Source organism: Chitinophaga sp., assembly GCF_017745275.1.
Taxonomy (GTDB): domain Bacteria; phylum Bacteroidota; class Bacteroidia; order Chitinophagales; family Chitinophagaceae; genus Chitinophaga.
Map to the genome: position 1 here is coordinate 115,343 of NZ_JAGHZS010000001.1, position 115,343 is coordinate 230,685.

The window sequence follows — 115,343 nt, forward strand, 5'->3', positions numbered from 1 at the left end:
CAACAGGAGCAGACTTAAAAAGTATAATTTTAATATTTTGTTCATTTTTATTTCTTTGAAATTGTGAGTGAAATTGTTTGACTCCTTATAATGAGGTTGCCTCATCGTTTTTTGGAGGGTGTTGTATTTAATCGCAATCGGGGATAGGTGCTTAGTTAATTTCTAAGGCTACCTTACCAACGTAACCGCCCTGTTCTGCATACTGGTATGCTTCTTTGAATTGAGTAAAAGAAAAAACTTTGTTTATTTCAATTTGGAGCCCGTCATTGATGGCATTTAGCAACATGTCCATATTACTTGCAGATGGGCTGGAGAGTATTACAATGTGCTTTTTACCAGTGAACAGATTTTCGAAAAGGGACGTAGGTATTTCAATGGGCCTTGGCGTGGTGTTTAAAAATAAAGCTCGGGACTTCATTATTTGCTTGGCATTTGTGTACCTCATTTTACCTGATAAGTCAACTACAATATCATAGGTGTTTTTTTGTGAAAGCACTGGCTGCTTTGTGTAATCTACTACTGAATTTGCGCCCCATTTTTGCGCATGGGCCATTGCTTTTGGGCTGACAACAGCCGTTACGTCAGCTCCTTTTTGCCGTAGTAATTGCAATAAAAACATACCGAAGCCGCCAGTCGCACCATTTATAAGTATTTTTGATTGGGCACTGATGTTACCCATTTTTTTCAACGCAGTTGCTGCCGCGATGCCCACTACCGGAATGGCTGCCGCCTGGGCAAAACTGATTTGAGCTGGTTTTTTCCAGATGAATGAGGATGGTACGGCAACATATTCTGCCAGGGCACCGTCTTTCATCATATTTTTTACTATCCCAAAAACTTCATCGCCTTTTTTGAAGTCGGTGACAGTAGAACCAGTGTCTTCAACGATGCCGGAAAAATCTACCCCGGTATTTTTAGGGAATTTTGAGCCAGACATTAGTTTCATTTCACCCTTTCTAATTTTCCAATCCATTGGATTAATAGAAACGGCTTTTACTTTAACTAATACCTGGTTTGATTGAACAATGGGCTTTGATACATTTACAGTTTGCAAAACATCCAGGTTTCCAAACTTTTGATACGCTATTGCTTTCAATGTGCTATTTTTTAACTGTTTAAAACGATAGCACAAAACTGAAAAAAGCCGGATTAATAAACTTGTATCAAATCACTATTATGCTTTAAAGCCTTGGGGGGCATGCCAAACATTTCATACATATACTTGTTCAGTTGGGGTAAATCATAAAAACCGGTATCATAAGCAATATCTGTAAGGCTTCTTTCTTTTTCTGTTAGGGTAAGATAAGTGACTTGTCGTAACCTTGTCCATAATAGGTATTTAGACAAGCTACTCCCTGTTTGTGCTTTGAACAAAGCAGCCAAACGGGAAGGGGAGAGAAAGACAATGTTTGCAAAAGTTTGAGGTGTAATATCCTGTTTGTAGTAATTGGTGTTTATGTATTCTACTATTTTTATTACTCTTTCATCGTAGTGGGCTGTTGGCAGATTAGCTAGCAGAGATTTTATAAGCATGTAAACATCAAAAGTATCGTTACCTGTCTGGAAAAAATTACCAGCGTCCGGAGAGGAGTTGAAAACAATATGATCCTTATTTTCCGGGAACATACCTGATAGCTTCAAGCCAATATGTGAATATGGCTCTATATTCAAAACGTTCAAACTTCCTTTTTCAGCAACGCAATAATGCCGGACGTGTGGTTTAATCAGAAAGCCGTGAATGTGTTCGTATAGCTGCCCATCAATAGTTGACGTAAAAGGGGCGTCATTTGATAATACAATCTGATATGCAGAATGGTGATGAATTTCTACGGTAAGATTGTAGGCTTTAAGGGCAAGAATGAAAGGGTTGTTTACTTGTTTACTCATGGCCATTGTCATACAAATCTCTCGCTAATATAAGAGATTTAATACAATACACCGGACCTGAAAGATATATGGTGGATACCTGGTAAAACGATAACCTTTTTTAGAGGTACGAATGGCAGGAGCCTGGCTTTAGCCTTGTTGAAAACTCCTGCCACGTGAAATCTTACGCTTTATTTTTTGCCTCCACGACTGCCAGGTTGTTAACAAGCCGCCATTCGTTATCTGTATCCAGCACCAGTGAATTATAGGAAACAAAATAGTTTTCAGAACTTTCCAGGCGTAGTTTCACCATAGCAATGGTGCCATTTTCTTCTATCGCCTCGATCTCCATTTTTCTGGGCAAGCCGCCGAAGATGCCATCCCGTATATTTTGCAGGTATTTTTCTTTACCGATAACGGTTACGCCTGGTATTCCCATAAAACCATTGTTGGTGACCCGGAAGTCCTTATGCAATACTTTGTCTAATAATGCTACATCGCTGTTGTCGCCGCCCTTTACAAAGTTGGTGATGGCTTGTTCTATCTTGTTTAACATATTGGCCTTTTTAAGGAGTGATTTAATAGTTTATGTTGTTACGATATAAAGAGGGATGAGGGGGTGAAAACGTGACAGGAAATTTAAAAAATCCAGAATATTTTCAATCTTTCAGGGTCTACAATAAGAAAAGGCTTTGGATACGAGGGGGGCCAGGATAGTAAAGCAAGAGCAGGAGCCCCTCAGTTTTATGGGAATATGGAAAAAATCACCGGATTTAAAGGAAGCTTATATTTGTGTATAAATTCAGCGTTGTTTTAGCTATATCCACTGGTTCAACATATCTTGATATTTAAGATATCCGGTATCTATAAAGCGTTTGAATATGTTCAAGGTGCAATCTTTCCAGCCACATAGGTTGTTACAGGACTATATATTTTCCTCCCTGATCCTGGAAAGTGATTTCCAGGAAGAAGACGGCCGGAAGATGGTCATTCTACCGCATCTTATCCAAAGCCTGGTATTTAATTTAGGTCTGCCGGGCAAGATTTATGATATTACAAATAGGGAGTATGTAGCGTCAAATAGTATTACAGGTCCTAACGACATTGTTTGTGAGCGCCGTATTTATGCCGGTATGAAAAATCTTGTGGTAAATTTTAAACCGGCTGCCTGGTTTAAACTATTTCATATTCCGGCAACCACCTTCACTAATAAATGTGTTGATCTGTCTGTCATGAAAGGAACTCAAATGTATGAACTAGGGGAGCAGTTAAGGGAGTGCAGCACCGGAGAACAACAGGTAGCTATCCTGGAGGCGTTTCTTATCAGACGCATGTTAAGCGAAAGAAAATATTCGAGAAACCTGAGTGAAACGATACGGATGATATATGCAGCGGATGGTAATATTACTATCAGGCAGTTGGAATTGGGGGCTTATCTTACTAAGCGGACATTAGAAAGAAATTTCCTTGAGCAAACAGGACTTCATCTAAAAACGTTTTGCCGCATTGTACGTTTCCGGCGAACGATTGAATATATAGAGAAAGAAAAAAAGCTACAATGGTGTTTATTGGCTAACAGGTTTGGGTATAGTGACCAAACCCACTTTATCAATGAGTTCCGGCATTTCGCGGGATGTTTACCTCATGAATATCCTGGTTTCCGAAGTAGCCTGGAGCAGGCTTGGGGGATTTAAATTTTGTCACTTTTATCCGATAGTCACTTTTTTTATTTCCCTAAATTAGCAGCACTTGTAATCCCAATTAATGCAGTTAAGCAATAATAACATTGGTGGTCGAATTAGCTGTATTAAATGATGCTTAAATGCATCTCCGATATTTTGACCGGTTCCTCGAAATCCCCGCTATCCTTAATTTGAGTTATTGACTGCCTGCTATTAGCCATAGCAGTGTTATTGGTAAATATTGCATTCACCAAAATAGCAATCATATGAGTTATATCGAAAACGAAGCAACGAACCGACGTGATTTTCTTGGAAAAATCATTACGGGGGCAACGGTGTTGACGATGCCGTCTTTTGTTCCCCTGAACCTGCAAGCGGCATTCTCCCCTGAAAAAATGGATATGGGTGTTGAAAACCCGGAAGCATGGGTGAATAAAATAAAGGGCAAACACAAAATGGTGTTGGATGTAGTTCGTCCGCACGATATACTGCCTTTTGCCTGGCCTAAAGTGTTTTTATTGACCAACGCAGCTACGGGTACGCCTGAGAAGGAATGCTGTGTAGTGGTGGTATTGCGTCATGATGCGATTCCATATGCCATGAAAAGCGAGCTATGGGACAAGTACAAATTTGGAGAGATGTTTAAAGCAGATGATCCGGCTACTAAAATGCCGGCTGTAAGAAACCCGTTCTGGGAGCCTAAACCCGGAGATTTTAAAGTTCCCGGAATTGGCGATGTAGCTATCGGCATCAATGAATTGCAGGCCAGTGGAGTATTATTCTGTGTATGTAATATGGCAATAACGGTGTATAGCGTAGTGGCGGCGCAAAGCATGTCGCTTGATGCAGCTGCAGTGAAGAAAGAATGGATCGAAGGCATCTTACCGGGAATCCAATTAGTGCCGTCTGGTGTGTGGGCCGTAGGACGTGCGCAGGAACGAAGCTGTGGCTACTGCTTTGCAGGATGAAAAAGATTTTCTTCCAGGTGGTGTTAGGCATGGTGTTGCTGGGATTGATCCTGGTTGTTATTAAAATGGTTTTCCAGTGGCCGGTTAAACGTGGAAAAAATTCGGCGGCGGTGTTATGGATAGCTCCCGATACAGCAACGATTCCGCATACACCTGATGGTTCAATGATTCGGTATGGCCGGGAGCTTGTTGCCCATACTGCTCTATACCTGGGCCCAAAGGGAAGGGTAGCGGCTATCAGCAATGGTATGAATTGTCAAAACTGCCATTTGAATGGGGGCACCAAATGTTGGGGAAACAACTATGGCGGTACGGCATCTACGTACCCGAAATTCAGGGAAAGGAGTGGTACCATTGAGTCGATTACAAAAAGGGTAAATGATTGTTTGATCCGCAGCCTCAATGGTAGGCCTCTCGACAGCAACAGCCGGGAAATGAGAGCGATTGTAGTTTACATACAATGGCTGGGGAAAGATGTACCAAAAGGATACAAACCTCCCGGAAGTGGAATAGAAGAAATCGCCTACCTGGAGAGAAGGGCAGATACCACAAAAGGGAAACAGGTATATATGCAAATATGCAGTAAGTGTCACGGAGTGAATGGTACCGGGAAGATATCTGCTGATGATATAACTTATGAATATCCACCGTTGTGGGGAGAGAACTCATATAATACGGGCGCCGGCCTTTATAGGCTGTCAAGATTTGCCGGGTATGTAAAAGATAATATGCCGTTTGGTGCAGACTATACGAAACCACAATTAACCGATGAGGAAGCATGGGACGTGGCGGCATTTGTAAATTCACAACCTCGTCCTGTCAAAAGCTTTCCGGAAGACTGGCCAGTGATTAGCACAAAGCCGGTAGATCATCCTTTCGGACCATTTAGTGATACTTTTTCGGAGCAGCAACATAAATACGGTCCTTTTGGCCCAATACTGCATAAGAGGAAAATGCGGGTTAAATGAATAAACAGGCGGTTAATATTCGTCATTTCAAGTAAAAATACGATCATGAAAAAGCTGATCATACTTATTGGGTGTTTGCTAGGATGCCTGGCATTATATGCGCAGGCTGATTACAAGGTAGTATTTGATATTACCAGTAAATCTGTAGAAGATCATAACACGGTAATGCGTCAGATAAACGGTATTCTGAAAGGCAGCCCGGATGCGCAGTTGGAGGTGGCCGTTTACGGTGAGGCATTGGACATGGTGTTGAAAGATAAATCAAAAATAACCCCTGCACTGACCGAGCTGTTAAAGAATAAAAATGTAAGTATAAAAGTTTGTGGAGCGACTATGAAGCGAAATAACAAAGAGGCGAGTGAATTGATTCCGGGAGTAACAGTCGTACCAGATGCCATTTATGAAATAATTACGAAACAGCGGGAGGGATGGGGATATATTAAAGTGGCCCATTAAATAAACGGAGACATGCTCCGCGGCATGCGGGCAATATGGATAGCCATGAGCAAGGCTGTCTGCAGATAAGAAAGCTTCACATTTCTGTGAAGCTTTCTTCGTAGTGTGAGCCTCAGTTATCGAACATATTGTTGCAGGATATTCTGGCAGGATATTAATTTTTGTTCCTGCTTATATGGAGTTATAACAGTATGGGATGTGTTCCCTATATTGTACGCTGTTATATAACCGAATCTATGAAACAGTATTTTTGTCTGCTACTTACTTTTATAGCTGTGCAATGCATTGCACAGTCCAGGAAATTTCCATATTACAACGGTTCTAAGTGGGGACTTGTTAATGACAGCGTCCAGGAGATGGTTCCACCTAAATATGATGCTGAATTCTGGATATTCAGGGATAAGATTGCCATTGTACAGCAGGGAGGCCTATACGGTTCAATAGGCACCGATGGTTCCACAGTATTACCCTGCCGTTATGATTCTATTTTCATTATTAAAGGATTTACAGCAGCAGCGGGGTTGAAGCACAAATTCCGCCTTGTAGATATCAGCACAGGGAAGGAACTGTCAGGAGTTGAATTTAACAAGTGGGGAGAAAGCCGGCATGACCGACCGGCTATATTACCTGTAAACATTGGTAAGAAATGGTATTTCATGAATATGGTTACCGGTCAGCTGATCAGTAAACAGGGCTATGACGAGGTGGGCTTCGTTACCACCGGTTACTATGAGGGTATGATCCGGCAGGGCAATAAATATGGCGTTTTGGATCTTGCCACTGGTGCGTTGATTGCGCCAGTACAATATGATCACCTGGTATACAGAAGCCAGGGCACATTTGATGCCATTGCAGGAGAGAATGTTACATTTTACACAGCTGATGGTAAGTCGAGGCCAGGTAATGCTGCTGCACTAACCCAAAATCAACAGGCGCCCACGGCCGCAGCAACATTCAACGATGCTCCGGTATCGGACGAACCGTATATTGGTTATATGAGTATGTATGTGGCGAAAGGACAGGGAGGAGATTGGAGGGTTACTTACGAAAAGAGGAATTATCTGAGTGCGCCGGTAAAACCTGCCAGTGAGTTTCTGTTGAAGGGATATACCAGCGTTGAAAAGTTTTACTATGATGAAACCCTGCAACCTAAAGCGCTATTGAAGGTTACGCAAAATGGCAAAACAGGCCTGGTAACTCCTGAAGGGGAAGTGATGCTGCCTTGCATTTACGATAGTATTCGGAATGAAGGTGGCTATTATGTTCCCCAGGTGGCGGGCAAGGAAGGTGTGATTAAAACAAACTGGAAAGTATTGAGCCCGCCGGTCTTGAAACGGGTATATCGCGCTAACTACGAGGCAGCAGCCTACCTGGTGGAAATGCCAGATGGCAAAAAGGGGTATATGGATATGTATAACGGTAAGATCTATATTCCCGAGACGGCCAGATAGCACCAGGTGATATAGGGCACAGAAAAAACACAATACAATCGTATGGTGCTTTTTTATGTGAAATTTTGCATCAGAACGCGTTCATTCTCTTTTGTTTTTTCAGAAGAAATCGTTTTTCAACTATGAGTACCTTATCACTCCAAAATTTTCTCCAAAAGAATACAACACTCGATGAAGAAGAGTCAGCAGAAGTAGCCAGCGCTTTTAAGCCTATAAAGGTTCGCCGCAATGAGATAATAGAGCGGGAAGGAAATATTTGTGGGCATTTCTATTTTATTCATAAAGGCTGTCTGAGACTATATGAAATTGATAAGAAAGGGAACGAGATAACTGCCTATTTTGCTTTCGAGAATAGTTTCATTACTGCCATTACAAGCCTAATTACACAAAAACCGTCGAGAGATATACTTATTGCGCATGAGCCTTCTGAACTCATGGTGATTGACAAAGTATCATTTTTTAACCTGACCGAAAGATATTCTCCGTTTAAGCTGTTTTATAATAAGATGATGGAATTTGCCTTTATCCATGCGCAAATGCGGATCTACAGTTTTCTTGGCATGGATGGAATAGATAAACTGAAATGGGTATTGGAACATGAGCCTATGCTATTGACAAGGATTTCCAGTAAAGCGGTGGCTTCTTATTTAGGCATGACAAATTCCACTCTGAGTAAATTGAAAGCGAAGCTCTGAAACGTTGTCATATGACAACATTTGCTACTCATCTCTCTTCTACTTTTGTTTTATCATTTTAACAGCTAAAAAGTATTACAATGAGTAATTCAATCAGAAGGGTTTTTCTCTATGGAGAATTTCAAACAGTTGTTCCGCAGTTTACCGAAGAGTTATGGAGTATGGTGAACAAACAGCTGAAAGAGGTAAAAGGATTAGTAGCAAAAACATGGCTTTTAGGCATTGGTACACACACCATTGGTGGGTTTTACGAATTCGATTCTGAAGAAAATGCAAGGGAATTTGCCACCGGACTGTATGCGCAACAGGCAAAAAATGCAAATGCCAGTCTAACGGTGAAAATCTTTGATGGAGATACTGTAGAAGAGGCCAGTCGTGAGATGGGATCTCCCTTTTACAAATGATGGTGTAAGCATCTTTCATTTGCTTTGGCTACCCCATCGGCAAGCACAGGAGCCGTACGTTATTGCGTATGGCTCTATCGATTTTGTTCAGGTAGGTTCCTGTTTACAATCCAATTCCTTCAGTTAGTTAAGCAGGAGTAAACGGGAATAGAGGGAATGAAAAAAGCCTGTAAGCGATTAACTTAGAGGCTTCCTGGAAAGGAGCGGGGAGATGTCGAATTTTTTACGGGATTTTGAAGAACTGTGTAGTAAGTTGAATATTTAGTGAAGCTTTCATTCCCTGTTTCTTGAATTCGGAAAAATTATCCCCTGAAGTCGACTTAAAAAATTTACTAAAATGAGCGCTGTCATTAAATCCAAGTCTGTATGCGATCTCTTTCATGCTGCTATTTGTTGAAGTCGCCATGCGCTTCGCCTCTACAACTACTCTACTCCTAATGTGATGCCCAGCAGGGTAGCCCGTGACTTTTTTCACAACTTCGTTCAAATAATTGGCCGTCACAAATAATAAATCCGCATAGTCTGCCACCATCCTTTTATCCTGATAATTTTGCTCAATGGCCTGCATAAATTGCTTCACCAGTTCCATATTCCTTGTTTGTTGTACCGGCTTACAATGCAATTCCAGATGCCTGGATAGATAAATCAGGAATATCTTGAAATATCGTCTTAATATAGCCGTCTTAAGGGTAAAGCAACTATTATATTCCTTATGCATTCGGTTAACAACATCGTTTATGTCTTCAGCGGATCCATCGTCTATAATAAAAACCGACGCGCTGGAAAAGAGATGGGGAAAATCCGACAGACACGTAAGATCAAGTTCTAACTCCCCTATATTCAGAAAATCTTTGGTAAATGAAATAAAAAATCCTTCGGCAGGCAGATCGACCTTAAAAGGGTAATCATTGCTATTCCCAAAGCAAATTAGAAAATTCTTCTTACTGTCAACCGTGTTTCCCTCATTCTCACGAAATTCGCATTTGGTTATCCAGAAAATTCGCAATACGTCATCATCACATTTTTCCCCGCATTTAACATTATAACTATTTTCCGTCCATTGATCAGTCCTTTCAATGTTAAACTTGAATGACTGAGATGTTACACAATAATCACTGGGAAGTGCCATAATTATTAATTTGTCTGGAATAAGCGTTACTTAATCCATGCCAAAATAAGGTAGCTCAATAATTGCGATCATTTTCTATATACAACGTTGTTAAATACAGGTTTACAACAACAGAGCCCATTTGCTTAACCCCCTTTTTTAAAAACAAGTCCGATTTTTTCGGAGGTTACAAAAAAACCTCCAGTCTTTTCGGAGGTTCATCGCTATCCTAAATATAAATGCCTCTTGCCTGGTCGGCGCAAAAAAAGCCGTTAAATATGCAAGTGTATCCGTAATTGATATATTGACCTTCGTTACTTCTTAAAGCATCTTTGTCTTACAATTCAATTTAACAACCAAAACATTTTTTTATGAACACTCAAAACGTTTTAACACCAACAACCCAAGTAAATGAAAAGCAACTCCGGGAAGGCATTATGCCACGGGCACAGCTTTCCAAGGCAGCCTGCGAAATCGCGCTTGAAAAAACAACAAACGAAAGTGTTAAACAATTTGCCGGCTGGGAATTAATGGAGGCTACTACCGTAATTAAAGTACTGGAAGACGTAGGTACAAAAACTACACCCATCGCTCCGGATGCTGCAGCCTTCCTTAATAAGTTGAAAAGCTTAACCGGTGCAGAATTCGACAAGGCATATATGCAGGCCGAACTGTCGAATCATGAATTTCTCAGAGACCTCGCTAAGCAATTCATTGATGGATATGATGAACAAGTCACAGGCAAAGAGGAAATCGGGCATGTTGCCAATCTTGCATTATTTGCTTTCACAGAACATGTGGGGCTGTGCAAAAATATCTTGGCAAGCCTTTCCTGATGCTTAATCGATTCTTCGAACTCGTAAATATAATAAAATGGAGTACGGTAAATTTCAAACAAGGAAAGATTTTCTGAAGCAATCTGCAATGGGGCTACTCGCCATTACCGCCGCAATATCATCCATTGGTGTTTTCGAATCGTTTACCCCGGTAAAAAAAGAAAAAAGCATCAGAAAAAGGTCATCTTCAGTGACACCGAAAGAATTTAGGGAAGGTATAATGCCCCGTGCGCAGCTTTCAAAAGGGGCCTGTGAAATTGCACTGTTAAAAGCAACAAACAAAAGTGTAAGACAATTCGTCGAATGGGAACTAATGGAAGCCAAGACAGTTATCAAAGTACTTGAAGATGCCGGCACCACCGTTTTACCGCTTGCACCGAAGGCAATCGACTTTCTCGATAAGCTTAAAAGCTTAAGTGGAAACGATTTCGACAAGGAATTTATGCAGGCGCAATTATCCAACCACGAATTTCTAAGGGACCTTGCAGCCAATTTCATCAATGGGTATGATAAACAAACGACGGGAAAACAAGAGATAGGACATCTATCAAACCTGGCACTATTCGCGTTCACTGAGCATGTTGGGTTATCCAAAAATATCATTGCAACGCTTTAGAAAACACGGCGATGAGAATAAATAAGACCCGGTTTTTACGCCGGGTCTTATTTACACTGCCTTTACTCAGTCTCGTTGAACCAGAAGATCAAGTCAACCCGTCCTCTTTTTTCACGGCATGGATCTTCTTAATACCCAGTTTTTCCATCTTCGATTCCAGCGTGGTAGGTTTAATATTCAATAGTTCAGCCGCCCCCCCAACACCACGGATGCGGCCATTGGTTTGCTTGAGAATAGACAAAATATATTCCCGTTCCGTGGCTTGTTGCAATTCTCTTACGTCGCCCAAGTTCTTTGGAGGTGCCTGTGATTTGCTATTATTGTCCGCTTGTCCCGCCGTATTGTAAAGCACCCGCCCCAATTCCAACTCGCTCTTGCCATCACTTAACACAAATGCCTGCTCCAAAATATTCTCCATTTCACGAATATTCCCGGGCCAGTCGTACTGCATCAATTGCTTCAGGGCAGTGCTGCTGATCCCAGTAAAAGGTTTGCCGGTCTTTTTAGAGAATTTCTGGGCAAAGAAGTTAGCGAGCATCGGAATGTCCTCCCTGCGGTCTCGCAACGGCGGAAGTGTCAAAGGAAATACATTCAGCCTATAATAAAGGTCTAACCGAAACCTTCCTTCTGCGATTTCCCTTTCTAAATTCCGATTGGTAGCAGCAATAACACGTACATCGATTTTAATAGTTTGTTTTCCTCCTATACGCTCGATCTCCCTTTCCTGTAATACTCTCAATAACTTTACCTGCAAGTCTAATGGCATTTCCCCGATCTCATCTAAAAAAATGGTACTACCCTGAGCGAGTTCGAACTTGCCGATACGTTTGTCGATAGCACCTGTAAATGCCCCTTTCTCATGCCCGAACAATTCACTTTCTATAAGGTTGGAAGGGAGCGCCGCGCAATTAACCTTTATCAATACCTTTTCTCTTCGAGGGGATAGATTGTGGATGGCTCTCGCTATGAGTTCCTTTCCGGTTCCGCTTTCACCCAATAATAATACAGACGTATCCAGGTATGCTACTTGTGTCACCTGGTCAAACACCTTCAATAAACTATTGCTCGTCCCAATAATCTCTTCAAAATTTGAACGCGTCTTTACCTCTTCAATCAGGTACTTATTTTCGTTTTTTAATTTTTCACTTAATCTCGCAACCTCGTCCAATGCTAACTGCCTGTCCAGCGTAAGCGCGAATGAATGCTGAAGGTTTTCCAGCAGCACAAGATGATCGACCTGGTAGGCGTCCGGGTTTTTGCTGTAAAATGAAATAAGAAATCTTTCTCCGTTGCCAAGCGTAAATGGCATCATCAGATTTGATTCTACTTTAAATAACCTTGCAAATAAGCCTTTAATTCTATATTTCTTGCAAGCGTTTTCGAAATCAGCCCCGTTATAAAATGCCGATTGCTCATACACAACATCTCCCCGTTCCCTTTTATATTCACCCTCACTCAGGTTCATCATTTTAATGAGGTCAGGCAGGTTTATTACCTGGTATTCATTGAAGCCAATCCTTAAAAAGCTACAGGCGATAGAAATATCAGCTACTTGCCGCTCCAGTCCCAGGCCAATAAAATCGAAAGGTATATAAGGCTGAAACAACTTTGAAAGGTTTAGAAGACGGTTTTCCCATGCGACCTGTTCAGACAAAATGTTGATGATAGAGATTTGAAGTGCCTGCCGCTGGCTTAACTTGACTTCCATGCTATGCGCATGGCGATAGTAGGCAATATCTAGCATTATCAGTATATCTTTTTCCCTAAATGGCTTAATCAAAAAACCGTATGGTTTTGTTGCTTTGGCATCCTCGAGCACCACCTGGTTGCTGTTAGCCGAAAGATATACAAAACCAATATTTTTCTCAGTAAGGAATTTGGCCAGATCAATACCCGTCTCTTTCCCCTTTAAATAAATATCGAGTAATACCAATGACGGCGCGTGTTTATTGATTATCTCAATCGCCTCAGAAACAGAGTCTGCGATACCGCAAACAAAATATCCAGATCGCTGCAAAATCAGACGCAGGTCATTGGCTACCACAAACTCATCTTCTACAATTAGTATTTTCTTCTCCATAAACAGGGGTTTTATAGATCACGGCATCGCTTCCGGAAATACCGTGACAAGATTTTAAATCACAAAAGCTTCGTATTGGCTAAAACAGGATCTGCAGGGGTAAATACTACCTGCACGGTGAGCCCGTTATTGTTCAAAATATCAAATGTTCCGCCTAATTGTTTGGATAAACCTTTCATTAAGCCGATACCCAATGTTGGTGAATTCAGCCAGTTAAAATCCTCTGGCAACCCAATTCCGTTGTCTTTAATGGTCAATACAACACTGCTATTCATCCGGCTGTACATTTCGATGTGAACCTGCCCGGTCCGTTCACCAGGGAAAGCATATTTTACAGCATTGGTCATTGCTTCATTAATGATCAATCCCAGTGGTACGGCCTGGGCAACATCAAGCTGTAACGCCATAATAGATAGGTCACATTTTATGCGCCGGCTTGTATCCAAATTATCCAAAAGATATTCTGCCACCTCCTTAATATAAGCCTCCATATCAACCGTTGCTAAACTATCAGATTGATATAACTTTTGATGGATCAGCGAAATAGCATGAACCCGGTGCTGGCTTTCTTTAATAGCGGCAAAAGAAGCTTCATCTTTTAAATACGCGGATTGCGAGTTGAGGAGGCTTATTACGATCTGCAGGTTATTTTTTACCCGATGATGGATCTCTTTCATCAGCCATTCTTTCTCATCAAGCAGCTTATCCTTTTCTACCAATAATCGCTTTTCATCGAGCACCAGTTTTTCCAGCGATAGGTTTTGCTGATTTATTTTTTCCTGTTTGACCTGTAATTCAATGTTTGCTTTTTTCTTCACCCTAAACTGGCTGTATACCACAAGCAGCAGCAATAACAGCATTGCGGCACCTGCTATTAGCACTTCCCGAAAATATTTTTCCTGGCTAATGGTTTTTTGCTGAAGCGAGCTTTGATTACTTAATAACTGAAAATCCTTCTCTTTTTGGCGGGTTTCATACTGTATCTCGAGTTCTGCGATCTGCCTGCTTTTGCTTTCATTAAACATTGAGTCAGTTAATATTTTAAATAGCTGGTAATGCCGGATGGCGGATTGATAATTTCCATTGATAGAATCAATCTCAAAAAGCTCATAGTTTATATCCCTCATGGCTGGCAATGAGTTTGTCAGCTCCGATAGTGTTAGTCCTTTTTGGAAATACTCCTTTGCCTTGCCGGTTTGATTTTGCTTCATATAGAAGGCAGCTATATCATTGTAGACAGGTATTTTACTTTCAGGTGTGTTCAAGACTTGTTCTGCTATATACAATGCTTTCAAATAAAATTTTTCCGCAAGGCCGTATTGCGCTGTGTGGAAATAGCAATTGGCCAAACACCTGTATATGTCAACGTTAAGCACATAGCTTCTATTTGTTTCAGCGGAATATCTCTCTAAAGCGGTGCGTAGCATTTTTAGCGCCTCCTCATATTTGTTCTGCTGCATCAATCCGTCATTGGAAATAACCAACGTTAGAAAAATACACATAGAAGTATCAGCCTGCAATTGCGCAAGTGTCAAAGCATGTTCCAAATATCCCCTCCCTCTGTCAAATGCCTTAACATTGTAATTTATGGTACCAGCACGATAATTATACAGACATAAATCTACGCTGTCTTTAATTTCTTCACAATATTTTAAACTTTGCTGGAACCAATAAAAGGCTTCTTTAAACCTGCCGGTGATAGCATTGGAATGCGCTAATAAATCGGAGGTCTTATGCCTGCTGCTGTCATTTATTTGAATTTGAAAGTTATATAGACTTACTAATTCGTCTATCGCCGTTAATGATTGCCCTTGAGCAATATGATTATATGCTATGGCCCTCAATAAAGAGGCTACTTTTTTATTCTCTTTTTTCGACTTAAAATAATTCAATGCCTTTTGATAGCTAACACTGTCGGCCGGTATAATTTCCTTCCCATGTGTTCTGAATTTCCAGGCCTCGCTCAAAAAGTAAAAAGCATCCGCTGCATCAGCAATGCCTGTATGTTGGTAAAATACAACAGCTTGTTTATGTAGTTCGGCCGCTATACTATCTTCTCTCTGAATATAAAACAACCTGCTTTTAAGTAAAAGGTATCTTTTCAACCCATTAATGTAATTGATCTTATTACTTGTGGCCGCAACTGCTGTCATGATTTGCTGTACAATTACCAGATCCGCCTGCTTTCTCCCGTTAAAATACTGTAGCATGGCAGCATCAGCCATCGTCAGCAGCAATTTCACTTTGTCAACGTCCGGCTTTATTGTTGCTTCAACAATTGCCTGTTCCGATGCAGTCTGGGTATTGTTCTGTGATAGCTGGGCATGCGCGGTTACTGCTATGGTTAATAGCAGGGTAAAAACTAAGTAAAATTTGTTACAATAGTCTTTTTGCATTGGTTGTTAGTCGGGATACATAGTGGTTCGATCACCATGTGGATAAAGTACTTACTACAAATGAGGTTCCACATAAAAAAGCCCGCTCAAGGTATAAAATGGGATGGAAGTTACGGTTTTTTCAGAGTAAATTTCGGAGAACTCCGAAATTTACGGAGTTTGCAAACGTCTGAGCCTTAAATATTTCTTCAGCCTGTAGCATTATAAAGTTTATTACCGGCGGGCAATTTATCATCCACTAAAATTTGACACATTAACTAATCGTGGTACGCGGGTTGTTATTTGCATAACATCCAATGATCTTTTAAGTAAACAATATGAATGAGGCTATAGAGACGATATCGGAAATATACAAGGCATTTGCCCAAGGGAATGTTGGCAAAATATTGAGTTTATTAGGTGAAAATTTCGTCATTCATTTACCGAAATCACTCGGCGGGAAACACTACGGGCGGGGAGGTATTCTGGAGGTCGTATCAAAGATGTGCGGCACCAACAATCGTCTGGTCAAAGTTATAACAAAGTCAATTGAAGTAGAAGATTCGGTTATTGTTTTTGGACACATTGAATTACCGGAAGAAATTTTTCATAGACAAATAGTCCCTTATATAGACGTTTGGAGGTCACAGGACAACAGGCTTATTGAAGTGCAGGTATTTTATCTGGATGTGGAGTATATAAATGAATATTCGAATTATATAATGAAGGAACATTGAAATGACAGAGAGATAGTTATCCCTGACAAGGTAGGGGCCCCCGGGCAGTTTGACCCCCGAGGATAAATAAAGAGTTCCGTCAAATGCAGCACCTGGCGAAGGATTAGGGGAAATAAAAAAAGGGAACAATACTTTTTACAGTAATGTTCCCTTTTCTGTGTGGTGTGAGCCGGGATCGAACCGGCGACACAAGGATTTTCAGTCCTTTGCTCTACCAACTGAGCTACCGCACCATCCTTTTTTGTTGCCCTCTCTCGTGAGGGGATTGCAAAAGTAAGACAAACTTTTGAATTGCAAAATATTTTTTCAAAAAACTTATAAAATTGTTTTTTCGTGCAGTATTCCGCTCCACAGTTCATGGCGCCAATGCAGCGACTGTTGGGCATATTGGGCTGCTTCGGCCCATTTATTTTCGTCTGCGCCACAGAGTTCGGTGACCATTTGCATTGCTAAATGACTGTGATGATCTCCATCTACTTCGATATGTCTTTCCAGGTAATAAATGAAAGTATCCAGTTTGCCGGGGAATTTCTGATCCAGGTCTTTCACCAATGCCAGGAACATATCAGGAATAAGATCTTCCCTGCCAAAAGTAAATACCGCAGCCATGACATGTGCCTTGCCAGTAGCAATAACCTCAAAAGTAAAGCCTAAAAAGCCCTTTACAGCCTTAGGAAGCGACGATGTTTCCAATATCTGGCGGATGTCCTTTCCGGCCTTTACATCGGCTATAATCGCCTTTATATTGCCGATATCGGCACCGGCCTGTTGCATAGCCTGTTCGTAAAGTTCGAAATGACTACAGCGATTGCCTGCCTGATCCACATCGCTTTCTTCGCCGGTAACAATTTCATTAATGAGGTAACGGGTAGCTGCAGAGCCAACTGGTACCCAGGGTACATTTACGCAGGTGAGTTGCTGTTGCAGCCCTTTGAGCAGCGACATAAAATCCCAAACGGCATAAACATGGTACTGCATGAAGGTACGTATGTCTTCCAGTGTTTGCAGTTGCGCATATAACGGGTGTGCAACAACTTTCTGCCTGTTGGCTGCAATGGTTTCCTGTATTTTTCTAATGCTCATTTCTAATGTTTTACTGCGGATAGTACCGGCTTAGTTGCCGTATACTACCAGGAATTTAATACGCATCAGTTTCAATTGTTCCAGCGTATAGTCGTTTTCAATCAGTTCTTCTCTTGCCAGTGCCAGGCTGGATGTTTCACAGCCTTTGAAGTATTCCATGATTTCGTCCTGTGCGTAATCGTCCAGTTCTTCATCCAGGCAGTAGTCGATGTTAAGTTTGGTTCCACTGGCAACAATGGTTTCCATTTCATCGAGTAACTGCGACAGCGACAATTCCTTGTTTTTAGCGATGGTTTCCAGCGGTATTTTCTTATCGATATTCTGGATAATAAATACTTTCATGCCGCTTTTATTCACCACACTTTTCATGACAAAGTCATCTGGTTTGGTGATGTTATTTTCGGCTACGTAGCGGGTTATTACATCGAGGAACTGTTTTCCATAGCGGAGGGCTTTTCCTTTACTAACCCCCTGGATTTTTTCCAGTTCTTGTGTAGATGTTGGATACTGGGTAGCCATATCTTCCAGGGATGTTTCCAGGAAGATCACGAAAGGAGGGAGGTTCTTTTCTTTCGCTACTTTTTTCCGTAGTTCTTTCAGCATTTCAAAGAGGGCAGGATCTGCAGAGGCTTGTGCTTCCGCGGCTGCTTCTTCTTCGTCATCCAGGGCGTCTTCGTCAAATTGATGATTCAGCGCCACCATGATGGAATACGGTTTTTTGAGGAATTTGGTGCCTTTGTCGGTGACTTTCAGCAGGCCATATTCTTCTATATCTTTTTCTATCAGTCCTTCCAGCATCATTTGACGCATGAGGGAATTCCAGAAATGTGCATCGAATTCTTTGCCTTCACCAAACACTTCCAGCTGATCATGGCGGTAGGTGTTGATTTGGGGCGTGGTTTTACCGGTGATGATGTTGATCACATATTCGCTGCCGAAGCGTTCTTCGAGGGCACGAATCGCTTTCAGCATGATAACTACGCGGTTCTTCACTTCGATTTTTTCTTTGGGATTGCGGCAGTTGTCGCATTGTCCGCAGTTTTCTGTTTCGAAGTGTTCGCCGAAATAATGGAGGATTACGCGACGGCGGCATACTGCGCTTTCTGCGTAGGCAACGGTTTCGTTGATGAGTTGTGCACCCATTTCACGTTCGCTGAGCGATTTATCCCGCATGAGGTGTTCCAGTTTCTGTACATCCTTGTGGGAATAGTAGCAGATACAGATACCTTCCAGTCCATCGCGGCCGGCGCGACCGGTTTCCTGGTAGTAGTTCTCCAGGCTTTTCGGAATATTATAGTGAATTACGAAACGAACGTCTGGCTTATCTATCCCCATACCGAAGGCGATAGTGGCTACAATCACCTCTGTATTTTCATGCAGGAACATATCCTGGCGTTGTGCCCTGGTAGTAGGATCGAGACCCGCATGATAAGCTACGGCTTTCACCCCGTTGGCTACCAGCATATCTGCCAGTTCTTCGGTGGTTTTACGGTTTAGCGTGTAAATGATACCGCTTTTGCCTTTATGTTGGTGAATGAACTTGACAATATCTTTGATCGTTTGTTCCTTTTTGCGCTTGGTCCTGATTTCGTAGTACAGGTTAGAGCGGTTAAAGGAAGAAATGAAGATATTAGCTTTATTCAGTCCAAGATTCTTTACAATATCGCTCTGTACTTTAGGGGTAGCAGTGGCGGTAAGGGCAATGATGGGCAGTTTATCACTGATCTGGTCTATCATTTCCTTCAAACGACGGTATTCCGGGCGGAAATCGTGGCCCCATTCAGAAATACAGTGTGCTTCATCTACCGCAATAAATGAAATCTGCAGTTCCCGGAAGAAGTCCAGGTTTTCCTGTTTGGTGAGCGTTTCCGGTGCTACATACAACAGTTTGGTTTTACCTGCTGTTAAATCAGCCCGCACTTTTTTAATCTGCGCCTTGGATAAGGTGGAGTTTAAAAAGTGGGCTACATTATCTTTACTGCTATAGCCTCTTACCAGGTCTACCTGGTTTTTCATCAGCGCTATCAGTGGTGATACGATTAACGCACACCCGGGACTCATTAACGCCGGTAGTTGGTAGCATAGTGATTTACCTCCACCAGTTGGCATTATAACAAAAGTATCTTTGCCTGAGAGGATGCTATTTATAATTTTTTCCTGATTTCCTTTAAAGGAATCGAACCCGAAGTGTTCGCGTAATGCATCCATCAAACGTTCCTTAACAACAGCCATTGCATTCAAATTTTAACTCTAAAGAACTAACAAATGACGAAATATATTTATATGTTTTTTAGGGGACACGAAGTTACTTAAAAAAGCGCGGAGTATCAATATAAATTACTGAACCGCATGAGTGCTGACTAAAAAATGATAAATTTGTAATTCGTCATGAAAAGGAATCAAACTATTAACATAGGACAGGTAGCCAGGCGCACAATTGCGATGGAGGCAGCAGCTATTAGTGATTTGCAACAGTTTATAGATGCAGATTTTGAGAAAGTTGTTGAAAGAATAGCGCTATGTGAGGGTCGGTTAGTAGTAACCGGCATCGGTAAAAGTGCCATTATTGCCCAAAAAATAGTGGCCACATTTAATTCTACCGGCACACCCGCACTTTTCATGCACGCTGCAGACGCTATCCATGGAGATCTGGGAATGATCCGGGAAGAAGATATCGTGATGTGTATCTCCAAAAGTGGTACTTCTGCTGAAATAAAAGTACTGGTTCCCCTGGTGAAGAATTTTGGCAACACCTTAGTGGCCATGGTGGGGAATACAAGCTCCTTTTTGGCCCAGGAAGCCGATTTTGTACTGAATACCACTGTTAGTCAGGAAGCCTGCCCTAACAACCTCGCACCCACTACCAGCACCACTGCGCAACTAGCAATGGGCGATGCGCTGGCGGTATGCCTGATAGAATGGCACGGATTTACGGCTGCTGATTTTGCAAAGTTCCACCCCGGTGGCGCTTTAGGTAAAAAACTGTATCTCAAAGTAGGAGATCTCAGCAAGCTGCATCAATCGCCTCAAGTACTGCTCAATAGTTCGCTTAGAGAAGTAATTGTGGAAATTTCATCCAAAATGCTGGGAGTAACAGCAGTAGTAGATGAGAAAGGATTATTAAAAGGAATTATTACAGATGGAGACCTGCGCAGAATGCTGGAGAAAGAAGTGCCTACAGCAGCTGTAACGGCAAAAGATATTATGTCGCTGCATCCAAAAATAATTCAGCAGGACCAGCTGGCCATCAACGCACTGGAAATGATGCGTCAGCACGACATCACCCAACTGCTGGTAATGGACGGAGAGCGATATCAAGGTATTATTCACTTACATGATTTAATCAGAGAAGGAATTATTTAGAAATGACACAGCTGAACAGCCATTTTTATGTGGCAATAATGGCAGGGGGTATCGGAAGTCGCTTCTGGCCCCACAGCCGCACAGATAATCCAAAGCAGTTCCTGGATATCCTGAATACCGGGAAAACCCTCCTCCAATGGACTTATGAACGCTTCGCGCAGTTCATTCCAAAGGAGAACATTTTTGTGGTAACGCATCATCAATACAATGGCAAGGTAAGCGAACAGCTGCCGGAACTGCCGGTTGCCAACATTGTGAGCGAACCTTCCCGCAAAAATACAGCTCCCTGCGTGGCATATATCTCCCATAAAATCCATAAACAGGACCCGCTGGCCAACATTATCTGTGCTCCGGCAGATCACCTGATCATGGACGGCCCGGCCTTTACCAACGCATGCCTCAACGCATTGCTGTTTGTACAGAAAAACAGCGCCCTGGTAACACTGGGGATTAAGCCTACCCGTCCCGATACCGGTTACGGCTATATTCAGTTTGAACCACAACAGGTATCAGATAATGTATACCAGGTGAAAACGTTCACAGAAAAACCCAACCTGGAACTGGCTAAAACCTTCCTCCAAAGTGGCGATTTCCTCTGGAATGCCGGCATCTTTGTGTGGAGTGCTAAAACCATCCTGGCTGCATTTAAACAATACCTGCCGGAAATAGATGAACTGTTCGAACAGGCAACTCCGGCGCTCAATACACCACAGGAAAAGGAAATGATAGAGAAAGTATATCCACAATGTACCAACATCTCTATCGACTATGGTATCATGGAAAAGGCCGATAACGTGTACGTGATCCCGTCTAACTTCGGATGGAGCGACCTCGGTACCTGGGCCTCTGCCTACGAAAACCTCGAAAAAGACTACCTCGGCAACGCTGTACAAGGCAAAAACGTAGTAGTGATCGACGCTACCAAGTGTATGATCAAAGTACCCAATGAAAAACTGGTACTCCTGCAGGGCCTCGATGAGTTCATAGTTATTGATACCAACGATGTACTGTTGATCTGCAAAAAAGAAAATGAACAACAGATTAAAGAATACGTAGGAGAAATAAAACGCAATAAAGGCGAAAAGTTCCTCTAAAGTTTTTCTCTTTTTGATATTGAAATTTAGATATTTAGCATGCGAAAGCCATTCGCTTTTAACACTAAATGCCTAAATTTCAATATCAAAAAATAGAAAATGATCTCAAAACTGCCCCAGGTTGGCACCACTATATTTACCGTCATGTCTGCATTGGCGGCCACTCACAAAGCCATTAACCTCTCCCAGGGATTTCCGGATTACGACTGCAATGACGATCTGAAAGCAATGGTCAACGAAGCCATGCAACAAGGACATAACCAGTACGCGCCCATGCCGGGGTTAATGCCACTTCGCACAGCCATCGCAGAAAAAATAAACCGCCTTTATCAGCAATCCATTAACCCGGATACAGAAATTACCATTACTTCCGGAGGTACGTATGCTATTTTCACCGCCATTGCTACGTGTATACATCCGGGTGATGAGGTCATTATTTTTGAACCGGCATATGATAGCTATATTCCCAACGTATTGGTAAATGGTGGAACGCCGGTACTGATACCGCTTTCGTTCCCTGATTACCGCATCAACTGGGCGGAAGTACGCAGTAAAATTACACCCCGCACTAAAATGATTATGCTGAATACACCGCATAATCCCACAGGGAGCATTTTACAGGAAGATGATATTGTGGAGCTGGAAAAACTGGTAGCGGAGTTTAATCTGCTGGTGCTGTCTGATGAAGTATATGAGCACCTGATTTTTGATGGCGCCACACACCATAGTATTTTACGCTATCCGGCTATTTATCGCAACAGCTTTGTAACGTTTTCTTTTGGTAAAGTATTTCACAATACCGGCTGGAAAATGGGATACTGTGTAGCGCCGGAACACCTGATGAAAGAATACAGGAAGGTGCATCAATACCTTTGTTTCTCTGTAAATACCCCCATGCAGTATGGCCTGGCGAAGTTCCTGGAAACACCGGCTCACTACCTGGAGTTACCGGCATTTTACCAGCAGAAAAGGGATTATTTCCTGCAATTAATGAAGGATACCCGTTTTACGCCGCTCGCCAGCCAGGGTAGTTATTTCCAGTTGATGAAATATGACCGGATTTCTGAAGAAGGGGACAAAGATTTTGCTGTCCGTCTCACCAGGGATTTCGGCGTAGCCGTGATACCGGTATCTGCTTTTTACCAGGATGGAAAAGATGATCATGTGATCCGCTTTTGTTTTGCCAAAAAGCAATCCACGCTGGAGCAGGCCGCTGCAAAACTGATTCACATTTAAAAAAAAGAAGGCTGTTAATAACTGTTTGATCCGTTGCCTTTAAAAAAAACGGATCAAACGGGTTATTAAAGCCCTCTTCTTTTCTACGAAAAAGCAAATTTATTCCCCTGTATAAAAGGCGTTTTATTATACCGCTACTGCGGTGGTAACAGCATCCTGTTTGGTGGTTTCAAGGATCAGTGTATGCTCTTTGAAGGCTACCAGGCCTGTTTCTACGTCATACACGGCACCAATAATACCTACTTCTCCCTTCTGAATCATGTCGCGCAGAATGTTACTTTGCTCCATGATGGCTTGCACAGAACGTTCTACGTGGATATGATTTACCGCTTCCACAAATTTGCTGTTGTGGGAGTTACGCTCATTCTTAATAGTTTTTTCTGCAAAAACAGCAGGTGCAATTTTATTCAGCAATCCGGTGAGGTTGCCCAGCTCTATTGCATCGCAGGCACCTTTAATAGCGCCGCATTTGGTATGCCCCAGGACTACGATGAACTTTGAACCCGCTACTTTACAGGCATATTCCAGGCTACCGAGTACGTTATCTGAAATAACGCCACCGGCTAAACGAATGCTGAAGATGTCGCCAAGTCCCTGATCAAAAATCAATTCCGCAGAGGTCCGGGAGTCCATGCAGCTTACAATAGCGGCCATCGGCCATTGCCCATCGGAGGTGTCGTTAACCATTTGCAGCAGGTTGCGGTTAAGACGCAGGTTGTCTACGAAGCGGCTGTTGCCGGCTTTCAGTAATTCGAGCGCTTTTTTAGGTGTTATATTGGCTTGAGAAACTTTATTCAGTGTTTTCATGATTGTCATTTTTTGAAATGTTGAAAAATGAACGGAGAAATAAGCATGGTTCCTTTTTATTCGAATCAGCGTACCCGCATATGCGGATCTCCTAGTTTAACTGTAATTCTTTCAGCAACTCTCTGTGGCTACCGGAAGAAATAGTGTGTACCTGTGTGGATGAAAGCCTGGATTGCTCTTCAGCTGTCAGATCCGGGGTGTTTTGAATATTATACACTGGCTTAAAACCCGTCAGGATAACTTTGATGTTTTTTTGTGGTGCTTTGATGTCTTTGAATTCGCGAATGGTTTGCAAAACATCAAAATCTATATAAGCTGTTTTGTGTGCATCAATAACCAGTGTAATATTATTCGGCATATGATCTAGCGTGAGCAGGATACTGGCTTTGTTCAGGAAGGAAACTTCCTGCGCCAGTTCCAGGCGGATGCTGTCGCCGGTATGGTATTTCTCTTTGCGGAAAAAGTAGGAGCTTTTCATATTACCACGTAAAATAGCCAGTACACTTACTACCATACCCAGGGCAATACCAATCAGCAAATCGGTAAATACGATTGCTACTACAGTGACAACGAACGGTACCCACTGGTACTTTCCGTTTTTAAACATCTCTTTAAAGATGGAAATCTTACACAGTTTATATCCTGTTACCAGCAGTACTGCTGCCAGCGTAGCCAGCGGAATTTTGTTTAGTACGACAGGAATCAAAGCGGTACATACCAGCAGCAGCGCACCATGCACCATGGTCGCCATTTTGGTTTTCCCTCCGGCGTTGATATTTGCGCTGGAGCGTACAATCACAGATGTGATAGGCAAGCCGCCAATTAAACCGCTCACCATATTACCAATTCCCTGGGCTTTCAGCTCACGGTTAGGAGAGGTGTAACGCTTCATCGGATCCAGTTTGTCGGTGGCTTCCACATTCAGTAATGTTTCTACAGAAGCAACAATAGCAATGGTAACACCGGTTATCCACACTTCTTTATTGGAGATGGCTTTGAAATCTGGTAAAGTGAATTGGCTCACGAACTCACTAAAGCTGCCGGCAACGGGCAATGATACCAGGTGATTAGATCCCAGTGCCAGCAAGTCGCTGCCGGAAAATGCCATGTTCAGCATAATACCGGTAATTACTGCTACCAGCGGCGCTGGCACTACGTTAAGTTTCGGGATCTTGCTCCAGTACAGAATAATGAAAATGGATACAATGGTAATGATGGTGGCGCCTATACTGATGTGATTAACAGCAGACAATAGTGCGCTGAAAGTATTATCCCCATCTACCTGAAAAAAAGTAAAATCACCCTCTGAGTTAGCATCATAGCCAAAAGCATGGGGTAACTGTTTTAAGATAATAATAATACCGATGGCAGTAAGCATCCCCGTTATAACATTAGACGGGAAGTAATTGGCCACAGTACCGGCTTTAATTAAGCCCAGTACCAGTTGAAAGGCGCCGGCAATCACCACGGCAAGCAGGAATACATCAAATGCCCCCAGCTTGTTGATGGCCACCAGTACCACTGCTGTAAGACCGGCCGCCGGACCGCTTACACTCAATTGCGAGCCGCTCAGAAAGCCAATGACAAGGCCTCCCACAATACCGGAAATCATACCGGCAAACAGGGGAGCACCGGAGGCCAGGGCTATGCCAAGACACAAAGGCACCGCAATGAGGAATACAACAAGGCCGGCTGAAAAATCGCCTTTTATATTAGAGAATAAAGAGGTTTGCTTGTTCATAAAATAAGCTTTTCCGTTTAGGAATCGCGCTTCCGGATAGCGTCAATGCCGCCACCGTGGAAACAACCAGATAGAATGATACTACTGCTGAGGACCAGATACATGTATCACATGAGCGGATACACGAAGTCCATGTAGTAATAAGATGAATAAAATAAAATGAATAGATAAGTCAGCAGTTGTGCGTACAACAGCCATTGAAATTATGCGATATGCATATTGGGAGGGGGGGCATGTATTTCCTGAGCAGGGTTACTCGGAATATCTTCCATAAATTGGTATTGCATAATGCCAATTATGAGCAGCGGATTAAACTGTATTTCATCAAATTGCTTACAGAATTTAAGTTCCTTCGCAATTTTTACATGGTCAGCACCACAGTCAACCGGGTGCTCTTCCACAATCTGATTATTGAACAGCAACTTCCCTACTTCCTTAATAGGAAGGAGTTGAGACACCATTAGTGCCAACAGGAATATGCCGATAATTTTCTTCATGTGTATAATACGCTTGTACAAATGTAATCGAGGGAAAGCATAAATGGTGACGACGGGTAATTAAAAAAATGTTAAAGCAATTTAACACAAAAAGCGCTATTTGTGCTAAAAATCCATTTATCCTTAAATAATACCGTTCATCACTTTTAGGCGTTCCCGCTTTTATGGGTTGTTGTACAGGAAACCAGCGCCTGTATTCATTCTTCGGGTTATCCAGGAGTAATTGTCTTAGCAAGTTATTTTGCTTTCTATGGTATTGTGTATTGCATAGTAGTAAATAATTCCTATTTTTGTGTTGTAGAAATGAAATAATAGCTATTACACTTAAATACAAACTGTCAGAAACCACCATTAAAAAAACTAAAGCTCACTTGCCATGAACATTGACAACACACAATCGCAGATGAGGAAAGGAGTGCTGGAGTTTTGCATATTGTCCATCATTAAGCAGGGAGAAGCTTACCCTTCAGATATCATCGAAAAGATGAAAGAAGCTAAGTTGGATATCCTGGAGGGCACACTTTATCCCTTATTAACAAGATTGAAAAATGCGGAACTACTCACTTATCGTTGGGTAGAAAGTAGCTCCGGACCTCCCAGGAAATATTTTTCCATGACCGAAAAAGGCGAAACCTTTTATAAAGAATTGGAAAGTACCTGGAATGAACTGGCCAACGCAGTACATCAATTAACACAAAATAGTACACCTCTTTAAGAGAAGACTTACCTAAAACCTAAATGAACTAATAATGAAAAAGATCATCAATATAAATCTCTCAGGCCGCCTTATCCCGATTGAGGATAGTGCGTACGAGATACTGAGTCAGTATCTGGGGAGCCTGAAAAAATATTTTTCGAAAGAAGAGGGTGGTGATGAAATTGTGTCTGACATTGAAAGCCGTATTGCTGAAGTGTTCCAGGACCAACTCAAGAAAGGTGCACATTGTATTACCGACGAAGATGTATTAGCTGTAAAGGCTTCTATGGGTACCCCGGAACAGTTTGATGATGTTTCCTCTTCAGAAAACACGAAACAACAACAACAGGATACTGCTTACGATAACTTTATTCCCCGTCCGCGTAAACGTTTATACCGTGATCCGGAAAATAAAGTACTGAGTGGTGTATGTAGTGGCTTAGGCGCCTACTTTAATATCGACCCGGTTATATTCCGTATCATATTTGCCCTGCTGGCTGTTGGGGGCTTCGGCTCCGGCGTGCTCGTATACTTCATCCTCTGGATTGCCACCCCATCTGCAGATACCGCTGCAGAGAAATTGGAAATGAGAGGCGAAAAGGTAGATCTGAATAACATCAGATCTACCATCCAGGAAGAATTAAATCATATAAAAGGCCAGGCGAAAAATGTAGGAGATGATATCCGAAATTTTTCTCAGGGCCGCGGAAAGCAAGTAGGTAGCGACATTGAGCGTTTTTTCGTAAATCTCGCCAATGGCTTGGGACAGGTATTGGTTACACTTACCAAAGGACTCTTTTATTTCATCCTCGTAGTAATGCTGATCTGCCTCATTGTAGCGGCAATCGGTATGGCAATGTTCTCCGCGGCCGTTTTCCCAATGAAAAATCTTCTATTCACCGGCATGCAAAGTATGTTGTTATGGCCTGCCATAGGATTGATCATTGGTATTCCAATTGTGGCCCTGGTTATTTTCATCATCCGTAAACTCACAGGGGTGAAAGAAACCAATCGCTATGCCGGTTACACTTTAATCTTTTTGTGGTTGTTAGGACTGGCTTTTGCCGCCGTGGTAACTACTTCCATGATTAAAGATTTCAGAAGACCCGCTACGGAAACAGAAACGTTCGCTGTTCAACAACCTTCACAAGGTAAGCTGATCCTGAAAAGAGCACCAGGAGGCATTCTCACTGAATCAGATGATGATATGCACTTTGCCTTCTTCGATGATCATTTGCTGGTAGCCGACGATACCACCCTCATCAACGACATCCGGGTGAAGATATTGAAAAGCCCGACCGATAGCTTTACCATTGAAGTAGCGCGTATATCAAGAGGTCGCAACGTAACACAGGCAAGAGAACTGGCGCAGGATATCTCCTTCCGCCTGAATCAAAAGGACTCCATTCTTTACCTGCCGGAAGGCTTCTCATTGCCACAGGGTACCAAATATCGTAATCAGCATGTGATTGTTACCATCAGGGTACCGGTAGGAAAAACTATCAGCGTTGACCGGGAAGTGTCCCGCAACTACTCTGTAAGCCGCAACAGTCATGACGATGATTGGGATAGCGATAGCTACGATAATGATGAAGATGGCCCGCTGAACCTGAAAATGACGCCAGACGGCGCCAACGATATAGATGAGCAAAAATCAACTACTCCAAAAGAGAAAAGTGATTCTACCACTCACGAAGGATATCGTTACAAAGGCCCTTCTGCTCAAAACGCTACAAAAGCCGTTAAAAAAACAGCCAGTTTTGATGGAAACGTTGCTTTCTTAAGGTTTTTGCTGGTAAATAGATGTAATAGTTAATAAGCATAATACACTAATAATTAATGAAGTGAAGTGAAAACGCCGCCATGTTTTCGCTTCACTTTTTTTTAACACACCCCGTTCGTCAGATTTTCCCGATCTGATCATTCAACCGGCTGATTAATGTTTAACTTTGCATATTCAGGTCACAACATTAAACAATTGGATAAGATAAGGAATGCAGGCACCTATAAACATCGCGCTGGTTGGAAATCCGAATAGTGGTAAAAGTTCCCTTTTTAATGCACTCACCGGCTTAAATCAAAAGGTGGGTAACTTCCCCGGAGTAACAGTAGATAAGAAAACAGGAACGGCGCAGATCGCCGCTGGCGTTACCGCCAATATTATTGATCTGCCCGGAACTTATAGCCTGTATCCTAAAAGTGCAGATGAATATGTGACCTACGATGTGCTGATTGATCAAAACAGCGCCGATACTCCCCGCCTGGTCATTATTGTGGCCGACGCCTCTAACCTGAAACGTAACCTGCTCTTTTGCTCCCAGATCATAGACCTGAAAATACCTGTGATCATTGGCCTGACCATGATGGATATTGCCCGCAAAAAAGGGGTGGAAATAGACCTCGATGGCCTGGAAAGAGAATTAGGGGTACCGGTGGTAGCCATCAACCCGCGGAAAAATAAAGGGGTCACAGAAATTAAGAAGGTGATAGACCTGGCCATCAGGTCACAGTATAAAACCCCGCCCAGGGATTTTATCAATAACAGTGCCCTTGCCAAAGAGGTGATAGAAGAAGTGAAGAGAGCGGTACCGGGCTGTAAAAGTGACTACGGCGCTTTGCATATAGCCGTTAACGTAGAAGATCTCGGGTTCATCAATAATGAGCAGAAACAAACCATCCGGACTGCCCTGCAAACCCACCAGTTTAATAAAACCAAGGTACAGGCAGAAGAAATCATGCAGCGCTATGCCCGTATCAAACATATCATGAAAGCAACGGTAGTGGAAAATGATCCGCTGCAAAAACAATTGCGTTCAGAAAAAATTGATGACCTCCTCCTGCACCGTTTCTGGGGATATGCCATCTTGCTGGTAGTGATGTTCCTCCTGTTCCAGAGTATCTTCTGGCTGGCCTCTTATCCCATGGATTGGATTGAAGGCAGCTTTGGTGCGCTGAGTGGATGGTTGAGCAGCACCCTGCCGGATAATAAAGTCACCGACTTCTTCATTAATGGTATATTGGCTGGTATCAGCGGCTTTGCCGTATTTATTCCGCAGATCATGATCCTGTTTGGACTGATCACCATCCTGGAAGATACCGGTTACATGGCGCGCATCAGTTTCCTAACCGACCGTTTAATGCGCCAGGTAGGATTGAACGGTAAATCCGTGATGCCACTCATCAGTGGCGTTGCGTGTGCTGTACCTGCCATCATGGCCACCCGTACTATCGAAAACAAAAAGGAACGACTCATCACCATTATGGTAACGCCATTGATGAGCTGTTCGGCCAGGTTACCGATTTATACCATGATGATTGCATTGGTAATTCCGGACAAACATTTTGGTATTCTTGGTTTACAAGGCCTCGTGATGATGGGCTTATACCTGCTCGGATTTTTTATGGCCATCTTTATTGCTGCGCTCATGAAGTTGTTTGTACGCATTAAAGAGAAGAGTTATTTTATTATGGAGCTGCCGGTGTATCGCTCTCCCCGTTGGGCGAACGTGGGTACAACCATGGTAGAAAAGGCAAAAATATTTGTGAAAGACGCCGGCAAAGTGATTGTAGTGATATCCGTGGTATTGTGGTTCCTGGCCTCTTATGGACCTGCCAGCCGCATGCAGCCGGTACATCAGAAATACGAACCGTTACTGGCAAAAGTAGACCCCAAATCGGAAGAAGCGGCTACGCTGAATAAGGAATTCCAGTCAGCCAGACTCTCTAATTCCTACGCAGGTATGCTGGGGCATACCATTGAGCCGGCGATTCGCCCATTAGGCTTCGACTGGAAAATAGGCATTGCATTAATCACGTCATTTGCTGCCCGCGAAGTATTTGTAGGCACCATGGCCACACTTTACAGCGTGGGAGAAGATCCGAATAATAACAACGCCACGTTGCGCGAAAAGCTTTCCTCCGCCACCTGGCCTGATGGAGCACCCGTGTATACGCTGGCCTCCGGGTTGTCGTTAATGCTTTTCTACGCATTTGCCATGCAGTGTATGAGTACGATGGCCATCGTTAAACGTGAAACAAAATCATGGAAATACCCGGCAATACAACTGGTGTACATGACTTCACTGGCCTATATCTGCAGTTTCATCATCTTTAATATCTTCAAATAATATCTTGTACATTGCATTTATCGTTCATCATAAATGCAATGTTTATGAAATTGCTTTGTTACAGCTTTTGTTTGCTATTTGCGCTACCTGTGGTGGCACAAAAAAGTACAGTAGACTCTTCCCAACTCATGAAAGACGTACGCACGCTTTCGGCCGATAAATTTGAAGGCAGGAAAACAGGCTCCCGTGGCAGCCGCATGGCGCAGTTTTATATTATTGACCGCTTTAAAGAGATAGGTATTTCTGCTTATCATGATACTTACGAATACCCGTTTTACTTCCAGTATGGAGATAAGAAGATAATGGGAACTAACCTTTACGGCTATATTCCGGGGAAATTGAGTACAGCCATTGTTATTTCTGCACATTATGATCACCTCGGGGTACGTAGTTCCGGTAACAGTACGGATTCTATCTATAACGGCGCGGACGATAATGCTTCCGGTGTAGGCGGATTACTGGCGCTGGCGGCGTATTTCAAGAAACACCCTCCCCGTTATACCCTCATCTTTGCTGCACTGGATGGAGAAGAGGAAGGCCTGCAGGGAGCAAAAGCGTTTGTAGCACAACCTCCCATTGCATTACAACAGATCCGACAGAATATCAACATGGATATGATTGCCCACAACGATAAAAACGAATTATATGTTTGTGGTACTACCCAGTTTCCTGATACAAAGAAATATATTGACGAAATAGCCACCGGTAGCAGGGTACAATTGATCGCTGGGCATGATAAACCCGACAGTGGGATGGATAACTGGACTTCGCAAAGCGATCAGTACGAGTTCTTTAAGCAAAAAATCCCTTTCCTGTATTTCGGTGTAGAAGACCACCCGGATTATCACAAGGCTTCAGATGAGTATTCCCGGATTAATTATTCGTTTTACTATAGGGCGGTGCAAACAATTATATCCGTAGTAGAAAAGATGGATAGTAACATGCCGGAGAATAAGTTTAGCGGCGCAACAACCATGTAATAAAAATAGTTGCAGCAGGTAGTTTCGGGAGATATGTTACGCCGGCCACCTGCTGCAACTGCAAACTAATGTTCTTATTTTCTGAATGTCTGTACCATGCCTTTAAAGTGAGTGGCATCCAGCCTGTTAGCAGATGTACGCGCCAGCCTGTCGGCAGAAATGTTCGCCATACGACCTAAAGATCCCGCCGGGGCGCCCATATCAATTAACGCGGCACGAAGCAGAGGGTCACTTAAATCTCCCCAGTCGTGGGTATAATCGTCCTGGGCTTTTATAGCCGGAGCCAGGCCTTTGAAGTAATCGCCTTCACCAGCTGAATTTTTAAGTTGCATATTTACCGCATACATATCATAACTGCCAAATGAAATGGCAATAAAGCCTACTGGCTTACCATAAGTGGAATCGCCCACCAGTTGCACGTTCATTGCCGGCTTCAGCACATTATACAGCATTTCACTGGCAGACACCGTACTTCTTGTTACCAGGAAGTTAATTTTAGAGAACTCCATAGCGCCTTCCTTCTGGAATTTTGCCGTTTTATAGGTGGTGGCTTCCTGGTAGAAGATTTCAGACCAGTTATAGGTTGGATAATAAGGCACGGCCTTCATGTTTTGGAAATACGGACTAAACTTTTGGGTATTCACATTATTATTGAAATACTGTGTATACATTTCCGTTCCTGATTTGGCTCCCGGCACCAGTTTATTAGCGAGATATTCAGCGGTATTTAAAGCGCCGCCACCATTATAGCGGAGGTCGAAAATAAGTTGTTTGACACCAGCTTTGGCAAACGAGTCAAAAGTAGTATCAATAGCGGTTTTCACTTCGTCTAAAGCAAGGAAGTTGTTGAAAACAAAGTAGCCGGTCTTAATGCCATTGAAAGTATATATATGTGAATAAAGAACAGGATTCACTTTATAGGTAGCGGCATTCAAAGTAAGTTGCTGTGTAGTATTGTCTGGCTTGCGGAATGCAAAGGTGGCGCTCTTGCCGGAGAATGCATTGTTCAGCACATTGTCTGTATTCTGATCCCGGTATTTAAAGTTGCTAACGCCATTCACTGTAGTAACCTGCCAGCCGCGTTTAATACCCGCTTTATCTGCCGGCGATCCCGGATACACATATATAACATTCAGGGTGGTCATGGTTTGGAATCCCACTTCAAAGCCTATATCCCCCGCTAAGCCCTGCTGTAGTACCCGTGAGGTGCCGCCATTGTCCAGGAAACTGTACCGGTCCAGGTAGTCGTTGTCTTTATCCCGTTTGTAAGACATCAGTGCATCAAACATCCTTCTGGGGTCTGAAAAACTATTGGGTTTGAATGTAGCCGAATCGGGCAGCGCATCTGTCCATAAATAGATGTCTTTGGAAATGAAGAAAAGGCTGTCGTAGATGCTTTTTCCGCTGTTGTCCGGATGTTGCCCCTGCGATGGGTCAGTAGGGGCGGGAGTTTTCTTACAGGCGTGTAGTGTCAGAAAAAGAAAAAGCCCGTAAAGCAGTGTTTTGCAAAGATGGCCAGGTTGCATGAATTCATGGTTTTTTATGATCGTATAACGGGTATGGTTATACGTAAGGCATAGTTTAACGGTCCGGGAAGAAGCCGCTACCTTCAATACCCAGTTCTTCAGGGAGTACGCCATTATTTCTAAGGCCTACGTTTACTTTGTCCCGCCAGCGCAGTTGCGCTGCAGGATTTAGTCCATGATTGGTTTCCTGGTCAAATTTGTATTGTAGCTGGTTCATTTCCCGGAAGGACTGAAGATACTGATATTGTATGATACTATCATAATCGTCCCGGTTCAGGGCTGTTTGCCGGAGTTTTTGTTTGAATCGTTCTACTACCAGGCGGGTGATATCGAAATGCAGTTGTTCATGTGCCAGGGCGTAGTTGCTTCTGGCATCCGGCCTTACCCAGGAGGCGCTTTTGATGAAAAATACCTGCAGTCGTAATGTGATGCGTAATGTATCATTTTCCAGGTGGCTGTTGCCATCATAGGCAAAGCTGGTGTATGCTACGGCCGCACTGGGCCCAAACGGCGATGGTTTGGCCTGGAAATCGGTCCACTCCAGCCTGCGGTCCGGCGAGTAAAAAATGGTGTCAGAAGCGGGGGAGGTGTCGTCTTGTTTTTCCTCAAAGTTCAGCTGTATTACCGTAAAGGGGTGGTGTTTTACCAGGGGGGAACACGGTGATAGATGTCCATTGGACATCAACAGTGAGCACAGTATAGCGGTATATGATAGCATGAGCGAAATAGACCGGAATAAAATTAATGCAATGGCAGGCTATCTGTTTCATAGGGGAAAAATTTGGCGATTCTATAACATTTCGTTGGTAAGGATTTGACAATGATTTCCGGCTAAAACGGGCTTTTTTCCGTAAATTACTCTCGACCAAAACAATCGCACTATGTACGGCGGTGGATATATTTTCGATGAACCCAACAAGAAACAGTTGAGGGAAGAAGAACAGCATGACGAGCCAGAAAAACTCGCAGCCTTCGAGGAACGTATTGCCAAAGGGGAAAAGATTGAACCTGGCGACTGGATGCCAGCAGAATACCGCAGGCAACTGATACGTCTTATTGAACAACACGCTCATTCTGAAATTATTGGCGCGTTACCGGAAGGCACCTGGATTACCAGGGCGCCGGGGTTTAAGCGCAAACTGGCATTGATCGCTAAAGTCCAGGACGAAATAGGCCATGGACAACTTCTCTATAATGCCGCCGAAACATTGGGAAAGTCCAGGGAAGCCATGATCAATGATCTGCTCAGTGGAAAATCCAAGTACTCTAATGTTTTTAATTATCCGGCCGAAACCTGGGCCGATGTGGCCGTTATCGGGTTCCTGATAGATGCTGCCGCCATTGTAAACCAGGTAGCCAATGCAAAAGGGTCTTATGGTCCTTATTGCAGGGCATTAGAGCGCATTTGTTATGAAGAAAGCTTTCACCTGAAACAAGGTCATGATGCCTTTATAGAACTGGCTACCGGTACGCCGGCGCAAAAGGCCATGCTGCAGGATGCCCTGAATCGTTGGTGGCAGCCGATTATGCACTTCTTTGGTCCGCCGGATAAAGCTTCCAGCCACAGTGAAAAGCTGATGCAATGGAAAGTAAAAATGGCCAGCAATGATGACATGCGCAACCAGTTCCTGGAATCATACGTGCCAAAGATCCGTGAGCTGGGCATGACGCTGCCTGATCCAGCGCTGAAAAAAAATGAAGAAACCGGCAAATGGGAATATACTGACCCTGACTGGGAAGAGTTTTTCCGGGTCATTAATGGCGGCGGCCCTTGCAATGCAGAACGTTTGCAGGTGCGTAAATGGGCCGAAGAACAAGGCCGCTGGGTACGGAAGGCCTTGATGAGACCAACAGAAAAAAGAGCCCTGCCAGTGGCATAGCGCATCTGATTACTATTTTAAACTACGCAATAATTCATGTCGAACGATTCTTTAGATCCCCGCGTAAACAGGCTGAAATTAGGCGAAGCGGGGGAAGTAGTGAAAGTGGAAGAAGGAGAAAACTGGAATGTATACGAAGTATTTCACCAGGAGAAAAGAGGAGCCCATCACGAACATGTGGGATGTGTGCATGCACCGGATCCACAACTGGCGCTGGTATTTGCCAAAGAACAGTTTGCCCGCCGCAAGAAATGTGTCAACCTCTGGGTGGTAAGAAGTGCAGATATACTGGCGTTTGATGTGGAAGATGAAGATATGTTTGCCAACAATATGGAGAAAACTTATCGTGATGCCAGCGGTTTTAAAGTGATGGAGAAGATTAATAAATTCAAACAGTCCAAATGATGAATAACGCAGCAATATCGGATCTGATTATAAAAATGGCCGACGATGAACTGATCCAGGGACATCGGAATTCAGAGTGGACAGGGTTAGGACCTGTGATGGAAGAAGACATCGCTTTTTCTTCCATGGCACAGGACAAAATAGGCCATGCCTGGGCATTGTACCGTATTCTTCATGAAGACCTGGCTGGTCCTGATCCGGACAAATTTGCCTTTCTACGCCCGGAAAAGGAATTCAAATCGGCTCACCTGGTGGAGATGCCTAACGGGGAGTATGACTTTAGCCTGATGAGGCATTTCCTGTTTGACCATGCAGAAGCAATCCGTTATGAAAGTCTCCAGGATAGCAGCTTTGAGCCATTCAGGATGCTGAGTAAAAAAGTAAAAGGGGAGTTGAAATATCATACGCTCCATGCCAATGCGTGGCTAATGCAGCTCAGCAAAGCAGGAGAGGAGAGCTATCACCGGATGCAGCAATCGCTGAATGATACTTTTGCGTTGGCAGCAGGCTTGTTTGAAGCCTCTCCGGAGCATGAATCAGCATTGATAGCAGATAAAGTATACCCGGGGGAGAAAGAGCTGTTTCATCGCTGGATGGATCGTATTTACCCGTTGCTGGTGCAGGCATCGCTCAACCTGCCTGACATGAAAACCATTACCCCGGTGTACGGCGGCCGGCAGGGATTTCACACAGAACACCTGCAACCCCTGCTAAAGGAAATGAGCGAAGTGTTTAACCTGGATGCGGAGGCCAGTTGGTAAAAAATGTCTCACAAAATAACCATAGCAGCAGTATATGAATCGCTGGAGCATGTGATGGACCCCGAAATACCGGTGCTGAGCGTCATAGACCTGGGTATGATTACTGAAGTAGACCTGGGTGACGCCGGCGTACATGTGAAAATGATTCCCACGTTTGCGGCATGTCCTGCCGTGAGTTATATCCAGCATAACATAAAAACAACCCTTGAAAATGAACTAGGTGTCCATGTAAGTGTTGAAGTAGATAAACAGGTACATTGGCAAAGCAACCGGATGACGCCAGCCGCCAAAGAAAAGTTGAAAAACTTTGGTATTGCGCCTCCGAAAGTATTGACAGGCGAAGTGAATACCGAAATAATGCTGGAAGTTCCCTGTCCGCATTGTGGTAGTGAACAAACGTATTTGCGTTCTCCTTTTGGTTCTACGCTTTGCCGGGCGATTCATTTTTGCAAGGCTTGCGGACAAGTGTTTGAGCAGTTTAAGCCACTGGAATAAGCCTTATTTCTATGTTCCCGCTATAAATACCTATTTTTACACGCATTATTTGATGTCACCATTGGCAATTTATACGACGAAACATGAGAATAGGCTTGTATTTTGGGTCTTTTAATCCTATACACACGGGGCATTTGATCATTGCCAATTACGTAGCGTACAATACTGATCTTGATAAAGTATGGCTGGTGGTTTCTCCGCATAATCCGTTGAAACCCCAGTCAGCACTACTCAACGAGCACGATCGCTTTCATTTGGTGGAACTGGCCATCAAAGATGAGGTACGCCTGCGCGCCAGCAATATTGAGTTCTCGTTACCACGACCCTCTTATACGGTAGATACCCTGGCTTACCTCGGTGAAAAGTTTCCTACCCAGGAATTCGCCATCATTATGGGAAGCGATAGTTTTCAAAATTTGCCTCGCTGGAAAAACTATGAGCACATCGTAAAAAACTATCCCATTTATGTATATCGCCGGCCGGGACATGATATTACAGATACTTTTGGCGCACAAATAGAAATACTGGACGCGCCGATGCTGGATATCTCGGCTACGTCTGTACGTAAATGGATAAAAGAAGGAAAGTCGGTACGCTACATGGTACCAGACAATGTGATTCAATATATCAGCGATAATAACTATTACCGTTAATCGGTATGTTTAGCGGTTTGTTTTTTGGTACTCAGCTCTCTTCTTTTTACTACAAACTCATTTCCATATATTTCCAGTAACAGTATAAACATAGAGATCAGCAACGGTCCAAAAATAAGCCCGATAAAACCAAACAAACTAACGCCAATGATTACCCCAAAAATGGTAATCAGCGGATGTACATCTGCAATCCGCTTGGCCAGCAGCATACGGGCAATGTTATCGGAGGTTCCCACTACGCCAAATCCATACACCAGTATGGCAACGCCCTGCCAGGTATTGCCTACCGCCAGCAGGTATACGCCCAGTGGCACATATACGGCAGCCGCGCCAATAACGGGCAGCATGGCAGTAAAGCAGGTAACTACAAACCAGAAGAAAGGCTGGGGGATACCGAAAATTAAATAACCGATCAGGGAAACAATACCCTGCACCACCGCAATCAGCGGAATACCTACCGCATTGGCAATAACCAGGGTGTTGAACTCTTTACCCAATCTTTCCACATTTTCATCTTTCAGGGGAATATATTCATACAGGCTTTCCTCCATTTTCCGCCCATTTACCAACATAAAGAAGAGCATAAAATACATCAGCGCAATGGTGGTGAGGGTATTGAAAGTGGCGCCCAGGAAGCCGGGTAATATGGCGGTGATTTTTTCCTGTAATTTTTGCAGCCGTTCCGGAGTGAGTAGTCCCATTCCCAGGGTTTGCTCGAGTCGGGCGTTGGTTTGTTTCAGGCTGTTAAGCACTTCGGTAGAATGGCTGGCGGCGAATGTTATTTTGGCTGCAAGCATATTAACGAGCATACCTACCGGCAGTAATATGATCAGGAAAGACAGCACCAGCAGCAGGGTAGCAGCCAGGCTCTTATTCCATCTGCGTTGTTCGGTAAGTCGGAACATCCACTTCCGGGAAATCACGTATAGGGTTACAGCGCCCAGGAAGCCGGGGAAAAAGGTAAACATCTCCAGGAAAAGGAGAACACCAAGGAAAAGGATCAGTAATAAAAAGCCGATTTGTTTAAGGCGGTCGTTGTCAAGATAGCTCATAGTACATAATATCGTGTAATTTTCCCGAATGTCAAAAAGCAGACCAATGGCGGAGGTGATGCCTTTCCAAACACTAAACAAAATTGCATGGTGCTTGTTCTTAAAGCGGGGATTTGACAAACAAGTTTTGTATAATTGTCATTTATGGAATAATGTTTGTTGAATCCATGGTACAAAAAAAGAAAACCTAATTTATAACATCTTTAAAACCTTAGTTATGAGTAACAGTTCAAAAGCCGTGGTTTCATTTATTGTTGGTGCAGCCGTAGGCGTTGCAGTAGGTTACTTTCTGAATTCAGACAAAAAAGATGAGTTGGTAGAAAAACTGAGAGATCAGTCTGAAAAGCTGAAAGAAAAATGGAGAAAAAAGAAAGATCAGTTTCAGGATGAGTTAGAGAACGAGTTGGCGTAAACCCCATTTGAATAAATCTATTTGCATGGAAGATAATTTCGGCAACTACTTTAACCAAACGGGGAAAGTAGCCAGGGAATACCTGGAAACCAGACTGGACCTGATTAAGCTCCAGGCAGCAGGAAAGTTATCGAAAGCTTTGGGATTATTTTTCTCACTGACGATGGCTTTTCTGCTGTTCTTTTTCGTGATTGTATTCCTGGGAATGGTGGTAGGTTTTTGGATCGGGGAAATGACAGGTAGCTTTACCATTGGGTTTAGCTGTGCTGCCGGCTTATTTGTGGTGCTGTTTCTTGTCATCCTGTTATTCCGTAAACAATTGATACAGCGGCCACTGGCCAACCTGCTGATTGCAGAACTACTGGATGAAATTACGGAGAGCGATGAACGTTCTAACCACATTCATAATCAACGACCCAAACAGGCACCAGGGGTGACGGAGGAAGCCGATCATGGGTATGTTCCTGATGATGAAGCTACTGAAAACACTGCAAGAGGATAATCAATGCAAAACCTTTACACATGCCTAAAAAAATAAACAGCTTCGAATCACTGGAGCTGGAAATTGCCCGTTTGAAAATGCGCTCCAAAGAATTAGAACATGAAATGGGTAACCGGGTAGATTATTTCAGGGACAACTATAAAAAGATGGCCCTGAATACAGTGATCCCCGGTAGCGCCAAGCATACGAGTGCCTTCAACATAGCCTTTAATGTGGCTAAGATGGCCTGGGGAAGTGGTAAAGTAAAGAATTTTGCTACCGGGGCGTTAATGACTGTCCTGGAATTTATAGGCGTTCAGCTGGGTATCAACCTGTTTAATAAAGTGACAAAGTCCAGGAAAAAGAAGAAGGAACCTATGGCGGAATAATTATTTTTTAATACCGAAACCAACAACAGTTATTTCGGTTTTCCTGGTATGTATTCCTTCTAAATGCTTTCCAGTAGCATCATCTTCAAGTATATAAGCTACAGAAAGAGTTACCGTTTCAGTTTTACCTGCGGGATCCGCTTTAAAAGAAGGGAAAGAAGACACAACCCGTTTTACTTCTTCTCCCAAAGCTTTGTGAGCTGCTTCTAATACTTCTACATCTGTTATTGTACCGTTGGGCTGGATTTTATACTGGACCCACACATCTCCCACAATATTTTCTTCCAAACAAAGCCTGGGGTAACGTGTGTTTCTCGCAATAGTTTTTCTATATGCCTCTTCGCCACCAGGAAAACGGCTGAGGATAGAGCTATCAGTAGTGATACCTCGTAACCAACCATTACTTTCCGCAATGGCACGATCAATCAGGACTTTAGGCGTTTGACGAAGCGCTTGCGGCCCCAGACCAATTCCGACATCATCACCAAAATAGAAAAAGATAGGTTTGATAGGGGAGGCGAAGGACACGTCATTGACTGTTATATAACGGTAGGTCGCTTCAACGCCAATATTGGTAATTTCACCAGCGGCATTGCGTTTTATCCCTGAAAAAGTAATGCTGACACCTTTTGCACGTAAAGCCACCTTCATATCTGCCAGATCCCGATCTGTGGTTAAGGGTGTTACCATTCCATGTATCACGCCTTTTTCAATGAGCAGATATTTGTTGCTATCAGATGGCAGTTTGTTCGCGGAAGTAGCAGACAGGAGCCCGGCCGTGAGGCACAGTACCGGCAGCAGCAACAGGTACCGCCAGGTACGCATACGTGGAGATTGGGTTTTGTTCATCATAAGTATTCTGTTTTTAATGAATGATTTGCTGAAATGACTCACAATGCCCACCGGGCTGCGCAACGTTCCCACCTTTATTAAGCTGAATTGGTAATCAGTGGACCGGTCAAAAGCCTGCAGCGCAGCTTCATCCGCCAGGTATTCCAGGTTTAGTTGCAGCGACTTTTTACACAGCCAGGCAAAAGGGTTTATCCAACAGATGCAGCAGTATAACGCTGACAGCAGGATATCCACAGTGTGACGCTGTTGTACATGCGCCTCTTCATGCCTTAGTATATGCTGTAACTCCGTAGGCTCGTGGGCGTTAGGGTCAAAAAAGATCATCCGGAGAAAAGAGAAGGGGGCGGTAAGCCCGGATATTTGCACATACCGGATATTATTTTGGGTATATGCCTGCCCGGTTTTAGCCAGTTGCCGGATCTTTATCAGTTGCAGGGCGTGTACCAGCAGGAGTAGCAGTGCTATCCCAATATATACTGCCAGCATCCCGGCGGCAGCACGCTGCATCAATGGTTCCCACCACGGAGATGTTGCAACCGGATGCGCTGATGTATGTACCTGGGCGGAAGGAGTGTTATTGAAATACACCATAGTATTGGGCGCATCCGGCGCTGGCGCTGATTGTAAGGCGGGAACAGGCAACAATGGGAGGAGTGCCGAACAAATGAAAGCACTCAGCAACAGTATCCTGTTGTAACGATAAAATGTTTCCCGCTTAAAGCAGGTGATATAAAGGAGATATAAGAGCGTCATACATCCTGATGCTTGCAGGATATATAAAAACAGGGTAGGCATACACGTTATTTTTTATCTTTCTCAATCATCTTCACCAGTTCCTTCATTTCTTCCGGACTGATTTTTTCTTCTTTGGCGAAATAAGCCAGCATATTGAGATAGGAGTTATCAAAGAAGGTGTTGAGTACCTTTTTCATGAAGGTATCTTTGTAGCTTTCTTTTTTAATGACCGGATAATACTCGTAGGAGCCCCCATATTCATGATGGGCGAGATATCCTTTTTCTTCCAGGCGCTTCATAAGCGTGGCAATGGTGTTGTAATGCGGCTTGGGATCGGGTAAATGTTCAATGGCATCTTTTACAAATGCTTTTTCCAGGTCCCATATTACCTGCATTAACTCTTCTTCTTTACGGGATAGTTTCTTCATAACACTAATCTATTACTATTTTTGTAGTTTAAAAACTATTTTTGTAGTATTTAAACTATAAACGTAGTAATAGACTGGTTATCAATCAGAAAAATAATGTAACTGGATAGGTTTAGCCCCACACTTTGGTGCCTTCACTACAGTTAGCGCAGATATCTATGTTTTTACGGGTTTCGAGGATCTGACTACGGAAACGGATATACTCTTTGTTATGCCATAGTGCTTTGAAAGACTCTTTTTTCAGATCGCCGAGGCGGTGTTGTGCATCTTTATCGAAGCAGCAGGGTACTACAAGGCCATCCCAGGTAACAACCGGTGAATGCCACAGGCGCCAGCAATGATTACCGAGTTTATTTTTAATGGCGTAGGTACCGTCTTCATTACGATGGTACCGGGAGTATTTGTCGATGGTAGGAATTAAGCGATTGCCTTCTTCATAATCATATACCTGTGCTGTTTTAAACCGCACCTGGTCTACACCTATTTCTTTTGCCAGTTTCTTTATGTCTTCTATCTGGTGTTCATTGGGTTTTACTACCAGGAACTGGAAGAATACAAAGGGTTTGGAAGAATTCAATTCTTTTTTCCACTTCACAATGTTTTTGGCGCCCTGGATCACTTTGTCCAGGTGGCCTCCTACGCGGTACTGCGTGTATACGTCCTGGGTAGTACCATCTATAGAGATGATCAGCCTGTCCAGTCCACTTTCTACAGTTTTTTTGGCATTGGCATCCGTGAGATAATGGGCATTGGTGGAAGTGGCGGTATAAATGCCTTTAGAAGAAGCATATTTTACCATGTCAAGGAAGCCGGTGTTGAGGTAAGGTTCTCCCTGAAAATAAAAAATCAGGTAGAGGAGCTCTTTGGAAATCTCATCGATGGTTTTCCTGAAGAAATCCTGTTCCAGCATCCCGGTGGGGCGTGTAAAAGCCCTTAATCCACTGGGACATTCCGGGCAGCGAAGGTTGCAGGAAGTGGTAGGCTCAAAGGAAATAGAAATAGGATATCCCCATTGAACAGGCTTTCCAGTCCATTTACTCATAAAATAGCTTCCAAGTACTTTTCCGGCGTTAACACCGCGACGAAAGGTGAATTTGGAAAACAAATTAAGGGTATCCTTCAGGTTAAAATCGGGCATAAAAATTCACTTGACCGTTGTAAAAGTAGCCCCTTTAAACAAATTATAGCCTATACTTGCTGAAAAAAAAGGACTGTCGGCAATTATTACAGCATCCTTACCCAATTACCCTGCAACTAACTGAAGCAAAGTGAAAAGCATCTGGATCAGATTATTATTAATAATAGTGGCTGTATTGGCCTATATATGGTGGAAAGAGCGAGATAAAGGGATCACCTTTGTGAGGTATGAGGAATTTGGAATAGATATGCCGGTGAATTACAAAATTCATGGGATTGACGTGTCTAAGTTTCAGAAGGAGATTAACTGGCAGGCTGTTAAGCAAATGCAGGTGGATAAAATTCGTATATCCTTTGCCTTTATTAAGGCCACCGAGGGTATCACCCGCCAGGACGCCGCCTTTAAACAAAATTGGGACAGGGCAGGGAAGGCCGGCATTATCAGGGGGGCATATCACTTCTTTTATGCTACCCGCGATCCGTTGAAGCAGGCAATTAACTTTCATAATGTAGCAGACCTGCAATCCGGAGATCTGCCGCCAGTGCTGGATATAGAAACCAGCAATAATCAGCCGGCAGCGGTGATCCGGAGCACCGCAAAGATCTGGCTGGAGGAAATGGAGAAGGTGTATAAGGTGAAGCCTATTATTTACACCAATATTCATTTTTATGAAACCTACCTGGGCAACGAATTCGACCGTTACCCATTATGGATTGCGCACTACTACCAGAAGGAAAAGCCCCGTTCAGACCGCAGCTGGCTGTTTTGGCAACACAGCGATATTGGGCGGGTAAATGGGATCCGGACCACTGTTGATTTCAATGTATTTAAAGGAGATAGTGCTGCACTTGCAAAACTGTGCATACCTTAGTAGTGCATATCATTTACTATGGCAGAAGAACCCGTTACAACAGAAAACCAGGAAAAACCGCCGGAAGATCCTAATAAGATGGATTATGAGTTGTTTCACTTCCTCATAAAAATCATGCGCACCATCTTCATCGGTTTATTCTGGATGTTAAGCAATATATTCCTGGGCCTGTATCTTGGCTTTGCAGAGCCGGAGGCGTCTACCCCCGGCCGGATGATCTTTTTCTACTCCTGGTTTGGTATTACCCTGCTTGCTTACCTCTATTATGTAAGGCGCGCCTGGCGTAAAAAAATGAGTGCGCCGTGATTAATGCACTGCATTTCTTTTGCCCAGCTCCATGGTCCAGCTACTATTGTAGCGGCCTACTCCAATTTCTGTAAACATTGGATCCATCATATTATGACAGTGTTTTGGGCTATTTAACCAGCCCAGGATGACAGCCTGCTCATCCATGTTGCCGGAGGCAATATTTTCTCCATAGTAATTCCACTTATAGCCGGCAGCATCCAGGCGGGCGCCGGGAGTAGAGCCACTGGGGGAATTGTGATCAAAGTATTTATTGATCGACATGTCTTTGCTATGATCGTAAGCAGCTTTTTCCAGCAGGCCATTCCAGGTAAGTGCTCCTACCGCGGGCATTTGATCTGTTCCACACTTGCAGCCACGACTGCGAAGTCCATTCACCAATACCAGCAAAGCGTTGCGGTCTACCTTATTTTCAGGAACAACAGAAGTGTCAGCCGGCGGATTTTTGCCTGCTTCAATGGGGGTAACACCGGCGGTTTTGGTGCAACTGCAATAAAAAATAGTGGCCATCGCGATGACGGCAGTACGGATAATTTTCCCGGACATAACCAGTAATAAGTTATAGTAAATAGATACCGGGTTCTAAACAGGACTTGGATTAAAACTAAAAAGAGGCTTTAGGCAGGAACTTGATTAAAACTATAGTTGGTTGACCAGAGGTTATGGGTTAAAACGTGAACCAAAGATAGGAAGTAGATATGAAAGATTGATTATAGCTTTTGTAAATCTAATGTTAATCACAACTGCTATATCTCCGCAGTTAGTCGTTGTATTTCTTTCCCATTGTGAATCAGCCGTTTGTGGAGCGGATGCCCCGTATACAGTTCGCTATCACGTCAAAAATGGCCCATTTCCGCGGTGGAATAGTCTTTGTGACCCCCTATTGTTGAACACTTAAATTTTTCATCTTCAAACGAGTGATATCATGAAAAAACGTGCAGCAGAGAACTACTCCGACGATTATCAGCAAAGGAAGAAGAAACCGGCAGACATACTGGACCAGGACAAGGGTACCACTACACGTAACCCTTTACATGGCCGGTTGTCCGATACACCTGAAAAGGAAAACAAGGCAGTGAGGGACAGTGAAAAATCAAAAAAAACAAAGCATTAACATATTACCATATCTGATTGAAAACGCTATTTTTTTAGATGAAGAAGTCCCGAACTTCTTTAATGTTGTGGTGTATAACGGCCATCCTAATCATAGGATGGTTTTTTTTAGCTGGTGTGATCTTCTATAATTTTCCATTCTCCCTTTATTTTCTTCAATATCAGGCTGAAATGCCCTTCCAGGTCACCAATGCTGCGTTGCAGATGCCATTTACCCACTAACAGGTATACATTAGCGGCGAGGGGCTTGAATTCCAGTAATTTAAAATCCAGTTTACCCATGGTAGTGGCATCGGGATAGGTTTTCTTGTAACGGTCTAAAGTGGCTTGCCAACCGTAAGTAATGCCGCTTTTACCAACGAATAGCAAGGAGTCGGAATGCCAGTAGGTTTGCATAAAGCCTTCAATATCTCCGTTATTCCAGGCGGTGGTTTGCGCCGTCATGAGGGCGGTAATTTTTTGTTGGTCGCCGGAAGGGGCTTGCTGGGCTTGCGCGGGCACGCCTGCGGTAGCACCCAATAGCATAAGGAACAGAATAAAACGCATGTTAAATTTTTAGCAAAAGATAAACAGTTTTTCCGATGTAACGCAATGCTGATTATAGTAACTTTGCAGCATTATTTTTTGCACATCACTTACAATTATATTTAAAAATCAACAGTTTATGCCCGGATATGAACTATTTGGAGCCGAGGAAAGGAAAGAAGTAAACGACGTACTGGAAACCGGTATCATGATGCGTTATGGATTTGATGGTCCGCGTAAAGGCATCTGGAAAGCAAAAGAGCTGGAACAGGCCATTTGCGATAAACTGAATGTACAGTATACCCAGCTTGCTTCCAGTGGTACTGCCGCATTAACTACGGCAATGGCTGCACTCGGACTCGGTGCCGGCGATGAAATCATCATGCCCACCTTTACATTTGTTGCCAGCTTTGAATCCGTATTTTCTGTAGGTGCCACCCCGGTGCTGGTAGATGTGGATGATACCCTCACCCTGGATCCTAAAGCCGTGGAAGCTGCTATCACTCCACGTACCAAAGCAGTAATGCCGGTGCATATGTGCGGTGCTATGGCCGATCTGGATGCCTTGCAGGCGATCTGCAAAAAACATAATCTCTTCCTGCTGGAAGATGCGTGCCAGTCGTTCGGCGCCTCTTACAAAGGTAAAGCCCTGGGATCTATCGGTGACGCCGGTACGTTCTCTTTCGACTTTGTAAAAACCATTACCTGCGCAGAAGGTGGTGCCATCATTACCAACAACAAAGACGTTTATACTAAATGTGACGGATATACGGATCACGGACATGATCACCTTGGTGTAGACCGTGGTGCAGACCTGCATCCGTTTATAGGCTACAACTACCGTATCTCCGAATTGCATGCTGCAGTGGGGCTGGCACAAATCCGCAAACTCGACAACTTCCTCACGATACAACGTAAAACCAAGAAAATATTCAAAGATGCGCTGGCTACCGTGCCTGGCGTAACTTTCCGCCGCTTGCCAGATGAAGCTGGTGATAGCGCTACTTTCCTGTCGTTCTTCCTGCCGGATACAGCCAGCGCGGAGAAAGCTGCTGCTGCTATGAAGGCAGCCGGCCTGGTAGCATTCCACTACTACAATAACAACTGGCACTACATCCGTCAGTGGCAGCACTTCAAAGAAGGAGCCGTATTAACTCCTTTTGCGAAAGAGCTGAAACAAGCCATGGAAGTGTATAAAACAAAAGAATTCCCAGCTTCTGACGCCATCATCGGCAGAAACATTTCCACTCCTATTAACCTGGGCTGGAGCGATACAGAAATCCAGGAAAGAGCTGAAAAGCTGGTGAAGGCTGTAAAAAGCGCATTATAAGCTCGCAAAGATGCAGAGAGGTAAAGGCGCAAAGAAATTTAAATCTTCGCTCCTTTTCGCCCTTGCTTCTCTGCATCTTTATGAGACAAAATATATAACATGAGAAAAGTTGCGTTGATACCTGCCCGTTATGGTGCCTCCCGTTTTCCTGGTAAAATGATGGCTAAACTGGGCGACAAATCTGTGATTCTGCGTACCTACGAATCAACTGTCAATACCGGGGTATTTGATGAAGTCATGGTGGTAACAGACAGTGAACTGATCTACAATGAAATTGTTAATAATGGCGGAAAGGCAGTCATGAGCCAAAAGGAGCATGAATGTGGTACCGATCGTATAGCCGAAGCCGTTGTGGGCATGGATGTGGATATTGTAGTGAATGTTCAGGGAGATGAGCCATTTACACAAAAAGAGCCACTGGAAAAGTTGCTGAAGGTATTTGAAGGGGAAGAAGGTAAAAAAGTACAGGTAGCCTCACTGATGCAGGTACTGAAAGATCCGGCTTCCATAGAAGATCCTAACTATGTAAAAGTAGCAGTAGATAAAAACTTCAACGCCCTGTTTTTCTCCCGCTCCGTGATTCCTTATCCAAGGGATAAAAACGTGCAGTCGATTTATTACGAGCATATCGGTATTTATGCTTTCCGCAAACAAACATTACTGGACTTCACGCAGATGGCGGTAACTCCGTTGGAAGCTGCTGAAAAAATTGAATGTTTGCGCTACCTGGAAAATGGTATCCCTATGAAAATGGTGGTAACAGCTTACATGGGCGTGGAAATTGATACTCCGGAAGACCTGGAGAAAGCAGCAAAACTTTTATAACATCTAACTAACAGGGATATATGAAATTCAGGAACTTTAAAATGGTGGACTATGTAGTTTACGGCAGCGGATGTTTTGATCAGCTGGGTGAAATAATAGCCCCTAAGCGAGTAGGTGATGCTCCCATGATATTTTTTGTGGATGAGTATTTCCAGGATAAGCAGGAATTTTTGTCCCGCATACCGTTACAAGGTAAGGACAAGATTGTGGTGATTGATGTAACGGATGAACCTAAAACCAAGACGGTAGATAAAATCCGTGATGAGCTGAAGGCTGAATTTGGTACCGTATCCGGTATCATTGGCATTGGTGGCGGTTCTGTAATGGACATGGCCAAAGCAGTAGCTTTGATGATGACAAACGTAGGTTCTTCTGCCGACTATCAGGGCTGGGATCTCGTAAAGGTAGCGGGTGTATATAAAGTAGGTATTCCTACCATTTCCGGTACCGGTGCGGAAGTAAGCCGTACCTGCGTATTAACAGGCCCTACCCGTAAACTGGGTATGAACTCAGATTTTACGCCTTTTGATCAAATTGTACTGGATCCTTCGCTGACTAAAACAGTGGAGCCTAACCAGCGCTTTTATACTGCAATGGACTGCTTCATTCACTGTGTGGAATCGTTGCAGGGTACTTATCTGAACGCATTCAGTCAATCTTACGGGGAAAAGGCACAGGAACTGTGTGAAGAAATTTTCCTGCAGAAAGCGCAATGGGATGATGATGCAGATGAGAAACTGATGATGGCATCCTATGCCGGTGGTATGAGCATTGCTTATTCCCAGGTAGGGGTAGCGCATGCGGTGAGCTATGGACTGGCATACCTGCTGGGGACTAAACATGGTATTGGTAACTGTATCGTGTTTGACAAGCTGGAGGAGTTTTATCCCGAAGGCGTGGCAAAGTTCAAGGAAATGGTGAAAAAGCACAATATTGATATCCCTCAGGGTATTACCAAAGGCTTAACAGATGAGCAGTTTGATACCATGATCAATGTATCACTGGGTATGGCGCCACTCTGGGAAAACGCCCTGGGTAAAGACTGGAAAGAAATCATGACCCGCGAAAGACTGCGTAAGCTGTACGAGCGGTTATAATGCATATTGTCTGGATCAGGAGTAAACCGATTAGACTGATTTTATTTTTATAAGTTTTCGGGAAGATATGAGTGAGTTTATCCACTTATGTCTTCCCGAATTTTTTTATTTCGCTTCTGGTAAAGGAAATCAGCCTAATCGGTTTACTCCTGATCCAGACAAGATATCCGCAACGCAAATTCAATGCGTAGAAAAAAAGTATTATTGTAAAGGGGGAAGATTATCATGCTGATATTATTGATTATTTCGGGAATAGGCTTGCTGGTACTGGGATATGCTTTATTTGCAGTGAAGCAGCAACAAAAAGCACAGCAGGCACAGGAAGCTGCGCAGGCGGCGCAACTCACCGCAGTGCAGGCCAGTTACTCTAATCTACAGGCTGGTTATGCCGCTCAGCAGGAGCAATACCATTTGCTGGAAGCCAAACAGGATTACCTGCAAAGCATGCTGGATGATAAAGCCGCGTTGGTGAAAGAGAAGCAGCAGCAACTGGAACGGATAAACGAAGAGTTTTCCGTATTAATGTCTGAGCAGGGGCGCCTGATGGAGCAAAACAAATACCTGCAGCAACAACTGCTGGGAGAAAAGGAAAGATTGCAACAGGTACAGCAGGACTTTAAAGTACAATTTGAAAATATTGCCCAGCAACTGTTACAGCGGATCTCCGGCACCTTTATGGAACAGAATAAGGTGAAGATGGATGATGTGCTGAAGCCCTTATCTGAAAAGATAGATAACTTCCGCAGTAGTGTACAACAATCGTTGCTGGCGGAAACGGCCCAGCGTACAGAGTTGAAGAATGAACTACAGCGGTTGCTGCTGCTCAACCAAACCCTTTCTAAAGAAGCCAATAACCTGACCAATGCCCTGAAGGCGGATACCAAGAAACAGGGGAACTGGGGAGAAATGATACTGGAACGGGTGCTGGAAGCTTCGGGCCTGGAAAAGGGCGTGCATTACTTCACACAGGACGCGCAAAGAGATGAGACCGGGCAATTGAGAAAACCGGATATGGTACTGCAACTACCTGAAAACAGGCAGTTGGTCATCGACTCAAAGGTATCATTGAAAGCATATGAACAGTATTGCAGCGCCACCACAGAGGATGATAAAAAGTATGCGCTGAAAATGCACCTGCAATCGGTAAAAAACCACATCAGCGAATTAAGCGCCAAAGCATATCATACACTCTATAAAAATACAACCGACTTTGTAATGCTGTTTATCCCCATTGAGCCGGCTTATGCGCTGGCCATCATGCAGCAGGATGAAGATCTGTACGACTTTGCCTTCCGTAAAAGAATCATATTGGTGAGTGTACCTTCCTTGCTGGCCACACTGCGGGTAATCGATAATATGTGGCGACTGGATAAACAGAATAAAAATGCGGAGGAAATAGTGCGGCAGGGCAGTGCGCTGTATGATAAATTTGTAGGCTTCGCAGAAGATATGGGCTTGATCGGGGAACACCTGAAACGTAGCCAGAACGTTTATGATAGCGCCATGAATAAGCTTCTCACCGGCAATGGTAACCTGGTAGGGCGTGCTGAGAAAATGCGTAAGCTGGGGCTGGATAATAAGAAAACGCTGCCCAAAGAAATGACGGCAGAACCGCTGCCACTGGAAGAAGAGACCATCACGATAATCCCGGTTGATCTGCCATCCGGCCAAGAAGGAATATCTGAAACTTCCACATCTGAAGAAAACAGGATACTTGAATCCTAAAATGATATCGCCCTCCATTACATAAAGCATGGAGGGCGTTTCAATAATATGCTTACTTGCCCTACAGTAAACCATTTATAAGATAGCTTACGCACACTTACCCGGTAGCAAACTGGTTACACACCTGCTACATCACCGATTGCTCCGTTTTCCGGGGACGATAAATAAAGCTGAGATATAAAGTAGCCAGCAATGTAATACCTGCCATCACATAAAATGTGAGGGGGAAGTTATCCGATTTGTTGTTGTAAATAAAGGCTGAGAAATAAGCCCCCAGCCCAATACCTGCTTCCATCGCAATATACATGCTCGCCAATGCGCGCCCACGGTGCTGGGGTTGGCCCAAATCGACAGTCCATGCGGTTACAGCCGGTGAATTAAGCCCAACCGATATACCATATAACACGGCCGATGCCATCAATAAAGTACTGCTATTGGCGAGCCCCATCATCAACATAGAACCAGCCATCAGGATGGAAGACGCTTTCAATATAGGAACCCGCCCGTATTGGTCAGATACCTTGCCAGCCAACAGCCGGATACCAATAGAACTGGCCGTAAAGAAAGTATAGAATACACCCTTATTGGAGATGCCCAGGAAGGCACAGAAGTCGGGTATAATCGTAAGTATCACACCATAACTGAAATAGGTAAGAAAACAAACAATTACGGGAGACCACACCAGCGGTTCAAAAATTTCATCACCGGAAATTTTCAGTAACGATAAACGGAAGGGCTGCTTATTTGTCAGTGTTTCTTTCATGCCAATCAGGATCACAACTGACAATAACGCAAACACCGCCGACAACTGGAACATAATGTTAATATTCCATCTTACAGCTACGTAGCCGCCAATAGCCGGTCCCATCGCCATACCAATGGTGCTGAACAAACCTACCATTCCCATTGCTTCCCCACGCCGGTTCACAGGTACCATATCGGATACATAAGCGGAAGTCCCTGTAGGCTTAAATCCTGTAGAAAACCCATGGAAGAAGCGTAATAACAGGAACGCGCCCACAGAGCTGATCATGGGGTATAGCAAGCTACAAATCACACAGATAAGTGATCCGAAAATCATTACCGGCACCCGCCCAATAGTATCCGTAAGTTTACCGCTGAAAGGCCGTGAAAGCCCCGCCATTAATGTAAACAAACCAATGATATATCCTTTATAATCTGCGCCACCCATCCGGGTAAGATAAGCTGGCAGCTCTGGAATCATCATGTTAAAGCTGGCGGAAAAGAGGGCATTGCTAAGGCAAAGTAGTATGAAATGAAGGGTATAAATTCTTCCGGTCGACTGATACATGTCCGCAAAATTAGGAACTATGGTACAATTTTAGCAAAGTAATTGGCGCCGAAACAGCATGAACAAAAACAGGGTTATACCTGTTTATATTAACCGGTTGTTAAATCATGACAACTATCATCATTATCTGTTAGCGGAATTAGTAAATTTATAGTAACCAAAAAAAGCCGTGATATGAAAATAAACATTGGTGTATCAGCAGAACACACGAAACAAATAGCATTAGAATTGAACAAAGTTTTAGCAGATGAATTGTTGATTTATGCTAAAACAAGAAACTCACATTGGAATATCGAAGGCAGCAACTTCATGGAAATGCACAAGTTCTTCGAAGAACAATATGAAGAACTGGAAGAATATGGCGATGAAGTAGCAGAATATATCCGCTCCATCGGACATTATGCACAAGGGCGCTATGCAGACGTATTGAAACTCACCAACCTGCTGGAATCTGAATATTCCAACAATCAGAAAACACAGTTGCAGGAATTACTGGATGATCATGAAACTATTATCCGCAACCTGCGCAGACTGATCGACGAATTTGATACCAAGTATAAGGACAAAGGCGCTGCGGATTTTGCTACGCAAATGTTGCAAAAACACCTGAAACTGGCCTGGATGATCCGTTCCTATCTCAAATAGTTTTTCACCAATATAAAAAAACGTGTTAGTTACAGTAAAAACAGGCTGTAACTAACACGTTTTTAGTTTTCAGTAATTGGCTACATTTGTTAGTGTTGACCCTTCATCCCAAAAACAAAAAACAATGGATAATACCACAAGTGACCTCCGCCTGGCGGTACTGATAGACGCAGACAATATACCTTATCACAATATCAAGGGTATGCTTGAAGAAGTAGCGAAATATGGCAACCCAACCTTTAAGAGAATTTATGGCGATTGGACCAAACCCACTGTAGTGGGCTGGAAGAGCGTACTGCTGGACTACGCGATTACACCCATTCAACAATACAGTTATACCTCCGGAAAAAATGCTACCGATTCGGCCATGATTATAGACGCCATGGACATTTTATATACCGGTCGGGTGGATGGATTTTGCCTCGTATCAAGCGATAGTGATTTTACCCGCCTGGCCACCCGTCTCCGCGAGGCGGGGATGCGCGTGTATGGTATGGGAGAGAAGAAAACACCCAGCGCATTCCGGGCGGCTTGTGATAAATTCATTTACCTGGAAATATTGCAGGTACGGAAAAAAGCCGATGCTGACACCGATACAGATATAGAGGGAGATACAGACACCAGTGGCAAAACAAAATCTTCCAAAAGCAAAAGAAATAGCATCAGCAAAGCGGATAAGCAATTGATTTCCCTGTTATCCACCAGCGTTAATGACATCGCAGACGAAGATGGATGGGCCTACCTGGGCGAATTGGGCAACCTGTTACTGAAGAAGCAACCCGATTTTGACGCCCGTAACTACGGCTACAATAAGCTATTACAACTGCTGAAAAGCTTTCCTAATTTCGAAATAGATATCCGGGAAAGTGGTAAGAAAACCGGAAAACTTGTGTACGTAAGAACTGTATAACGATGGCATACCGAAAAATCAAAATTATCCAGGGCGATATCACCAAAGTAAAAGCCGATGCTATTGTTAATGCAGCCAATTCTTCTTTGCTAGGTGGAGGAGGTGTAGACGGCGCCATCCACAGAGCCGGAGGACCTGCGATACTGGCTGACTGCAGGGCTATTGTGGCCCGGCAGGGAGGTTGTAAAACCGGTGAAGCCGTGATTACTACCGCAGGGCGTTTACCAGCCCAACACGTTATCCACACCGTTGGACCTGTATGGAATAATGGAACCCACCAGGAAGAGAAGTTACTGGCCAACTGCTATCAGCACTCCCTGGAGCTGGCGTCCAGGCATCATTTGAAGTCAGTGGCTTTTCCCAATATCAGCACCGGGATTTATCATTTCCCTAAAGACCTGGCGGCTTTTATTGCAATGAATACCGTCGTGAAATATTTGGAAACACATCCTGAAATGGAAGAGGTGATATTTGTATGCTTTGATGAGGAGAATCTCCGCTATACCGAACAGTATTATAATCTGCATATCCGCCCGGAAGAATAGAAGCAGGGTAACATTGGGGATGTTGAGGCGCTCCGTTCGTCTGAGCCGGCGTAGAAGGATTTGATAGAGGAGGTATTGACTAAAAGATACGCAAGCACTAATGCAGATATACAAAAGGCTTCCCATATAGGAAGCCTTTTGTTGTATAGTGCGATGTGAAAAAGCGGATGTTGTTAGATTTTTGCGTACTTCACCCAGGCGTAAATAAACATTGCAGCAAAAACAATAATGGCTACAGGCGCCAAAAAGTGACCAATACTATCGCCAACTTTATAAAAGTTAGTGGTGTGTACTACTGTTAAAAGATTCGTCAACATAGTATAATGATTTATTTAATTCCGGGTGCAAATTAAAACTTTCGACCCAAATTCCCAATCAAAGGCGCTATTACCATGTGGTTAATTGTGCAATAGACTCATCCAGCCTTGATTTGGCCAGAAAATTTTTTTCCAGCGCCCCCGCAAACGGGATAGGGGTGTCGAGGCTGGCGCATCGCATTACCGGGGCATCCAGGAGGGAAAAGCAGTGTTCGGCAATCCATGCGGCAATTTCTGCCCCAAAGCCACCCGTGAGCGTGTCTTCGTGGAGTACCAGCACTTTGCCGGTGGCGGCTACTATCTCGCGGATAGCAGTGTAGTCCAGCGGTACCAGGGTACGCAGGTCCAGGATACCGATAGAGATTTCCGGATGCTGGATGGCATACTCCATGGCCCAGTGAACACCACTGCCATAGGTGATAATGCTGATATCTTCTCCGGGCTGTATGAGCGCGGCTTTTCCAATCTCAATCGTGTAATAATCTTCCGGTACATTTCCGGTCACACTCCGGTAAAGGGCTTTGTGCTCAAAAAACATGACAGGGTTGGGATCGGCAATAGCCGCCGCCAGCAAGCCTTTGGCGTCTGCCGGGCTGGCAGGATATACCACTTTGAGGCCAGGAACATGCGTAAACCACGCTTCGTTACTCTGGGAGTGGAAAGGCCCGGCCCCAACACCGGCGCCGGTGGGCATGCGAATCACCACATCGGCGGGTTGTCCCCAGCGGTAGTGTATTTTAGCCAGGTTATTCACGATCTGATTAAAACCACAGGTAACAAAATCGGCAAACTGCATCTCCATCACGCTTTTGAAGCCGCCAATAGAGAGTCCCAGTGCAGTGCCCACAATAGCACTTTCACATAACGGGGTGTTGCGTACCCTGTCTTTCCCAAAAATTTCTACTAAGCCCTCTGTGATTTTAAAGGCACCACCATATTCAGCAATATCCTGCCCCATGAGGATAAGCTCAGGATGCTTTTCCATGGCTTGCTTTAAGCCATCGGAGATAGCATTGATAAAACGTTTTTCGGAAGATAGGCCTGTAGCAGCTACCACGGCGGGAGCGGGGGCGTACAGGTCGTTGACTTCTATTGATGTATTGGCAACAATAGGCGTGTCTATCAATCCACGGGCTACCGCCGCTTCAATATCGTGTTTCAGTTCCTCGCGAATGGCCGTAATATCAGCAGCAGTAAAGATATTGGCTTCCTGCAGCCAGGCCTCATATTGCAGTATAGGATCTTTCTTTCCCCATTCCTCAAAGAGGGCAGGGGGCACATATTTCACGCCACTGGCTTCTTCATGGCCCCGCATGCGGAAGGTCATCGCTTCTATCAACACCGGTTTTTGCTGTTGAATTGCATATGCACGCGCAGTACGCACGGTTTGGTATACTTCCAGCAGGTTGTTACCGTCTACCTGTACGCCTTCCATGCCGTACCCGATGGCTTTATCCACCAGGCTGGCACAATGATATTGTTCTGCAACGGGCGTACTCAGCCCGTAGCCATTATTTTCTATGAGAAAGATAACCGGGAGTCCCCACACAGCAGCCACATTGAGGGCTTCATGGAATTCGCCTTCACTGCTACCTCCTTCGCCGGTAAAGGCCAGGGATACTTTCTTTTCTTTTTTCAACTGATGTGCAAGCGCGATGCCATCGGCGATAGACAGTTGTGGTCCCAGGTGCGAAATCATACCGCAGATATGATGTTCCCGGCTGCCAAAGTGGAAGGAGCGCTCCCGTCCTTTGCTGTAGCCGTGTTCGCTACCTTGCCATTGCAGCAGTAGTTTATCCAGGGGCATGTTACGCGTGGTAAATACGCCGAGGTTGCGATGCAGGGGCATGATCCATTCGTCTGTATCCAGTGCCAGGGTGGCGCCTACGGCAATAGCTTCCTGGCCTATGCCTGAAAACCATTTACTGATTCTTCCCTGTCGCAATAGCAACAGCATCTTTTCCTCTATCAGCCGCGGATACAGCAGCGCTTTATAGAAAGATTGTAATTGGGGATCGCTCAGGTCCGACCGGTCAAAGTACATGGGTGGGTTGTTTAACAGGCAGTGAGGTAAAACTAATCGTTGTTATTACCTGCAATACTGAGCATCACGCTATTGATGATGGTCATGATAATACTGAACAGCAATGCCCACCAGAAACCATCTACTTTGAAGCCTGGTACCAGCTTTGCTGCCAACAGAATAATCAATGCATTGATAACAAAAAGGAATAAACCCAGTGTAATAATCGTAACCGGGAAGGTAAGTACAACAAGCAATGGCCTTACCAACGCATTTAATAGGGCTAATACCAAAGCCAGGATCAGCGCGGTAATGAAGTCATCAACTTTTACTGCAGGCTTCAACAGGTAAGCGGTTAACATGGCGGCTAAGGCACTAACTAGTATGCGGATCAGAAAACCCATAGCAGATTGTTTTACTAGTTAAGATAACGAAAAAAGAATTACGAATTTCAAATTACGAATTACGGATTTGTGAGGAAACAGTAAACGCGAACATTCGCGTCTATCTCGTCACAAATCCGTAATTCGTAATTTGAAATTCGTAATTCTTACAGGAAGCTGTCGGCTTCCCTGTAAGCTTTAATCAGGGCAGCTTCTCCTTCTTTACCTTTGCCGGAGATGCCATGTTCCATGCCCAGCACGCCGTTGTATCCTTTTTTGTGGAGATGCTTAAAAATATTTTTATAGTTGATTTCGCCGGTGCCCGGTTCCTGACGGCCGGGATTATCGCCAATCTGTATATAGGCAATTTCATCCCAGCACATATCCAATACCGGGATCAGGTTGCCCACATTGCGCTGCATATGATAGATGTCGTATAGAATCTTGCAGGAGGGACTTTTCACGGCTTTACAGATTTCATAGCTCTGTTCTGCGGTGCGGAGAAATAGTTCAGGTGTATCGCTCAGTGGTTCCAGTACCATCACCAAACCATGTGGCTCAAATATTTCTGCACCAGCGCGCAGGGCGTCTACCACATGTGCGGTTTGAATACCCATAGGTAAGTTACGGTCAAAGAATCCAGGAACAACAGTAGCCCATTTTGCGTTACAGCGTTTGGCAGTTTCTACGCTGTCTTTACAGGTTTTAATAAACGCATCTTTAAATTCCTGTTTACCGGTAGTCAGTGAAGTTTTCCAGTTGTTGCCGGTATCTACTACAAACACGCCCATTTGCATGCCTAATTTATTCAGCAGTTCTCCTATTTTGGATTGCTCTGCGGACGGGCGCCCTAACATACCATTATCTTCGATTGAGCGGAAGCCCTGGTCGTATGCGTATTTTATCTGGTCAAGGAAATTTTCGCCGGCATTGTTTTTAAACATGCCATCATGCGGACCGTAGTTCAGGTTAAAGGGTTTTCCTTTCAAATCGTTACTATTACTGCCTGCTGCGGCTTGTGCGGTATTGCCAATGCTGCCCAGCGCCAGTGCTGAAATGCCGGCCAGGGTGCCGTTTTGCAGGAATTTTCTTCTTTCCATAACGTTAGAATTGATTATAGGTAATGATAGCGTTAAATTTAATAGGTTTTGCAAGGAAATGCTAATATTCATGAAAAATTTTCAATTCATCAGCCATTATTCGCATTCATCAAAAAATATTGCTTTCCAGATTGCTTTTTTTTAAATTCACCCACTTTATATTTTCAATCACGTTAGATGACTAAACCGTATGTGGCCTTACTGCTGAGTGGTCTACTCAGCCAGGTGGTAGTAGCGCAATCGAATCAGGCGTTCGAAACTTATAGCCAGCAAATTCCCGGCACAGATGTCAGTTTCAAGATGGTGGCCATCAAGGGAGGAAATTTTAAACTGGGTAGCCCAGATAACGAAAAGGGCAGGAAGAATGATGAAGGCCCTGCTAAAGAGGTACAGGTATCTGACTTTTGGATAGGCGCTACAGAAGTGACTTTCGACGAATACGACGTTTATTCTGACGCGGAAAAAGATAAAACACCCGTGCCGGATGGCATGACCCGTCCCAGCCCACCATATATTGATCTTACTTTAGGGATGGGTAAAGCGGGCGGTTTTCCTGCCAACAGTATGAGCCAATACGGCGCCCTGATGTATTGCAAATGGCTGTACATCAAAACAGGCGTATTTTATCGCCTGCCTACCGCAGCAGAATGGGAATATGCCTGCCGAGCCGGATCTGCCACCGCGTATCCTTTTGGCGCTGATGCATCCCAATTGAAGGAATATGCCTGGTACAAAGACAACAGCGGACAGAAATATCATAAAGTAGCGCAACTGAAACCCAACGCTTGGGGATTATATGATATGCTCGGCAACGTAGAAGAATGGACCATGGACCAGTACGAAGAAAACGGTGTGGCCAACGCACAGGTACAAAACCCCTGGACGGTTCCCACTGCCAAAACACCACGACTGCTGAAAGGTGGTAGCTTCCAGGATGAAGCCCCGCTGCTGCGTAGTGCGGCCCGCCTGAAATCAGATCCCATTTGGAACCGCCGCGACCCACAGATCCCTAAAAGCTCGTGGTGGAATGCCGACGCCCCTTTTGTTGGATTTAGAATTGTGCGTCCTGCCAAACAACCAACAGCCGCAGAAGCCGAACAGTTTTTTGAAGACATGATCGCGAAATATAAAGGTGCACGCTAGAAAAACTCAACATCCTAAAATCTAAAAAATCTTCTTCATGGACAACGAAAAGAAATTCCACGGTGAGGGCCGCCGCGAATTCGTTAAGCAAACCTCTTTGCTTGCGGGTGGATTGCTGGCGATGCCTATTTTATCTAAAGCTAACTTTTTCTCCGGATCTAATGATGTCATTAAAATTGCACTGATTGGTTGTGGTGGCCGTGGTACCGGCGCTGCTACACAGGCCCTGAGCACCAAAGAAAACGTGCAACTGGTAGCCATGGCAGATGCATTCCCCGACAGACTGGCCGACAGCTACGCCAATATCAAAGAAGCATTGGGCGATAAAGCCAGCCGCGTAAATGTTCCGGAAAGCAATAAATTCATTGGTTTCGACGCATATAAACAAGCCATCGCATTGGCCGATGTGGTAATACTGGCGACGCCTCCGGGTTTCAGGCCTTTTCATTTTGAAGAAGCCATTCGCCAGGGTAAGCATGTGTTTATGGAAAAGCCGGTAGCCACAGATCCCGCCGGTATCAAAAAAGTACTTGACGCCGCCGCTGTAGCTAAAACTAAAAAACTGAATGTAGTAGTAGGTTTGCAACGCCGCTACCAAAACTCTTACCGCGAACTGTACAAACGCTATAAAGATGGTATCATTGGCGATATGCTGTCTGCACAGGTATGGTGGAACCAGGGTGCCCTGTGGGTAAAACCACGCAAACCAGAGTATACTGAAATGGAATACCAGATGCGCAACTGGTACTACTTCAACTGGCTCTGTGGTGATCATATCGTAGAACAGCATATCCATAACATTGATGTAGGTAACTGGTTCATGGGCGAAACACCAGTAACAGCAGGAGGTATGGGCGGTCGTGCTGTACGTACCGGTAAAGAATTCGGTGAAATTTATGACCATCACTACGTAGAATACCGCTACGCCAACGGCGTAGTAATGAACAGCCAGTGTCGCCACTGGAAAGATGCGCCCAGCAAAGTAGATGAAGAAATTGTGGGTACAAAAGGTCGTATCCTCTGTGACAAAGCACAAATTGTGGATCACAAAGGAAAAGTATTGTACCAGTTTGATAAGAAAAAAGAAAACAACCCTTATCAAACTGAGCACGACGAACTGTTTGCCGCCATCGCGAAAGGAGAATACAAATTTGCGGATGCCGAAAGAGGAGCCCAGGCAACACTGAGCGCTATTATAGGCCGGTTAGCCACCTATTCCGGTCAGGTAATTGATTGGAATGTAGCATTGAACTCCGGTCTGGACCTGCATCCTAAAACATATTCATTTGATGCGCAACCGCCGGTAATGCCGGACGCATCTGGTAATTATGCTTATGCGAAACCAGGTATTACCAAATATTTTACCTGAGAAAAAGTAAACAAGTAACATTTCGGATCAGGGATTTGCGGAAGGATTTGTCATCAGATCTTTTCACAAATCCCTGATTTCGTAAGGTACAATTCGTAATTTCCTGCTATGAAAAGAACATTCCTGCTGATAACATCCCTGTTTTTATTGATTACAGCTACTGCACAGGTAGCAGCCATCAGGAAATGGGCGGAATCGGAATTGTTACATCGCGCTCCTGTGGAGCAGGCCCACGTGGGGATTTGTATCTATGAACCAGCTACCGGAAAATACTGGTACCAATACCAGGATCACAAATTTTTTACACCCGCTTCCAACATGAAAATCTTCTCCCTCTATGCCGGGTTGAAGCTGTTGGGCGACTCCTTACCCGCTGCCCGCTATTATGAAAATGATACTGCCTTGTTTGTAAAAGGAATGGGCGATCCTTCTTTCCTGCACCCGGAATTTGTCTACCAGCCTTTGCTACAGCTGTTACAGCAAACCAATAAAAAGATTTACCTGGTGCCGGGCGTAAACAGGAACCAGCGCTATGGTTCAGGCTGGGCCTGGAATGATTATGCAGATGATTATCAACCAGAGCTAAACGAATGGCCGATGTACGGTAACGTGGCACGCATCAGCCACCATGGCGATAGCAGTAGCATTGTGCCTGCTACTTTTGACCTGGATATTACAGTAGATGATACCCTCAGCGAAGCCATCACTGCCAGGGACGAACGCCATAATTTCTTCTCCCTGAAATATAATCCCCGCAGCCGGGAAACCATTAATGCAGAGGTGCCCTTTATTACCGGGTCTGTACCCGATTTACGCCAACGGCTGGAAGATACCCTGCATAAGCGTGTAGGGCTGGCAGTTACACCGCCCAAAGTAAAGTTTAACATCCTCCGCAGTATACCGGTGGATTCCATGTTTGTTCCGATGATGCACCGCAGCGATAATTTCTATGCGGAACAAACCCTGATGATGGCATCATCACTGCTATGGGATACTATCAGCAGCGAAAAAATGATTGACTACCTGTTAACGAATGACTTAAAAGGACTACCCGATTCGCCGCAATGGAAAGATGGCTCCGGGCTTTCCAGGTACAACCTGTTTTCGCCGGCCGATTTCGTGGCTGTGCTGCAGTTGATGCAGCAACAGTTTCCAAAGGAAAGGTTATGGGAGATCCTCCCTACTGGCGGGAAAGGAACGCTGAGAAACTACTACCAGCAACAATTTGTACATGCCAAAACGGGCACTATAAATGGGGTAGTTACACTCAGTGGCTACCTGGTAACAAAGAAAAATAAACAGCTGGTATTCAGTGTGCTGGTGAATAACCACCATGAATCGGCCACCAGCGTGAGAAGAGCGGTAGAACGCTTACTCACAATGGTTTGGAAGGAATATTAAGGCAGCAGTGTGTAGCCAACAATAGTGGTGGTATCCTGTAACTGGTCTGATTCTATCAGGCCCACGCCACGGCCGTAATAACTGGTAGAGATGGTGCCTACCGAAACCGGGTTGTTAAGTATAATTGCGTAAGCGTCCATTCTTACTGCGATCACTTCCGCATAATCTTTCCCGTTCACTTTTTTAGTAATCCCTTTCTGGGTAATGGTATATTCCAGGATGCCGGAGCTGGTAGCACCACCATTGCTCACGGTAATGGTATCTTTCCAGGTGGTACCGGCAGGGGCGTTATCTTTCAAATAGGTGAGCCGCAGATCGTCAGCACTATATCCCTGAAAAGTAAGGATACTGGCTACCTGGGTATAAATGCCGTCTTTACAGTTAGAGCAGGTAAAAACACTGTCGTTGCCAACAATTTTATACACGTTTCCATTGATCGTTGTATCGCCTGAAACAGTAAATGTATACCGGATTGTGTCTTTCGCGCTATTCACATTCATATAGGAAAAGGAAGAGCCTTTTGTATAAGGGGCATAGTCGCAGTTGCTGGCTGGCGGGGTATTATCATCTTCCCTGCTCATTTCCTTACTACAGGAGAATAGCAGGGTCACGGCAGCAAGGATAGCGATGAGAAAGTAACAGTTTTTCATAACACTATATGCTTTGATATCTCTATAACGCTGATGGGTATAAATTTATGCAAAAAAAGCCATTAGCAAATCATGCTAATGGCTTTTAATTAGTTGTGCCTGATTATTCGGCGGAAGTTAAATCGCAAGCCAATAAATCTTTGATATAGTCTTTAGGCGTTACCGTCATATCACTGGGTACTGATTTGTTGGTATCCGTATCTATTGCCTTGAAGTGGGCGGTAGTGTTATCGGTATTGCAACGGATAATGCCAATAGCATATTTGCCTTCGGTTATCGGACTACGATATTCCACACCATCTATGGTGATAAATACTGCACCATTTTTAACGGGAGCTTTGCTGCAGTTGGTCACTACACCACTAAAGTGCAGATAACGTTCCGTTAGCGGGTTTAATCTTACTACACCCAGGTTGGTGCTATCCTGGAAGGGACCAATAATACGGGACTCGATAAGGGTATTACATCCGTTGGATACCATCAGGGTAAGCGTCTCATTTTTTGAAATATGACCGGCAAATACCCCGTTTTCATTGGTATATCCGAAAGATGGATGTCCGATGCCGCCTTTGAAACTGAGCGATACATTCGGCAACGGGGTGCCGTTGGCATCCTGCAGGGTTACGCGGAAGTTCACCGTGTTAAATGACAATGCCGGTGTCCAGGTGGTAAAATATTTTAAGGTGCCGGTATAGCTATCACCTGTTTTGGTAGCGCTGCCATCTTCACGCCATACGCGGGAGCTGTCTTCAAAATGCCAGAGTGGAACAGCATCTGGTGCTATGCTTTTAAGCGTGGCAGGAATCGGCAGTTTAAAGGAAACAGATTTGCTGGTGTCCAAGTGCAGCTTTTCACCACTTTCACTCTGGAGTTCCAGCGCCATCATACCGAATGACTGGATAGCAGTGAGCGAATTGTTTTTATTGATAGCACGCAGATCGCCGGGCATAATGTCTGCATAATCAGCCCGCTCCGGGTTAATAGGTGCATAAAACAAAGATACCTTGCCGGCATAGGGCTTATTATCCGCTCCCAGCACTTGTTGGGCTACAAAGGTGAACTGGGTATTGGAAATGGTGATAGTGCCGCCGGTGGCAGCATCAAAAACACCTACTGATTTTTTCGGTAATAACTGTATACGAACAAACTGTAATTTATCGGGAGTGGCTATACGAAAGGTGCGAACGCCAGTGAAATAACCTGTTTTTTGCGCCGTAACTACAGCTGCTACCTCGTTGGCATTCACTTTGGCAAACAGGAAACTGCCATTGGCATCGGTGGTAGCAGTGAGCTCCCCGCATTTTACAGTAGCGCCGGCTACCGGTTTATTGGTTTCATCCAGTATGATACCCTGGACAGCGCTACTTACTTTCTTATCCGGGATAGGGGATTGTACCGTATTATTACCATTAGGATCTGGGGAATTAAAATTTGTGGTGCTCTTGTTACAGGCCATCAATATGCTTACTGGAAGAATAACCAAGCATAACTTTTTCTTGAACATAGAAGTCTGAATATTTGAAAAGTTGATAAATAGGAATCTTTTCCCGTCCCGGTTCCTTGTTTTAGTGCTACAGCCTTTACTACAGCAATTGTTCACCCATAAACGGCAAAAAAAATATTATTTACAGCAAAAGGAGGGATTTATCAGAGACGGGTAACGATAAAGCCTTCTTTTTCATACGTATACCTAAACGGATGGCGGACAAAAAAGTTACTTTCTCATGCGGGAGATCCTATAAATGGGTTCGGTTTATTAATTAACGCCCGGAAATTTTTGAACAATTGTAAAAAGTACATTTATTTTTAGAAAATAATTAAAGCATTTAGCAATAACTTACATACTGATGATTACCCATTTGTCGGAATAATAATCCACGTTGTACGCAAACAATATTTTTCACTTGTGACGCGAGTATCCTTGTAGCAGTAAGTAAAACCCGTAGTAAACCAAAATTTGAATATCACTTAAACAAAAAAACAAAAATCACTTGTTACGCGATTGCCTTCAGTGGCGGGAAAACCATCGCAGCATTAAACAAAACAACACCGTTTTATTTGTAGCCAATTGCCTTTAGGGGCAAGAAAAACCATCGTAGTAAACCAAAATTTGACTAACAAAACCACACATGTATGCTTTACCATTTAGTTGTATAAGAACTAAGTAGCAACCTGCATTTCATCACTCTAAATCACTTGTAGCATGAATCCACGTTATGCTAAGGCAATGCTATTGCTATGCCTTTTAGCAACCACTACCCGTGCCGTTAACGCACGTATGCCCATACCCAGCGTATGGCAGCAAGGCAACCTCACCGTAAAGGGTAAGGTGAAAGATATCAATGGCAACCCGTTGCCAGGCGTTACCGTGTTGGTGAAAGACACGAAGAAAGGCGCCACCACGGACGAGAAAGGAAACTATACACTGAACGATGTCAAAAAGGATGCGGTTCTCGTATTCCAGTACATTGGTTTTGATGCACAGGAAGTTAAAGTAGAAGGAAAAAACAGTATTAACCTGGTGTTGAAAGAAAACCAGAAAACCCTGGATGAGTATGTGGTAGTAGGTTATGGTACACAGAAGAAAGTAACCAAAACCGGCGCCGTATCCTCTGTAAAAGGGGCGGAGTTACAGCAATCTCCCAATGTGAATATCTCTAACTCACTGGTAGGGCGTATCCCCGGCATTATTGCGGTGAATAACAGTGGCGAGCCCGGTTACGACGGCTCCCGTATTTTTATTCGCGGTAGAAGTACGTTGGGTAACAGTAATCCGCTCGTAGTAATCGATGGTTTTCCAAGAGATGGTTTTGAGCGAATGAACCCTAACGACATCGAAAGCGTATCCATCCTGAAAGATGCGGCTGCAGCCATTTACGGTTCCCGCGCAGCCAACGGCGTTATTCTCGTTACCACCAAACGTGGTAAGGGCGGTAAACCTACACTGAGCTATGGCTTTAACCAATCATTTGTAACACCTACCAGGCTGCCTAAAATGGCAGATGCACCTACTTATGCAAAGGTGGTGAACGAAATTCTAAAGTATGGCGGCGATGCACCCAAATATTCAGATGAACAAATCAAGAAATTTGGCGATGGATCTGATCCCTGGCTCTATCCCAACACCAACTGGTACGATGCCGCTATCAAGAAATATTCACTGCAAAACAGGCATGATTTATCACTCAGTGGCGGTACGGATAAAATGTCGTACTACGTTTCCCTTGGCTCACTATTCCAGGACGGGATCTACAAACACAGCGCTACCAACTACAAACAACAAAATGTAAGAGCCAACCTCGATGCGGTAGTTAATGATTATATCCGCTTACGGTTCGACCTGGCAGGGCGCCTCGAAAACAGGAACTTCCCTCCACGCAGCGCCGGTTCTATCTTCCGCTCACTGATGCGTGGACGCCCTACTGAAAACGCGATCTGGCCCAATGGCTTACCCGGTCCGGATATTGAGTATGGCGACAACCCCGTAGTAACCGGAACTAACGCTATTGGTTACACGAATGATAAAAATTATGTGATCAATACCAACATGTCGGCCGTAGTAAATATTCCTTGGGTAGAAGGATTGTTTGTAGATGGAAGCTTTGCTTATGACCAGAATTTCGACTTCTATAAATCATTTATTAAGCCATGGACCTTATACACCCTGGCAGATGTGAATGATCCTACGCATAAGCTGAATGCAGCTTCCAGGGGTGTAAGCGCACCAGAACTCTCCGAGCAATATGGTACGTTACGTCAAACTACAGTGAACTTCAAATTGAATTATGTACGTTCTTTTGGCAAGCATAATTTGAGCAGCTTTATTGCGTTTGAGCAGGCTACACTGAAGAATGACAACTTTTCCGCGAATCGTAAATATTTCATCAGTGATAAATTGGATCAGCTGAGTTTAGGCGCCGATAAAGAAAAGAGTAACAGTGGCAGTGGATTTGAATATGCCCGCCGCAATTACTTTGGCCGTATCTCCTATAACTATAAGGAAACCTACCTGTTTGATTACAACATGCGCTACGACGGCTCTCAGAATTTCCCTGAAGGCAGACGTATGGGCTTGTTCCCTGGCGCGTCTGCAGGCTGGGTTTTGTCAAATGAAGGATTCTGGAAGAAAAGCATCCGCACACTCGACTACTTTAAACTCCGCGCTTCCTGGGGGCAAATGGGTAACGACCAGATTGATCCTTTCCAATATCTCAGTACCTACGGCTTTAGCGGCGGTGGGGTGATGTTTGGTGGCGATCTGAATAAAGGTATTTACCAGTTGCGTTCTCCCAACAGCGCTATTACCTGGGAAGTGGCCAACAACTACGACGTAGGTGTGGAAGCCAAAATACTGGGAGATAAGCTGGCCTTTGAAGGAGATTATTTCTTAACCCGTCGTTCCAATATCCTTGTTAGCCGCAGCTTATCCATGCCCGGCTATACCGGTATGACTTTGCCACAGGAGAACATTGGCCGGGTAGAAAACAAAGGATTCGAGATGGTCATCTCACATAAAAATGATATCAAAAAATTCCATTATGAGGTAATCGGTACTGTCACACACGCTAAAAACAAGATCCTGTTCTGGGATGAAACGCCTGGAGTACCCGCCTGGCAACAGTCTACAGGTAAGCAAATTGGAGCGCCCCTGTATTATAAAGCCATCGGTATTTATAAGGATGCAGACCAGGTTAAAAATACACCTCACCTGAGTGGAGCAAGACCTGGTGACGTAATTTTCGCCAACATCAACGACAAAGACAATGTGATTGATGACCTGGACCGGGTAAGGCTGGATCGTACCGAAAATCCTACCTGGATCTTTGGTTTAACCCTCACGGCGAAATTCAAAAACTTTGACTTTACGATGTTGTGGCAAGGGGCTACCGGTGCCAGCCAATACCTGCGTACAGAATCCGGGTTGATCGGCAACTTCCCTATGGCTTTTGTAAAAGATCGTTGGACAGAAGATAATCCTAATGCCTCCTGGCCAAGAGCGTATGACCGTGACCGTGAGTACTGGGTAAATCGCCAAAATACTTTCTGGTACTGGAATACAGATTATGCACGTTTAAAAACCCTGGACCTGGGATATAACATTCCCGGTAAAGTTTGCAAACGTATTGGATTGCAAAACCTGCGGGTATATGTAAGTGGACAGAACCTGCTAACCATCGACAAAGTGAAAATCTTTGATCCGGAAGCACCCAGTGGAAGCGGCCAGTACTACCCACAAACCAAGATTTACAACGTGGGATTAAACGTAACCTTTTAATTAATGCGTCATGAAAAAAGTAACGATTAAATATATAGCGGCCGCTGTACTGTTATTTACAGCTGCCACCAGTTGTAATAAAGACTTCCTGGAAAAGAAGCCGCTCAATGAATACGAGGAATCTGACGTATGGAAAGATGCCGGCCTGGTGCAGGCATTTGTAAATGACCTGTATGTACAAATGCGCCCCGGATTTAATGAAGTAATGCTTTCTTCCATGTCAGATGAAAGCCGCTTTATCCACGACTATAACACCTCCCGCGTGGTACAGGGCAATGCCTCTGCGGATGATATAGGCAGATTAGATGAATTTGCCAGATGGGATGCACATTATAAAGAGATAAGGAACTGTAATATGTTCCTGGAAAAAGTAGACGCGGTACCTTTTACGGATGAGAGCCAACGCACAAGAATGAAAGGAGAGGTACATTTTATGCGTGCCTGGTACTACCACATGCTGGTGAGATTTTACGGAGGTGTGCCCTTGATTACCAAAACATTCAGCATCAAAGGAAATGAACAGGAGATCCTGAATATTAAGCGGGCTACATTCAAGGCCTGTATTGACTTTATTACTGCAGAATGTGACAGCGCTGCACAGCAACTGCCTTTGAAATATGAGGCACCGGCCAGTAAAGGCAGGCTTACAAAAGCTGCGGCCTTCGCGTTGAAATCAAGGATACTGCTGTTTGCCGGCAGCGATTTGTTTAATGGACATGCCCCTAATGAGTTGATGGGGTACACGGGGACAGGACAACAAACCGCGTTATTAAAAGCCGCAAAAGACGCCGCAGATTCTGTCATGAATTTAAATGGACAGCATCTGTATAGCCTCTACGCACCTACTGATTCTGCAGCCGAAAATTACTCCCGTGTTTTTCTTGATAAAGATAACCCGGAGTTGATCTTTGTAAAGCAGTACGACAAAGCATTGTTAGGGACTTCGCACGACCTGTATAATGGGCCTAATGGTTATCATAACTGGGGCGGCAATGTGCCGATAGAAAATTTTGTGTCGGGCTATCAAATGAGAGATGGCAGCAATTTTTCCTGGGCTAATGCAGAGCAGGCGAAAGCGCCGTATAAAGGCCGTGATCCACGCTTTTATGCTACCATACTATATGACGGAGCAAAGTGGAAACCACGTCCCGCGGATGGAGCAAAAATAGATCCGATCGGAATTATACAAACCGGGAAATACGAGGCTATCAACGGAAAAGACAGTGTTTGGGGGCTGGATACCCGCAACAGTACCATTGAAAACTGGAACGGTACTTTCTCCGGTTATTACCTCCGTAAGTTTATGGATAAGAACCTGGATGCACAGTTTTTCCGGGGAGATCAGAACTGGATCTTTTTCCGTTACGCAGAAATATTGCTGAATTATGCAGAAGCCTGTATCTGGCTGGGTCAGGAGGCAGAAGGACAACGGGTACTAAACCAGATCAGGGCCAGGGCTGGTATGCCATTAATTAATGCTACCGGAGATGCTTTGAAAGCAGCATTGAAATATGAGCGGCGGTATGAGCTGGCATTTGAAGAACACCGCTTTTTCGATGCCCGCCGCTGGTATGATGTAGCACCAGTAGCTTTTAATGAAGATGCGAAAGGCATCGAGGTATTAGGATCGCAAATAGCAGGACATCCATTTACCTACCGCGTGATCGATATACAGGCACGCGCGTTTAACAGACAGAAAAACTACCTGTTGCCGATTCCTGCCAGCGAAATCAGGAAGAACGCCAACCTGCTACAACAACAGGATTATTAATAATAGGATGATATAAAATAAAAATGCAGCGGAGAGCTCTTCCGCTGCATTTTTATTTTTGCTGTACTTCAATAAAAGTTAAACGCCGAGTGACCAACCATCGCGGTAAGTACGTTTCACGAACTGGTTAGCTTCATCGAAGTTGGTAATCTTCATATTAGCACCATCCCAAAGCAGTTTGATATAGCGGCCAGGATAATCAAATCCTTTACCATTGGCTTTGGCCTTACGGATATCAAAGCTACGTATCGCCAGGTTCGCCATCAGGATACTTTCTGTGAGTGGTCCTGCAATGTCGAATGGAGAGCTCAATGCTTTTTGCTGCTTGCTGCCGTAACCGGCAATAGCGGCATTTACCCACTGTACGTAGTGTCCTTCCGGTACACGTGCAATAGTTTGTGGAACGCTGTCGGTGCGGGTAGTAGGTAACAGTTTAGGATACATACCATAAGTACCGCACATCATCTTTCCTTTATCACCGATGAAGATGGCGCCATTGCCACCGTCGCCCATTACTTCGTTAGGTCCCAGTTCTTCCGGACGTTCCGGCTGAATACCGCCATCCATCCAGTGCAGGGTTACTTCCTTACCATTTTTACCAGGGAATTTCATGATCACATGGGAAGAAGGAGGGCAGCTTTCAGGGAAGTAGCCACGATTAAATTCTCCAACATATACACTACCTACGCTACATTCTACCGAAGTAGGGTAGCCGAGGCCCAGCACACGGAATGGAGGTTCAATGATATGACAGCCCATGTCGCCGATAGCGCCGGTGCCGTAATCCCACCAGCCACGCCAGTTGAAGGGCACCAGGTTATCTACGTAATCTTTTTTAGGCGCGGTACCTAACCACAGGTCCCAGTTCAGTTCTTTAGGAACATCCTGGCGAGTAGTAGGCCAGGGAACGCCCTGCGGCCATACCGGTCGATCTGTCCAGCAATAAACGGTGTGTACATCGCCAATTAAACCGGCATTGTACCATTCCATCAGTTGACGAACGCCATCACCGGAAGAGCCCTGGTTACCCATCTGGCTTACCACCTGGTATTTGTTGGCGCCTTGTGTCAACATACGGGCTTCGTAGATGTCGTGTGTTAACGGCTTCTGAACGTATACATCTTTCTTTAACTGCATAGCACCCATGGCAGCCACCGCGTGTGTGTGATCTGGCGTGGATACGGATACCGCATCGAAATTTTTGTGTTCCTTGTCAAACATTTCCCGGAAGTCGGTGTAAAACTTCGCTTTAGGGAATTTCCTTACTGCTTCGGCGGCGCGACGAGTATCAACATCACAGAGGAAAGTAATGTCAGCCGGACCTTTAGCAAATTCGGATATATCGCTGAAGCCTTTACCGCCAACACCGATACCTGCTACACGCAGGCGATCGCTGGGCGCTACATAGCCCCGGCCTAATACATGACGTGGAACTATCATGAAACCGGCAGCGGCAAGCGCGCCGTTTCTCAGGAATGATCTGCGGGAGACATTGTTTTCCCCCTCATTCTTTTTTTCTGGAATCATTGATGTGAAGTTTTCTGGATTTAAGTTATGAAATAGCAATTTTGATCGTTAGTCCCAGGTCATCAGCTTACCCCTGTCTTCAATTTTAAGGCAGGTAGCCAATGTTTTTTCATCATAGGCATAACCATATTGCTTCAGCACGTCTGCTGGTACACCATCCCATTCATTGGGTGTATTACCAACATAGTTCAGGTCTTTCATACCTATCTTACTGGTAAAAAATCCTGTGGCCGTAAGATTACGCATCCGGTTAAAAAAGGCAACACCCTGGCTGTTTTCCGGGCTTGCTTTTTCGGGGTAGGCAATCAGGTCAACGATTTCTATCCGTTGTTGCTCACTACATTCTGCAAATGATTTATTGTATCGTTTGGCACATTGTACATCCAGCCAGCGCAAGCCACCACGCATCGGTAGCTGATGCTCGGGCATATCTTTTACAATGAAAGCGATGAATTCAGGTACTTTGGCATCGGAAGCACTGCCCGAATGCTCGTCTGCCGGAATAATAATATCCGCCAGAATAGTGATGGTTTTCATTTCTTCCGGGGTGAAGAAATTGTCTTCCATCAAGGCTTTATCCCGTTTGACTTCGTCTGGTGTGCGGCCATAGCCGGGCGTTTTGGCAACTTCATCTTTTTTGCCTTCGGTACTCTTTTTATCCTCACAACCAGTGGCGGACAAGATAGTACCTACAGATAACGTACCCAGTGCAATGGCCCGAAGTGATTCTCTTCTATCCATGAAAAAAACTTAAATGATTAGAGATTCTGTTTTTTCAATTGGTCTACAATATATTCTGATGCCCGCATAGAGAGCGCCAGTATGGTCCAGGTCGGATTTTTATCTGCCTGTGATACAAATGCGCCACCATCTACCACGAAAAGATTTTTTACTTCGTGTGCCTGGTTGAATTTATTCAACACAGATTTGTTGGGGTCATCGCCCATACGGGTGGTACCTACTTCATGAATGATACGCCCGGGGTTTTCCAGTCCGTATTTGGTGTCTGCGCCGGGTTTGGTGCCGTTGGCAATACCTCCCATTTCATGAATGATCTGTTCAAAGGTATCCTGCATGTGTTTGGCCTGTTTGATTTCATGATCACTCCAGGTGTAGTTGAAACGGAGTACCGGGATACCGAACTTATCTACTACGTTTGGATCGATCTCGCAGTAGTTATCTTCCCGTGCAATACATTCACCTCTTCCGGCAAAGCCGATCTGGGCGCCATAAAAGCGACGGTAGTCGTCTTTCAGCGAGGCGCCGTAGCCGCCGGCAGCTTTCGTTTGGCCGTCGCGTCCGGGATATTTTCCATTCATGCGCTCCATGTTAAATCCGTAGCCGTAGGAAGGCATGTGCATACCTCCACCAAATTCAATGTGGTAGCCACGTGCGAAGTCGAGCTTTTTGTTGTCGGCCCACCATGGGATATAGAGGTGCATACCGCCTACGCCGTCTTCGTTATAGCGTTTACGATCCATCAGTTGTGGCAAAAAGGCGCCACGGGATGAACCGGTAGAGTCATGCAGGTATTTACCTACAATGCCGCTGGAATTGGCCAGTCCGTTCGGGTGTTTGGCGGATTTGGAGTTGAGCAGCAACCGGGCAGATTCGCAGGCGCTGGCTGCTAATACCACTACGCGGGCATTCACAGAATATTCCTGCATATCTGTTTTATCGATATAGGCTACACCAGTGGCTTTGCCGCTGTTGTCTGTCATTACTTCCCGTACCATGGCGTTGGTATACAGATCCACATGGCCGCTTTTCATGGCAGGTTTCACCAGCACAGAAGACGCGGAAAAGTCGCCATACACGGTACAGCCGCGATTACACTGGCTGCAATAGAAGCATGGGCTGCGGTCTTTATTTACAGAACGGGTGAGGATCGACAGTCGCGCCGGGATAACGGGGATGCCTAAACGGTCGCCCGCTTTTTTTATCATCAGTTCATGAAGCCTGGGTTTGGGAGGAGGGAGGAAGAAGCCATCCGGTTCGTTGGGCATGTTTTCTTTGGAGCCGAATACGCCGATCATTTTATCAACGCGGTCGTAGTAGGGAGCTACCTCTTCGTAGCTGATAGGCCAGTCGTCGCCGAGGCCGTCATAGCTTTTATGTTTAAAGTCGCGGGGGCCAAAGCGCAGTGAAATGCGTCCCCAGTGATTGGTTCGGCCGCCTAACATGCGGGAGCGGAACCAATCGAACTCTGTTCCATTCTTTTTCGTATATGGTTCACCGTTAATTTCCCATCCGCCATAGGCGGCGTCAAAATCGCCGAATGGACGGGTAGTACTTGCGCCTCTCCTGGGCGATTCATACGACCATTTTAATTGAGTGGCCTGCTCGGGATCAGCCGGATCGTACTTTGGACCTGCTTCCAGTAAGGCCACTTTCAGCCCTGCGTCAGACAACATCTTTGCTGCCATGCCGCCGCCGGCACCGGAACCAACAATACAAACGTCATAAACCTTACCCTGTTTTTTGATTTCGAAAGCCATTTGCGTGGATATTTTTAGACTTTTTAGAAGAAACACCGGTTTTAAATCTATAAATTAAATGCGGAAAAAGGAAGGTTTTTTATATGAATGATCATACATCGTATATTATTGGTGTAGATATCGGCACCAGCAGTACAAAATCGATTGTGCAAGGAATGAACGGGGAAATTTTAGCTGTTTTTCAGCAGGCCTATACCACCCAACATCCACGGCCCGGATATAGCGAACAGGACCCCTCCGCGATCCTTGATGCGGTGAAAGCCGGTATCCGTGCGGTAGTGGCAAAAGTTGGGGCGCCACCCGCCGCTATTTCCTTCAGTAGCGCCATGCATAGCCTGATGGCTGTAAACGCAGCCGGAACGCCATTAACACCGCTCATCATCTGGGCCGACAACAGGAGTGAGCCCCAGGCACTGGCCTTGCGCAATACCCCCGAAGGGCAGTTGATATACCGGCAAACAGGGACACCTATCCATGCTATGTCGCCATTATGCAAAATTATGTGGCTGCGGGAGCAGGAGCCGGCGGTGTTTTCGCAAGGGGCAGTATTTGTGGGCATCAAGGAATATGTTTTTTATCACTTCTTCCGAAATTATATAACAGACCATTCTATTGCTTCTGCGACCGGCTTATTCGATATTCATACGCTGCAATGGAGTGCGCCGGCATTGGCAGCAGCGGGGATTACAGCGGAACGGTTGCCGCTTCCGGTACCTGCTGGTCATATTATCAGGGGACTAACGGCCGATATGGCCCAGGAACTAGGCATTCCGGGTGATACGCCTTTTGTAATCGGGGGCAGCGATGGCTGCCTGGCCCAACTAGGCAGTGGGGCGATGGATGCAGGTCATGCTACCCTTACCATCGGCACCAGTGGCGCAGTAAGGATGGCAGTGCAACAGCCCCTCACAGATGCACAGGCCCGTCTTTTTACCTATTTGCTCACGGACGATATATATATTACCGGCGGCGCCACCAACAACGGCGGCGTGGTATTACAATGGCTGCTGCGGGATTTTCTGCAAAGGCCACTCGGTGATTTGAATGAACTGGTGAATGAAGCGTTAACTGTTGATATCGGGCCGCTGTTGTGTTTGCCCTACCTGCTGGGGGAACGTGCGCCCATATGGAACAGCCATGCCAGCGCGGCCTTCATTGGCATACAACCCCAACATACGGCTGCGCATTTTACCCGTGCGGTGTTGGAGGGAATTTGCTTTGCCTTGTACAGCATTAAAACCGCTTTGTCAGAAACAGCAGGGCCGGTGCGTAAAATATCAGTGAGCGGCGGCTTTACCAGTTCTCCGGGCTGGATTCAGTTGATGGCAGACATTTTTGGGCAGGAGATGTACCTGCAGCAGGAAAGTGATGCTTCTGCCCTGGGCGCTATTATACTCGCCGCCCGCACACTGGGATGGCCGGAGCCGGATAATAGCAAAGTGGCAACAGATAAGGTATTCAAGCCGGATCAGCAGAAGTTGGAAGGATATCAACGGAAATACCGGCGCTTTCTAAAGCTATATGAGCAACTCGAAATTTGTTTTATCCAGGATTAGACTGATTATTTTATAAAAGATGAGGGAAGATAGATGTGGATAACCACTTCCATCTTCCCTCATCTTTTATAAAACAATCAGTCTCCGCTTAGTTGCCGCGTTCAAACATGCGCGCAAGGTCAGTGAGTTTAAATGATATGAAGGTGAATTTGCCGCCTGGCGCCACGTTTGGCATGCTGCAGGCAAACAGTTCATCGATAATATTCTGCATTTCGCGGGCAGCCAGTATTTTTCCGGCAGGGATGGCATTATTGCGTGCCATAGAGCGGATGAGCTGTTCCCGGGTATTTACTTTCAGCTCATGGCTAAAGTTTTTGAATTGTTCCAGCAGGTTTTCAATGGTGGCCTGGTTGTTACCATTCTGGATATCGGCGGGGGTACCACGGATAATGAAGGTATTGTTGCCAAATGGCTCGAGGTCATAGCCCAGGGTTTGCAGGTCGCCGAGCATTTCACTTACCAGGGCTGCATCTGCCGGCGGAAGTTGCAGGGTTTGTGGGAAGAGGCTTTGCTGGGTAGCCATGGGAGCTTCCACTAAGGCGCGTTGGTAGCGTTCATAGAGGATTCTTTCATGGGCGGCCTGTTGATCTATTAATATAAAACCCGATTTTATCTGGGATAAAATATACTGTTGCTGGATCTGTACCGGTACTTTCTGATCAGTGGCGGTATCCTGCCAGCGTTCATCAATTACGGAAGCAGTGGCATGGGGCTGACTTTCATACGTAACAGCAGGGCGGGTTTCCGGTGTTTGCCCGGCCGTATAGGTGCTATCACTATAGCTGTCGTTGTTACTGCTATTGGTTTCGTATAAGTCTTTCCAGTGCCTTAGGTTGCTGCTATTGCTGCTTTTGTCGATCATATGAGCCTGGTTGGCCTGTGTAAAGGACTTATACAGGGGGCTTTGAGTCGACTCATTCTGTTGTTGGGCGGTGAATGGTTTACTCACGGCATCGAGGGCCTGGATGCTGGGATCGAGGTCGAAGTCCAGCGTAGCGGTAATGCTAAACTGGGCCAGGGAGTGTTTCACGGCCGATTGTACAAAAGCATACATGAGTTTTTCGTCATCGAACTTAATTTCCTGTTTGGTAGGATGTACGTTGATGTCGACATGCTCAGGGTTTACATCAATAAACAGCACATACAGGGGGAATCCGTCTGCCGGGATAATATCGGCGAAGGCATTCATGACTGCATGGTTCAGGTAAGAACTTTTGATGAAGCGGTTATTGACGAAAAAGAATTGATCGCCCCTGGTTTTCTTGGCAGTTTCGGGTTTACCTACAAATCCATACACATTCATGTAATCAGTAGTTTCCTTTACGCTGACGAGGCGGGCGTTATAATGTTGTCCCAGGATGGCAACGATGCGCTGTTTAAGCGATCCTTTTTCCAGGTGGAACAGCTGTTGATTGTTGCTGGTGAGTGAAAACTGCAGCTGGGGGAAGGACATGGCCACGCGGATGAACTCATCTACAATATGCCTCATTTCGGCCGCATTACTTTTGAGGAAGTTTCTGCGGGCGGGCACATTGAAGAAGAGATTTTTCATGGCAATGCTGGTACCCTCTGCTGTTTGGCAGGGCTCCTGCTTTTTCACGAAGCTATTGTCGATTTCCACGTAGGTGCCTACTGCTGCGCCTTTTTTCCGGGTTTTAAGTTCAACCTGGGATACGGCCGCAATGGAGGCCAGGGCTTCACCCCTGAATCCCATAGTGGTGATCTGGAAAAGATCGTCGATGGATTGTATTTTTGAGGTAGCATGGCGTTCAAAGCACATCCGGGCATCCGTTTCGCTCATACCGCCGCCATTATCAATTACCTGCACTAACTCTTTGCCGGCATCTTTTATGATCAGCTGAATCTCCGTAGCGCCTGCATCCACTGCATTTTCCAGTAATTCCTTTACCGCTGATGCCGGTCTTTGTATCACTTCTCCTGCAGCTATCTGATTCGCTATATTGTCTGGTAATAAATTGATGATATCCGCCACTTACTAGCCTTTTGCGGTAAAGTTAACAATTTCTATGCAGTTGCTCATCGGTGATTATCAGACAGTTTTAAACAAAAAACCCACTGTTTTGTGAAATACCCGGTTGATTTGCAGGAAATAACAATCCATTATGCATGTTCATACGTAATTTTAGTAGAGATATTTTTTGCGCGACAGCTGACTGACAAATTCACAATGATAGTGTTAATGAGAAGTTAACGAATCAAAACTTTACATATATACCTATGGAATCGAATAATTTTGAATATCTCTATCAAGGTTACCCAACCATACTTGCCCGATAAGGGTTGAAAAATAGAAATCAATGGAAGATGGAAAAAAGAAGGGAGGAATTTACTCCCGAACAGATGCCAGTAAAGTAAATCTTACAGACGAAGAATGGAAGGAAGTACTACCAAAGGAGGTTTTTAACATTGCCAGGGAAAAAGGAACAGAATGGGCGTTCACCGGAAAGTATTGGAACAGTAAAGAAAGTGGTACTTATTACTGTGCTGCCTGTGGAAATCCTTTGTTTGTGTCCGATGCCAAATTCGAAAGCAGCTGCGGATGGCCCAGCTTTTTTCAGCCACTAACCAAAACCAGTGTCATTTATGCGCCAGACAATACTCATGGCATGCACCGGACAGAGGTATTATGTGGCCGCTGTAAATCGCACCTGGGACATGTTTTCGACGATGGACCTCCGCCAACAGGACTTCGTTACTGTATTAACTCAGTGATCCTGGACTTTGAAAAAGCACAGGAAGCAAATGAGCAATACCAACAGGACAAAGCCAACGATAAAGCGTACGAGTAGCCAACATTCTTCTGCCTGATTGCCAACGTGATGTGTCGGTTGAACAATAAAAAAACGTATTTTTATTATCATCAACCCCCGACCATTATGAAAGTACTTAAAACACTCGCCTGGATCTTAGGAATCATGCTGTTTATTCTGATTGCATTAATCTTTTTTGCACCCACAGCCATGCACGTGGAACGCACTGTAGAGATTAACGCACCAGCAGCTATTGTTTGGAACGATATTATCAGATTCGGGAAATTTAATGAGTGGAACAACTGGAAACAGATGGATTCTACGGCCCGCTTCACCGTTACCGGCGATGATGGTACTATTGGCGCTACAGATTCCTGGAAAGGAAGTAAAATCGGGGAGGGGAAGCTCCAGCATTTATCAATGGACACCTACAAGTCTGTTACCCAGAAGCTCACATTTATTACCCCTTTTCCCTCAGAGTCGGATGTGTACTTTCATTTATCAGAGGCTGCCGGCAAAACAAAAGTAACCTGGGGCTTTGATACCCGCTATAAACGTCCACAAAATGTAATGACGCTGTTTATGAAAAGCGCGCTGGAGAAGGATTTTGACCAGGGCCTCCGCAATCTGAAAAGTATGGCGGAAGCAGAGGTCAAAGGCCCCGGCACGCCTAATGGCATCGATGTCACCGTCCGGGAAATGAACTTTCCCGCCACCACGTATGCGGCTGTACGAAAAACCATCCCGATGAGCAGGATTACAGACTATTACCGCAAGAACCTGCCCACGATTTACCAGGCAGTGGCTAAATTACAGCCAGGAGTGCCCTGTGGCATCTTTTTCAGTTGGGATAAAAAACGGCAACAAACAGATATGGCCGCAGCAATACCAGTACCAGAAGGCAGTAAAGCCGCCGGCGGGTATGAAATTATTAAACTACCCGCAGCCCAAGCAGCATATGCCGACTTCTACGGGCCTTATAGTAACATAGCCAACGCACACGTGGCTATTCAAAAGTTCATTGCAGATAAGGGAAGGCAAATAATGCCACCCACTATAGAGATGTATGTAACAGATCCGGGCAAAGAAAAGGATAGTAGCAAATGGCTCACGAAGGTCATCTACTTTATGAAGTAATTATCCGGAAATAAAGAAGTGTAAGCGGTTGGCAAGGCATTACAAGGCGGAAAGACTATTTCTCCTGCGGGTTGGCATACATTGTTGGCTCAAATTCTATGATCTCGTAAAGAGCCAGTTGGTATTTTTCAAGTGGATCTTCGCTCATAATCTCTTCTACCTCCTTCCGACTGGAAGCATTACAAAGAATAACGGCGCCAGATCTGGGTTTCCGTCTCCCTGATAAAATAAATCGCCCACTTTCATAATGCTTTTGAAGGAAGGCAGTATGGGCCTCCATGAAGTGCTCTACCGCCGCCACAGGCCGTATGTATTGTAACATAATCAGGAACATAATGGTTTTTCTATGGTTTTTAGTAATAGTTTCATAGTTAGTAGCAAAGGTATAAACTTAATCAGTCAGGAATTATTGTATGCTGCCTGGGAAAATAGGACATATGCGCTACAAAAATATACGTACTTTTGCACGAATGAAATACCACGATAGTGGGAATGTATTGTTAGATCTCGTGTAGCTCCGAATCATTTTTTTAATTTTTATATCTTTTATGAAAAGAACAATTTCCAAAGTGTTGTTAACAGCTGTTTCCGCAGCGGTTATCCTGTCTTCGTGCTCTAAAACCCCAGATGAGAGCCGCTATATTCCGAAAACAGCCGGTTTGATTATTGACCTCAATGCCAAACAACTGACCACCAAACTGGTGACTAACGGCATTACTGTAGACAAACTGTTTGAGGCCACCCAGAGCAAAGACACTGCCAATGAGATGATGAAAGCCTGGAAAGATGCTGAAAATTCAGGTATTGACCTGCAAAGCCATTTCTTTGCTTCTTATGTTTTCCAGGGCCAGCCTGCTGAACATAAATCGTATGTATCTGGTACTGCTACCCTGAAAGATGCCGACAAATTTGAGGCCTACCTGAAAAAAACAGTGGAAAACTTCTCACTGAAAACACAAAATGACTTTAAATACATCTGGATTGCCAAACAGCACGCTATAGTAGGCTGGACTAAATCCACCGTGATTTATGTAAATGCCGTTGATCCGAATAACCTGGAGCGTTATGTGCCTGGTAACAACAACCAGGATGATCCCGTTGACGGAGGACAGGATGCTGACTCTACGGCAACACCTGTTGACGCTGCCACTGTTACACCGGTTGCCCTCAGAGCCACTGAAGATGATGCCGACATGAAAATGTGGGTTGCTGAAGTAGACCACCTCTTCCACCTGAAAAAAGAAGAGTCAGCCGGCTCCATCGAACCATTCGCCAAATTGCTGAAAGAAAACGCAGACGCAGGCATTTTCGTAAACCCGGAAGCTATCTATAATAGCGGCCAGTTTACCATGATCCCGGCTAACGTGAAAAAACTCATGGAAGGCACCTTCTACACCGGTACTGTTGACTTCCAGAACGGCAAAATGCTTTTCAACAGTAATACCTACCTGGGTAAAGAAATTGCTGCGATCTATAAAAAATACGGCAAAAAAGAAATCGACCTGGATATGTTGAGAAAATATCCTTCTGACAACATCACAGGTTTCATCTCTTATGCGTTCGATTTTCATATGATCGGTGAAATTATCAAGGCTACCGGTCTGGATGGTGTGGTAAATATGGCAATCTCCGGCAAATCCGGCTTAAGCATGGATGATATCCTGAATGCTTTCGACGGTCAACTGGTATATGTTGCCTCCGACTTCGCCATGACTAAGAAAGAAATGACTTACTCTCCCGGCGAGTTCTATGAAACACCCACTTCTAAATGGATATTCAACCTGAAAGTAGGTAATAAGGACGCATTCAATAAAGTAATGACCTCTCCAATGTTAAAAGACGTATTTACCCGCGAAGGAGATCATTATGTACCTGCTAATCCATTCACGGCGGCTACTATGCCAGCTATGTCTATCACCGATAAGTTTATTACCCTCGGCTCCGACAGCGTACTGCTGCAACAATACCTGGCCGGAAAAGGTAGTGCCAAATTACCGGAAGGCATCGAAGGCAAAATAAAAGGTAGCATGCTGGGTGGCTATGCTAACCTGGAAAAAATCATCGCCGTTGTACCGGAAGATAAAGTGGATGGAGCGGAAGAGAAAGATGTCCTGAAAAAAGTAAAAGACCTGTTCAAAGACTTCACCGTAGTAAGTAAAAACGAAGGTGGAGATGTACAGCACGCAGAAGCCGTACTGAACTTTAAAAATAAAGATCAGAACAGCCTTGTACAACTGGTAAACCTCGGTACAGAAACCGTTAAAGTAATGCAGGCAAAGAAAGCAAAGGAAAAGGCTTATGAAGACAGCCTCTTTGCAGCACCTGTAGATACTGCTATGCCAGCAGCGAACGCAGAACCAGCTCACTAATCTTTTTATCCATAAAACATGCAAGGGCGCAGGGAATTTCCACTGCGCCCTTGTTTTCTTTACACCCCTGGCGTGAAATTTATCAATATATTCGCTTTCGTTTAAAAGGAAATGCCACTATGCAGATTCAGCTCAATCACCTGATGCCCATTCCCTTGCAGGACAAGCTCCGGCAACGGTCGTCGGACATCTGGAACCAGGATGTTACTTTTAAGCCAGGCAGTTGGGTGAAAATAAAAGCGCCATCAGGCACCGGTAAAACAACCCTGATCCACTACCTGTATCATATCCGTTACGACTATACGGGAAAAGTACAGATCAATGGAAAGCCCTGGCAGGACTATAATAAGAATGAGCTGGCCCTCATGCGCCAGCAGGAAGTAAGCGTTGTATTCCAGGATCTGCGCCTGTTTGAACAGCTCACGGCCCGTGAAAATATTTCCCTGAAAAATGTAATGCAATCCAGGCCATATTACCCGGTGGAAAAAATAAATGAAATGGCAGCCAGGCTCCAGGTATCGCATATACTGGAACAAAGTGGCAGCACCCTTTCTTATGGCGAACGGCAGCGTATCGCGATTATCAGGGCGCTGGCCCAACCTTTCCAGTGGCTCTTTATGGATGAACCCTTCAGCCACCTGGATGAAGAGAATACCCAACGTGCCGCCGCTCTTATTGCAGAAGAATGCAAAGCCCGCAATGCTGGATTTATTTTAACAGACCTGGATAATGATCAGCACTTCACTTATGATGTGCATTACCACCTTTAATGTTGTTTCATGCGTCCATTTTTTGACTTACTGAAGAAAATCATTCAAACCGGAGTCGGCAAAAGCCGCTTCTTCATGGCTGCCGTGGGACTCGGCATCGCTATGTTGTTGATCCTCATTGCCATTCAGGCACATACCAACTTTACCCAGTTACTCTATAGCTCCAAAAATCAAAATGAAACGGCCGATTTCCTGGTGATCAACAAAACCATCACTAACGCCATGATGGGACAATCCGCCAAAAGTATTTTTACCCCGGAAGAAATAGCCACCATCAAACAACAGCCTTTCGTACAGGCCTTTGGGTTAGTTACCTCCAGCCAGTATAAAGTAGTTATACAAGCACCCGGCGACCTGCATTTCGCCACAGATATGTTTTTTGAAGCTGTGCCGGATAGCTTTTTGGATGTGAAAAATGAAGACTGGAAATGGAGTGCCGGTGATCGCACCATTCCTATTATTTTACCGAACGACTTCCTCAACCTCTATAACTTTGGATTTTCGCTGAGCCAGGACCTGCCGCAGATCTCGCAGGAAACAGTGAAAGCATTGCCCTTGCAGGTAAGTATTTCCAACAACCTGGTGGCCGATCCTTATATGGGCCACGTGGTGGGCTTTTCCGACCGTATCTCTTCTTTCCTGGTGCCAGCTTCTTTTATGTCCTGGGCCAACGCAAAATATGGTACCGGTACAGTAACAGGTACCTCCAGGGTGATTATAAAAACGCCGGATCCCTCTAATCCTGCGCTGGTGAAGTTTCTGAAAGACAATGGCTACACCACTAACCAGGATAAGCTGAAATTCAGCAAAACCAGGCTCATTGTACAAACCATTGTATCCGTAGTGGGATTTTTCGGGTTAATATTATTGTTCTTTGCCTTGCTGGTGTTCAGCATGTTTATACAGCTGGTTATCGCCTCCTGCAAGCGGGAAATTCAGTTGCTGGTGATATTAGGCACTGCGCCCGGGCAACTGCAACGTTACCTCCTTAAACAATTTGTTCCCGTCTATATTATTATAGGTATTTTATCATTGCTCATCGTAACCGGATTGCAATACTGGGCATCCGCCACATTGGCTACACATCAGATGCAGGTGAGTACCTGGCCTGGCATACCCGTATTGGCGGGTACTTTATCAGTACTGGCATTGGTATATATTGTTAACCTGGTAACGGTGTGCAAATATGTAAACGCTATTTAAGACTCACGTTCCGCCTGATAGGGCACAACAAACGTGGTTTTTGCCCGCTCTGATGTAAGCAGGTATGGCACCCAGATAGCCATACGTAGCAGCGGCCACAGGATAGAGTTCATGCTGAAAATAGTTTCCGGCTGATGTGTGTGAAAGTAGTAGTTGCTGATAGTATTATCGGCATAAATAAATATCGTTGAAATAAAATAGTAAGTGGCGAGGGCAAAAGGAAAAGTATCCCGCCTGTTAAAGAACAGCACCGCCAGTAGCACACTGTAGGCAAGGAGGAACACACTGATTATCATTTCCATCATCAGGAAAAGTTGTACCAGTGTGATGTTGCCAAGGTCTTTCCGGGCCGATACTTCTATCCAGGAAGAATAGTCAAACACCGTCATTTTACAAACTGCCATCAGTTCTCCCATAGGGCTGAATATCAATCCAATGGCCAGCAGGGCCAATCCTCCGCCAATAGGAATCGCCGAAGGAACTTCATGGGGAGGTGTTACAGAGTGTTTATAATAAACGGTGGCGAGATAGGCAAATACGCCTGCAAATAGCAGCGCCAGTATGATGGCCAGCCAGTTGCCACGCACGCCGCGTGGACTATGAATGGGCGTCAGATCCGGCTTCCAGGTTAAATCCAATGAGGTGATTTCATTCATTCGCTTGAGGTCTTTTATGTATTGCGGAATGAATTTCACCGGCACATGATCACTAAAGGTTTTAAAGCGATAACTCAGGGTAACTACATTCCCGCGCTTAGAAGCCGTATAGTCGAATGTGTAGTAGTCATTCTGAATATGCACCGGCGTTTGATCCAGCGACCATTCAATAGGGGTAAGCAGGATCAGCTGATAATCGAGATCATATGGGTAACGCAGTGTTACCGGCACTTTTCGCTTGTCGTCGGATACAAAAGACAACACATCATAAAATGACTGTGCATTGGTGGAAAACAAGAGTTTATTGCTAACACTGTCCCGTTTCCACAGGTTATGAATCAGGTAGCTTTCCCGGATATGGATCACATTGCCGGAGTCCTGGGTATTGATGGAATCCCTGATAGCTACATCTCCATATAGTTTTTTATAATAGTTGAGATAAGATTTTTCTTTATCCTTCATGCTGGTGCCAGCCAGGTCTGCACGTTGGGCATCTGCAGCATCCCGGTGATAGGCCGTTTGCACCTGCAGGCTGCCATCTTTATTTTCATTGTCGGGAAGGGTAAAGGTTTCACGTACCACAATGCTGCCGCGGGTAGTGGGAATGATAGGCGTGAGTTGAGTAGTAGTATCAGTAATAACCAATGCCTGCTGATAATCCGGTTCGCAAAAGTCCGCCAGCGTACCGCGCTGATACGATAAGGTACCATCCAGCCAATAGGTTTTATTATCCAGGATTACCTGTACAATAGCATGGTTAAAGGCATTGGGAGAGGGCAGAGCGTCTGTTACGGTACCTTTGTTATCCGTGTTCACATAGGCCATATTAGCGGTGATGCCATTGGCCCGAAGCATGGTACAAAGTAAGAGGGCCTTGTCTTTACAATCGCCGAAGCGCTGTGTCAGCACCCGGTCTGGCACATTGGGACGATGGGAATATTCCCCCATTTCAATGCCCATGTACCGAATATCATCTTGTACAAATCGTAAAGTTTGCAGCAGGTAGGTGTTTTTATTACCCTTGGCGGCTTTTTTGAGTGCGGCAATTTTTTGGGTCAAAGCCGGACCTGGAGAGGGCATGGTATTGATTTTCCGGGCCCAGTCGGCTACTTCTTTCCAGGAGCTGTACTGACTCACCTGCACACGTGCAAAGGGATTGTACCAGGAAGGAACATAGTTGTTGTTTTCTGGCTCCAGCACCTCTACATGGCTCCACTCATATACATTTAAACCGTTCCGGTTTTTTTGAACAGGTGTGGTAGCGTTATTGTATAACTTAAACCGGATGGGCCGTTGGGGGCTTACGATCAGGTTTTTATAGTAGTTAACGATGGGTTCATAGGCCACAAAATAAATGCGGCTGTCGAGTTTCCCGTTAAATATGGGGTTGTCGCCGGTGATGGAGTAGGCGTACTCAATCTGATCTCCTTTTCTCACATCTTCTAAAACGAGCCACGCGGTGTAAATGCCACTATAAATAAAGCGGGAGAGGTCCTGTTCTTTCTGTAAAAGCTTGAAAGCCGCATCCGGCAGGCGGTTGATTTCCTTGCCATCGCGGTGGATCACTATTTTATGGAAGGAGAGCTTTTCGTATTGTGGGTCGTAGTCCACTGAAATTTCGGAACCATTTTGAATGCCGGCTTCCGAAACGATTTGGCGGATGAAGTGTTGGTAAGTGCTTTTCAGTTCTACCTGTCTTTGTTCTTCCAGTAATAGCAAATAGTAGCCATCGCTGATATTTTTAGCATTGGGCTTTTTCGTCAGGTCCGGGGAATAGGGTACCAGCCATGCCGGAGTGGGGCTGGTATTGACCTTCTGGGCAGATGCGATGAAGAACGATATCATCAACAATATTGATAATATTGATTTCAAGGCGAGGGCAGTATTAGGGCGCATCATTGCGTTGGTTGATATTCCTTTCGGACAGAACTATAGCTTTAACTGGGATAATAAGTATCAGTAGGGAAATTACGGTTGTTTTCCGACAGTTAGCATATAAACAGCAAAAGAGGCGAGCCAGTGTTCCCCGGCGTAGTTGCCGCTGAAAACCTGTTGCAGTCCTGCTTCCATGTGCTGATGCGCGAGTTGCCGGATGGCTGCTTCATTTTTGCCGCCATGTTCGGCGATGGCTTCCAAACACCAGGTACGACTCAGGTTGAGGCCATCGAGATGTACCAGCTTACCGTCGGTACGGTCTTTTACCTGCGCTACCTGCAGGATACTTATCTTGTTTTCAAACAGGCCGGGTAAAAATGCGTATAACCATTTCCGGTAGTCGGGTTGCGGCATTACGCGGCGCATGAGGTCCGCTTCTTCCAGGCTGGGCGACAGGAAATCGTATCCGCCGGGTTCCCAGGTAACAGGTGCATTTTTATCTGCAGCATAGAAGCGCATCGCAGCGTCGTGTATCGCTTTTTGGAGTGCGGCATCTTTGGCGGTGATGGCGTAATCCCAGGCGAGGCATAATCCGAATGCAAGGTTAGTATGTTCGCCCACCCGGATTGGGTACATGATTTTATCCAGGAACTGGATGTAAGCCGTGGAAAATTGCGTAGCCAGCGGTTGCAGGTGTCCGCTCAATTCCTTGCCCAGCGGGTCATTCCAGGTGAGTAATTCGTTTTGCAACTGCAGCAGCCAGCTCCAGCCGTAGATGCGTTCAAAGCTTTTGTTATCAGCGGTGCTGAACAGTTGTTGTTCGATTTTTATGTTTTCGGCAGATAGATGTGCGGCCAGTTTGCTTCTGATGGTACCAGCTTTGGCCAGATCCGGGTAAGACTTTAAGAGGCGTACCAGCATCCAGTGCCCGTGTACACTGCTGTGCCAGTCGAAGCAACCGTAAAAAGCCGGGTGATAATTTTTGGGCGCAGTGAGCAGCGAGCTATCTGTAAACACAATGCCCGTTTTGTAAGGAAATTCCAGGTCCAGGCATTTCAGGGGCAGTTCCGCCAGTTTGTTAGCGATTTCAGGTGTAAGGCGGGTAGCTGCCGGTTGTATTTGTGCGCTCATAGTCAATGAGGTGAATACGATGATGGATAATTGGCTGAGGAATTTCACTTCGGGAAAATGTGTTTATCTGTTAAATAACAATTTTACGTAGAACATAGGTTTGCCCAGTTTCTTGCGCAAATCTACTTCATGGAACATACATGACATCAGATCTTTTAATTGTTTGTTGCGGGAACCCATTTTCATCAGCAGGTTAAATAGCCATGGATATTTAATGAGTTTCTGCAGTTTGGTGCTGACCTGTAGTTCCGGGCCCAGGATGCGATATACGTCGTTATCGTAGGCTTCAAAGAATTTATCTGAATAATCGTTGGCAGCAATAGCAGCAGCGGCTTGCTGGGCGGCAAATCTACCTGAGTAAAGCGCGTTGCCTATTCCTTCTCCCGTAAAAGGATCAATCAGGTAACCGGCATCACCTACCAGCATGTAGCGTTCGCCGTGTAATTTTCTTTTTTTACTACCCAGGGGAAGACCATAACCATCGATAGTTCCAACCAGTTCTGCGTTGGCAAAACGTTCTTTCATCACAGGGTCGGTGGCCAGGGTATCCAGCATCAGCTGTTTCAGGTTCACCTTTTTATTGCGGGCGGAATTACTGAGCATACCTACGCCCACGTTGGCTTCGCCATTGGGGAGCGGGAATATCCACAGGTAACCCGGAAGCATATTCTTCAGGAAGTGTAGTTCAATGAACGCGTCGGTATGTAAGCCGGTGATGCCTTTGTAGTAGGCGCGGATGCCGGCTACATAGTGTTCCGGTTCCATTTTAATGCCGGCTACATCTTTGGTAAAGCCGGAGTGGGCACCGTTGGCCACAATTACGATATCCGCTTTTACCTGGAAGGAGCCGTCTTTGCTGGACAGCAGGTAGCCATCTGGCTGGAGTTCATATTTATCGATGCTCACGCCTTCGAATAAACGAATTTCAGAGCGGCGTTTTATTTCGTCTACCAGGAAGTTATCGAAGTCGATGCGTTTGCACACAAATCCGCGCGGATTGCTCATATCCTGCTGATAGTTCAGGCGGTAGGGGATGTCCATACCAATGCGGTTGGGCGCTACGAAAGTGACGCCCCAGCTATCCATTTTGAACATGGCTTGCTGTAAGCGTTGTCCGATGCCTTTATCAATGCGTTCGAGCAATGTCAATACTTTACCACTTAGTCCATCTCCACAAACCTTATCTCTGGGAAATACTGCCTTATCTACTACTATGCACTCAATGCCAAGCTGGGCCAGTTGCAGGGCTGCGGTGGCACCACCGGGACCTGCTCCTATAATACAAACTTTTGTCTTCATCCGGTTATAATAATATATGGTTATGTGCCGGTAAGATACGTAATTGTTGCTTGCCCTGTTTTGTATATTGAATAGTATTAATATTTGTGGCGCAATAGGTTAGGAGACAATTTCTTCTGCCGAAGGCGGAAAATATTATATTTGCCATTCTTATAAAACACACGAAACATGTTTGATATACTTGGAAAGCTGACGCAGATCAAGCAAAAGATGGCGGAAGGAAAAGCGCGTTTGGCTACAATAACTTTATCCGGAGAAGCCGGAGATGGTGCTGTAAAAGTAACAGTAGATGGTAATCGCCAGGTGAAAAGCATTGATATTGCTGAACACCTGTTTGCACCGGAAAATAAGGAAGAAATGGAAGATTTGCTGCTTTCTGCATTAAATCGTGCACTGAAAGATGCAGAAAACTCCTGGGAAGCTGAAATGAAGAATGCTGCCGGCGGAATGTTGGGCGGTTTGATGTAATATATTTATATAATGTAAAACGGCGCCTCTGCAGAAAGTGGGGGCGCCTTTTTATGCCCTATGCCCGCCGGGGTTTAGCGGAAATTCCGCATTAGATAAATCATTTTCCGGTTTCGAGCTACCAATACCCCGCGCGCGTAGTTTCTTTGCACCACTACCCACTTGGATATGAAAGTTTTTTTTAGACGCATTCACTTATACCTGGGCCTCGCTGCCGGCCTGGTAATCACCATCAGTTGCCTGACTGGTGCGTTACTGGTTTTTGAAAAAGAGTTAACAGAAATGTTTAATCACGACCGCTACTATGTACAACCAGCCGGCGAACGGTTGCCATTGGACAAAGTAGCCGAAATGGTGCAGCAACAGGTACCAGGCGCCCGCATTGCGCGGATACAGCTTTTCGCAGATCCCGGCAAGACGCTGCAGGTACAGTTGGAAGAGGGGAAGAAAGGAGGAAAAAAGGAAGGTAAAGGCGAAGCAAAAGGAGAGAAGAACGCCGCTGAAAAAGGAGCTTCCGCGGCTGTTCAGAAAGATAAAAAGGAGGGCAGCGCACCCAGGAAAGATAAAGGAGGACGGACCGCCTTCGTAAACCCCTATACCGGCAAGGTGGTAGAGTTATATAGTTACTCCAAAACATTTTATTACCAGGTATTTTCCCTGCATCGCTGGCTGCTGGCCGGACCTACCGGTAAAGCCATCACAGGCGCCAGCACCCTGATATTTTTATTCATCCTGATCACCGGTATCATTCTCTGGTGGCCTAAAACAAGGAATATTTTAAAGCAACGGGTGAAAGTAAAATGGGACGGCGGCTGGAAACGTTTGACGCATGACTTGCATGTGGTATTGGGTTTCTATGCATCTATCTTCCTGTTTGTATCCGCTTTTACGGGCTTAACATGGTCGTATGAGTGGTTCAGCAACGGCTTTTATGCAGCACTGGGTACTTCTCCCAAGCCAATGGCAGCGCCGGCGTCTGTACCGGTAGCGGAAGTAACCCACCAGCATATCTCGTATGAGGCAGCCCTGGCTACCGTAAAGCAACAGGTACCGAACGCGATATTTTATTCCCTGGCCGCGCCGAAAGACAGTACCGCATCCTTTATGGTAAGCCTGCTGCCAGCAGATGCTTTCCAGGAAGCAGCTACCACTACGTATTACCTGGATCAGTTTAGCGGAAAGGTATTGCAGTCGCAAACTTTTGCCCAAAGAAACCTGGGACAAAAAATCCGGGGCACCATTAAGCCGTTGCATACCGGCGCCATCTTTGGCACACCATCTAAAATATTTGCGCTCTGCCTGGCCTTACTGGGCGCTATTTTCCCGACTACCGGTACCATTATGTGGATCAACAGAACCCGTAAAAAGAAGAAAGTAAAACCAGTTGCAAAGCCAGCGGAAACACTGTCACCGCAGGTGGCATAACTATATTATTGTTCTCCCGAAAGAGGTGATTTCCATGCAGGAAGTCACCTCTTTTTTATTTACCCATTACTATTTTTGAAAACACCCTGCAAAAACGGAAGACTTTTTAAGGGAACTCTCCCCGGCGGTCTTTAACATTTTCTTTGCAAACCCTTGCGGGTACTAAGTTTTAACATTCCATGTTTATAATATGGAATAGCATTTGGCATACCCTAAGAAATGAAACAACAATGCGAGCATATCCAAAGCCGCCGGTTCCAAATCATAGAGCGATGTATTATATAGCTGTCGGCGTTATTACGATTTCTATTCTGATTGAATTATTACACAAGGTGTAAAACAATGAACTATGATTAATCAATATGAAGTACCAGCCTGTATCGAAGATGCAATACCGGCATTGAGAAAAACACTGCACCAGTTCCCCGCTTCATTTCATATATACGAAACCGTTAGTTGTTTCAGTGAATACACCGACCAGCAGTTAAGGGAACAAAACTTCCAGGCGGCTGCCACCTGTTTGCAACTGGCGGGGAAATTATATGAACGGGGCAATGCGGTGGTAAAAGAGGCCATCACCCGTGTGTTTTTACCAGTGCTCTGCAGCGTTCCGCTAACAGATGCCATAAGCAGGATCCGCCTTTATGGGCTTATTCCAGACGCAATTTATCCACTTTACATACAACATCAACTCACAGGAAATGGAAACAGATGAGGAAATAATCGTTCGCCTGGCTACCGCCATGGACGTAGATTTTGCGCTGCCCATTGTAGCAGAAATGGAAGCATCTGCTAAAGCAAGAGGCACAGGTATCGCCAAAAGGGATCCAGCCATTATCAGGAAAAAGATCCTGGACGGAAAAGCGGTGATCGCCTTTACAGCAGATGGTATCTGGGCAGGGTTTTCCTATATACAGGCCTGGGAAGAAGGCCATTTTGTATCCAACAGCGGACTGATAGTAGCACCCGCCTTTCGGAAACTGAAAGTAGCTGCTGCCATCAAGAATAAAATATTCGAGTTAAGCCGAATAATGTATCCGTCTGCCGACATATTCAGTATTACCACTGGCTTGCCAGTGATGAAATTAAACAGCAGGCTGGGCTTTGAGCCAGTCACTTATGATCAGTTGCCACACGACCCGCTCTTTTGGGAAGGCTGTAAAAGTTGTGTGAACTATCCCATCCTGACGGCCAAGAACTTTAAAAACTGCTTGTGTACAGCCATGCTGTTCCACCCACAATAAAAAGGAAGTTACAGTCAATCATTTCAACACCGGCTATGCTTTTGCATGGCCGGTTCCCGTTTTGATAGAAACGCAGTTTTTCTCCCTATCTTTATAGCCCAAATTCTATCCTTATGCGCTTAATACCTTTGTTTGCATTTGGTGTACTGTTAGCCTCCTGTCATACAGGAAATAAGGCGGACCAGTCTGCAAAGCTTTCATTATCCAGCATCTATAACGCCGACTCGGTAAAATGGGTGGCTGCTAATACCCCTGAGAAAAACAATGCGGCAGAAAAAGAATTTCTGAAAGGCATTGATATTTATCGGAATAAGAAAAATCCCAAAGGAAGTATTGATCAGTTTGTTAAATCCATTCTGCTGCAACCACAGGGAAAGAGTTATTATGAACTGGGGAATGCGTTACTGGATCTCCGCAAAACAACTGACGCTATCCAGGCATATAACATGGCAGAAGCACTGGATTACAAGCCATTATCCAAATTGCTGTATAATAAAGCCTGTGCGTACTCCCTTTCTGAAAAAGTGGATTCCGCACGCTATTGCCTGCTGGCAGCCATTGAATTTGGATATAGCAACATGAAGAATATCATGAGTGATCCCGATCTGTCTTACTTCAGGGACAATTATAATTTTAAGTCAGAAGTGATAGCCGCCTTTAGCGGGGCAGGGGATACCGATAAATTAGAATGGAATCTCTTCTCCAGCCAGTTCAAACAATTGCCGCTACCCCTCACTATTGACACCGCCTATGTAAGGCAGCTGGGCAAAAACTTTATTCCTTACGACTTTGAAATGTACGTAGCCGAAATGAGAGATTCCAAGTTTTCAAGAGACGTAGGTAGTAATTTTTATTATGTAGGACTGGTGAAAAAAGCGGAGGCTTTCAAAACCCTGATATATGCCGTAAGCGATGATGTATATGATTCAGATGAAGTAGTAGCGGCACCTGCTTATTATTTCATGGTGAGCTATGATAACGGTGGAAAGCTGATCGACAAAATGCTGGTATCAGGAAACAGGCTGATTGAAGATCCCTATCGCCTTTTGAAAATAGCGGGTAACAGTGAGTTTGAAGTGACCGAATATCATATTGAGTATGAGAAAAACCCCGCTGAAAATGGCTTTGTGAACAATCCCGAAAAGTCAAGAACAGAAACTAAAAGAACCAACTTTACGATTACGGACGATGGTCATTTTACACCGAAAACACAACAGCTGGCCCTTAACCGCTAGTTAAACTTATATAGCTGCGGTGTTTCCATCCGGAGATACCGCAGTTTTTATTCCCATCCTTTTTATTAATACCCGCTTCAATAATAATTCTGCCAACAACAAGTTAACCGTCCAGCTTAACCAGGAGATAGTGATGTAAGCAGTTACAGGTCTGAGCGGCATGTGCATTAGTCCCAGTAGTAAAGCATAAAGCCGAAGGGTAAGTGCAGATAAAGTTAGTGCGTAACTACGTAGCATCCAGGTGATGTGTTCCGGCCAACGAGCCTGCATAGCCGTTCTCCAGCCCATTGCAGTAAAAAAGATCCATAACAGGGATAACAATACAAAACTGACACGTGCATAGATTCCGCCGTTGGCATAAAATCCCATGACTAACCCGGAAGGGCCGCTCAGGAAGATAACTACGATCGCATAAATTTTTCCGCTGTTGCGGTGAAGCCGGGGATATTTATCCAGCAGGTATTTGCTGAATTGCAACAAGCCGGTAATCAGTACGGAGATACTTACAAAAACATGGAGGTAAAAACTAATGCGCCAGTGGCGGATAGGATATACTCTTTGTTTGGTGATAAGGAAGTCGGTATATTTTTCAAAAGCAGTATATGGGAGGGTGAGTAACAGCATCAGCCATGCTCCATAGAGTATAGCCGCTGCTGTTAGTGTCCATCCGATTTTTTTTAGCAATGACGACATATTAAGGTCCCTGTACAAATTCTAAGGTATCGATGACGATGCCGTAGTAATAACGTTTTCCGTCGCTGTCTGTATCACCTTTTAGTTTGTAAGTGTTGGTACGTTCTTTAAAAAGGGTATTTTTTTCCCAGTTAATAGTTACCGTGCTGTCGGTTGCTTTTTGATAAGTGCCTTTTACTTTGATCATTTGCTCCGCAAAGGTTGAGTCATTAATTTTTTCGTAGTACTGTAATAAGCAGCTACCGTCCGGATCAAAGGCAAAGTCGCTTTTAGCGCCATCAGTTTCTACCAGGAACATGCTGAAGGTGTTACCGGTCATGGTATAGTCGCCCTGTTCTGTTCTTTGCAGATCGAACGATTTTGTTTTCAGCGACGTATTATTTAACGGTGTCCAGGTACCTTTTCCTTTGGCAAACTGGTGATCGAAGGTGAGGGCAAACTTTCCATCGAAGGGGTGGTCGCCGGGTTCGGTGAGGGTAACGACCCAATTGTCGTTATCTCTTTTTACCTCTCCCCGAAGGTTACGGCGTAAGCCTTTGTGTACGTTGTAGCCGGCCACCTGTTTCCCGTTGGAATAGTTCAGGGTAATGTAAATGTTTCCGTTACCAAAGTCGCCCATGTAAACGCCGGGTAATTTGGTTACGGCAAGTGTGTCGTCATTGGCGGCGGGCTGTTCATTGGTGTTGTTAGCTGCGGGTTTGCAGGCAAAAATCAACAGTAGTACAGCCAGCAGTGTGCTGGATAATAATTTCACAGGGTGTTTTTTTGTAAATATAGATGTTATCAGCTTTTAAATGTTACTTCGATAATGAGTAGTTTATTGATTTTATCGGAGGGTTTGGCCATGAATCCATCCAGCCGGATGTAGTAGCGGGTAATGGCCACTCGAACGGGAGGAGCCGGGAAGTTATTCTGGCGGGCTACTGTGGCGTATTGCGTAGGAGAGCCATGTTGTTTTACATATTGTTGTAATTGCGTGATGCTGACAGGGGGGAAGCGTTTTCTTTCTGCGGGAGTATATTTTTTACAGATGAAGAAGTTGCTGGCTTCGGGGCGCAGATGCTCCCAGGAGGAACGATAATGTTTCCAGTGGTATAAAGGTTCCTGGCCAATAATAGCACTGGTTTCATAAGATTGCGCGACCTGTATTCTCTGTGTTTCGCCGGTGGTAACGGCGAGCATTTGTCCTTCAATGCTATGTGAGTAATCCTGTAGGAAGAAAAGGGTGTCCGGATGCAATTCGAAGTCGTTTCGTTTTGCATCCGGTTTGATCCAATCCAATGAAAAATAGCAATCACCGAAACGGATATACGTAGTAGTGTCGCGGGTCACTATATATACTTCGTTGGAGGCCACTTTGACGGATGGTGCCGGGGGGGCCACCAGTTGCATGGTATCAATCTGCACGGCTCTGGCCTTTTCAGGCTGGGAGGCGTGTTGGCAGGCGGTTAATACCAGCAGGGTGGCTGCAAAGAAAAAGGATGTTTTCATGGTATGCGGGATACTGTAACGAACATTGGCGTCGAAAATAGTTTCCCCGTAAATCCGGCAACAGTTATGCTGCGGTTACTGTACCTGTGTATCTATTTTTCTGTTCAGGGCTTCCCACAAAATATCTTTCAGCTCACTGAGTCCCTGGTTGGTAACAGAAGAGATGAATACATGAGGCACATCTTCCGGTAGCTCTGCTGATATAGCGGCTTTCAGCTCATCATCCAGCATATCGCTTTTACTGATGGCCAGCAGAAACTGTTTATCCAGCAATTCGGGATTGTATTGTTCCAGTTCGTTAACGAGTACCTCAAAATCTTTTCGGTGATCGGCGCTATCTGCTGGAATCAGGAATAATAATACGGCGTTTCTTTCAATATGTCGTAAAAATCGATGGCCTAATCCTTTTCCCTCATGTGCACCTTCAATGATACCGGGTAAATCCGCAATACAGAATGATTTGTTGTCGCGGTATTCTACCATACCCAGTTGGGGAGTAAGTGTAGTAAAGGCATAATCAGCCACTTTAGGTTTGGCCGCGGTAATAGTAGACAAGAGGGTGGATTTGCCGGCATTGGGGAAGCCCACGAGGCCCACATCTGCCAAAACCTTTAATTCTACTACTTTCCAGCCTTCTCTTCCTGGCATACCAGGTTGGGCATATTCGGGGGTTTGGTTGGTGGCCGACTTAAAATAAGCATTGCCTTTACCTCCTTGTCCACCAGGAATCCAGATAATTTCCTGGCCGTCGTGCAGAATTTCGGCTTCTACTTCACCGGTTTCTTCATCTTTGGCTTGTGTGCCCAGCGGTACTTCAATAATGATATCCTTACCAAAACGGCCGGTGCAGTTGTCGCCGCTGCCGTTTTCGCCGTCTTCTGCCAGCAGGTTCTTGTGCCAACGGAGATGCAGGAGGGTCCACAATTGTGAATTGCCTCTTAAAATAACATGTCCGCCTCGACCGCCATCGCCGCCATCAGGGCCGGCCTGCGCATTAAACTTGGTACGCATAAAGTGCATACTACCTGCGCCACCTTTCCCGGATTTACAAAATACACGGATATAATCTACGAAGTTCGCTTTTTCCACTATTCTCGAATTTTAAAGCTGTTGCTGCCAATAACAACAGAAAACAAAACGCAAAGATCGGAAGTTTACGCTAATTAGCACCATTCGGGTGCCAAGAGCAGTATACTTACCATCTTTGCGTTGTATGATAAAATGCTATAAGTCTTTGTGATAGCGGATTCCCGCGTACAACTATACTTTTTCTCCTACCAGTTCATCCAGTTCTTTGGACAACAGTTCGAAGACTTCTGCTTCTGTACCATCACCTTTCACCTTTTTGAACTTGCCAAATTTGGAGTAGTGATCCGCTACAGGAGCGGTTTTGTTATGATATTCCACGATGCGTGCTTTGACTACTTCTTCAGAAGCATCATCGCTACGGCCAGAGGTTAAACCACGGTTCAACAGACGCTTAATCAGCGCATCTTCAGGCACTTCGAGAGACAGCACCACGGAAATTGCCGTTTTTTTCAATGCCAACAGCTTATCCAGCGCCTCTGCCTGCGCAGTAGTACGGGGGAAACCATCGAAAATGAAACCACGTGCTTCCGGATTAGCCTCCAGTTTGGAGCTAATCATGCCAATCACCACTTCATCAGGAACTAAATGACCCTGATCCATGAATTTCTTGGCCTCAAGACCCAGCGGCGTCTTATCTCCAATCTCACTACGCAGCAAATCGCCGGTGGATAAATGAATAAGTCCATACTTCTGGATGATATTAGCACTTTGTGTACCCTTGCCGCTACCGGGAGGGCCAAATAAAATGAGATTGACCATGTTTAATTAAAATCTACTTTACTCGCAAGGCTGCAAATATATGAAACAGATGAATGTATTGGTAATTAAAATTACAATTGATTGAACTAAATGTAAATATTCTGACAAAATAGTAAACATATTTCAATTTTTAACCAGAATACCTAAATTATCTTCAACAGGCTATTCTAATTTAACGAAATACTTTCTATCTAACAAAATCATATGATCATTATTAGTAATTCTTTGATATTCAGCGGAACAGCACTGGATTTACACCCGAATTTTGTAAGTTTATGATATGAGGAAACAATTATTGGTTGCAGGACTTACAGGTTTGATGATGACCGGGAGCGCTATTTCCGCACCCCTGATGTTTAAAGAGAAAAAGAAGCAAAAAAAAGCCACCACACAACAAACCACCCCACCGCAAGACAGAGCTTCGCAATGGGCGGATAGCGTGTTTCAATCGCTAACCCCCGAGGAACGCATCGCTCAACTCATCATGATACGCGCCCACTCTAACCTGGGCCCTGATCATGTAAACGCCGTAATAAAGGATATCCAGGACAATAAAGTAGGAGGCGTTATCTTCTTCCAGGGCGGCCCGGTAAGACAAGCCGGCCTTACTAACTATTACCAATCTATCTCTAAAGTGCCATTACTGGTAGCTATTGATGGAGAATGGGGACTCGGTATGCGCCTCGACAGCGTGATTTCCCTGCCCCGCAACATGATGATCGGCGCTGTTACCGATACCGCCCTGGCGTATGATGCCGGCAAAATAATCGGCGAACAATGCCGCCGCATGGGCATTCATATCGATTTTGCCCCGGACATGGATGTGAATAACAATCCCGCCAACCCGGTGATCAACGATCGCTCCTTCGGAGAAAATAAATACCAGGTGGCCCGCATGGGCGTAGCCACCATCCGCGGGATGCAGGATGCCGGCATAATGGCCTGCGCCAAACACTTTCCCGGCCATGGCGATACCAACGTGGACTCCCACCTCGACCTGCCTACCATCAACAAAACAAGGGAACAACTGGATTCACTGGAGCTATATCCCTTCCGCGAAGCCATTGCTGCTGGCGTGGGATCTATTATGATAGCTCACCTTTATATCCCATCTATCGATAAAAAACCTAATACCCCTACGTCTATTTCTTACAATGCGGTTACAAAACTGCTCAAAAATGAACTGGGCTATAAAGGACTGATCGTAACCGATGCCCTGGAAATGAAAGGCATCGCAAAATTTTATACCAAAGGACAGGAATCCTTACAGTCATTACTGGCAGGTAACGACCTGATGATCCTGCCTTCTACCGCCGCGGGCAGCGTGGAAGCTATCAAAAAAGCAATCAAAGCAGGTAAAATTGACCAGGACGAAGTAGATGAACGCGTAAAGAAAGTATTACGCGCCAAATACAACCTGGGCCTCTGGAAGCCACAACATATTGATACCGATCACCTGGCCGACGACCTGAATGCGCAAACAGACAGCCTACGTAAACGCATCGCTGAAAGTGCCATCACATTGGTGCGCAACGATAAAAAGCTGGTACCGTTTTCTCCTGCCATGACCCAGCAAAAGCTGGCCGTTATTGCCATTGGAGCCGATGCCAGCAACACATTCCTGCAAACCATCAAGGAATACAAACCCGGCACCGATGCCTTTATTTTTACTTCCCGGCAGTCGGTAGATCAGATAGCACCCATTGTATCCCGCATCCAGCGTGACTATAAAGCCGTTATCATCAGTCTTCATGACTATAGCCGCCGTCCGGCCAATAACTTTGGGCTAACAATGGCGGAAAGACTTATTATCCGTCAGTTGCAGACCGAGGTACCATCTGTCACCGTGGCATTCGGGAATCCATACGCCATCCAGTATTTCTGCGATGCACCCGCTATCATTGCTGCCTACGAAGATGATAGCACCACGCAAAGAGCCGCTGCAGATCTGCTATTCGGCAAACTGGGCCCCTCTGGCAAGTTACCGGTAACAGTATGCCCTGGCTTGCCTTCCGGTACAGGCATTACTTATAAAGTAAACCAGTTTACTATTTTACCTGTAGCTACAGCTAAAGAAGCCGGCGTTGATGAACAAGCCTTGCTGAAAATTGATGGTCTCGCCAACGATATGATTGCCCGCGGAGCCGCTCCCGGCGCCCAGGTACTGGCCATGAAAGACGGGAAGGTGATCTACAACCGCTGCTTCGGTCATTATGAATACAATAAAGCAGAACCGGTATCGCCACAAGCTATTTATGATCTGGCTTCTGTAACAAAAATATGCGCCACCACCCTGGCAGTAATGCGCCTCTATGATGAGGGCAAATTAAATCTCGATGCCACGCTGGGTGTATACCTGCCCCTGGTGCTGGGCACCGACAAAGCCGGGTTGCGTATCCGCGATGTATTATTACACCAGGCCGGATTAGTACCTTTTATTCCTTTTTACAAAGAGACATTATATCCCAGTGGCTTTCCGGACTCGATCCTTTACCACACCGCTCCTGATGCCACCCATGGTATCCGTGTAGCGGAAAATATGTACATGGAAAACAGCTACGTAGACAGCATGTGGAGGAAGATCCTGGAAAGTAAGCTATCGCCGCACCAGGGCTATGTATACAGCGACTGCGACTTCCTCTTTTTGGGGAAGATCGTGGAGCAGCTCACCGGCAAAAAGCTGAACGACTATGTGCGAGAAACCTTCTATGCGCCCCTGGGATTGGCTACCACCGGGTTTTTACCAAGAGAGCGTTTCTCATTATCGGAAATTGTGCCTACGGAACATGAGTATTCTTTCCGGATGCAGCAGTTGCGGGGCGATGTACATGACCCCGGGGCCGCTATGTTTGGTGGCGTAGCCGGCCACGCAGGCTTGTTTTCAAATGCCAACGACCTGGGCGTAATTATGCAGATGCTGCTGAATAAGGGTTCGTTTAATGGCGTGCAGTATATAAAACCAGAAACGATAGCGTTATTTACGGCGTATAACAGTGGCATCAGCCGCCGAGGTCTGGGCTTTGATAAAACCGAAAAAGATAATGCCACCCGTCGGGAGCCTTATCCAGCAAAGAGCGCCTCTGCTGCCACATTTGGCCATACCGGTTATACCGGTACCTGTGTATGGGCGGATCCCTTGTCAGGGATTGTATTTATATTCCTGAGTAACCGGGTGTATCCTAACGGTGGTGCTAATACGAAATTGACTGTGTTGCATACCCGCGAAAAAATGTTTGAAGCGGTGTATGAATCGATAAAGAAATGATTTGAGCAGAAAGCAAAAAGCTATTAAAGCGAATAACCAGAGCGAGTATTTAAATTACTTATCCGCTCTGGTTATTCGCTTTAATAGCTTTTTGCTTTCTGCTTATTCGGTAACTGAAACGTTTCTGTTAACGAAAGTCTGTGTTTTTATAGCAATTGCTTTTTCTGCCAGTTTATTTTTTCCTGCTCTGATTTCGAAGATATAATCACCATCTTCTAAAGATGCGAGATTATAGCGTGCTTCGAAACGGAGAGTAGAAGGCAGTATTTCGCGGTGCAGTGTGTTATTAAAGTTGTCTTTGATGTAAAGGGTCAGCTTTTCGTTGCCAGGATTATCAACAGAAAGTTGAAATAACAGTTGATCTTTCTGCAGTTGTGTAATATGAACGTTGAAAGATTCAATGGGTGCAACGGCTGCTGGCCTTTCGCTGGTACGTCTTTCCACATTATAAGCAAATGTGCTGGACTGTGCGGCGGCATGCAGGATGGGTAACAGGATAGTAACAAATAATAACAATGCTGCTTTGGGTGCTAAAAAAACAAAACGTAAGTGTTTCATGACTTAATTTTTTATTGTGTTCATCTTTTTTTTAATGAGGGCGGTATTAGCTAATACAATGGTGCCTTATGATTTCGATGCAAATCTCCGACGACAGGATTAACAGAACATTACGCCTTTGTTAAAATAATGTGAGTATTTAAGGGACTTGTTCGGCATTCATTCCCTATTTTTGCAGCGTTTATGGAAGCAGTAACAATAAAAAATAATCGGCCGGTGGCCATCTGGCTATATATTGGCGTGGGCATGTTGATTGTGCAGGTTTTACTGGGAGGAATTACCCGGTTAACCGGATCTGGTTTATCCATTACTGAATGGCAGCCGCTGTTAGGCGCATTTCCGCCTATGAATGAAGCCGCCTGGGAACGCGCTTTCGAAGGATACAAAAAAATTGCCCAGTATCAATATGTAAATAACCACTTTACGTTATCAGACTTTAAGTTTATTTTCTTTTGGGAGTGGCTGCACCGCGACTGGGCCCGGTTAATGGGACTGGTATTTATTGTGCCATTCGTCTATTTTATTATTAAGAAGAAGATTAATAAAAGTATGATCAATCCAATGGTCATATTATTCGTGCTGGGTGGCTTGCAGGGATTAATTGGATGGATAATGGTGATGAGTGGACTGAACGAGGAAAACCTGTATGTAAACCATATCCGTTTGGCGATTCACTTTATTTCCGCCCTGGTGCTGTTGTGTTATGTGTTTTGGTTTGCCTTGAAACTGAGTGTACGTGATGAAGAAATATTAGCGGTGCCAACATTAAAGAAACTGAATATCGCTTTGTTGGTATTACTGGTGGTGCAGTTAGTATACGGTGCTTTCATGGCTGGATTGCATACTGCGTTGGTGGCCAATACCTGGCCTGACATTAATGGTGCCTGGGTACCAACGGGCATGTTTTCGCAGGGCGGTTTCATGGCAGATATTGCGCATAATCCAATCACGATTCAATTTATACACCGCGGTCTTGCCTACCTGATCACGATATTGATTGCCGTTTGGTGGTGGAAATCTGCACAAACACCTGCTCATAGCCAGTTGCACATGATTCGCTATCTGCCCTTGCTGTTGGTGCTGTTACAAGTATTGTTGGGCGTATTAACCTTGTTAAATAGCCAGGTTAAAATTCCGATTAGCTATGGTATACTGCACCAGGGTGTCGGTATGTTATTATTGCTGTCATTGATATGGACGCTTTTCCTGAGTAGGGGGAAAGCATAAAGCTGAAAGCAAAAAGCTATTAAAGCGAATGACCAGAGCGGGTAGTAATATTTTTCCCATTCGCTCTGGTCATTCGCTTTAATAGCTTTTTGCTTTCAGCTTTATGCTTTCTGCTCCAGAAGAAAATCCTGTTATGCAAGGTCTATAAATCCGTAAATTTTCCGTAGGTTTATTTGTAATAATCGTCTGATGAAGGTGAAGTTATTATTGATAAAAACTTACTATTCTTTCCCTATACAGTTGGTGCTCCTGCATTTCAGGAAGTACCAGGTGTTATTGATTTTTTGGGTGATACTCTTTAGCACCATTAACGGCGGTTTTGCCAAGGTGTTTGGTGGAGATGCGCTGTACCTGGCACCGGAATACCTGGGTAAAGTTAACTTCTATAGTACTACCATATTAGGATTGGCTACTGGTATGTTTATCATGAGCTGGCAAATCACCACGTTTATCCTGCACACCGGCCGATTTAAGTTCCTGGCCACCACGTCGCAGCCTTTTTTCCGTTATTGTTTGAATAACGCCATTATACCACTGGTATTTATTTTTAGCATGCTTTACCGTGGATGGGAATATCAGCGATATGAGCAGTTGAGTGAAATTCCAGATATTCTATTGCTGGGAGAGGGTTATATCTGTGGCGTATTGTTTATTTTCTTTTTCTGCTTTTTTTATTTTTTTAATGCAGATAAAAATATTGGTCGCCGTTTGGAGAAGCGCTTCGGCAATCCACGCAATTTTTTGCGGATGATCATGAAGCCAACACAGGAGCCTGATGAAAATGCACTACCAGTACACAATTACTTTTCCACACCCTGGCGCATCCGCAGAGCCAGGAATGTAGATCACTACAACAAACATTACCTCGATAGCATCCTGAAGCAACATCACTTCGCTGCCATGATTACTGTGGGATGTTCTCTCATTTTCCTGGTAGTACTGGCTTATATGATGGATTATGACGTATTCAGAATCCCGGCAGGTGCCAGCGTACTGATCTTTTTTGCATTCCTGATTGGGGTGGCTGGCGCCTATTCTTATATGCTGCAAACCTGGTCAATTCCCATTTTATTGGTGATGTTATTTGGTTTGAACTGGATGGTAGAAAATAACTGGGTAGATAACCGCAACAAAGCCTATGGTCTTAACTATCGTCAAAAGAAAGATCGTCCGGAATATAGTGTGGCAGCCTTACAGCAGTTTTTTACGAGAGAAAAATATGAGGCAGATAAGAAACAGGGAATTCAGATTTTAGATAAATGGAGAAAGAAATTTCCGGCGAATAAAAAACCGCCATTGATTGTCATGAATTTCAGCGGGGGAGGGAGCCGTTCTGCTACCTGGAGTGTGAATGTACTGCAGCGGCTGGATAGTTTGCTCCATGGACGTTTGATGGAGCATACCGTACTTATGACCGGCGCATCAGGAGGGATGTTAGGCGCCAGTTATTTCCGGGAACTGTATTACCAGCAGCAACAAGGAAAGCCTATCCGCCTTTCGAACCCGGTGTATACCGAAAGAGTTTCCATGGATCTGCTTAATTCTGTGTTTACTGCGATGGCAGTGAATGATTTTATTACACCCTGGAGAAGTTTCAACATCGGGAAAAATCAGTATGCAAAGGATAGAGGCTACGCATTTGAAAGACAGTTGAATGAGCATACTGACAATGTGTTGGATAAAACGCTACAGGAATACCGGCAGCCAGAAGCAAATGCCGAAATTCCCATGCTGATATGGAACGCCACCATCAACGCAGATGGCCGTCGCCTGATGATTTCACCACAGCCCATCAGCTATTTGTGCAGTCCGCAATATTTGTATCCAACCCGGCAGGTAAGAGATATAGACGGGGTGGATTTCACGCAATATTTTGCCGCACAGGATGCAATGGACCTGCGGGTAACCAGCGCCATCCGGATGTGCGCCACATTCCCCTATGTATTACCTAATGCATTTTTGCCGAGTAATCCTATTGTAGATGTAATGGATGCCGGCATCCGCGATAACTTCGGTCAGCAAACGACCTTACGCTATCTCTTTACTTTTAGCAAATGGATCAACGAAAACACCAGTGGGGTAGTGTATATACAGATACGCGACACCCGTAAAAATGATATTTCTCCCATCAAGAAAACGAAAGATCTCAGCGACCTGTTATTTGAACCATTATTTACAATGCAGCAACACTGGAGTGCCATGCAGGACTTCGACCAGGATGATTTGCTGAATTACATGGAAGGATATTTCCCTGATAAATTCCACCGGGTCATTTTCCAATATGTACCGCAAAAAACGGATAAGGCAGCGGCTTTATCGTGGCACCTTACTTCCCGTGAAAAATTAGACATCGCTCATGCACTTGATAATCCCGCGAACCAGAGCGCACTGGACTATGTGGTAAAACTGCTGGAGAATCAATAATTTATTGGTGTAGAAATTTCAACAGTGGTGTAATAAACTGCGTGTATGCTTCAATGTGGGGAAGATGTCCTACACCTTCAATAGGTACCAGCGTGGCGTGTGGAATTTTTTTGGCAGCATTATTCCCCAATGTTGGGTAGTCTCCTAATGTTTTGCGTACTTCCGGGGAAACAGCGGCTTTGCCAAGTGCTGTACGATCGCGTTGCCCGATAATCAGCAGGGTAGGAGCTTGTATATTTTCAAATTCATACAATACAGGTTGGGTAAAGATCATATCATAGGTTAGCGCGGAATTCCATGCTACTGTAGAGTAGTCGGGATTGCTGATCCAGCTGGCCTGTAGTTGTGCCCATTTATCATAGGCGGCAGACCACTTTCCGGCATAGTAGCTATCCATCATGTATTGCTTAATTTTTTCGTAGGTCTGTTGGAGCTCCGCTTTATACCATTTATCTATAGATTGGTATGGCACTTTCACTTTCCAGTCTTCCAGTCCGATGGGATTTTCCAGTATAAGTTTTTCTGTTATTCCCGGGTACATCAGGGCAAACCGGGTGGCAAGCATACCTCCCATGGAATGGCCTAGTATAGCGGCTTTGGTAATTTGCAAGCTATCCAGCAGGGCTTTGGTGTTTTGTGCCAGTTGTTGAAAGGTATATTGAAAGTGGGTAGGTTTGGAGGATTTACCAAAACCGATCTGATCGGGTATAATTACGCGGTAGCCGTTATTGCTGAGGTCAGCCGCGGTACTATCCCAGTAGGCGCCACAAAAATTTTTACCGTGAAGAAGAACAATGGTTTGACCATTGGGTTTAGAGGGTTGTACATCCATATAAGCCATTTTGAGGTGTTGCCCTTGGATATGGAGTGACAGGAAATGTACAGGAAAAGGATATTTATATTGAGAGAGGGTAATATCCTGACCGGGGATTTGCTGAGCGAACACAGGAGTATAAATAATTGTAAAACAGGTGATTACCAGGAAGTATGTATACTTTATCATCTTTGGTAGATTAAGCGGTTGGAACGTTTTGGTGGAAACAAAATTGGCGCCACAAAGTTGCGGGTTTGTCATGCTGCCTTATAATTAATTGTAAATCAATGGATGTCAGTGCTTTATGAGATACAATTGCAGTGTGACTAAATGATTACATTTATTTAAAACGTGTTTCCTTCATTCTCGCTATGTTTTCGTACCTTTGCGCCTTCTTTTTGTAGCTATTAGCGTAAATTTTGTTAATGGCTGATAGCTAAAGATTTAAGTATATGAACATTCGTAATATCGCAATCATTGCACACGTAGACCATGGTAAAACTACCCTGGTTGACAAAATCCTTCATCAGACAAACGTATTCCGGGCTAACCAGGAATCAGGCGAGCTGATCATGGATAGTAACGATCTTGAAAGAGAGCGTGGTATCACCATCTTCAGTAAGAACGCTTCTGTTGAGTACAAGGGAACCAAAATCAACGTTATTGATACTCCAGGCCACGCCGACTTTGGTGGTGAAGTGGAAAGGGTATTGAAAATGGCGGATGGTGTTATCCTGTTAGTAGATGCTTTTGAAGGACCTATGCCTCAAACACGTTTTGTGTTGCAGAAAGCCTTACAGCTGAATCTGAAGCCGATTGTTGTTATCAACAAAGTAGATAAAGCAAACTGCCGTCCTGATGAAGTACACGATGCTGTTTTTGAATTGTTCTTTAACCTGGATGCTACAGAAGATCAGTTGAATTTCCCAACCTTCTATGGTTCCGGTAAAAATGGCTGGTTCAACAGTTCATTAGAACAAAGTGAAGATATTACGCCGCTGATGGATGGTATCCTGCAATATGTGCCGGAGCCTAAAACACCAGAAGGCAACCTGCAAATGCAGATTACTTCCCTGGATTACTCTTCTTTCCTGGGTCGTATCGCAGTAGGTAAAGTTACCCGTTCTGCTATCGAAGAAGGTCAGTGGATCACTTTGATGCAGGCAGATGGTACCGCTAAAAAGCAGAAAGTGCGTGAGCTGTACATCTTTGAAGCGTTAGGTAAGAGAAAAGTAACGAAAGTATATGCTGGTGATATTTGCGCAGTAGTTGGTATTGAAGGTTTCAACATCGGTGATACTATTGCTGATGCAGAAGAACCAGAAGCATTGCCAGTTATCAGTGTGGATGAACCTACCATGAACATGTTGTTTGGTATTAACAACTCTCCGTTCTTTGGTAAAGATGGTAAGTTTGTTACTTCCCGTCACCTGCGTGATCGTTTAACGAAAGAAACTGAAAAGAACCTGGCACTCCGTGTAATGGATTCTGACAGTGCTGATAGTTTCATGGTTTATGGTCGTGGTATCCTGCACTTAGGTGTATTGATTGAGACCATGCGTCGTGAAGGTTACGAGTTGACCGTTGGTCAGCCACAAGTAATTGTGAAGCATGTGGATGGTAAAAAATGCGAACCGTACGAAACCCTGGTGGTAGACGTTCCGCAGGATTTTGCCAGCAAGGTAATTGATCTGGTAACCCGTCGTAAAGGTGAGATGCTGATCATGGAAACCAAGGGTGAAATGCAACACCTGGAATTTGAAATTCCTTCCCGTGGTTTGATTGGTCTGCGTACACAGATGCTCACTGCTACTGCAGGTGAAGCGGTAATGGCGCACAGATTCAACGATTATAAACCATGGAAAGGTGCTATCCCAGGCCGTAACAACGGTGTGTTGATTGCGAAAGAAGCAGGTACTACCACCGCTTACTCTCTCGATAAACTGCAGGATAGAGGATCTTTCTTCGTTGATCCGGGAGAAGAAGTGTATAAGGGTATGATCATTGGTGAAACCAACAAACCAGGTGACCTGGTGGTGAATCCAAACGAAGGAAAGAAACTGACCAACATGCGTGCGAGCGGAACTGATGGTGCGGCTAACATTGCGCCTAAAATTCTGATGACACTGGAAGAATGTATGGAGTATATCCAGCACGATGAGTGTATTGAAGTTACACCTAACTTCATCCGTATGCGTAAAGTTATCCTGGATGAAGAAGAGCGTAAGAGAACTGCTAAGAGCATGAAAGCTGAAGCTTAATTGCTTTGTAAGATAAACTAGTGAAAAAAGAAAAACCCGCTCCGATTACCGGAGCGGGTTTTTCTTTTTCGGGGTTAAGGGTCAAAAAAATCCCCGCCCAGGACAAGGCAGGGATGTGCATACTAACCCAATGCTTACTAAAACTAAAACTAACTTCTGTGTATATCTTTAAAGTAAGATTTAATCAAAATGTATTGACAACGTTCAAAAAGCGATCACTTATTCACCAGCATCTTATTCACCAGCATCCTGCTTTTCCTGGATCTTTACTTTAATCTTCGTTTCGATTTCTGTTGCCAGTTCAGGATTATCGCTCAGCAATTGTTTTACTGCATCACGGCCCTGACCTAATTTATTGGTATCATAGCTAAACCAGCTACCACTTTTCTGGATCACACCATATTCAACCCCCATGTCAATGATCTCTCCCATTTTGGAAACTCCCTGGCCATAGATGATATCAAATTCAGCCTGGCGGAATGGTGGAGCTACTTTATTCTTTACTACTTTTATTTTCACGCGGTTACCAATTGCTTCGTCACCATCTTTGATCTGGCTCATACGACGTATGTCGAGCCTTACAGATGCGTAGAACTTCAGCGCATTACCACCGGTGGTTGTTTCAGGATTACCGAACATCACACCTATCTTTTCACGTAATTGGTTAATAAATATGCAGCAGCAATTTGTTTTGGAAATGGTAGCGGTTAACTTACGCAGCGCCTGTGACATCAAACGGGCTTGTAATCCCATTTTACTTTCACCCATTTCTCCTTCCAGTTCACTTTTGGGTACCAGGGCAGCCACAGAGTCGATTACTACTACATCTACTGCGCCGGAGAGAATCAGGCGGTCTGCAATTTCCAGTGCCTGCTCACCATGATCTGGTTGTGATATCAACAGGGAATCTACGTCTACTCCCAGTCTTCTTGCATAAGTGCTGTCAAAAGCATGCTCCGCATCTATAATAGCGCAGATACCACCTTTCTTTTGTGCTTCTGCAATAGTATGTATCGCAATAGTGGTTTTACCGGAGGACTCAGGTCCATATATCTCAATAATTCTTCCTTTCGGTAAACCTCCAATTCCAAGTGCAATATCAAGACCCAGAGACCCGGTGGAAATAACCTCCATAGGTGCTTCTGCTTTTTCTCCCATCATCATCACAGATCCCTTACCGAAATCTTTCTCGATCTTGTCCATTGTGAGGCGCAGGGCCTTCAGTTTTTCTGCATTGGCTGTAGACATGTTATTAATGTTTTTACAAATTTAAAAGATAGCTGATCACAATTAGAAAGCATGTTAATTGGATTGCTAAGTTATAACCTAATTTTTTATTTTCCTAAATTTTTTAGCAATTTCTTTTAAATGCTAAATTAAATAGTATTTGCTTTTGTATCTTATTGATTACCCTTGTTTGTTGCTTAACAGCTTCATCTTTAAAGGTTAATCCCTAACGACATAACAAAGATGCGAACCCATTACGCATTGAATATGCGTATCAACAAACGACTCAAAAAAATTATAGACCCCCGAAAATGAGAATTCTACTGCATTTTTAAAAAGCGTAGTTATACGCTTGAGTATCAGCGCAGAAAGTTTGACTTTTGTATTGTCAAGTTTAGTTGTTGAAAGTTAATCCCCCTACTGTTTGTTAAGATTGTTTGTTAGCCTGCCTTGTGGCCTTGCATCCAATGTGTGTAAGTGATACAGTGAAGTGGTCCAGGTTAAACCCCAAAATTTTTTTTAGCCATTCTATATACTGTTCTTCCTGTTCCCTGTATGGATATCCAGCAGGGAATAAGAAAATAGAGTGGCCATTAACCCCTTATTTTACCAGGATCCAGCAGCCGGCCAGTTGAGAAACAATACCAATCAGGAAACCAATGTAAATTTCGCGGGGTGTATGCGCATCCAGCACCATCCGGGCGGTGGCCACAACAGCCGCAATAAAGAAAGTGATAACCAGGGGGACGGTTACATTCATATGCATTCCCCACATCAGCGACAATAAGAATCCAATGACGCCGCCCCAGCCAACAGTATGCATGCTGGTTTTGATAAAGTTATTGGAGATAAAAGAAATGCAGACACTGATAAAAATGCCCAGAAAGAAAGCCGTATAGAATCTTGGCGCCCGGCCTTCCTGTAAAAAAGTATAAAATGCCCAGAAGTAATACGTGATCATAGCTACGTAAGGAATAATCCTGTCGCGTTGCGTTTTCATGTATACCGAGGACACAAACTTCAACGCTTTGGCCAGCAACATAGTTAGTACCGGAAAGCCAATACTGATAATGGCTACCCGGAAATATAACATGTCGAAAGCAAAACGTTTACTGATAGTTTTAAACGCTACCATGTATTCCGGAATAGACTCCAGCACCAAAAACGTTACCAGCAGCGGAATGAACAGCGGATGTGTAAGGTAGGAAATGACCTGGGCGAGGGATCGCATTGCCGGTGAAAACTCCGGCGCCGCCTGTAAATTCCCGTTCCGGTCTAAAACTGCATGTTCTTGCATGGTATATATTGTGCTTATAATTCTTTACGTAAACGGGCTACCGGTATATTCAGCTGCTCCCTGTATTTGGCCACCGTACGGCGGGCAATATTATATCCTTTGTCCTGCAACATCTTCGTCAGATTTTCATCACTGAGCGGCTTGCGCTTGTTTTCCGCTTCTATCAGATCCGATAAAATCTTCTTTACCTCTCTCGTAGATACTTCTTCTCCACTGTCGGTAGACAAAGATTCGGAGAAGAAAAACTTCAGCTTAAAGGTACCAAACTCCGTTTGTACATATTTGCTATTGGCTACCCGGCTTACCGTAGAGATGTCCAGTTGTGTGCGATCCGCGATATCTTTCAGGATCATTGGCTTCATCGTGGTTTCATCTCCCGTAAGGAAAAATTCGCGCTGATAATCCATGATAGACTCCATGGTAGACAGTAACGTATGTTGCCGCTGCTTAATAGCATCTATAAACCATTTGGCGGCATCAATTTTTTGCTTGATAAATAATACTGCTTCTTTCTGACGCTTATCCTTTTTATCACCACGGTCATATTCTTTCAGCATTTCACGGTAACCTCCGGAAATACGCAGATCAGGTGCATTGCGGGAATTCAGTGTGAGTTCCAGCTTGCCGGCATTATTTAAGATGAAGAAGTCCGGCAGTACATAGCTTTCCGCTTTATTCAGCGTGGCAAAATTGCCACCTGGTTTGGGCGTTAGCTTAATAATCTGTGTAATGGCTTCTTTCAGGCCTTCGTCCGTTAAACTCAGCGCCTTTTGTATTTTCTCGTAGTGCTTCTTGGTAAACTCGTCGAAGTAATTTTCCAGGATGAGATAAGCATTGTGTACGCCTTCATCATCCTGCGATTTACGCTTCAATTGCAGCAATAAGCATTCTTTCAGATCGGTGGCGCATACGCCGGCCGGATCGAAATCCTGTATTTTCTTAATCAGCGTATGAATCTCTTCTTCTGTGGTGTCAATATTCTGGGAAAAAGACAGGTCATCTACCATGGAACTGACTTCCCGGCGCAAATATCCATCATCATCAATACTGCCAATGATATGTTCTGCAATGGCGTTCTGGTGGTCATCCAGTTCCAGCATGCCCAATTGACTTAGTAAGTGCTCGTGGAAGGAAGTTTCCACCCGGATAGGAATGGTTTTATTACTTTCATCCGGATCGGGATAATTATCATCGCGTAATTTGTAATCCGCCACATCATCGTCGCTGTCACTTACATATTCAGAAATATCTATATTGTCGTATTCATTTTCACTGCCATCGGGTTCAAATTCATCCTCTTCAGCAGGGCTTTCAAACTCGTCCTGCTCTTTAAATTCATCTTCACCGGCTTCTTCACCGTATTCGAGGGCAGGGTTTTCTTCCAGTTCTTCTTTGATTCTTTCTTCCAGGTTGACAGTAGGTACCTGCAGCAATTTCATAAGCTGAATTTGCTGAGGTGAAAGCTTCTGTAATAATTTTTGCTGTTGTGTCTGCTTTAGCATAATTGTTTCCCAGGGGGCAAAATTTTTAACAGCAGCCAGCTTTTAGCTTTTAGTGATTAGTAAATGCAGCGAAGATGATGTTTTTGCAGATGTCCGCTGCATTTACTAATCGCTAAAAGCTAATGGCTAACAGCTAGCTATAAGTCCAGTTCTAATTGCTCCGGCAACAAACGGAATGTTTTACGATGATAGGGCGTATCGCCAAATTCCCGTATCGCATCGCGGTGTTGCTTAGTCGGATAACCTTTATTCACATCCCAACCGAAATGAGGATAGCTGGCATGTAACTGCTGCATATATTCATCCCGGTAGGTTTTGGCCAGAATAGAAGCCGCTGCAATGGAAGCATAAATACCATCGCCTTGTATAATACATGCGTGAGGAATACTCCCATATGCATAAAAGCGGTTACCATCTACCAATATGAACTCCGGTTGTTGCTGTAGCTTCTCCAATGCCAGATGCATAGCTTTGAAGGAAGCCTTTAATATATTTATCTTGTCTATTTCTACGTTATCCACACTCGCTACGGCATAGCATATAGCTTTTTTCTCGATCACTGTCCGTAGTTTCTCCCGGTCGGCTGCTTTCATCTGTTTGGAATCATTCAGCAACGGGTGCCTGAATTTCCTGGGCAGTATCACTGCCGCTGCAAATACGGGACCCGCCAGGCATCCTCTTCCGGCTTCATCACAGCCGGCTTCTGTTAATAATTCCTGATGATAAGAAAGTAGCAAATCCTGATATATTAAGCCGGGTAAAATTACAAGATTAATGCACAAGGAACAAGGGCTGTGGAATTTTGAAGGAATACTGCAGTATTGCGCTTAATCCTTCTTAAACAGATCTTTGAAATTCTGTTTGAAATCCGTCCATTCCTTATCAGATTTTTTCATCAGCTGATCAGCCGCTAAACGGGTGCTATCCCAGGTTTCTGCACTGCTGTTTTTTACTTCTTCCAGCTTCTTATTCATCTGTGCCTTTAATGTTGCCAGTTTTTTCCGCGCTGCTTCACTTTTCTCATCACCATCTTTTTTCAACTCAGCACTGGTCTGGTCGATGTCTTTAATCCTTTCACGGATCGCATCTTCTGCCAGTTGTTTTTGCTCGGATAAATAATCACCGGTATTGCTGGCAGCAGATTTCAACTCATCACCTGCTTTCTGCAGATTTTCCTTTACCTCTTCCTTTTTTTCCTGCTGACTGCTACTCTCATTGCAGGCGAAAAATGCGGCGAGGCCTATTATTAAAAATATTTTTTTCATGCTGCAATCGTTTTTTTTCAAGGTAATAAAATATTGGCATAGCCTATAGGCTCTACCCCCTTATCAAAACATATTCCAGTTTTTGGCATCCCGGCGGCATCATATAAAAATAATTATCAGATAAGTACGCCATTGATCCCTATACCTGCGCCTGGTAACGAAAAAAAGGCTAGGTTTGAGGTCCTTAAAAACAAAACCTGACTTAATATGAGAAAAAAATTACTGGTTTTGCTCTTATTGCTTAGCGTAAGTATCAAGTGGGCTAAAGCAGACGAGGGCATGTGGCTTCCTTATTTACTGGGGCAGCAAACCTACAATGACATGGTAAAGAAGGGGCTGAAGCTTACCAAAGAGCAACTGTATAGCATCAACAAAGCCTCTCTCAAAGATGCCATTGTTATTTTTGGTGGTGGATGTACGGGAGAAATTGTAAGCAATGAAGGTCTCATTTTCACCAATCACCACTGCGGATACGGCGCTATTGCAGCCGCCAGCTCAGTAGAACACAATTACCTGAAAAACGGTTTCTACGCAAAAAATAAACAGGAAGAAATCGCTTCTTCCCAGTTGTCAGTACAATTCCTGGTGAAAGTAGACGATGTGACCAAACAGGTGGAAGAGGCTGTAAAGGGCCTTGATGGCGCTGAAAGAGCGAAAAAAGAACAACAGGCTTATGGCGAAATCATTACCAAAGCTACTGCCAATACCGGCTACGAAGCCAAGGTAATTCCAATGTTCAAAGGCAACCAGTACCTGCTGTTTGTGTACGAACGCTTTAAAGATATCCGCCTGGTAGGAACACCTCCTGAAAGTGTGGGTAAATTTGGTGGTGACACCGACAACTGGGAATGGCCACGTCATACCGGCGACTTCTCCATCTTCCGCGTGTACACCGGCAAAGACGGTAAACCTGCTCCCTACGCAGCAGACAACGTTCCCCTGAAACCTAAACATTTCCTGCCTGTATCTATCAAAGGAGTAAAGGAAAATGATTACGCCATGATTTTTGGCTACCCTGGCGGTACCAACCGCTATGAAACCTCTTATGGTATCCAGTTGAAAACAGCTATCGAGAACCCATTCCTGGTGAACCTGAGAGATGTAAGGCTCAAGGCTATGTTTGAGCAAATGAAGAAAGATCCTGCAGTAAAACTGCAATTGGCTTCCTCTTATGCCGGCATCGCTAACTACTGGAAATTCTTCGACGGGGAAACCAAACAACTCGAAAAACATGGTGTGCTGGCCGAAAAGCAAAAAGAAGAAGCTGCTTTTGCAAAATGGGCACAGGATAAACCAGAGTTTGCCAATATTCTCCGCGACTACGAAGCTAATTATAAAGCATGGACTCCCTATGCTAAACAGCGTGTTTACCTGAATGAAGGTATCCTGGGTTCTCCGGTGGCAGCTTTCGCCGCTTCATTAATGGGTGTTGAAAAAGCCCTGGTAACACCAGGCGCCCCTAAAGATGCAGTAAAGCAAGCTATAGAAGCTGCTGATAAAGCAAGAACCACTTTCCTCGAAGGTGAAAACAAGCCAAGCGATCAGAAAATTCTTGCAGCTACCTGCCGTATGTATTATAATGATGTGGCGAAAGAGCAACAACCTGCTGCGTTTTACGATGGTCTGAAGGCAAAATATGGCAGCCTGGATGAGGAAAATACTTACCGTACCTGGGCCGCTGCATTAATGAACAATACCTTCATTTTTGATGATGCCAAATGGAAAGCATTCGTATCTAACCCGGATGCAGTAACCCTGCAGAATGATCCTGCATTTGCTTACGCCAGTACTTTTATTAAGAATTTTGTAGGTAAATACCTGCCAATATACAACCAGTTCGTGGCTAAGAATAATGATCTGGGCCGCACTTACCTGAAAGGCGTCATGCAGATGAATCCTAATGCCAACAGGTACCCGGATGCTAACTTTACCATGCGCTTGTCTTATGGTCAGGTAAAGCCATATTCTCCACGTGATGCTGTACACTACGATTACGTTACCACCATGAAAGGTGTAATCGAAAAATATGTACCGGGCGATTACGAATTTGATCTGCCTGCCAATTATGTAGATCTATACAATAAAAAAGACTTCGGTCAATATAAAGATGCCCGCAAAAATGATATCGTAGTAGGTTTTATTACTACTAATGACATCACCGGCGGTAACTCCGGTTCTCCTGTTATCAATGCTAACGGAGAACTGATCGGTCTTGCTTTCGATGGTAACTACGAAGCACTGAGCCACAAAATTCAGTTTGATTCCGAATACAATCGTACTATCTGTGTTGATGTACGCTATGTATTATGGTGCATCGAAAAACTGGGTGGTGCTAAGAATATTATCAATGAGCTGAAGCTGGTGAAATAAAGCCTGCAGATGTTTTTAAAGAGATGTCCCGTGTCGGTTATACCGGCACGGGATTTTTTTATCCCGATATTCTGTTAACCGGCAAACTTTTTTTTGATCAGGCTGTTATCCGGAAAAGGCCTTGTTCAAAACTATATAACAACCGTGCATGCATAAACGAATTTTACGCGTTGCCATCTGTTTGATCATTTGCTGTTGTACTGCCAGCTATACATATGCCTGGTCAT

Annotated in this window: 105 protein-coding genes and 1 tRNA gene (2 of these 106 running past the window's edge); 58 read left to right on the plus strand and 48 right to left on the minus strand. The window is 44.6% G+C overall.

The genetic code is table 11. The annotated features are described in order from the left end of the window. The 4 genes from J7623_RS00495 to J7623_RS00510 all read right to left on the minus strand — a co-directional run. On the minus strand, positions 1-45 hold the start of the coding sequence (locus J7623_RS00495; RefSeq protein ID WP_291915929.1) for an alpha/beta hydrolase. The gene continues 858 nt to the left of window position 1, outside the view; only the first 45 of its 903 coding nucleotides appear in the window; it begins with the start codon at positions 43-45; its stop codon lies beyond the left edge, outside the window. 106 nt (positions 46-151) lie between these two features. Further along, a complete protein-coding gene (locus J7623_RS00500; RefSeq protein ID WP_291915931.1) occupies positions 152-1,096 on the minus strand; it encodes an NADP-dependent oxidoreductase in 945 nt (314 codons plus the stop codon). Positions 1,097-1,149: 53 nt separating this feature from the next. After that, positions 1,150-1,887 (minus strand): AraC family transcriptional regulator, encoded by a 738-nt coding sequence (locus J7623_RS00505; protein WP_291915935.1) that lies wholly within the window; start codon positions 1,885-1,887, stop codon positions 1,150-1,152. A gap of 163 nt (positions 1,888-2,050) precedes the next feature. Continuing rightward, a complete protein-coding gene (locus tag J7623_RS00510) occupies positions 2,051-2,422 on the minus strand; it encodes a nuclear transport factor 2 family protein (RefSeq protein ID WP_291915937.1) in 372 nt (123 codons plus the stop codon). Positions 2,423-2,747: 325 nt separating this feature from the next. Here J7623_RS00510 and J7623_RS00515 point away from each other — a divergent pair, with 325 nt between their 5' ends. From J7623_RS00515 to J7623_RS00545, 7 genes are all read left to right on the plus strand, one after another. Next, positions 2,748-3,560, plus strand: coding sequence for a helix-turn-helix domain-containing protein (locus J7623_RS00515; RefSeq protein WP_291915939.1), 813 nt, complete (start codon positions 2,748-2,750; stop codon positions 3,558-3,560). 254 nt (positions 3,561-3,814) lie between these two features. Further along, positions 3,815-4,516 (plus strand): hypothetical protein, encoded by a 702-nt coding sequence (locus tag J7623_RS00520; protein WP_291915942.1) that lies wholly within the window; start codon positions 3,815-3,817, stop codon positions 4,514-4,516. Then, on the plus strand, positions 4,513-5,484 hold the full coding sequence (locus tag J7623_RS00525) for a c-type cytochrome (RefSeq protein WP_291915944.1): 972 nt from the start codon (positions 4,513-4,515) through the stop codon (positions 5,482-5,484). Before J7623_RS00520 ends, J7623_RS00525 begins: the two co-directional genes overlap by 4 nt. A gap of 45 nt (positions 5,485-5,529) precedes the next feature. Next, positions 5,530-5,940 carry a DsrE family protein gene (locus J7623_RS00530; RefSeq protein ID WP_291915947.1) on the plus strand — a complete coding sequence of 137 codons (411 nt, stop codon included), beginning with the start codon at positions 5,530-5,532 and terminating at the stop codon, positions 5,938-5,940. A 236-nt stretch (positions 5,941-6,176) separates the two neighbouring features. Continuing rightward, the gene (locus J7623_RS00535) at positions 6,177-7,391 is read left to right on the plus strand and encodes a WG repeat-containing protein (protein WP_291915949.1); all 1,215 of its coding nucleotides are present in this window, start codon (positions 6,177-6,179) and stop codon (positions 7,389-7,391) included. Between the two features lie 122 nt (positions 7,392-7,513). Next, on the plus strand, positions 7,514-8,086 hold the full coding sequence (locus tag J7623_RS00540) for a Crp/Fnr family transcriptional regulator (protein WP_291915952.1): 573 nt from the start codon (positions 7,514-7,516) through the stop codon (positions 8,084-8,086). Between the two features lie 80 nt (positions 8,087-8,166). Continuing rightward, a complete protein-coding gene (locus J7623_RS00545; RefSeq protein WP_291915954.1) occupies positions 8,167-8,490 on the plus strand; it encodes a YdhR family protein in 324 nt (107 codons plus the stop codon). Positions 8,491-8,713: 223 nt separating this feature from the next. Here J7623_RS00545 and J7623_RS00550 read toward each other — a convergent pair whose 3' ends face one another. Continuing rightward, positions 8,714-9,619: an AraC family transcriptional regulator gene (locus tag J7623_RS00550; RefSeq protein ID WP_291915956.1), complete on the minus strand. Its 906-nt coding sequence runs from the start codon at positions 9,617-9,619 to the stop codon at positions 8,714-8,716. Between the two features lie 350 nt (positions 9,620-9,969). Here J7623_RS00550 and J7623_RS00555 point away from each other — a divergent pair, with 350 nt between their 5' ends. Both J7623_RS00555 and J7623_RS00560 read left to right on the plus strand, forming a co-directional pair. Further along, positions 9,970-10,434: a DUF4142 domain-containing protein gene (locus tag J7623_RS00555; protein WP_291915958.1), complete on the plus strand. Its 465-nt coding sequence runs from the start codon at positions 9,970-9,972 to the stop codon at positions 10,432-10,434. Positions 10,435-10,471: 37 nt separating this feature from the next. Next, a complete protein-coding gene (locus J7623_RS00560; protein WP_291915960.1) occupies positions 10,472-11,050 on the plus strand; it encodes a DUF4142 domain-containing protein in 579 nt (192 codons plus the stop codon). Positions 11,051-11,138: 88 nt separating this feature from the next. On the opposite strand, the gene J7623_RS00565 is transcribed toward J7623_RS00560, so the two are convergent. Then, positions 11,139-13,130 carry a sigma 54-interacting response regulator gene (locus tag J7623_RS00565; protein WP_291915963.1) on the minus strand — a complete coding sequence of 664 codons (1,992 nt, stop codon included), beginning with the start codon at positions 13,128-13,130 and terminating at the stop codon, positions 11,139-11,141. Positions 13,131-13,189: 59 nt separating this feature from the next. Then, complete coding sequence (locus tag J7623_RS00570; RefSeq protein WP_291915964.1) at positions 13,190-15,526, minus strand: histidine kinase dimerization/phosphoacceptor domain -containing protein; 2,337 nt, start codon at positions 15,524-15,526, stop codon at positions 13,190-13,192. A gap of 317 nt (positions 15,527-15,843) precedes the next feature. Here J7623_RS00570 and J7623_RS00575 point away from each other — a divergent pair, with 317 nt between their 5' ends. Further along, positions 15,844-16,242: a nuclear transport factor 2 family protein gene (locus tag J7623_RS00575; RefSeq protein ID WP_291915966.1), complete on the plus strand. Its 399-nt coding sequence runs from the start codon at positions 15,844-15,846 to the stop codon at positions 16,240-16,242. A 160-nt stretch (positions 16,243-16,402) separates the two neighbouring features. Here the strand turns inward: J7623_RS00575 and J7623_RS00580 are convergent. From J7623_RS00580 to recQ, 3 genes are all read right to left on the minus strand, one after another. Next, positions 16,403-16,475 (minus strand) — tRNA-Phe (locus J7623_RS00580). 82 nt (positions 16,476-16,557) lie between these two features. Beyond that, entirely contained in the window at positions 16,558-17,325 is a 768-nt protein-coding gene (locus J7623_RS00585) for a DUF3050 domain-containing protein (protein ID WP_291915968.1), read from the minus strand. Between the two features lie 30 nt (positions 17,326-17,355). Beyond that, the gene (gene recQ, locus J7623_RS00590) at positions 17,356-19,557 is read right to left on the minus strand and encodes a DNA helicase RecQ (RefSeq protein ID WP_291915971.1); all 2,202 of its coding nucleotides are present in this window, start codon (positions 19,555-19,557) and stop codon (positions 17,356-17,358) included. Positions 19,558-19,713: 156 nt separating this feature from the next. Here recQ and J7623_RS00595 point away from each other — a divergent pair, with 156 nt between their 5' ends. From J7623_RS00595 to J7623_RS00605, 3 genes are all read left to right on the plus strand, one after another. Then, a complete protein-coding gene (locus J7623_RS00595) occupies positions 19,714-20,688 on the plus strand; it encodes a KpsF/GutQ family sugar-phosphate isomerase (RefSeq protein WP_291915973.1) in 975 nt (324 codons plus the stop codon). Positions 20,689-20,690: 2 nt separating this feature from the next. Further along, entirely contained in the window at positions 20,691-21,782 is a 1,092-nt protein-coding gene (locus tag J7623_RS00600) for a mannose-1-phosphate guanylyltransferase (protein ID WP_291915975.1), read from the plus strand. A 99-nt stretch (positions 21,783-21,881) separates the two neighbouring features. Continuing rightward, the gene (locus J7623_RS00605; protein ID WP_291915978.1) at positions 21,882-23,018 is read left to right on the plus strand and encodes a methionine aminotransferase; all 1,137 of its coding nucleotides are present in this window, start codon (positions 21,882-21,884) and stop codon (positions 23,016-23,018) included. A gap of 126 nt (positions 23,019-23,144) precedes the next feature. Here J7623_RS00605 and J7623_RS00610 read toward each other — a convergent pair whose 3' ends face one another. From J7623_RS00610 to J7623_RS00620, 3 genes are all read right to left on the minus strand, one after another. Then, positions 23,145-23,825 carry a carbonic anhydrase family protein gene (locus J7623_RS00610; protein WP_291915981.1) on the minus strand — a complete coding sequence of 227 codons (681 nt, stop codon included), beginning with the start codon at positions 23,823-23,825 and terminating at the stop codon, positions 23,145-23,147. A gap of 91 nt (positions 23,826-23,916) precedes the next feature. Then, positions 23,917-25,566 carry a SulP family inorganic anion transporter gene (locus J7623_RS00615; protein WP_291915983.1) on the minus strand — a complete coding sequence of 550 codons (1,650 nt, stop codon included), beginning with the start codon at positions 25,564-25,566 and terminating at the stop codon, positions 23,917-23,919. A 203-nt stretch (positions 25,567-25,769) separates the two neighbouring features. After that, on the minus strand, positions 25,770-26,063 hold the full coding sequence (locus tag J7623_RS00620; RefSeq protein WP_291915985.1) for a hypothetical protein: 294 nt from the start codon (positions 26,061-26,063) through the stop codon (positions 25,770-25,772). Between the two features lie 376 nt (positions 26,064-26,439). On the opposite strand from J7623_RS00620, the gene J7623_RS00625 reads away from it, so the two are divergent. The 4 genes from J7623_RS00625 to J7623_RS00640 all read left to right on the plus strand — a co-directional run bounded on the left by J7623_RS00625 (position 26,440) and on the right by J7623_RS00640 (position 31,867). Then, positions 26,440-26,778: a PadR family transcriptional regulator gene (locus J7623_RS00625; protein WP_291915987.1), complete on the plus strand. Its 339-nt coding sequence runs from the start codon at positions 26,440-26,442 to the stop codon at positions 26,776-26,778. A 34-nt stretch (positions 26,779-26,812) separates the two neighbouring features. Next, complete coding sequence (locus tag J7623_RS00630; protein ID WP_291915990.1) at positions 26,813-28,576, plus strand: PspC domain-containing protein; 1,764 nt, start codon at positions 26,813-26,815, stop codon at positions 28,574-28,576. Between the two features lie 178 nt (positions 28,577-28,754). After that, positions 28,755-30,887 (plus strand): ferrous iron transport protein B, encoded by a 2,133-nt coding sequence (gene feoB, locus J7623_RS00635; RefSeq protein ID WP_291915993.1) that lies wholly within the window; start codon positions 28,755-28,757, stop codon positions 30,885-30,887. Between the two features lie 44 nt (positions 30,888-30,931). Further along, positions 30,932-31,867, plus strand: a complete 936-nt coding sequence (locus J7623_RS00640; RefSeq protein WP_291915996.1) for a M28 family peptidase — start codon at positions 30,932-30,934, stop codon at positions 31,865-31,867. Positions 31,868-31,941: 74 nt separating this feature from the next. Here J7623_RS00640 and J7623_RS00645 read toward each other — a convergent pair whose 3' ends face one another. Next, on the minus strand, positions 31,942-33,507 hold the full coding sequence (locus J7623_RS00645; RefSeq protein ID WP_291915998.1) for a S41 family peptidase: 1,566 nt from the start codon (positions 33,505-33,507) through the stop codon (positions 31,942-31,944). After that, complete coding sequence (locus tag J7623_RS00650; protein ID WP_291916000.1) at positions 33,449-34,111, minus strand: hypothetical protein; 663 nt, start codon at positions 34,109-34,111, stop codon at positions 33,449-33,451. Before J7623_RS00650 ends, J7623_RS00645 begins: the two co-directional genes overlap by 59 nt. Before the next feature lie 163 nt (positions 34,112-34,274). Between J7623_RS00650 and paaA the strand changes: the two genes are divergently transcribed. The 5 genes from paaA (at position 34,275) to nadD (ending at position 37,587) form a co-directional block, all read left to right on the plus strand. After that, complete coding sequence (gene paaA, locus J7623_RS00655; protein ID WP_291916003.1) at positions 34,275-35,273, plus strand: 1,2-phenylacetyl-CoA epoxidase subunit PaaA; 999 nt, start codon at positions 34,275-34,277, stop codon at positions 35,271-35,273. Positions 35,274-35,309: 36 nt separating this feature from the next. After that, positions 35,310-35,678, plus strand: a complete 369-nt coding sequence (locus J7623_RS00660) for a 1,2-phenylacetyl-CoA epoxidase subunit B (protein ID WP_133807807.1) — start codon at positions 35,310-35,312, stop codon at positions 35,676-35,678. Continuing rightward, complete coding sequence (gene paaC / locus J7623_RS00665) at positions 35,675-36,439, plus strand: 1,2-phenylacetyl-CoA epoxidase subunit PaaC (RefSeq protein ID WP_291916016.1); 765 nt, start codon at positions 35,675-35,677, stop codon at positions 36,437-36,439. The genes J7623_RS00660 and paaC overlap by 4 nt, the downstream gene beginning before the upstream one ends. A 3-nt stretch (positions 36,440-36,442) precedes the next feature. Continuing rightward, on the plus strand, positions 36,443-36,934 hold the full coding sequence (paaD, locus tag J7623_RS00670; RefSeq protein WP_291916018.1) for a 1,2-phenylacetyl-CoA epoxidase subunit PaaD: 492 nt from the start codon (positions 36,443-36,445) through the stop codon (positions 36,932-36,934). 83 nt (positions 36,935-37,017) lie between these two features. Beyond that, on the plus strand, positions 37,018-37,587 hold the full coding sequence (nadD, locus tag J7623_RS00675; RefSeq protein WP_291916021.1) for a nicotinate (nicotinamide) nucleotide adenylyltransferase: 570 nt from the start codon (positions 37,018-37,020) through the stop codon (positions 37,585-37,587). On the opposite strand, the gene J7623_RS00680 is transcribed toward nadD, so the two are convergent. Then, on the minus strand, positions 37,584-38,639 hold the full coding sequence (locus J7623_RS00680; RefSeq protein ID WP_291916025.1) for an AI-2E family transporter: 1,056 nt from the start codon (positions 38,637-38,639) through the stop codon (positions 37,584-37,586). The two genes, nadD and J7623_RS00680, sit on opposite strands and share 4 nt — an antisense overlap. A 217-nt stretch (positions 38,640-38,856) precedes the next feature. Here J7623_RS00680 and J7623_RS00685 point away from each other — a divergent pair, with 217 nt between their 5' ends. The 3 genes from J7623_RS00685 to J7623_RS00695 are packed head-to-tail and all read left to right on the plus strand — an operon-like array spanning position 38,857 to position 39,921. Further along, positions 38,857-39,051: a YtxH domain-containing protein gene (locus J7623_RS00685; protein WP_291916028.1), complete on the plus strand. Its 195-nt coding sequence runs from the start codon at positions 38,857-38,859 to the stop codon at positions 39,049-39,051. Positions 39,052-39,076: 25 nt separating this feature from the next. Then, a complete protein-coding gene (locus tag J7623_RS00690) occupies positions 39,077-39,553 on the plus strand; it encodes a hypothetical protein (protein WP_291916031.1) in 477 nt (158 codons plus the stop codon). A 20-nt stretch (positions 39,554-39,573) separates the two neighbouring features. Then, complete coding sequence (locus tag J7623_RS00695) at positions 39,574-39,921, plus strand: hypothetical protein (RefSeq protein WP_291916034.1); 348 nt, start codon at positions 39,574-39,576, stop codon at positions 39,919-39,921. Here the strand turns inward: J7623_RS00695 and J7623_RS00700 are convergent, their stop codons facing one another. The 3 genes from J7623_RS00700 to J7623_RS00710 form a co-directional block, all read right to left on the minus strand. Continuing rightward, positions 39,922-41,568 carry a M56 family metallopeptidase gene (locus J7623_RS00700; RefSeq protein ID WP_291916037.1) on the minus strand — a complete coding sequence of 549 codons (1,647 nt, stop codon included), beginning with the start codon at positions 41,566-41,568 and terminating at the stop codon, positions 39,922-39,924. A gap of 5 nt (positions 41,569-41,573) precedes the next feature. Further along, positions 41,574-41,936 (minus strand): BlaI/MecI/CopY family transcriptional regulator, encoded by a 363-nt coding sequence (locus tag J7623_RS00705; RefSeq protein ID WP_291916039.1) that lies wholly within the window; start codon positions 41,934-41,936, stop codon positions 41,574-41,576. A gap of 112 nt (positions 41,937-42,048) precedes the next feature. Further along, complete coding sequence (locus J7623_RS00710) at positions 42,049-43,074, minus strand: SPASM domain-containing protein (RefSeq protein ID WP_291916042.1); 1,026 nt, start codon at positions 43,072-43,074, stop codon at positions 42,049-42,051. A gap of 130 nt (positions 43,075-43,204) precedes the next feature. Between J7623_RS00710 and J7623_RS00715 the strand changes: the two genes are divergently transcribed. After that, on the plus strand, positions 43,205-43,945 hold the full coding sequence (locus J7623_RS00715) for a GH25 family lysozyme (RefSeq protein WP_291916045.1): 741 nt from the start codon (positions 43,205-43,207) through the stop codon (positions 43,943-43,945). Between the two features lie 18 nt (positions 43,946-43,963). Beyond that, positions 43,964-44,251: a hypothetical protein gene (locus J7623_RS00720; RefSeq protein WP_291916047.1), complete on the plus strand. Its 288-nt coding sequence runs from the start codon at positions 43,964-43,966 to the stop codon at positions 44,249-44,251. Here J7623_RS00720 and J7623_RS00725 read toward each other — a convergent pair whose 3' ends face one another. Beyond that, positions 44,252-44,797, minus strand: coding sequence for a CAP domain-containing protein (locus J7623_RS00725; protein ID WP_291916050.1), 546 nt, complete (start codon positions 44,795-44,797; stop codon positions 44,252-44,254). Positions 44,798-45,176: 379 nt separating this feature from the next. Between J7623_RS00725 and J7623_RS00730 the strand changes: the two genes are divergently transcribed. Further along, positions 45,177-45,365 carry a hypothetical protein gene (locus J7623_RS00730; protein ID WP_291916053.1) on the plus strand — a complete coding sequence of 63 codons (189 nt, stop codon included), beginning with the start codon at positions 45,177-45,179 and terminating at the stop codon, positions 45,363-45,365. A 107-nt stretch (positions 45,366-45,472) separates the two neighbouring features. Here J7623_RS00730 and J7623_RS00735 read toward each other — a convergent pair whose 3' ends face one another. Further along, positions 45,473-45,910 carry a nuclear transport factor 2 family protein gene (locus J7623_RS00735; protein ID WP_291916055.1) on the minus strand — a complete coding sequence of 146 codons (438 nt, stop codon included), beginning with the start codon at positions 45,908-45,910 and terminating at the stop codon, positions 45,473-45,475. A 118-nt stretch (positions 45,911-46,028) separates the two neighbouring features. Here J7623_RS00735 and J7623_RS00740 point away from each other — a divergent pair, with 118 nt between their 5' ends. The 4 genes from J7623_RS00740 to rmuC all read left to right on the plus strand — a co-directional run bounded on the left by J7623_RS00740 (position 46,029) and on the right by rmuC (position 50,866). Beyond that, positions 46,029-47,219 (plus strand): DegT/DnrJ/EryC1/StrS family aminotransferase, encoded by a 1,191-nt coding sequence (locus J7623_RS00740; RefSeq protein ID WP_291916057.1) that lies wholly within the window; start codon positions 46,029-46,031, stop codon positions 47,217-47,219. A 99-nt stretch (positions 47,220-47,318) separates the two neighbouring features. After that, entirely contained in the window at positions 47,319-48,044 is a 726-nt protein-coding gene (gene kdsB, locus J7623_RS00745) for a 3-deoxy-manno-octulosonate cytidylyltransferase (protein WP_291916060.1), read from the plus strand. 20 nt (positions 48,045-48,064) lie between these two features. After that, on the plus strand, positions 48,065-49,141 hold the full coding sequence (locus tag J7623_RS00750) for an iron-containing alcohol dehydrogenase family protein (protein ID WP_291916062.1): 1,077 nt from the start codon (positions 48,065-48,067) through the stop codon (positions 49,139-49,141). Positions 49,142-49,366: 225 nt separating this feature from the next. Then, entirely contained in the window at positions 49,367-50,866 is a 1,500-nt protein-coding gene (gene rmuC / locus J7623_RS00755; protein ID WP_291916065.1) for a DNA recombination protein RmuC, read from the plus strand. Positions 50,867-50,993: 127 nt separating this feature from the next. Here rmuC and J7623_RS00760 read toward each other — a convergent pair whose 3' ends face one another. Beyond that, a complete protein-coding gene (locus tag J7623_RS00760; RefSeq protein WP_291916068.1) occupies positions 50,994-52,178 on the minus strand; it encodes an MFS transporter in 1,185 nt (394 codons plus the stop codon). A 174-nt stretch (positions 52,179-52,352) separates the two neighbouring features. Here J7623_RS00760 and J7623_RS00765 point away from each other — a divergent pair, with 174 nt between their 5' ends. From J7623_RS00765 to J7623_RS00775, 3 genes are all read left to right on the plus strand, one after another. Further along, positions 52,353-52,823, plus strand: a complete 471-nt coding sequence (locus J7623_RS00765; protein WP_291916070.1) for a DNA starvation/stationary phase protection protein — start codon at positions 52,353-52,355, stop codon at positions 52,821-52,823. 124 nt (positions 52,824-52,947) lie between these two features. Further along, positions 52,948-53,733, plus strand: coding sequence for an NYN domain-containing protein (locus tag J7623_RS00770; RefSeq protein ID WP_291916073.1), 786 nt, complete (start codon positions 52,948-52,950; stop codon positions 53,731-53,733). Positions 53,734-53,735: 2 nt separating this feature from the next. Next, positions 53,736-54,278 (plus strand): O-acetyl-ADP-ribose deacetylase, encoded by a 543-nt coding sequence (locus J7623_RS00775; protein WP_291916075.1) that lies wholly within the window; start codon positions 53,736-53,738, stop codon positions 54,276-54,278. 173 nt (positions 54,279-54,451) lie between these two features. Here J7623_RS00775 and J7623_RS00780 read toward each other — a convergent pair whose 3' ends face one another. From J7623_RS00780 to J7623_RS00795, 4 genes are all read right to left on the minus strand, one after another. Next, on the minus strand, positions 54,452-54,595 hold the full coding sequence (locus tag J7623_RS00780; protein ID WP_211970874.1) for a hypothetical protein: 144 nt from the start codon (positions 54,593-54,595) through the stop codon (positions 54,452-54,454). A 70-nt stretch (positions 54,596-54,665) separates the two neighbouring features. Beyond that, positions 54,666-56,639 (minus strand): dehydrogenase E1 component subunit alpha/beta, encoded by a 1,974-nt coding sequence (locus J7623_RS00785; protein ID WP_291916079.1) that lies wholly within the window; start codon positions 56,637-56,639, stop codon positions 54,666-54,668. Between the two features lie 32 nt (positions 56,640-56,671). Continuing rightward, entirely contained in the window at positions 56,672-57,022 is a 351-nt protein-coding gene (locus J7623_RS00790; RefSeq protein WP_291916081.1) for a phage holin family protein, read from the minus strand. A 146-nt stretch (positions 57,023-57,168) separates the two neighbouring features. Next, on the minus strand, positions 57,169-58,101 hold the full coding sequence (locus J7623_RS00795; RefSeq protein ID WP_291916083.1) for a TIM barrel protein: 933 nt from the start codon (positions 58,099-58,101) through the stop codon (positions 57,169-57,171). Positions 58,102-58,278: 177 nt separating this feature from the next. Between J7623_RS00795 and J7623_RS00800 the strand changes: the two genes are divergently transcribed. From J7623_RS00800 to J7623_RS00810, 3 genes are all read left to right on the plus strand, one after another. Beyond that, positions 58,279-59,244 carry an SUMF1/EgtB/PvdO family nonheme iron enzyme gene (locus tag J7623_RS00800; protein WP_291916085.1) on the plus strand — a complete coding sequence of 322 codons (966 nt, stop codon included), beginning with the start codon at positions 58,279-58,281 and terminating at the stop codon, positions 59,242-59,244. Positions 59,245-59,281: 37 nt separating this feature from the next. Further along, on the plus strand, positions 59,282-60,613 hold the full coding sequence (locus J7623_RS00805) for a Gfo/Idh/MocA family oxidoreductase (protein WP_291916087.1): 1,332 nt from the start codon (positions 59,282-59,284) through the stop codon (positions 60,611-60,613). Between the two features lie 108 nt (positions 60,614-60,721). Beyond that, positions 60,722-62,014 (plus strand): D-alanyl-D-alanine carboxypeptidase, encoded by a 1,293-nt coding sequence (locus J7623_RS00810; RefSeq protein ID WP_291916089.1) that lies wholly within the window; start codon positions 60,722-60,724, stop codon positions 62,012-62,014. Here J7623_RS00810 and J7623_RS00815 read toward each other — a convergent pair. Both J7623_RS00815 and J7623_RS00820 read right to left on the minus strand, forming a co-directional pair. After that, the gene (locus J7623_RS00815) at positions 62,011-62,664 is read right to left on the minus strand and encodes a hypothetical protein (protein WP_291916092.1); all 654 of its coding nucleotides are present in this window, start codon (positions 62,662-62,664) and stop codon (positions 62,011-62,013) included. The two genes, J7623_RS00810 and J7623_RS00815, sit on opposite strands and share 4 nt — an antisense overlap. 103 nt (positions 62,665-62,767) lie before the next feature. Next, positions 62,768-64,147 (minus strand): carboxypeptidase-like regulatory domain-containing protein, encoded by a 1,380-nt coding sequence (locus J7623_RS00820; RefSeq protein WP_291916095.1) that lies wholly within the window; start codon positions 64,145-64,147, stop codon positions 62,768-62,770. A gap of 720 nt (positions 64,148-64,867) precedes the next feature. Here J7623_RS00820 and J7623_RS00825 point away from each other — a divergent pair. Continuing rightward, positions 64,868-67,939 (plus strand): TonB-dependent receptor, encoded by a 3,072-nt coding sequence (locus J7623_RS00825; RefSeq protein WP_291916097.1) that lies wholly within the window; start codon positions 64,868-64,870, stop codon positions 67,937-67,939. A gap of 10 nt (positions 67,940-67,949) precedes the next feature. Next, positions 67,950-69,710, plus strand: a complete 1,761-nt coding sequence (locus J7623_RS00830; RefSeq protein WP_291916099.1) for a RagB/SusD family nutrient uptake outer membrane protein — start codon at positions 67,950-67,952, stop codon at positions 69,708-69,710. 78 nt (positions 69,711-69,788) lie between these two features. On the opposite strand, the gene J7623_RS00835 is transcribed toward J7623_RS00830, so the two are convergent. Genes J7623_RS00835 through J7623_RS00845 form a run of 3 tightly spaced genes read right to left on the minus strand, consistent with a single transcriptional unit; the run spans position 69,789 to position 73,735 of the window. Beyond that, complete coding sequence (locus J7623_RS00835) at positions 69,789-71,237, minus strand: Gfo/Idh/MocA family oxidoreductase (RefSeq protein ID WP_291916102.1); 1,449 nt, start codon at positions 71,235-71,237, stop codon at positions 69,789-69,791. Positions 71,238-71,285: 48 nt separating this feature from the next. Continuing rightward, a complete protein-coding gene (locus tag J7623_RS00840; RefSeq protein ID WP_291916104.1) occupies positions 71,286-71,978 on the minus strand; it encodes a gluconate 2-dehydrogenase subunit 3 family protein in 693 nt (230 codons plus the stop codon). Between the two features lie 17 nt (positions 71,979-71,995). Then, complete coding sequence (locus J7623_RS00845; protein WP_291916107.1) at positions 71,996-73,735, minus strand: GMC family oxidoreductase; 1,740 nt, start codon at positions 73,733-73,735, stop codon at positions 71,996-71,998. 83 nt (positions 73,736-73,818) lie between these two features. Between J7623_RS00845 and J7623_RS00850 the strand changes: the two genes are divergently transcribed. Beyond that, positions 73,819-75,291 carry a gluconokinase gene (locus J7623_RS00850; RefSeq protein ID WP_291916109.1) on the plus strand — a complete coding sequence of 491 codons (1,473 nt, stop codon included), beginning with the start codon at positions 73,819-73,821 and terminating at the stop codon, positions 75,289-75,291. A gap of 88 nt (positions 75,292-75,379) precedes the next feature. On the opposite strand, the gene mutL is transcribed toward J7623_RS00850, so the two are convergent. Next, complete coding sequence (gene mutL / locus J7623_RS00855; protein ID WP_291916111.1) at positions 75,380-77,284, minus strand: DNA mismatch repair endonuclease MutL; 1,905 nt, start codon at positions 77,282-77,284, stop codon at positions 75,380-75,382. Positions 77,285-77,609: 325 nt separating this feature from the next. On the opposite strand from mutL, the gene msrB reads away from it, so the two are divergent. Together msrB and J7623_RS00865 are read left to right on the plus strand one after the other, a co-directional pair. Beyond that, on the plus strand, positions 77,610-78,101 hold the full coding sequence (gene msrB / locus J7623_RS00860) for a peptide-methionine (R)-S-oxide reductase MsrB (RefSeq protein ID WP_291916113.1): 492 nt from the start codon (positions 77,610-77,612) through the stop codon (positions 78,099-78,101). An 87-nt stretch (positions 78,102-78,188) separates the two neighbouring features. Beyond that, complete coding sequence (locus J7623_RS00865) at positions 78,189-79,199, plus strand: GyrI-like domain-containing protein (RefSeq protein WP_291916115.1); 1,011 nt, start codon at positions 78,189-78,191, stop codon at positions 79,197-79,199. Positions 79,200-79,254: 55 nt separating this feature from the next. Here the strand turns inward: J7623_RS00865 and J7623_RS00870 are convergent, their stop codons facing one another. Then, a complete protein-coding gene (locus tag J7623_RS00870; RefSeq protein WP_366838024.1) occupies positions 79,255-79,533 on the minus strand; it encodes a YciI family protein in 279 nt (92 codons plus the stop codon). A gap of 214 nt (positions 79,534-79,747) precedes the next feature. Here J7623_RS00870 and J7623_RS00875 point away from each other — a divergent pair, with 214 nt between their 5' ends. From J7623_RS00875 to J7623_RS00885, 3 genes are all read left to right on the plus strand, one after another. Next, a complete protein-coding gene (locus J7623_RS00875; RefSeq protein ID WP_291916117.1) occupies positions 79,748-81,568 on the plus strand; it encodes a DUF4836 family protein in 1,821 nt (606 codons plus the stop codon). A gap of 119 nt (positions 81,569-81,687) precedes the next feature. Continuing rightward, entirely contained in the window at positions 81,688-82,338 is a 651-nt protein-coding gene (locus J7623_RS00880; protein ID WP_291916119.1) for an ATP-binding cassette domain-containing protein, read from the plus strand. Between the two features lie 9 nt (positions 82,339-82,347). Then, positions 82,348-83,541: a hypothetical protein gene (locus tag J7623_RS00885; RefSeq protein ID WP_291916121.1), complete on the plus strand. Its 1,194-nt coding sequence runs from the start codon at positions 82,348-82,350 to the stop codon at positions 83,539-83,541. On the opposite strand, the gene J7623_RS00890 is transcribed toward J7623_RS00885, so the two are convergent. Next, complete coding sequence (locus J7623_RS00890; protein WP_291916123.1) at positions 83,538-86,042, minus strand: DUF3857 domain-containing protein; 2,505 nt, start codon at positions 86,040-86,042, stop codon at positions 83,538-83,540. The genes J7623_RS00885 and J7623_RS00890 overlap by 4 nt on opposite strands. Here J7623_RS00890 and J7623_RS00895 point away from each other — a divergent pair. Continuing rightward, positions 86,026-86,160 (plus strand): hypothetical protein, encoded by a 135-nt coding sequence (locus J7623_RS00895; RefSeq protein ID WP_291916125.1) that lies wholly within the window; start codon positions 86,026-86,028, stop codon positions 86,158-86,160. The two genes, J7623_RS00890 and J7623_RS00895, sit on opposite strands and share 17 nt — an antisense overlap. 5 nt (positions 86,161-86,165) lie before the next feature. On the opposite strand, the gene J7623_RS00900 is transcribed toward J7623_RS00895, so the two are convergent. Together J7623_RS00900 and J7623_RS00905 are read right to left on the minus strand one after the other, a co-directional pair. Next, on the minus strand, positions 86,166-87,251 hold the full coding sequence (locus J7623_RS00900) for a DUF2891 domain-containing protein (protein WP_291916128.1): 1,086 nt from the start codon (positions 87,249-87,251) through the stop codon (positions 86,166-86,168). A gap of 15 nt (positions 87,252-87,266) precedes the next feature. Further along, positions 87,267-88,502, minus strand: coding sequence for an NAD(P)/FAD-dependent oxidoreductase (locus tag J7623_RS00905; protein WP_291916132.1), 1,236 nt, complete (start codon positions 88,500-88,502; stop codon positions 87,267-87,269). A gap of 168 nt (positions 88,503-88,670) precedes the next feature. Between J7623_RS00905 and J7623_RS00910 the strand changes: the two genes are divergently transcribed. From J7623_RS00910 to J7623_RS00930, 5 genes are all read left to right on the plus strand, one after another. Next, complete coding sequence (locus tag J7623_RS00910) at positions 88,671-88,970, plus strand: YbaB/EbfC family nucleoid-associated protein (protein ID WP_291916135.1); 300 nt, start codon at positions 88,671-88,673, stop codon at positions 88,968-88,970. A 168-nt stretch (positions 88,971-89,138) separates the two neighbouring features. Beyond that, positions 89,139-90,395 (plus strand): PepSY-associated TM helix domain-containing protein, encoded by a 1,257-nt coding sequence (locus J7623_RS00915; RefSeq protein ID WP_291916138.1) that lies wholly within the window; start codon positions 89,139-89,141, stop codon positions 90,393-90,395. A gap of 349 nt (positions 90,396-90,744) precedes the next feature. After that, entirely contained in the window at positions 90,745-91,110 is a 366-nt protein-coding gene (locus tag J7623_RS00920; protein ID WP_291916141.1) for a hypothetical protein, read from the plus strand. Further along, positions 91,097-91,639: an N-acetyltransferase gene (locus tag J7623_RS00925; protein WP_291916143.1), complete on the plus strand. Its 543-nt coding sequence runs from the start codon at positions 91,097-91,099 to the stop codon at positions 91,637-91,639. The genes J7623_RS00920 and J7623_RS00925 overlap by 14 nt, the downstream gene beginning before the upstream one ends. Before the next feature lie 113 nt (positions 91,640-91,752). Continuing rightward, a complete protein-coding gene (locus tag J7623_RS00930) occupies positions 91,753-92,874 on the plus strand; it encodes a hypothetical protein (protein ID WP_291916145.1) in 1,122 nt (373 codons plus the stop codon). Positions 92,875-92,880: 6 nt separating this feature from the next. On the opposite strand, the gene J7623_RS00935 is transcribed toward J7623_RS00930, so the two are convergent. The 5 genes from J7623_RS00935 to J7623_RS00955 all read right to left on the minus strand — a co-directional run bounded on the left by J7623_RS00935 (position 92,881) and on the right by J7623_RS00955 (position 96,906). Next, positions 92,881-93,558 carry a DUF2306 domain-containing protein gene (locus J7623_RS00935; RefSeq protein WP_291916148.1) on the minus strand — a complete coding sequence of 226 codons (678 nt, stop codon included), beginning with the start codon at positions 93,556-93,558 and terminating at the stop codon, positions 92,881-92,883. A gap of 10 nt (positions 93,559-93,568) precedes the next feature. Continuing rightward, positions 93,569-94,321, minus strand: coding sequence for a hypothetical protein (locus J7623_RS00940; RefSeq protein ID WP_291916153.1), 753 nt, complete (start codon positions 94,319-94,321; stop codon positions 93,569-93,571). A 29-nt stretch (positions 94,322-94,350) separates the two neighbouring features. Then, the gene (locus tag J7623_RS00945) at positions 94,351-95,058 is read right to left on the minus strand and encodes a hypothetical protein (protein WP_291916156.1); all 708 of its coding nucleotides are present in this window, start codon (positions 95,056-95,058) and stop codon (positions 94,351-94,353) included. Positions 95,059-95,133: 75 nt separating this feature from the next. Beyond that, positions 95,134-96,147 (minus strand): GTPase ObgE, encoded by a 1,014-nt coding sequence (obgE, locus tag J7623_RS00950; RefSeq protein WP_291916158.1) that lies wholly within the window; start codon positions 96,145-96,147, stop codon positions 95,134-95,136. A 171-nt stretch (positions 96,148-96,318) separates the two neighbouring features. Next, the gene (locus J7623_RS00955; RefSeq protein WP_291916160.1) at positions 96,319-96,906 is read right to left on the minus strand and encodes an adenylate kinase; all 588 of its coding nucleotides are present in this window, start codon (positions 96,904-96,906) and stop codon (positions 96,319-96,321) included. Positions 96,907-97,186: 280 nt separating this feature from the next. Between J7623_RS00955 and J7623_RS00960 the strand changes: the two genes are divergently transcribed. Next, complete coding sequence (locus J7623_RS00960; RefSeq protein WP_291916163.1) at positions 97,187-100,171, plus strand: glycoside hydrolase family 3 N-terminal domain-containing protein; 2,985 nt, start codon at positions 97,187-97,189, stop codon at positions 100,169-100,171. A gap of 102 nt (positions 100,172-100,273) precedes the next feature. Here the strand turns inward: J7623_RS00960 and J7623_RS00965 are convergent, their stop codons facing one another. After that, positions 100,274-100,729: a hypothetical protein gene (locus J7623_RS00965; protein ID WP_291916165.1), complete on the minus strand. Its 456-nt coding sequence runs from the start codon at positions 100,727-100,729 to the stop codon at positions 100,274-100,276. Positions 100,730-100,912: 183 nt separating this feature from the next. On the opposite strand from J7623_RS00965, the gene J7623_RS00970 reads away from it, so the two are divergent. Next, on the plus strand, positions 100,913-101,956 hold the full coding sequence (locus J7623_RS00970) for a COX15/CtaA family protein (protein WP_291916168.1): 1,044 nt from the start codon (positions 100,913-100,915) through the stop codon (positions 101,954-101,956). Positions 101,957-102,145: 189 nt separating this feature from the next. After that, on the plus strand, positions 102,146-104,380 hold the full coding sequence (locus J7623_RS00975) for a patatin-like phospholipase family protein (protein WP_291916171.1): 2,235 nt from the start codon (positions 102,146-102,148) through the stop codon (positions 104,378-104,380). A gap of 1 nt (position 104,381) precedes the next feature. On the opposite strand, the gene J7623_RS00980 is transcribed toward J7623_RS00975, so the two are convergent. Beyond that, the gene (locus tag J7623_RS00980; RefSeq protein ID WP_291916173.1) at positions 104,382-105,383 is read right to left on the minus strand and encodes an alpha/beta hydrolase; all 1,002 of its coding nucleotides are present in this window, start codon (positions 105,381-105,383) and stop codon (positions 104,382-104,384) included. Between the two features lie 263 nt (positions 105,384-105,646). Here J7623_RS00980 and typA point away from each other — a divergent pair, with 263 nt between their 5' ends. Continuing rightward, on the plus strand, positions 105,647-107,455 hold the full coding sequence (typA, locus tag J7623_RS00985) for a translational GTPase TypA (RefSeq protein WP_291916176.1): 1,809 nt from the start codon (positions 105,647-105,649) through the stop codon (positions 107,453-107,455). Between the two features lie 234 nt (positions 107,456-107,689). Here the strand turns inward: typA and recA are convergent, their stop codons facing one another. The 5 genes from recA to J7623_RS01010 form a co-directional block, all read right to left on the minus strand. Further along, complete coding sequence (recA, locus tag J7623_RS00990; RefSeq protein ID WP_291916179.1) at positions 107,690-108,703, minus strand: recombinase RecA; 1,014 nt, start codon at positions 108,701-108,703, stop codon at positions 107,690-107,692. A gap of 580 nt (positions 108,704-109,283) precedes the next feature. After that, the gene (locus tag J7623_RS00995) at positions 109,284-109,979 is read right to left on the minus strand and encodes a hypothetical protein (RefSeq protein WP_291916182.1); all 696 of its coding nucleotides are present in this window, start codon (positions 109,977-109,979) and stop codon (positions 109,284-109,286) included. A 14-nt stretch (positions 109,980-109,993) separates the two neighbouring features. Beyond that, the gene (rpoN, locus tag J7623_RS01000; RefSeq protein ID WP_291916185.1) at positions 109,994-111,481 is read right to left on the minus strand and encodes an RNA polymerase factor sigma-54; all 1,488 of its coding nucleotides are present in this window, start codon (positions 111,479-111,481) and stop codon (positions 109,994-109,996) included. A gap of 137 nt (positions 111,482-111,618) precedes the next feature. Continuing rightward, a complete protein-coding gene (locus tag J7623_RS01005; RefSeq protein WP_291916186.1) occupies positions 111,619-112,218 on the minus strand; it encodes a ribonuclease HII in 600 nt (199 codons plus the stop codon). Between the two features lie 90 nt (positions 112,219-112,308). Next, entirely contained in the window at positions 112,309-112,746 is a 438-nt protein-coding gene (locus J7623_RS01010) for a hypothetical protein (protein WP_291916188.1), read from the minus strand. A 207-nt stretch (positions 112,747-112,953) separates the two neighbouring features. On the opposite strand from J7623_RS01010, the gene J7623_RS01015 reads away from it, so the two are divergent. Then, the gene (locus tag J7623_RS01015; RefSeq protein WP_291916190.1) at positions 112,954-115,116 is read left to right on the plus strand and encodes a S46 family peptidase; all 2,163 of its coding nucleotides are present in this window, start codon (positions 112,954-112,956) and stop codon (positions 115,114-115,116) included. Positions 115,117-115,264: 148 nt separating this feature from the next. After that, positions 115,265-115,343: the beginning of a porin gene (locus J7623_RS01020; protein ID WP_291916192.1), read on the plus strand. Its footprint extends 1,097 nt past the window's final position; only the first 79 of its 1,176 coding nucleotides appear in the window; the start codon lies at positions 115,265-115,267; the stop codon falls past the right edge of the window.

Excerpts from the sequence above, each read along its gene's own strand:
- J7623_RS00505 (WP_291915935.1), bottom strand. The coding sequence starts at position 1,887 with ATGAGTAAACAAGTAAACAACCCTTTCATTCTTGCCCTTAAAGCCTAC.
- J7623_RS00510 (WP_291915937.1), bottom strand. The coding sequence starts at position 2,422 with ATGTTAAACAAGATAGAACAAGCCATCACCAACTTTGTAAAGGGCGGC.
- J7623_RS00515 (WP_291915939.1), top strand. The coding sequence starts at position 2,748 with ATGTTCAAGGTGCAATCTTTCCAGCCACATAGGTTGTTACAGGACTAT.
- J7623_RS00520 (WP_291915942.1), top strand. The coding sequence starts at position 3,815 with ATGAGTTATATCGAAAACGAAGCAACGAACCGACGTGATTTTCTTGGA.
- J7623_RS00525 (WP_291915944.1), top strand. The coding sequence starts at position 4,513 with ATGAAAAAGATTTTCTTCCAGGTGGTGTTAGGCATGGTGTTGCTGGGA.
- J7623_RS00530 (WP_291915947.1), top strand. The coding sequence starts at position 5,530 with ATGAAAAAGCTGATCATACTTATTGGGTGTTTGCTAGGATGCCTGGCA.
- J7623_RS00535 (WP_291915949.1), top strand. The coding sequence starts at position 6,177 with ATGAAACAGTATTTTTGTCTGCTACTTACTTTTATAGCTGTGCAATGC.
- J7623_RS00540 (WP_291915952.1), top strand. The coding sequence starts at position 7,514 with ATGAGTACCTTATCACTCCAAAATTTTCTCCAAAAGAATACAACACTC.
- J7623_RS00545 (WP_291915954.1), top strand. The coding sequence starts at position 8,167 with ATGAGTAATTCAATCAGAAGGGTTTTTCTCTATGGAGAATTTCAAACA.
- J7623_RS00550 (WP_291915956.1), bottom strand. The coding sequence starts at position 9,619 with ATGGCACTTCCCAGTGATTATTGTGTAACATCTCAGTCATTCAAGTTT.
- J7623_RS00555 (WP_291915958.1), top strand. The coding sequence starts at position 9,970 with ATGAACACTCAAAACGTTTTAACACCAACAACCCAAGTAAATGAAAAG.
- J7623_RS00560 (WP_291915960.1), top strand. The coding sequence starts at position 10,472 with ATGGAGTACGGTAAATTTCAAACAAGGAAAGATTTTCTGAAGCAATCT.
- J7623_RS00565 (WP_291915963.1), bottom strand. The coding sequence starts at position 13,130 with ATGGAGAAGAAAATACTAATTGTAGAAGATGAGTTTGTGGTAGCCAAT.
- J7623_RS00570 (WP_291915964.1), bottom strand. The coding sequence starts at position 15,526 with ATGCAAAAAGACTATTGTAACAAATTTTACTTAGTTTTTACCCTGCTA.
- J7623_RS00575 (WP_291915966.1), top strand. The coding sequence starts at position 15,844 with ATGAATGAGGCTATAGAGACGATATCGGAAATATACAAGGCATTTGCC.
- J7623_RS00585 (WP_291915968.1), bottom strand. The coding sequence starts at position 17,325 with ATGAGCATTAGAAAAATACAGGAAACCATTGCAGCCAACAGGCAGAAA.
- recQ (WP_291915971.1), bottom strand. The coding sequence starts at position 19,557 with ATGGCTGTTGTTAAGGAACGTTTGATGGATGCATTACGCGAACACTTC.
- J7623_RS00595 (WP_291915973.1), top strand. The coding sequence starts at position 19,714 with ATGAAAAGGAATCAAACTATTAACATAGGACAGGTAGCCAGGCGCACA.
- J7623_RS00600 (WP_291915975.1), top strand. The coding sequence starts at position 20,691 with ATGACACAGCTGAACAGCCATTTTTATGTGGCAATAATGGCAGGGGGT.
- J7623_RS00605 (WP_291915978.1), top strand. The coding sequence starts at position 21,882 with ATGATCTCAAAACTGCCCCAGGTTGGCACCACTATATTTACCGTCATG.
- J7623_RS00610 (WP_291915981.1), bottom strand. The coding sequence starts at position 23,825 with ATGAAAACACTGAATAAAGTTTCTCAAGCCAATATAACACCTAAAAAA.
- J7623_RS00615 (WP_291915983.1), bottom strand. The coding sequence starts at position 25,566 with ATGAACAAGCAAACCTCTTTATTCTCTAATATAAAAGGCGATTTTTCA.
- J7623_RS00620 (WP_291915985.1), bottom strand. The coding sequence starts at position 26,063 with ATGAAGAAAATTATCGGCATATTCCTGTTGGCACTAATGGTGTCTCAA.
- J7623_RS00625 (WP_291915987.1), top strand. The coding sequence starts at position 26,440 with ATGAACATTGACAACACACAATCGCAGATGAGGAAAGGAGTGCTGGAG.
- J7623_RS00630 (WP_291915990.1), top strand. The coding sequence starts at position 26,813 with ATGAAAAAGATCATCAATATAAATCTCTCAGGCCGCCTTATCCCGATT.
- feoB (WP_291915993.1), top strand. The coding sequence starts at position 28,755 with ATGCAGGCACCTATAAACATCGCGCTGGTTGGAAATCCGAATAGTGGT.
- J7623_RS00640 (WP_291915996.1), top strand. The coding sequence starts at position 30,932 with ATGAAATTGCTTTGTTACAGCTTTTGTTTGCTATTTGCGCTACCTGTG.
- J7623_RS00645 (WP_291915998.1), bottom strand. The coding sequence starts at position 33,507 with ATGGCGTACTCCCTGAAGAACTGGGTATTGAAGGTAGCGGCTTCTTCC.
- J7623_RS00650 (WP_291916000.1), bottom strand. The coding sequence starts at position 34,111 with ATGCTATCATATACCGCTATACTGTGCTCACTGTTGATGTCCAATGGA.
- paaA (WP_291916003.1), top strand. The coding sequence starts at position 34,275 with ATGTACGGCGGTGGATATATTTTCGATGAACCCAACAAGAAACAGTTG.
- J7623_RS00660 (WP_133807807.1), top strand. The coding sequence starts at position 35,310 with ATGTCGAACGATTCTTTAGATCCCCGCGTAAACAGGCTGAAATTAGGC.
- paaC (WP_291916016.1), top strand. The coding sequence starts at position 35,675 with ATGATGAATAACGCAGCAATATCGGATCTGATTATAAAAATGGCCGAC.
- paaD (WP_291916018.1), top strand. The coding sequence starts at position 36,443 with ATGTCTCACAAAATAACCATAGCAGCAGTATATGAATCGCTGGAGCAT.
- nadD (WP_291916021.1), top strand. The coding sequence starts at position 37,018 with ATGAGAATAGGCTTGTATTTTGGGTCTTTTAATCCTATACACACGGGG.
- J7623_RS00680 (WP_291916025.1), bottom strand. The coding sequence starts at position 38,639 with ATGAGCTATCTTGACAACGACCGCCTTAAACAAATCGGCTTTTTATTA.
- J7623_RS00685 (WP_291916028.1), top strand. The coding sequence starts at position 38,857 with ATGAGTAACAGTTCAAAAGCCGTGGTTTCATTTATTGTTGGTGCAGCC.
- J7623_RS00690 (WP_291916031.1), top strand. The coding sequence starts at position 39,077 with ATGGAAGATAATTTCGGCAACTACTTTAACCAAACGGGGAAAGTAGCC.
- J7623_RS00695 (WP_291916034.1), top strand. The coding sequence starts at position 39,574 with ATGCCTAAAAAAATAAACAGCTTCGAATCACTGGAGCTGGAAATTGCC.
- J7623_RS00700 (WP_291916037.1), bottom strand. The coding sequence starts at position 41,568 with ATGCCTACCCTGTTTTTATATATCCTGCAAGCATCAGGATGTATGACG.
- J7623_RS00705 (WP_291916039.1), bottom strand. The coding sequence starts at position 41,936 with ATGAAGAAACTATCCCGTAAAGAAGAAGAGTTAATGCAGGTAATATGG.
- J7623_RS00710 (WP_291916042.1), bottom strand. The coding sequence starts at position 43,074 with ATGCCCGATTTTAACCTGAAGGATACCCTTAATTTGTTTTCCAAATTC.
- J7623_RS00720 (WP_291916047.1), top strand. The coding sequence starts at position 43,964 with ATGGCAGAAGAACCCGTTACAACAGAAAACCAGGAAAAACCGCCGGAA.
- J7623_RS00725 (WP_291916050.1), bottom strand. The coding sequence starts at position 44,797 with ATGTCCGGGAAAATTATCCGTACTGCCGTCATCGCGATGGCCACTATT.
- J7623_RS00730 (WP_291916053.1), top strand. The coding sequence starts at position 45,177 with ATGAAAAAACGTGCAGCAGAGAACTACTCCGACGATTATCAGCAAAGG.
- J7623_RS00735 (WP_291916055.1), bottom strand. The coding sequence starts at position 45,910 with ATGCGTTTTATTCTGTTCCTTATGCTATTGGGTGCTACCGCAGGCGTG.
- J7623_RS00740 (WP_291916057.1), top strand. The coding sequence starts at position 46,029 with ATGCCCGGATATGAACTATTTGGAGCCGAGGAAAGGAAAGAAGTAAAC.
- kdsB (WP_291916060.1), top strand. The coding sequence starts at position 47,319 with ATGAGAAAAGTTGCGTTGATACCTGCCCGTTATGGTGCCTCCCGTTTT.
- J7623_RS00750 (WP_291916062.1), top strand. The coding sequence starts at position 48,065 with ATGAAATTCAGGAACTTTAAAATGGTGGACTATGTAGTTTACGGCAGC.
- rmuC (WP_291916065.1), top strand. The coding sequence starts at position 49,367 with ATGCTGATATTATTGATTATTTCGGGAATAGGCTTGCTGGTACTGGGA.
- J7623_RS00760 (WP_291916068.1), bottom strand. The coding sequence starts at position 52,178 with ATGTATCAGTCGACCGGAAGAATTTATACCCTTCATTTCATACTACTT.
- J7623_RS00765 (WP_291916070.1), top strand. The coding sequence starts at position 52,353 with ATGAAAATAAACATTGGTGTATCAGCAGAACACACGAAACAAATAGCA.
- J7623_RS00770 (WP_291916073.1), top strand. The coding sequence starts at position 52,948 with ATGGATAATACCACAAGTGACCTCCGCCTGGCGGTACTGATAGACGCA.
- J7623_RS00775 (WP_291916075.1), top strand. The coding sequence starts at position 53,736 with ATGGCATACCGAAAAATCAAAATTATCCAGGGCGATATCACCAAAGTA.
- J7623_RS00780 (WP_211970874.1), bottom strand. The coding sequence starts at position 54,595 with ATGTTGACGAATCTTTTAACAGTAGTACACACCACTAACTTTTATAAA.
- J7623_RS00785 (WP_291916079.1), bottom strand. The coding sequence starts at position 56,639 with ATGTACTTTGACCGGTCGGACCTGAGCGATCCCCAATTACAATCTTTC.
- J7623_RS00790 (WP_291916081.1), bottom strand. The coding sequence starts at position 57,022 with ATGGGTTTTCTGATCCGCATACTAGTTAGTGCCTTAGCCGCCATGTTA.
- J7623_RS00795 (WP_291916083.1), bottom strand. The coding sequence starts at position 58,101 with ATGGAAAGAAGAAAATTCCTGCAAAACGGCACCCTGGCCGGCATTTCA.
- J7623_RS00800 (WP_291916085.1), top strand. The coding sequence starts at position 58,279 with ATGACTAAACCGTATGTGGCCTTACTGCTGAGTGGTCTACTCAGCCAG.
- J7623_RS00805 (WP_291916087.1), top strand. The coding sequence starts at position 59,282 with ATGGACAACGAAAAGAAATTCCACGGTGAGGGCCGCCGCGAATTCGTT.
- J7623_RS00810 (WP_291916089.1), top strand. The coding sequence starts at position 60,722 with ATGAAAAGAACATTCCTGCTGATAACATCCCTGTTTTTATTGATTACA.
- J7623_RS00815 (WP_291916092.1), bottom strand. The coding sequence starts at position 62,664 with ATGAAAAACTGTTACTTTCTCATCGCTATCCTTGCTGCCGTGACCCTG.
- J7623_RS00825 (WP_291916097.1), top strand. The coding sequence starts at position 64,868 with ATGAATCCACGTTATGCTAAGGCAATGCTATTGCTATGCCTTTTAGCA.
- J7623_RS00830 (WP_291916099.1), top strand. The coding sequence starts at position 67,950 with ATGAAAAAAGTAACGATTAAATATATAGCGGCCGCTGTACTGTTATTT.
- J7623_RS00835 (WP_291916102.1), bottom strand. The coding sequence starts at position 71,237 with ATGATTCCAGAAAAAAAGAATGAGGGGGAAAACAATGTCTCCCGCAGA.
- J7623_RS00840 (WP_291916104.1), bottom strand. The coding sequence starts at position 71,978 with ATGGATAGAAGAGAATCACTTCGGGCCATTGCACTGGGTACGTTATCT.
- J7623_RS00845 (WP_291916107.1), bottom strand. The coding sequence starts at position 73,735 with ATGGCTTTCGAAATCAAAAAACAGGGTAAGGTTTATGACGTTTGTATT.
- J7623_RS00850 (WP_291916109.1), top strand. The coding sequence starts at position 73,819 with ATGAATGATCATACATCGTATATTATTGGTGTAGATATCGGCACCAGC.
- msrB (WP_291916113.1), top strand. The coding sequence starts at position 77,610 with ATGGAAGATGGAAAAAAGAAGGGAGGAATTTACTCCCGAACAGATGCC.
- J7623_RS00865 (WP_291916115.1), top strand. The coding sequence starts at position 78,189 with ATGAAAGTACTTAAAACACTCGCCTGGATCTTAGGAATCATGCTGTTT.
- J7623_RS00870 (WP_366838024.1), bottom strand. The coding sequence starts at position 79,533 with ATGTTCCTGATTATGTTACAATACATACGGCCTGTGGCGGCGGTAGAG.
- J7623_RS00875 (WP_291916117.1), top strand. The coding sequence starts at position 79,748 with ATGAAAAGAACAATTTCCAAAGTGTTGTTAACAGCTGTTTCCGCAGCG.
- J7623_RS00880 (WP_291916119.1), top strand. The coding sequence starts at position 81,688 with ATGCAGATTCAGCTCAATCACCTGATGCCCATTCCCTTGCAGGACAAG.
- J7623_RS00885 (WP_291916121.1), top strand. The coding sequence starts at position 82,348 with ATGCGTCCATTTTTTGACTTACTGAAGAAAATCATTCAAACCGGAGTC.
- J7623_RS00895 (WP_291916125.1), top strand. The coding sequence starts at position 86,026 with ATGAAGAACGATATCATCAACAATATTGATAATATTGATTTCAAGGCG.
- J7623_RS00890 (WP_291916123.1), bottom strand. The coding sequence starts at position 86,042 with ATGATATCGTTCTTCATCGCATCTGCCCAGAAGGTCAATACCAGCCCC.
- J7623_RS00905 (WP_291916132.1), bottom strand. The coding sequence starts at position 88,502 with ATGAAGACAAAAGTTTGTATTATAGGAGCAGGTCCCGGTGGTGCCACC.
- J7623_RS00910 (WP_291916135.1), top strand. The coding sequence starts at position 88,671 with ATGTTTGATATACTTGGAAAGCTGACGCAGATCAAGCAAAAGATGGCG.
- J7623_RS00915 (WP_291916138.1), top strand. The coding sequence starts at position 89,139 with ATGAAAGTTTTTTTTAGACGCATTCACTTATACCTGGGCCTCGCTGCC.
- J7623_RS00920 (WP_291916141.1), top strand. The coding sequence starts at position 90,745 with ATGATTAATCAATATGAAGTACCAGCCTGTATCGAAGATGCAATACCG.
- J7623_RS00925 (WP_291916143.1), top strand. The coding sequence starts at position 91,097 with ATGGAAACAGATGAGGAAATAATCGTTCGCCTGGCTACCGCCATGGAC.
- J7623_RS00930 (WP_291916145.1), top strand. The coding sequence starts at position 91,753 with ATGCGCTTAATACCTTTGTTTGCATTTGGTGTACTGTTAGCCTCCTGT.
- J7623_RS00945 (WP_291916156.1), bottom strand. The coding sequence starts at position 95,058 with ATGAAAACATCCTTTTTCTTTGCAGCCACCCTGCTGGTATTAACCGCC.
- J7623_RS00955 (WP_291916160.1), bottom strand. The coding sequence starts at position 96,906 with ATGGTCAATCTCATTTTATTTGGCCCTCCCGGTAGCGGCAAGGGTACA.
- J7623_RS00960 (WP_291916163.1), top strand. The coding sequence starts at position 97,187 with ATGAGGAAACAATTATTGGTTGCAGGACTTACAGGTTTGATGATGACC.
- J7623_RS00965 (WP_291916165.1), bottom strand. The coding sequence starts at position 100,729 with ATGAAACACTTACGTTTTGTTTTTTTAGCACCCAAAGCAGCATTGTTA.
- J7623_RS00970 (WP_291916168.1), top strand. The coding sequence starts at position 100,913 with ATGGAAGCAGTAACAATAAAAAATAATCGGCCGGTGGCCATCTGGCTA.
- J7623_RS00975 (WP_291916171.1), top strand. The coding sequence starts at position 102,146 with ATGAAGGTGAAGTTATTATTGATAAAAACTTACTATTCTTTCCCTATA.
- J7623_RS00980 (WP_291916173.1), bottom strand. The coding sequence starts at position 105,383 with ATGATAAAGTATACATACTTCCTGGTAATCACCTGTTTTACAATTATT.
- typA (WP_291916176.1), top strand. The coding sequence starts at position 105,647 with ATGAACATTCGTAATATCGCAATCATTGCACACGTAGACCATGGTAAA.
- recA (WP_291916179.1), bottom strand. The coding sequence starts at position 108,703 with ATGTCTACAGCCAATGCAGAAAAACTGAAGGCCCTGCGCCTCACAATG.
- J7623_RS00995 (WP_291916182.1), bottom strand. The coding sequence starts at position 109,979 with ATGCAAGAACATGCAGTTTTAGACCGGAACGGGAATTTACAGGCGGCG.
- rpoN (WP_291916185.1), bottom strand. The coding sequence starts at position 111,481 with ATGCTAAAGCAGACACAACAGCAAAAATTATTACAGAAGCTTTCACCT.
- J7623_RS01010 (WP_291916188.1), bottom strand. The coding sequence starts at position 112,746 with ATGAAAAAAATATTTTTAATAATAGGCCTCGCCGCATTTTTCGCCTGC.
- J7623_RS01015 (WP_291916190.1), top strand. The coding sequence starts at position 112,954 with ATGAGAAAAAAATTACTGGTTTTGCTCTTATTGCTTAGCGTAAGTATC.